This is a genomic window from Rhizobium sp. 11_C7_N12_5, assembly GCF_051811145.1.
GTDB lineage: Bacteria > Pseudomonadota > Alphaproteobacteria > Rhizobiales > Rhizobiaceae > Rhizobium > Rhizobium lusitanum.
The window spans coordinates 1,572,683-1,688,025 of record NZ_JBPWPY010000001.1; the positions used below are offsets into that span (position 1 = coordinate 1,572,683).

General features: G+C 60.0%; 104 protein-coding genes (2 of these 104 running past the window's edge). 45 read left to right on the forward strand and 59 right to left on the reverse strand.

Annotated features, from left to right (window positions below; translation table 11 throughout):
- From purC to AB8B29_RS07900, 6 genes are all read left to right on the forward strand, one after another.
- Positions 1-682: the 3' portion of a phosphoribosylaminoimidazolesuccinocarboxamide synthase gene (purC, locus tag AB8B29_RS07875; RefSeq protein ID WP_034504846.1), read on the forward strand. 83 nt of this gene lie to the left of the window's left edge; only the last 682 of its 765 coding nucleotides appear in the window; its start codon lies off the left edge, out of view; it ends in the stop codon at positions 680-682.
- Positions 683-699: 17 nt separating this feature from the next.
- Positions 700-942 (forward strand): phosphoribosylformylglycinamidine synthase subunit PurS, encoded by a 243-nt coding sequence (purS, locus tag AB8B29_RS07880; protein WP_113118638.1) that lies wholly within the window; start codon positions 700-702, stop codon positions 940-942.
- Positions 943-950: 8 nt separating this feature from the next.
- The gene (locus AB8B29_RS07885) at positions 951-1,508 is read left to right on the forward strand and encodes an RNA 2'-phosphotransferase (protein WP_113118639.1); all 558 of its coding nucleotides are present in this window, start codon (positions 951-953) and stop codon (positions 1,506-1,508) included.
- The gene (gene purQ / locus AB8B29_RS07890; protein WP_037202351.1) at positions 1,505-2,176 is read left to right on the forward strand and encodes a phosphoribosylformylglycinamidine synthase subunit PurQ; all 672 of its coding nucleotides are present in this window, start codon (positions 1,505-1,507) and stop codon (positions 2,174-2,176) included. The genes AB8B29_RS07885 and purQ overlap by 4 nt, the downstream gene beginning before the upstream one ends.
- 131 nt (positions 2,177-2,307) lie before the next feature.
- The gene (locus tag AB8B29_RS07895) at positions 2,308-2,715 is read left to right on the forward strand and encodes a hypothetical protein (protein ID WP_037202352.1); all 408 of its coding nucleotides are present in this window, start codon (positions 2,308-2,310) and stop codon (positions 2,713-2,715) included.
- 82 nt (positions 2,716-2,797) lie between these two features.
- On the forward strand, positions 2,798-3,331 hold the full coding sequence (locus AB8B29_RS07900; RefSeq protein WP_113118640.1) for an AAA family ATPase: 534 nt from the start codon (positions 2,798-2,800) through the stop codon (positions 3,329-3,331).
- A 43-nt stretch (positions 3,332-3,374) separates the two neighbouring features.
- On the opposite strand, the gene AB8B29_RS07905 is transcribed toward AB8B29_RS07900, so the two are convergent.
- Complete coding sequence (locus AB8B29_RS07905; protein WP_113118641.1) at positions 3,375-3,620, reverse strand: DUF1127 domain-containing protein; 246 nt, start codon at positions 3,618-3,620, stop codon at positions 3,375-3,377.
- A 105-nt stretch (positions 3,621-3,725) separates the two neighbouring features.
- On the opposite strand from AB8B29_RS07905, the gene AB8B29_RS07910 reads away from it, so the two are divergent.
- From AB8B29_RS07910 to AB8B29_RS07925, 4 genes are all read left to right on the forward strand, one after another.
- Entirely contained in the window at positions 3,726-5,144 is a 1,419-nt protein-coding gene (locus AB8B29_RS07910) for a PLP-dependent aminotransferase family protein (protein ID WP_113118642.1), read from the forward strand.
- 121 nt (positions 5,145-5,265) lie between these two features.
- A complete protein-coding gene (locus tag AB8B29_RS07915) occupies positions 5,266-5,880 on the forward strand; it encodes an acyloxyacyl hydrolase (RefSeq protein WP_210263161.1) in 615 nt (204 codons plus the stop codon).
- Positions 5,881-6,052: 172 nt separating this feature from the next.
- Positions 6,053-8,284 carry a phosphoribosylformylglycinamidine synthase subunit PurL gene (gene purL, locus AB8B29_RS07920; protein ID WP_439006354.1) on the forward strand — a complete coding sequence of 744 codons (2,232 nt, stop codon included), beginning with the start codon at positions 6,053-6,055 and terminating at the stop codon, positions 8,282-8,284.
- Positions 8,285-8,301: 17 nt separating this feature from the next.
- A complete protein-coding gene (locus tag AB8B29_RS07925; RefSeq protein ID WP_004108912.1) occupies positions 8,302-8,535 on the forward strand; it encodes a BolA family protein in 234 nt (77 codons plus the stop codon).
- On the opposite strand, the gene AB8B29_RS07930 is transcribed toward AB8B29_RS07925, so the two are convergent.
- Positions 8,521-9,720, reverse strand: a complete 1,200-nt coding sequence (locus AB8B29_RS07930; protein WP_037202839.1) for a hypothetical protein — start codon at positions 9,718-9,720, stop codon at positions 8,521-8,523. The genes AB8B29_RS07925 and AB8B29_RS07930 overlap by 15 nt on opposite strands.
- A gap of 167 nt (positions 9,721-9,887) precedes the next feature.
- Positions 9,888-10,190 carry a hypothetical protein gene (locus AB8B29_RS07935; protein ID WP_037202359.1) on the reverse strand — a complete coding sequence of 101 codons (303 nt, stop codon included), beginning with the start codon at positions 10,188-10,190 and terminating at the stop codon, positions 9,888-9,890.
- Positions 10,191-10,568: 378 nt separating this feature from the next.
- On the opposite strand from AB8B29_RS07935, the gene grxD reads away from it, so the two are divergent.
- The 3 genes from grxD (at position 10,569) to AB8B29_RS07950 (ending at position 13,568) form a co-directional block, all read left to right on the forward strand.
- On the forward strand, positions 10,569-10,904 hold the full coding sequence (gene grxD / locus AB8B29_RS07940) for a Grx4 family monothiol glutaredoxin (RefSeq protein WP_034504827.1): 336 nt from the start codon (positions 10,569-10,571) through the stop codon (positions 10,902-10,904).
- Between the two features lie 137 nt (positions 10,905-11,041).
- Entirely contained in the window at positions 11,042-12,274 is a 1,233-nt protein-coding gene (locus AB8B29_RS07945; RefSeq protein ID WP_037202360.1) for a multidrug effflux MFS transporter, read from the forward strand.
- Between the two features lie 13 nt (positions 12,275-12,287).
- Positions 12,288-13,568: a multidrug effflux MFS transporter gene (locus AB8B29_RS07950; RefSeq protein WP_113118644.1), complete on the forward strand. Its 1,281-nt coding sequence runs from the start codon at positions 12,288-12,290 to the stop codon at positions 13,566-13,568.
- Between the two features lie 14 nt (positions 13,569-13,582).
- On the opposite strand, the gene AB8B29_RS07955 is transcribed toward AB8B29_RS07950, so the two are convergent.
- From AB8B29_RS07955 to AB8B29_RS08010, 12 genes are all read right to left on the reverse strand, one after another.
- Entirely contained in the window at positions 13,583-14,506 is a 924-nt protein-coding gene (locus tag AB8B29_RS07955) for an adenylate/guanylate cyclase domain-containing protein (RefSeq protein ID WP_113118645.1), read from the reverse strand.
- 120 nt (positions 14,507-14,626) lie between these two features.
- Entirely contained in the window at positions 14,627-15,451 is an 825-nt protein-coding gene (locus AB8B29_RS07960; protein ID WP_037202364.1) for an inositol monophosphatase family protein, read from the reverse strand.
- Between the two features lie 17 nt (positions 15,452-15,468).
- Positions 15,469-16,296 carry an inositol monophosphatase family protein gene (locus tag AB8B29_RS07965; protein ID WP_113118646.1) on the reverse strand — a complete coding sequence of 276 codons (828 nt, stop codon included), beginning with the start codon at positions 16,294-16,296 and terminating at the stop codon, positions 15,469-15,471.
- 69 nt (positions 16,297-16,365) lie between these two features.
- Positions 16,366-17,247 carry a tRNA 2-thiocytidine(32) synthetase TtcA gene (gene ttcA / locus AB8B29_RS07970; protein WP_047556605.1) on the reverse strand — a complete coding sequence of 294 codons (882 nt, stop codon included), beginning with the start codon at positions 17,245-17,247 and terminating at the stop codon, positions 16,366-16,368.
- Positions 17,248-17,307: 60 nt separating this feature from the next.
- Entirely contained in the window at positions 17,308-18,237 is a 930-nt protein-coding gene (locus AB8B29_RS07975; RefSeq protein WP_037202367.1) for a glutaminase, read from the reverse strand.
- A 71-nt stretch (positions 18,238-18,308) separates the two neighbouring features.
- On the reverse strand, positions 18,309-18,926 hold the full coding sequence (rpsD, locus tag AB8B29_RS07980; RefSeq protein ID WP_037202369.1) for a 30S ribosomal protein S4: 618 nt from the start codon (positions 18,924-18,926) through the stop codon (positions 18,309-18,311).
- Between the two features lie 223 nt (positions 18,927-19,149).
- Positions 19,150-20,667, reverse strand: coding sequence for an ATP-binding protein (locus AB8B29_RS07985; protein ID WP_113118647.1), 1,518 nt, complete (start codon positions 20,665-20,667; stop codon positions 19,150-19,152).
- Positions 20,668-20,796: 129 nt separating this feature from the next.
- Positions 20,797-21,942 carry an alpha-hydroxy acid oxidase gene (locus AB8B29_RS07990; RefSeq protein WP_037202372.1) on the reverse strand — a complete coding sequence of 382 codons (1,146 nt, stop codon included), beginning with the start codon at positions 21,940-21,942 and terminating at the stop codon, positions 20,797-20,799.
- Positions 21,943-22,030: 88 nt separating this feature from the next.
- Positions 22,031-22,495, reverse strand: a complete 465-nt coding sequence (locus AB8B29_RS07995) for a GNAT family N-acetyltransferase (protein ID WP_037202841.1) — start codon at positions 22,493-22,495, stop codon at positions 22,031-22,033.
- A 2-nt stretch (positions 22,496-22,497) separates the two neighbouring features.
- A complete protein-coding gene (murI, locus tag AB8B29_RS08000; RefSeq protein WP_113118648.1) occupies positions 22,498-23,298 on the reverse strand; it encodes a glutamate racemase in 801 nt (266 codons plus the stop codon).
- Complete coding sequence (locus AB8B29_RS08005; protein WP_037202374.1) at positions 23,279-24,121, reverse strand: RNA methyltransferase; 843 nt, start codon at positions 24,119-24,121, stop codon at positions 23,279-23,281. The genes murI and AB8B29_RS08005 overlap by 20 nt, the downstream gene beginning before the upstream one ends.
- A 113-nt stretch (positions 24,122-24,234) precedes the next feature.
- Positions 24,235-24,756 (reverse strand): hypothetical protein, encoded by a 522-nt coding sequence (locus tag AB8B29_RS08010; protein WP_246703036.1) that lies wholly within the window; start codon positions 24,754-24,756, stop codon positions 24,235-24,237.
- A 125-nt stretch (positions 24,757-24,881) separates the two neighbouring features.
- Here AB8B29_RS08010 and AB8B29_RS08015 point away from each other — a divergent pair, with 125 nt between their 5' ends.
- The 3 genes from AB8B29_RS08015 to AB8B29_RS08025 all read left to right on the forward strand — a co-directional run bounded on the left by AB8B29_RS08015 (position 24,882) and on the right by AB8B29_RS08025 (position 27,489).
- Entirely contained in the window at positions 24,882-25,274 is a 393-nt protein-coding gene (locus AB8B29_RS08015) for a hypothetical protein (protein WP_113118649.1), read from the forward strand.
- A 255-nt stretch (positions 25,275-25,529) separates the two neighbouring features.
- Positions 25,530-26,744: an NADP-dependent isocitrate dehydrogenase gene (locus AB8B29_RS08020; RefSeq protein ID WP_037202377.1), complete on the forward strand. Its 1,215-nt coding sequence runs from the start codon at positions 25,530-25,532 to the stop codon at positions 26,742-26,744.
- Positions 26,745-26,862: 118 nt separating this feature from the next.
- On the forward strand, positions 26,863-27,489 hold the full coding sequence (locus AB8B29_RS08025; RefSeq protein ID WP_037202378.1) for a glutathione S-transferase family protein: 627 nt from the start codon (positions 26,863-26,865) through the stop codon (positions 27,487-27,489).
- A gap of 46 nt (positions 27,490-27,535) precedes the next feature.
- Here AB8B29_RS08025 and AB8B29_RS08030 read toward each other — a convergent pair whose 3' ends face one another.
- The 3 genes from AB8B29_RS08030 to recA form a co-directional block, all read right to left on the reverse strand.
- Positions 27,536-28,387: an AraC family transcriptional regulator gene (locus AB8B29_RS08030; protein WP_037202380.1), complete on the reverse strand. Its 852-nt coding sequence runs from the start codon at positions 28,385-28,387 to the stop codon at positions 27,536-27,538.
- Positions 28,388-28,524: 137 nt separating this feature from the next.
- Positions 28,525-31,185, reverse strand: coding sequence for an alanine--tRNA ligase (gene alaS / locus AB8B29_RS08035; protein WP_037202381.1), 2,661 nt, complete (start codon positions 31,183-31,185; stop codon positions 28,525-28,527).
- 172 nt (positions 31,186-31,357) lie between these two features.
- Positions 31,358-32,443: a recombinase RecA gene (gene recA / locus AB8B29_RS08040; protein WP_037202383.1), complete on the reverse strand. Its 1,086-nt coding sequence runs from the start codon at positions 32,441-32,443 to the stop codon at positions 31,358-31,360.
- A gap of 239 nt (positions 32,444-32,682) precedes the next feature.
- Here recA and AB8B29_RS08045 point away from each other — a divergent pair, with 239 nt between their 5' ends.
- Together AB8B29_RS08045 and AB8B29_RS08050 are read left to right on the forward strand one after the other, a co-directional pair.
- On the forward strand, positions 32,683-33,627 hold the full coding sequence (locus AB8B29_RS08045; protein WP_037202384.1) for a carbohydrate kinase family protein: 945 nt from the start codon (positions 32,683-32,685) through the stop codon (positions 33,625-33,627).
- A gap of 46 nt (positions 33,628-33,673) precedes the next feature.
- The gene (locus tag AB8B29_RS08050) at positions 33,674-34,600 is read left to right on the forward strand and encodes a pseudouridine-5'-phosphate glycosidase (RefSeq protein ID WP_037202385.1); all 927 of its coding nucleotides are present in this window, start codon (positions 33,674-33,676) and stop codon (positions 34,598-34,600) included.
- A gap of 22 nt (positions 34,601-34,622) precedes the next feature.
- Here the strand turns inward: AB8B29_RS08050 and trpS are convergent, their stop codons facing one another.
- Both trpS and cckA read right to left on the reverse strand, forming a co-directional pair.
- Positions 34,623-35,642 (reverse strand): tryptophan--tRNA ligase, encoded by a 1,020-nt coding sequence (gene trpS / locus AB8B29_RS08055; RefSeq protein WP_047638242.1) that lies wholly within the window; start codon positions 35,640-35,642, stop codon positions 34,623-34,625.
- A 237-nt stretch (positions 35,643-35,879) separates the two neighbouring features.
- Positions 35,880-38,495: a cell cycle histidine kinase CckA gene (gene cckA / locus AB8B29_RS08060; RefSeq protein ID WP_113118650.1), complete on the reverse strand. Its 2,616-nt coding sequence runs from the start codon at positions 38,493-38,495 to the stop codon at positions 35,880-35,882.
- Between the two features lie 290 nt (positions 38,496-38,785).
- On the opposite strand from cckA, the gene AB8B29_RS08065 reads away from it, so the two are divergent.
- Positions 38,786-39,730 carry a flagellar biosynthetic protein FliO gene (locus tag AB8B29_RS08065; RefSeq protein WP_113118651.1) on the forward strand — a complete coding sequence of 315 codons (945 nt, stop codon included), beginning with the start codon at positions 38,786-38,788 and terminating at the stop codon, positions 39,728-39,730.
- 98 nt (positions 39,731-39,828) lie between these two features.
- Here the strand turns inward: AB8B29_RS08065 and dksA are convergent, their stop codons facing one another.
- Positions 39,829-40,248: an RNA polymerase-binding protein DksA gene (gene dksA, locus AB8B29_RS08070; protein WP_034504792.1), complete on the reverse strand. Its 420-nt coding sequence runs from the start codon at positions 40,246-40,248 to the stop codon at positions 39,829-39,831.
- A gap of 289 nt (positions 40,249-40,537) precedes the next feature.
- Here dksA and AB8B29_RS08075 point away from each other — a divergent pair, with 289 nt between their 5' ends.
- The 4 genes from AB8B29_RS08075 to AB8B29_RS08090 all read left to right on the forward strand — a co-directional run bounded on the left by AB8B29_RS08075 (position 40,538) and on the right by AB8B29_RS08090 (position 44,380).
- A complete protein-coding gene (locus AB8B29_RS08075; protein ID WP_113118652.1) occupies positions 40,538-41,029 on the forward strand; it encodes a SixA phosphatase family protein in 492 nt (163 codons plus the stop codon).
- Between the two features lie 125 nt (positions 41,030-41,154).
- Positions 41,155-42,630, forward strand: a complete 1,476-nt coding sequence (locus AB8B29_RS08080) for a YcjX family protein (protein ID WP_092573805.1) — start codon at positions 41,155-41,157, stop codon at positions 42,628-42,630.
- Positions 42,627-43,724, forward strand: coding sequence for a YcjF family protein (locus AB8B29_RS08085; protein ID WP_113118653.1), 1,098 nt, complete (start codon positions 42,627-42,629; stop codon positions 43,722-43,724). The genes AB8B29_RS08080 and AB8B29_RS08085 overlap by 4 nt, the downstream gene beginning before the upstream one ends.
- Before the next feature lie 104 nt (positions 43,725-43,828).
- The gene (locus AB8B29_RS08090; RefSeq protein WP_037202395.1) at positions 43,829-44,380 is read left to right on the forward strand and encodes a hypothetical protein; all 552 of its coding nucleotides are present in this window, start codon (positions 43,829-43,831) and stop codon (positions 44,378-44,380) included.
- 63 nt (positions 44,381-44,443) lie between these two features.
- Here AB8B29_RS08090 and folK read toward each other — a convergent pair whose 3' ends face one another.
- The 3 genes from folK to folP form a co-directional block, all read right to left on the reverse strand.
- Complete coding sequence (folK, locus tag AB8B29_RS08095; RefSeq protein WP_037202396.1) at positions 44,444-44,962, reverse strand: 2-amino-4-hydroxy-6-hydroxymethyldihydropteridine diphosphokinase; 519 nt, start codon at positions 44,960-44,962, stop codon at positions 44,444-44,446.
- Complete coding sequence (gene folB, locus AB8B29_RS08100) at positions 44,955-45,326, reverse strand: dihydroneopterin aldolase (protein ID WP_034504785.1); 372 nt, start codon at positions 45,324-45,326, stop codon at positions 44,955-44,957. The genes folK and folB overlap by 8 nt, the downstream gene beginning before the upstream one ends.
- A 61-nt stretch (positions 45,327-45,387) precedes the next feature.
- Positions 45,388-46,245 (reverse strand): dihydropteroate synthase, encoded by an 858-nt coding sequence (gene folP / locus AB8B29_RS08105; protein WP_312865273.1) that lies wholly within the window; start codon positions 46,243-46,245, stop codon positions 45,388-45,390.
- Between the two features lie 103 nt (positions 46,246-46,348).
- On the opposite strand from folP, the gene AB8B29_RS08110 reads away from it, so the two are divergent.
- The gene (locus AB8B29_RS08110; RefSeq protein ID WP_037202400.1) at positions 46,349-46,969 is read left to right on the forward strand and encodes a DUF922 domain-containing Zn-dependent protease; all 621 of its coding nucleotides are present in this window, start codon (positions 46,349-46,351) and stop codon (positions 46,967-46,969) included.
- 457 nt (positions 46,970-47,426) lie between these two features.
- Here AB8B29_RS08110 and AB8B29_RS08115 read toward each other — a convergent pair whose 3' ends face one another.
- Positions 47,427-47,747 (reverse strand): 2Fe-2S iron-sulfur cluster-binding protein, encoded by a 321-nt coding sequence (locus AB8B29_RS08115; protein WP_037202401.1) that lies wholly within the window; start codon positions 47,745-47,747, stop codon positions 47,427-47,429.
- A 148-nt stretch (positions 47,748-47,895) separates the two neighbouring features.
- Positions 47,896-48,264, reverse strand: coding sequence for an Hpt domain-containing protein (locus AB8B29_RS08120; protein WP_034504779.1), 369 nt, complete (start codon positions 48,262-48,264; stop codon positions 47,896-47,898).
- A gap of 493 nt (positions 48,265-48,757) precedes the next feature.
- Between AB8B29_RS08120 and AB8B29_RS08125 the strand changes: the two genes are divergently transcribed.
- On the forward strand, positions 48,758-55,618 hold the full coding sequence (locus AB8B29_RS08125; RefSeq protein ID WP_113118654.1) for a hypothetical protein: 6,861 nt from the start codon (positions 48,758-48,760) through the stop codon (positions 55,616-55,618).
- 134 nt (positions 55,619-55,752) lie between these two features.
- Here AB8B29_RS08125 and AB8B29_RS08130 read toward each other — a convergent pair whose 3' ends face one another.
- The 10 genes from AB8B29_RS08130 to AB8B29_RS08175 all read right to left on the reverse strand — a co-directional run bounded on the left by AB8B29_RS08130 (position 55,753) and on the right by AB8B29_RS08175 (position 67,951).
- On the reverse strand, positions 55,753-56,079 hold the full coding sequence (locus AB8B29_RS08130) for an RcnB family protein (protein WP_037202404.1): 327 nt from the start codon (positions 56,077-56,079) through the stop codon (positions 55,753-55,755).
- A 143-nt stretch (positions 56,080-56,222) separates the two neighbouring features.
- On the reverse strand, positions 56,223-57,833 hold the full coding sequence (locus AB8B29_RS08135) for a glycoside hydrolase family 43 protein (protein WP_113118655.1): 1,611 nt from the start codon (positions 57,831-57,833) through the stop codon (positions 56,223-56,225).
- 135 nt (positions 57,834-57,968) lie between these two features.
- On the reverse strand, positions 57,969-59,000 hold the full coding sequence (mgrA, locus tag AB8B29_RS08140) for an L-glyceraldehyde 3-phosphate reductase (protein WP_047638250.1): 1,032 nt from the start codon (positions 58,998-59,000) through the stop codon (positions 57,969-57,971).
- Positions 59,001-59,066: 66 nt separating this feature from the next.
- Positions 59,067-60,200: a Gfo/Idh/MocA family protein gene (locus tag AB8B29_RS08145; RefSeq protein ID WP_047556575.1), complete on the reverse strand. Its 1,134-nt coding sequence runs from the start codon at positions 60,198-60,200 to the stop codon at positions 59,067-59,069.
- Between the two features lie 11 nt (positions 60,201-60,211).
- Positions 60,212-60,973 carry a sugar phosphate isomerase/epimerase family protein gene (locus AB8B29_RS08150; protein WP_047638251.1) on the reverse strand — a complete coding sequence of 254 codons (762 nt, stop codon included), beginning with the start codon at positions 60,971-60,973 and terminating at the stop codon, positions 60,212-60,214.
- Between the two features lie 76 nt (positions 60,974-61,049).
- Complete coding sequence (locus tag AB8B29_RS08155; protein WP_113118657.1) at positions 61,050-63,512, reverse strand: glycoside hydrolase family 2 protein; 2,463 nt, start codon at positions 63,510-63,512, stop codon at positions 61,050-61,052.
- A 57-nt stretch (positions 63,513-63,569) separates the two neighbouring features.
- Complete coding sequence (locus tag AB8B29_RS08160; protein ID WP_439006370.1) at positions 63,570-64,661, reverse strand: ABC transporter ATP-binding protein; 1,092 nt, start codon at positions 64,659-64,661, stop codon at positions 63,570-63,572.
- Positions 64,662-64,664: 3 nt separating this feature from the next.
- A complete protein-coding gene (locus AB8B29_RS08165; RefSeq protein WP_037202415.1) occupies positions 64,665-65,606 on the reverse strand; it encodes a carbohydrate ABC transporter permease in 942 nt (313 codons plus the stop codon).
- Positions 65,599-66,504, reverse strand: a complete 906-nt coding sequence (locus AB8B29_RS08170) for a carbohydrate ABC transporter permease (protein WP_047638257.1) — start codon at positions 66,502-66,504, stop codon at positions 65,599-65,601. The genes AB8B29_RS08165 and AB8B29_RS08170 overlap by 8 nt, the downstream gene beginning before the upstream one ends.
- Before the next feature lie 211 nt (positions 66,505-66,715).
- Positions 66,716-67,951, reverse strand: coding sequence for an ABC transporter substrate-binding protein (locus AB8B29_RS08175; protein ID WP_037202417.1), 1,236 nt, complete (start codon positions 67,949-67,951; stop codon positions 66,716-66,718).
- 461 nt (positions 67,952-68,412) lie between these two features.
- Between AB8B29_RS08175 and AB8B29_RS08180 the strand changes: the two genes are divergently transcribed.
- Entirely contained in the window at positions 68,413-69,444 is a 1,032-nt protein-coding gene (locus tag AB8B29_RS08180; RefSeq protein ID WP_047556781.1) for a LacI family transcriptional regulator, read from the forward strand.
- A gap of 61 nt (positions 69,445-69,505) precedes the next feature.
- Here the strand turns inward: AB8B29_RS08180 and gndA are convergent, their stop codons facing one another.
- Positions 69,506-70,933, reverse strand: coding sequence for an NADP-dependent phosphogluconate dehydrogenase (gene gndA, locus AB8B29_RS08185; RefSeq protein ID WP_047638258.1), 1,428 nt, complete (start codon positions 70,931-70,933; stop codon positions 69,506-69,508).
- A 297-nt stretch (positions 70,934-71,230) separates the two neighbouring features.
- Between gndA and AB8B29_RS08190 the strand changes: the two genes are divergently transcribed.
- A complete protein-coding gene (locus tag AB8B29_RS08190; protein ID WP_047638331.1) occupies positions 71,231-71,629 on the forward strand; it encodes a polyketide cyclase in 399 nt (132 codons plus the stop codon).
- Between the two features lie 6 nt (positions 71,630-71,635).
- On the opposite strand, the gene AB8B29_RS08195 is transcribed toward AB8B29_RS08190, so the two are convergent.
- The 7 genes from AB8B29_RS08195 to AB8B29_RS08225 form a co-directional block, all read right to left on the reverse strand.
- Positions 71,636-72,250, reverse strand: coding sequence for an ABC-type transport auxiliary lipoprotein family protein (locus AB8B29_RS08195; RefSeq protein ID WP_051964402.1), 615 nt, complete (start codon positions 72,248-72,250; stop codon positions 71,636-71,638).
- Between the two features lie 38 nt (positions 72,251-72,288).
- Positions 72,289-73,659 (reverse strand): MlaD family protein, encoded by a 1,371-nt coding sequence (locus AB8B29_RS08200; protein ID WP_047556570.1) that lies wholly within the window; start codon positions 73,657-73,659, stop codon positions 72,289-72,291.
- A gap of 9 nt (positions 73,660-73,668) precedes the next feature.
- On the reverse strand, positions 73,669-74,532 hold the full coding sequence (locus AB8B29_RS08205; protein ID WP_037202422.1) for an ABC transporter ATP-binding protein: 864 nt from the start codon (positions 74,530-74,532) through the stop codon (positions 73,669-73,671).
- A 12-nt stretch (positions 74,533-74,544) separates the two neighbouring features.
- Positions 74,545-75,705 carry an ABC transporter permease gene (locus tag AB8B29_RS08210; RefSeq protein ID WP_037202423.1) on the reverse strand — a complete coding sequence of 387 codons (1,161 nt, stop codon included), beginning with the start codon at positions 75,703-75,705 and terminating at the stop codon, positions 74,545-74,547.
- Positions 75,706-75,858: 153 nt separating this feature from the next.
- On the reverse strand, positions 75,859-77,079 hold the full coding sequence (locus AB8B29_RS08215; RefSeq protein ID WP_113118658.1) for an MFS transporter: 1,221 nt from the start codon (positions 77,077-77,079) through the stop codon (positions 75,859-75,861).
- A gap of 167 nt (positions 77,080-77,246) precedes the next feature.
- The gene (locus AB8B29_RS08220; RefSeq protein ID WP_113118659.1) at positions 77,247-78,059 is read right to left on the reverse strand and encodes a UDP-2,3-diacylglucosamine diphosphatase; all 813 of its coding nucleotides are present in this window, start codon (positions 78,057-78,059) and stop codon (positions 77,247-77,249) included.
- A gap of 113 nt (positions 78,060-78,172) precedes the next feature.
- On the reverse strand, positions 78,173-78,928 hold the full coding sequence (locus AB8B29_RS08225; RefSeq protein WP_162740591.1) for a glycerophosphodiester phosphodiesterase family protein: 756 nt from the start codon (positions 78,926-78,928) through the stop codon (positions 78,173-78,175).
- Between the two features lie 229 nt (positions 78,929-79,157).
- Between AB8B29_RS08225 and AB8B29_RS08230 the strand changes: the two genes are divergently transcribed.
- Together AB8B29_RS08230 and AB8B29_RS08235 are read left to right on the forward strand one after the other, a co-directional pair.
- Positions 79,158-81,470 carry an NADP-dependent malic enzyme gene (locus AB8B29_RS08230; RefSeq protein WP_037202428.1) on the forward strand — a complete coding sequence of 771 codons (2,313 nt, stop codon included), beginning with the start codon at positions 79,158-79,160 and terminating at the stop codon, positions 81,468-81,470.
- Positions 81,471-81,619: 149 nt separating this feature from the next.
- Entirely contained in the window at positions 81,620-82,357 is a 738-nt protein-coding gene (locus AB8B29_RS08235) for a hypothetical protein (protein ID WP_113118661.1), read from the forward strand.
- Between the two features lie 73 nt (positions 82,358-82,430).
- Here AB8B29_RS08235 and AB8B29_RS08240 read toward each other — a convergent pair whose 3' ends face one another.
- Both AB8B29_RS08240 and AB8B29_RS08245 read right to left on the reverse strand, forming a co-directional pair.
- Entirely contained in the window at positions 82,431-83,258 is an 828-nt protein-coding gene (locus AB8B29_RS08240; protein WP_113118662.1) for a TolB family protein, read from the reverse strand.
- 28 nt (positions 83,259-83,286) lie between these two features.
- On the reverse strand, positions 83,287-84,966 hold the full coding sequence (locus AB8B29_RS08245; protein ID WP_113118676.1) for an NAD+ synthase: 1,680 nt from the start codon (positions 84,964-84,966) through the stop codon (positions 83,287-83,289).
- A 189-nt stretch (positions 84,967-85,155) separates the two neighbouring features.
- Here AB8B29_RS08245 and AB8B29_RS08250 point away from each other — a divergent pair, with 189 nt between their 5' ends.
- From AB8B29_RS08250 to AB8B29_RS08265, 4 genes are all read left to right on the forward strand, one after another.
- Positions 85,156-87,084 carry an LTA synthase family protein gene (locus AB8B29_RS08250; RefSeq protein ID WP_113118663.1) on the forward strand — a complete coding sequence of 643 codons (1,929 nt, stop codon included), beginning with the start codon at positions 85,156-85,158 and terminating at the stop codon, positions 87,082-87,084.
- A 137-nt stretch (positions 87,085-87,221) separates the two neighbouring features.
- Complete coding sequence (locus AB8B29_RS08255) at positions 87,222-87,770, forward strand: DUF1003 domain-containing protein (protein ID WP_037202433.1); 549 nt, start codon at positions 87,222-87,224, stop codon at positions 87,768-87,770.
- A 154-nt stretch (positions 87,771-87,924) separates the two neighbouring features.
- Positions 87,925-88,812, forward strand: coding sequence for a hypothetical protein (locus AB8B29_RS08260; protein WP_113118664.1), 888 nt, complete (start codon positions 87,925-87,927; stop codon positions 88,810-88,812).
- Positions 88,809-89,213, forward strand: coding sequence for a hypothetical protein (locus AB8B29_RS08265; protein ID WP_037202435.1), 405 nt, complete (start codon positions 88,809-88,811; stop codon positions 89,211-89,213). The genes AB8B29_RS08260 and AB8B29_RS08265 overlap by 4 nt, the downstream gene beginning before the upstream one ends.
- 37 nt (positions 89,214-89,250) lie before the next feature.
- Here AB8B29_RS08265 and AB8B29_RS08270 read toward each other — a convergent pair whose 3' ends face one another.
- The 5 genes from AB8B29_RS08270 to rpiA form a co-directional block, all read right to left on the reverse strand.
- On the reverse strand, positions 89,251-89,676 hold the full coding sequence (locus AB8B29_RS08270; RefSeq protein WP_112440300.1) for a GFA family protein: 426 nt from the start codon (positions 89,674-89,676) through the stop codon (positions 89,251-89,253).
- A gap of 156 nt (positions 89,677-89,832) precedes the next feature.
- Complete coding sequence (locus AB8B29_RS08275) at positions 89,833-91,206, reverse strand: class II 3-deoxy-7-phosphoheptulonate synthase (RefSeq protein WP_037202438.1); 1,374 nt, start codon at positions 91,204-91,206, stop codon at positions 89,833-89,835.
- A gap of 150 nt (positions 91,207-91,356) precedes the next feature.
- Entirely contained in the window at positions 91,357-92,742 is a 1,386-nt protein-coding gene (gene gor, locus AB8B29_RS08280) for a glutathione-disulfide reductase (RefSeq protein ID WP_037202440.1), read from the reverse strand.
- Between the two features lie 183 nt (positions 92,743-92,925).
- Positions 92,926-93,480, reverse strand: coding sequence for a DUF2059 domain-containing protein (locus AB8B29_RS08285; protein ID WP_037202441.1), 555 nt, complete (start codon positions 93,478-93,480; stop codon positions 92,926-92,928).
- A gap of 13 nt (positions 93,481-93,493) precedes the next feature.
- Entirely contained in the window at positions 93,494-94,195 is a 702-nt protein-coding gene (rpiA, locus tag AB8B29_RS08290) for a ribose-5-phosphate isomerase RpiA (RefSeq protein ID WP_037202443.1), read from the reverse strand.
- A 197-nt stretch (positions 94,196-94,392) separates the two neighbouring features.
- Between rpiA and AB8B29_RS08295 the strand changes: the two genes are divergently transcribed.
- Positions 94,393-95,067 (forward strand): HAD family hydrolase, encoded by a 675-nt coding sequence (locus tag AB8B29_RS08295; protein WP_037202444.1) that lies wholly within the window; start codon positions 94,393-94,395, stop codon positions 95,065-95,067.
- 176 nt (positions 95,068-95,243) lie between these two features.
- Complete coding sequence (locus AB8B29_RS08300; protein WP_051964409.1) at positions 95,244-96,413, forward strand: retroviral-like aspartic protease family protein; 1,170 nt, start codon at positions 95,244-95,246, stop codon at positions 96,411-96,413.
- A 103-nt stretch (positions 96,414-96,516) separates the two neighbouring features.
- Here AB8B29_RS08300 and AB8B29_RS08305 read toward each other — a convergent pair whose 3' ends face one another.
- Both AB8B29_RS08305 and AB8B29_RS08310 read right to left on the reverse strand, forming a co-directional pair.
- Positions 96,517-98,406 (reverse strand): L,D-transpeptidase family protein, encoded by a 1,890-nt coding sequence (locus tag AB8B29_RS08305; RefSeq protein ID WP_439006380.1) that lies wholly within the window; start codon positions 98,404-98,406, stop codon positions 96,517-96,519.
- A 197-nt stretch (positions 98,407-98,603) separates the two neighbouring features.
- Positions 98,604-98,729, reverse strand: coding sequence for a hypothetical protein (locus AB8B29_RS08310; protein ID WP_280951429.1), 126 nt, complete (start codon positions 98,727-98,729; stop codon positions 98,604-98,606).
- A gap of 84 nt (positions 98,730-98,813) precedes the next feature.
- Between AB8B29_RS08310 and fumC the strand changes: the two genes are divergently transcribed.
- The 3 genes from fumC (at position 98,814) to AB8B29_RS08325 (ending at position 103,446) form a co-directional block, all read left to right on the forward strand.
- Positions 98,814-100,205 (forward strand): class II fumarate hydratase, encoded by a 1,392-nt coding sequence (gene fumC / locus AB8B29_RS08315; protein WP_047556772.1) that lies wholly within the window; start codon positions 98,814-98,816, stop codon positions 100,203-100,205.
- Positions 100,206-100,578: 373 nt separating this feature from the next.
- The gene (locus tag AB8B29_RS08320) at positions 100,579-102,186 is read left to right on the forward strand and encodes a fumarate hydratase (protein ID WP_047638271.1); all 1,608 of its coding nucleotides are present in this window, start codon (positions 100,579-100,581) and stop codon (positions 102,184-102,186) included.
- Between the two features lie 192 nt (positions 102,187-102,378).
- Positions 102,379-103,446, forward strand: coding sequence for a GGDEF domain-containing protein (locus AB8B29_RS08325; RefSeq protein ID WP_037202454.1), 1,068 nt, complete (start codon positions 102,379-102,381; stop codon positions 103,444-103,446).
- Positions 103,447-103,549: 103 nt separating this feature from the next.
- Here the strand turns inward: AB8B29_RS08325 and AB8B29_RS08330 are convergent, their stop codons facing one another.
- Positions 103,550-104,515: an alpha/beta hydrolase gene (locus tag AB8B29_RS08330; RefSeq protein ID WP_047556546.1), complete on the reverse strand. Its 966-nt coding sequence runs from the start codon at positions 104,513-104,515 to the stop codon at positions 103,550-103,552.
- A gap of 45 nt (positions 104,516-104,560) precedes the next feature.
- Here AB8B29_RS08330 and AB8B29_RS08335 point away from each other — a divergent pair, with 45 nt between their 5' ends.
- Positions 104,561-105,046 carry a MarR family transcriptional regulator gene (locus AB8B29_RS08335; protein ID WP_047556544.1) on the forward strand — a complete coding sequence of 162 codons (486 nt, stop codon included), beginning with the start codon at positions 104,561-104,563 and terminating at the stop codon, positions 105,044-105,046.
- Here the strand turns inward: AB8B29_RS08335 and AB8B29_RS08340 are convergent.
- Both AB8B29_RS08340 and AB8B29_RS08345 read right to left on the reverse strand, forming a co-directional pair.
- On the reverse strand, positions 105,040-106,239 hold the full coding sequence (locus tag AB8B29_RS08340; RefSeq protein ID WP_037202463.1) for a low temperature requirement protein A: 1,200 nt from the start codon (positions 106,237-106,239) through the stop codon (positions 105,040-105,042). The genes AB8B29_RS08335 and AB8B29_RS08340 overlap by 7 nt on opposite strands.
- 36 nt (positions 106,240-106,275) lie before the next feature.
- Positions 106,276-106,650 carry a gamma-butyrobetaine hydroxylase-like domain-containing protein gene (locus AB8B29_RS08345; RefSeq protein ID WP_037202465.1) on the reverse strand — a complete coding sequence of 125 codons (375 nt, stop codon included), beginning with the start codon at positions 106,648-106,650 and terminating at the stop codon, positions 106,276-106,278.
- A 133-nt stretch (positions 106,651-106,783) separates the two neighbouring features.
- Here AB8B29_RS08345 and moaA point away from each other — a divergent pair, with 133 nt between their 5' ends.
- Together moaA and AB8B29_RS08355 are read left to right on the forward strand one after the other, a co-directional pair.
- Positions 106,784-107,833, forward strand: a complete 1,050-nt coding sequence (gene moaA, locus AB8B29_RS08350) for a GTP 3',8-cyclase MoaA (RefSeq protein ID WP_047556770.1) — start codon at positions 106,784-106,786, stop codon at positions 107,831-107,833.
- Positions 107,834-107,853: 20 nt separating this feature from the next.
- A complete protein-coding gene (locus tag AB8B29_RS08355) occupies positions 107,854-108,636 on the forward strand; it encodes an MBL fold metallo-hydrolase (RefSeq protein ID WP_047556541.1) in 783 nt (260 codons plus the stop codon).
- On the opposite strand, the gene AB8B29_RS08360 is transcribed toward AB8B29_RS08355, so the two are convergent.
- A complete protein-coding gene (locus tag AB8B29_RS08360; RefSeq protein ID WP_047556540.1) occupies positions 108,633-109,031 on the reverse strand; it encodes a VOC family protein in 399 nt (132 codons plus the stop codon). The two genes, AB8B29_RS08355 and AB8B29_RS08360, sit on opposite strands and share 4 nt — an antisense overlap.
- 100 nt (positions 109,032-109,131) lie before the next feature.
- On the opposite strand from AB8B29_RS08360, the gene AB8B29_RS08365 reads away from it, so the two are divergent.
- On the forward strand, positions 109,132-109,839 hold the full coding sequence (locus tag AB8B29_RS08365) for a helix-turn-helix transcriptional regulator (protein ID WP_047556538.1): 708 nt from the start codon (positions 109,132-109,134) through the stop codon (positions 109,837-109,839).
- A gap of 94 nt (positions 109,840-109,933) precedes the next feature.
- Here AB8B29_RS08365 and AB8B29_RS08370 read toward each other — a convergent pair whose 3' ends face one another.
- Positions 109,934-112,486: a methyl-accepting chemotaxis protein gene (locus tag AB8B29_RS08370; RefSeq protein WP_112440302.1), complete on the reverse strand. Its 2,553-nt coding sequence runs from the start codon at positions 112,484-112,486 to the stop codon at positions 109,934-109,936.
- Between the two features lie 333 nt (positions 112,487-112,819).
- On the opposite strand from AB8B29_RS08370, the gene AB8B29_RS08375 reads away from it, so the two are divergent.
- From AB8B29_RS08375 to mobB, 3 genes are read left to right on the forward strand one after another with little or no spacing between them, the layout of a single operon-like run.
- Positions 112,820-113,731, forward strand: a complete 912-nt coding sequence (locus tag AB8B29_RS08375; protein WP_047556768.1) for a DMT family transporter — start codon at positions 112,820-112,822, stop codon at positions 113,729-113,731.
- A gap of 10 nt (positions 113,732-113,741) precedes the next feature.
- Entirely contained in the window at positions 113,742-114,392 is a 651-nt protein-coding gene (gene mobA, locus AB8B29_RS08380; RefSeq protein WP_047556534.1) for a molybdenum cofactor guanylyltransferase MobA, read from the forward strand.
- The gene (mobB, locus tag AB8B29_RS08385) at positions 114,389-114,919 is read left to right on the forward strand and encodes a molybdopterin-guanine dinucleotide biosynthesis protein B (RefSeq protein ID WP_047556532.1); all 531 of its coding nucleotides are present in this window, start codon (positions 114,389-114,391) and stop codon (positions 114,917-114,919) included. Before mobA ends, mobB begins: the two co-directional genes overlap by 4 nt.
- Before the next feature lie 47 nt (positions 114,920-114,966).
- Here mobB and AB8B29_RS08390 read toward each other — a convergent pair whose 3' ends face one another.
- Positions 114,967-115,343, reverse strand: partial view of an OmpA family protein gene (locus AB8B29_RS08390; protein ID WP_047556531.1) — the end only. Its footprint extends 2,053 nt past the window's final position; only the last 377 of its 2,430 coding nucleotides appear in the window; the start codon falls outside the window, past its right edge — the gene reads right to left on this strand; it ends in the stop codon at positions 114,967-114,969.

Sequence of the window (115,343 nt, forward strand, 5' to 3'; positions counted from 1 at the left end):
CAAGGACGATGCCACCGCCTTCAACAAGAAAAAGCACGAAGTCATCGATGGCAAGGGCGTTCTGAACAATCGCATCTGCGAATATATTTTCAGCCATCTGAACAAGATCGGCATTCCCACCCATTTCATCCGCCGTCTCAACATGCGTGAGCAGCTGATCAAGGAAGTGGAGATGATCCCGCTCGAGATCGTCGTGCGCAACGTCGCCGCCGGCTCGCTCTCCAAGCGCCTCGGCATCGAGGAAGGTGTGGTGCTGCCGCGTTCGATCATCGAATTCTACTACAAGTCCGATGCGCTCGAGGACCCGATGGTCTCCGAGGAGCATATCACCGCGTTCGGCTGGGCCAATCCCGCCGAGCTCGATGACATCATGGCGCTCGCGATCCGCGTCAACGACTTCATGACCGGCCTGTTCCTCGGCGTCGGCATCCAGCTCGTCGATTTCAAGATCGAATGCGGCCGCCTGTTCGAAGGCGACATGATGCGCATCATCCTTGCCGACGAAATCTCGCCCGATTCCTGCCGTCTCTGGGACATCGAAACCCGCGAGAAGATGGACAAGGACCGTTTCCGTCGCGACATGGGCGGACTGCTGGAAGCCTATTCCGAAGTAGCCCGCCGCCTCGGCATCATCAATGAAAACGAACCCGTGCGCGGCACCGGCCCGGTTCTCGTCAAGTAAGTTCAGGAAGGACAATCGTGATCAAGGCTCGTGTAACCGTCACGCTGAAGAACGGCGTTCTCGATCCGCAGGGCAAGGCAATCGAAGGCGCACTCGGGGCGCTCGGCTTTGACGACGTCCATCAGGTTCGCCAGGGCAAGGTATTCGACCTCGAACTCGAAGGCACCGACAAGAGCAAGGCCGAGGCGGATCTCAAAGCCATGTGCGAAAAGCTCCTCGCCAACACGGTGATCGAGAACTTCAGCATTTCGATCGACTGATATCATTAATGGCATCCACCAAACTACAAACCGACGTCTCGAAGTTCATGAGCTACGTGCTGAGACATGCACCCCATGAAGCCGGTCTGGCCCTGGATTTGGAAGGGTGGGTGCCTTTCAGCGATCTAAAAAAAGCGATTCTTAATCGCTTCGATGTTACTGAGGCCGATATACTCGAAGTGATCGAGTCCAATTCGAAGAAGCGCTTTACTTTGTTGGATGATCGTATCCGCGCAGCGCAAGGCCATAGCGTTACTGTCGATCTAGCGCTGAATTCAGCTGCGCCGCCATCGAAGCTCTTTCATGGAACATCGCTAGAAAGCTGGTCGGCAATCCAAAGTTCAGGGCTGAAAAAGATGCAACGCCATCATGTTCACCTGTCGCCGGATGTAGAAACAGCTAAAATCGTCGCAACGAGACGGAAGGGTGACTATGTCATCCTTGAAATCGATGCGGCGCGCATGCACTCGGAAGGTCATTCTTTCTTTGTCAGCGACAATGGAGTATGGCTCACCGATCACGTTCCAAGCCAGTATCTTTCGCCTCTTGCGGGACCAGCATCATGAAATCAGCAGTCGTCCAACTCCCAGGCCTCAATCGCGATCGCGACATGATCGCGGCGCTGACCAAGATTTCCGGCCATGCGCCTGTAACTGTCTGGCAGACCGAAACCGACATCCCGGACGTCGACCTGATCGTCATTCCCGGCGGCTTCTCCTACGGCGATTATCTGCGCTGCGGCGCGATCGCAGCCCGCATGCCGATCATGCAGGCGATCAAGGATAAGGCCGACAAGGGCGTCAAGGTTCTCGGCGTCTGCAACGGTTTCCAGATCCTGCTGGAAGCCGGCATGCTGCCCGGCGCGCTGATGCGCAACGCCTCGCTGAAATTCGTCTGCCGCGAAGTGAAACTCGAAGTCGTCAATGCCGACACGGAGTTCACCAGCGCCTACGCCAAGGGCCAGATCATCCGCAGCCCCGTGGCACATCACGACGGCAACTATTTCGCCGATCCCGAGACGCTGGCAGCGATCGAAGGCAACGGCCAGGTGGTCTTCCGTTATGCCGAAGGCACGAACCCCAACGGCTCTGTCAACGACATCGCCGGCGTCATGAATGCCAAGGGCAATGTGCTCGGCATGATGCCGCATCCGGAAAACCTGATCGAGGCTGCGCATGGCGGCAACGACGGCCGCGGTCTCTTCGCCTCGGCACTCGGCGTGATCGCGGCCTGATAGATCGTCGGGCTTGGCTCCGAAATCTTAAAATCGACGTCTTTGCGCCAAACAGCAGGGACGTCGTTATCGTTGCCTCCGGCAACCCTCGGGCAAAGAGCAGCCCTAACCGCTTCGTTGGAAAGAAATTGATGCGCCCTCGCCTCCTGACAGGACTTTACTCCGCCGCTGCCATCACGATGCTTGGGCTTCTGGTCACCTCGTGCGGCCCGCGTCCGCCGAGCATCAGCGCCACCGATCACAGCGCCCTGTCGACGATGGAGCGCGTCATGATCAATTCGAACGCCTGCTGGTTCAAATCGGCCGATCCGGCCTTTGCCGGCTATCAGCTCGCTCCGGAACTCAATTCCTTTACAGGTCGTCCGCGCATTCTCGTTGTCGACAAGAAACATCCGACCGGCCGACCGTCCCTGGTTGTCCAAGCGGAAGGCAACCCGGCTCAATTGCAGGCCTTCGGTCCGATGATGAACGGCGCTTCCGGCGGCCGCATCACGGGCGACGTCAATCGCTGGGCTGCGGGTTCGAAGAACTGCAGTTAGGCCGATGGCCTGAAGAAGCTCCGCTTCCACTCAGACACTGCAGCCGACGCATGACGTACCCTCAACTCAAGGGATCATTGTCATGGACAGGTTTGTCATTCTTTCAGGCTGCTCGGGCGGCGGTAAATCGACCTTGCTCGAAGCGCTCAGGCTTCATGGACACCACGTGGTCGAGGAGCCCGGTCGTCGCATCGTTATGGAAGAGCTGAACAGCGGCGGCTCGGCTCTGCCGTGGATGGACACCACGGCATTCGTGCGCCGGGCGGTCGACATGTCGTTGGCCGACCGCGAGGCAGCGGCAGCACTTCCAGGTATCGTGTTCTTCGACAGGGGATTGATCGACGCTGCATCAGCCCTCGAGCATCTGACGGGTGAGCCCGCTTTGACGTCATACGGTCAGCTGCACCGCTACAACAAGCATGTCTTCCTCACCCCGCCCTGGCCGGAAATATACGTCGGCGACGGCGAACGAAGACATGACCTGTCCGAGGCGATTGCCGAATACGAGCGGCTCAGCGTCGATTATCCCGCACTCGGCTATGAGATTCATATCCTGCCGAAAGTCGGCGTCGCGGACCGCGCCGATTTCGTCCATTCCATTCTGGGCCTGAGCTAAGCTGCAAACGTCCCGCCATGGCAGGCGCGAACGCCATCCCATTTCAATCCCAGAAGAATGACTTGCTGACCTCGGTCCTCGCCTCGCTTCGCGTCAGCCCGACATCGCGTAGCTGATCATCCGTCAATTCCCGCAGGACACAGCGGCTGTCGCGTTTCTGCATCCAAAGCAAAAAGGACGTCCAGAGCCGATGCGCCGCGCGCGACTTTGGCTGCGCTGCCCTCGTGTCCCGGCCCGCGGCGAAAGCATCCTTGGCTTGGGCAGGACGGATTGTATCTATTGTACTCATTTCAATGCTCGCTCGATGGTGACATTTCTCGACGTACCGAGCCAAACGATACGATTGTCACTTAGTATTGACTCCATGCGCGATGCAATATAGCAAATTGTCATTATGACAAATTGGCTCCCTGACATTTCCAGCGGCAATGGGCCGGTCTATATCCGTGTTGCCGACAGCATCGAGAACGCGATCACCCACGGCGTTCTGCCGCCCGGCACGAAGCTGCCGCCGCAACGCAACCTCGCCTATGATATCGGCGTCACCATCGGCACCGTGAGCCGGGCCTATGCGCTCGTGCATGAGCGCGGCCTGGTGGCGGGCGAAGTCGGCCGCGGTACCTATGTGCTGGAGCGCTCGAACGGCAAGCAGATCGAACAGGTGGATCCGATCACGCAGGCGCTTGCCGGCACCCGCGGCCTGAATACGCCTGATGCCAGGATACGCTTCGATACGACGGCCGCCCCCGATATCGGCCAGGGCGAGATCATCGGCAAACTGTTTGCGGATATCAGCAACGAGCACCAGTCGGAGATTTCCTCCTACTCGCGGAATTTCCCGACGAGCTGGTTTGAGGCGGGACAGATCTGGCTTGCCCGCAACGGCTGGCAGCCGGCAATCGAGACCGTCGTGCCGACGCTGGGCGCTCATGCCGGCGCCATCGCCGTCATCTCGGCCGTCACTTCACCCGGCGACAAGATCGTCTTCGAGAACCTGACCTATACGCAGATCAGCCGCGCCACCCGCCTCCTCGGGCGCCGGTCGGTATTGGTGGATTCCGATGAGCACGGTATCAACCCCGACGATTTCGAGCGGCTGTGCCAGCAGCAGCATCCACGTCTGGCCTTTCTGATGCCGACGGCACACAATCCGACGCTCGTGACGATGCCGGAAGCGCGCCGGCGCGCAATTGCCGCCATCGCACGCCGCCACAGCGTCTGGCTGATCGAGGATGATCTCTATGGCGCCATGACCGGCGACCAGAACCCGCTCATGGCGGCTATCGCGCCGGAACGCACCTTCGTGGTCAGCAGCCTGTCGAAGTCCGTCACAGCAGGCGTGCGTGGGGGCTGGGTCGCCTGCCCGCCGCATTTCGCCCAGCGAATCAAGGTTACGCACAAGATGACGACCGGCGGCCTGCCTTTCATCCTGGCGGAGACCTGCGCGCGGCTCGTGCTCGATGGTCACGCGCTGGAACTGCGCCGCAGGTCGGTCGAGGAAATCAAGGCTCGCGAGCAACTGGCGCGGGACGCCCTGTCAGGATTTGAGTTCAACTCGCATCCGCATCTGCCGTTTCTCTGGCTGAAGCTGCCCGAACCATGGCTATCAGGCACTTTCAAGAATGCCGCCATCGCCGAGGGCGTGCTCATCGACGATGAGGATGAATTCAAGGCCGCGCGCATGGAGAAGGTCTATCATCGCGTTCGCGTCGCATTCTCATCGCCGCGACAACGAGAAGATGTCGCCGCCGGCTTCATGACGTTACGGCGGTTGCTGGAAAACGGCTCGGCCGGTTACGACAGTCACATTTAAGCAAGCCTCGTCGTTTTTATCGACAGCGATCTTGCAAAATCCCGGCTCTTCTCTCTCGACTCCTAGCACGCTACCATTTTAAGTATGTGAAACGATTCGCCCGCCATACTAGGGGGAGTGCATGGCCATTGACAGCGTTTCAGCAGGCAATTTGCGCAAGCGTTTAGTTACGAGTTTTCTGGCAATCAGTTCCATACTCATCGCGGGTCAGTCCGCTGCAACCGCTGCAGATGCGGTTCCCGTCGCCGCCAGCCCTAAGATTTTCGACGAACTGCGTTTCGGAGCAAGCGGCTCCATCCAGAGCGGAAACGATCACGAAAACGGCGTGTTTCCGGATGTGCAGGTGCTCTTCAATCCGTTCGGCTACAATCCAACCGCTGGTTGGAAGGATCAGTTGGCGCATCCGCGCATCCATTTGGGAACCTCGATCGGCACAGCCGGCTCGGCGACCCAGGTTTATGCTGGTCTTTCCTGGACGCTGACGCATAGCAACGGCATCTTCACCGAAGCTGGCTTCGGTGGAACGGTACATTCAGGCAATCTCGATGATTGGACCGAACATGGTCCGCTGCTTGGTTGTCGCCTGCTTTTCCACGAATATGCCGGGATTGGTTACAATTTTGACAGCCATTGGAATATGATGGCGCAGATCGCGCATTCCTCGCACGCCAATCTCTGCGATGGTCCGAATGGCGGCATGACGCGTGTCGGCGTTTTGGTTGGCTATAAATTCTGACGATCCGAGAACGGCCGCGAATGGTCGTGCTCACGACTTGCCTGTTATCAATGTCGGCGTGCTGCGAACGCCGGCGATTTTCCTGTCGCACGACAGGTTGACTTGCGCTAAAGAGACCTCGATCCCCTGACCGGCCTTCAAACCCCTTACAGGCAAGGACCCTCGAGCGCCCATGACCATTTCAAATTCGATCCAGATCACCCCCGAACTGATTGCCGCCCACGGCCTGAAGCCGGATGAATATCAGCGCATTCTGGATCTGATCGGCCGCGAGCCTTCCTTTACAGAGCTCGGCATCTTCTCGGCCATGTGGAACGAGCATTGCTCCTACAAATCCTCCAAGAAGTGGCTCCGCACTCTGCCGACCAAGGGTCCGCGCGTCATCCAGGGCCCGGGCGAAAATGCGGGCGTTGTCGATATCGATGACGGCGATTGCGTCGTCTTCAAGATGGAGAGCCACAACCACCCCTCCTATATCGAGCCCTATCAGGGTGCCGCGACCGGAGTCGGCGGCATTCTGCGCGACGTTTTCACCATGGGCGCCCGCCCGATCGCGGCCATGAACGCGCTGCGTTTCGGCGAGCCGGATCATCCGAAGACCCGCCATCTCGTCTCCGGCGTCGTCTCCGGCGTCGGCGGCTACGGCAATTCCTTCGGTGTCCCGACAGTGGGTGGCGAAGTCGAATTCGATGCACGCTACAACGGCAATATCCTGGTCAATGCCTTTGCGGCTGGTCTGGCCAAATCGAACGCCATTTTCCTGTCGGAAGCCAAGGGCGTCGGCCTGCCGGTCGTCTATCTCGGCGCCAAGACCGGCCGCGACGGCGTCGGCGGCGCGACGATGGCATCTGCCGAGTTTGACGAATCGATCGAAGAGAAGCGCCCGACGGTTCAGGTCGGCGACCCCTTCACCGAAAAGTGCCTGCTGGAAGCCTGCCTTGAGCTGATGCAGACCGGTGCCGTCATCGCCATCCAGGACATGGGGGCCGCCGGCCTCACCTGCTCTGCCGTCGAAATGGGTGCCAAGGGCGATCTCGGCATCGAGCTCGACCTCGATAAGGTGCCGGTGCGCGAAGAACAGATGACGGCCTATGAAATGATGCTGTCGGAAAGCCAGGAGCGCATGCTCATGGTGCTGCAGCCGGAAAAGGAAGCCGTCGCCAAGGCGATCTTCGTCAAATGGGGCCTGGATTTCGCCATCGTCGGCAAGACGACGGACGACCTGCGCTTCCGCGTCATCCATCAGGGCGAGGAAGTCGCCGACCTGCCGATCAAGGATCTCGGCGACCAGGCTCCGGAATACGACCGTCCATGGCGGGAAGCCGACAAGCGCGCCGTCCTGCCCGCCGATCTGGTACCGGCTCCTGAGGATTACGGCCAGGCTCTGCTGTCGCTGGTCGGCTCCGCCAACCAATCGAGCCGCCGCTGGGTCTACGAGCAATACGATACCCTGATTCAGGGCAACTCGCTGCAGCTCCCGGGCGGCGACGCCGGCGTCGTGCGCGTCGAAGGCCATCCGACCAAGGCGCTGGCATTCTCCTCCGACGTCACGCCCCGTTATGTCGAGGCCGACCCGTTCGAGGGCGGCAAGCAGGCCGTCGCCGAATGCTGGCGCAACATCACGGCAACAGGCGCTGAGCCGCTTGCAGCGACCGACAATCTGAACTTCGGCAATCCGGAAAAGCCAGAGATCATGGGACAGTTCGTCGGCGCGATCAAAGGCATCGGCGAAGCTTGCCGCGCGCTCGATTTCCCGATCGTCTCGGGCAACGTTTCGCTCTACAATGAAACCAATGGCGTCGGGATCCTGCCGACCCCCACCATTGCCGGCGTCGGCCTGCTGCCGGACTGGAAGACGATGGCCCGCATTGGCGCCGCCTCCGAAGGCAACAGCGTCCTGATGATCGGCCTCGACGGCAGCCATCTCGGCTCTTCGATCTATCTCCGCGATATTCTGGGTTCGACCGATGGCCCTGCTCCGGAAGTCGATCTTTTCGCCGAGCGCCGCAACGGCGATTTCATCCGTTCGGCCATCCGCAACGGCCAGGTCACGGCCTGCCATGACATTTCATCGGGCGGCCTGGCGCTGGCCCTTGCCGAAATGGCCATCGCGTCCCGCAAGGGGCTGCGCATCGACCTGACCGAAAGCAAGACCCCACCGCATGCGGCACTTTTCGGTGAGGATCAGGCCCGCTACGTCATCGCCGTTCCGGCCGATGTCGCCGATTTCGTCTGCATCAATGCGGAAAGCGCCGGCGTGCCGTTCCGTCGTCTCGGCACTGTCGGCGGCGATGCGCTCGTCATCGATGGCCTGTTGTCGCTTCCGGTTGAACAGTTGCGCGACGCGCATGAATCGTGGTTTCCTGCCTTCATGGATGGCAGCGCTCTCGCTGCCGCTGAATAGATCGAGGTACACCACCAATGCCAATGAACCCCGGCGATATCGAAGACATGATCAAGGCCGGCATTCCCGGAGCCAAGGTGACCATTCGCGACCTGGCCGGAGACGGCGATCACTATGCCGCCGAAGTTGTCGCGGAAGCCTTTCGCGGCAAAAGCCGCGTGCAGCAGCACCAGATGGTTTATGACGCCCTGAAGGGCAATATGGGCGGTGTGCTGCATGCCCTGGCGCTGCAGACCTCAGCGCCCGATTGAGACTGCCTGCAGATCAACGCCGGAGTTGAACGTCAGCTCCGGCATGTTGTTCGCCGAAAACTCCGCAAAGCGGGAGGCTGGCAATGGGCCAGCCGTCATCAGCGTAAAATCGAAGAATGCCCGCACGTCCGGCCCGAGCACATATTGCCGATGGACACGCAGGAAATCGCGCTTGATCTTGGCGTAGTGCTGCGCTGTCAGCATTTTCTTGAAACGCACGAACAGGATCGCCGGCTGCTTGTCATCGGCATGCCCGCAAACCGCCACGACCTTTGTCTTGTAGAAATGGATCGCGTCGGTCAGACAGTGAACGTCCACCCAGAACATCTCCTTGCAGCGCGCAAGCAAGCCAACGCGTGAGCGCAGCACCGCCGCCGACCGCATGAGGGCGCATTGCAGGATGGCGCTCCCCAAGGTCGCAAACACTACCCGCTTGTCACGAAAAACCTCAGGCTCCCGCTCGAGCAGGAGACCGATCACATGCGCCGCCACGGATGAGCCCATGCTATGCGAGGAGATGACGAATTCATCGACGCCAGGCTCATCCAGCGCCTGGCGCACGCTGATCGCGCAGGTCTCCAGCCATTGCTCGTTGCCGATTCCGTTCAGCCCCGCCATCGCCACGGCCATCTCCCAGTCGGAGAAGAGATGCAGCGTATGCAACCTTTCGGCCTGCGGCAGAAAGGCATAGACGAAGAAAGCGACGGCCAAGGCGATGCTGCCGATATGACTCCAGGCGGCCAGCCCCAGCATGAACGGCAAGAATGCTATCGACAGGCTGAGCAGCAGCCCGACAAACATGAGGAGAAACGGAAATATGAAAAACAGGCCGAAACGCCATGCATGGCGGAAATAGCCTGTCATCCCTCCGGAAACGATAACCCTTGCGGCCGCCAGATAGCCCTGTGCCAGCCGCGTGAAAAATGGCCTGCCGTTCAACGCCGCAACCAGGTCGTTATGGTCGACAATATGGACACGGCTGTGCGTCCGCCAATCCGCAGCTTCGGCAGTCACATCGAAATAGGGTGCCCTACCGAAACTCTTCAGCTCGTCCACGGTGACCGAATAATCCCACACGGCGGCGCTTTGCCTGGCCGAGCGCTCGTAGCGCGCCCGATGCGCCGCCGCATCCAGCGGCTCAAAGCCAGGGAAGTGGAGAACCACCCGCTTCTTGATGCTATCCATATTATCGTTGGTCCCCAGCACGCGCTTCAGCGGCAGATACACGTAAGCGACCGCCAAGACCACGGCCTGCTGGCTTTTTCATGGCAGCGCAATGCAAAGCTATCCATTCGCCGCACCGCTACAACGAGTGAAACTTCCGTCGTCTGAGGCTGAAAGCTCGAATCAGATCAGCATTCCCGGCCGGGATAGGGCGAGATGTCAGAGCACGGATCCGCGGGGGGCGCAGTCATGATTTTTTCGATGACCGAAGCCACGGGCGGTTGCGGCGTCGGCGCGGTCGACGCGCGATAACCGAATGCGATGCTTAGAATCAAAACGATGGCGCTGACGGTAAAGGCACTGTTCAATATCGAGGCTTTTGACGTGCGCACATGCTCATAATATTCCCGCTCGCCGTCGCTGGTCTCTTCCGTACCGTAAAACTCTCGCTCCTCACCAACCTGGCCCTCGGTATAATGATGATGGCTCATGGTGTCCGCTCCCTCATATGCAATGCAATCTTCGCAAAGGACCGATACGCGCCAAACCGCATAAATCGACTGACTCTAACAAACATACCGGCCGCATGTAAAATTAATAGCAACCTAATATTAATCAACCCTTGCCTCGATTTTATGTGTGTTGTTCAGCTCTCAGGTTGAAGGGGCTATTTCAAAACGCACTGTTCAAGAAAAGTAGCTAATCGACGGATTCGGCCATCTTTCTTAACCGCTGATGCCGAAAATCCATTCATGCGATGAAAACGACGCGTGGTACGTTTTGCGGCTGGAAATCGAGCCGGTCGCTTGCTATTTAAGAAAGAGATTTAACGCTGTGGGCCTTGACCCCGCATGTGAAAGGACTGGAAAATGAGCGGCATTCACGAATTCATTGCCAATGAAGTAAAGAACAACGACGTTGTTGTCTTCATGAAGGGCACGCCCCAGTTCCCGCAATGTGGCTTCTCGGGCCAGGTAGTCCAAATTCTCGACTATATCGGCGTCGATTATAAGGGCATCAATGTCCTTGCTGATGCCGAGATTCGTCAGGGCATCAAGGAATACTCCAACTGGCCCACAATCCCGCAGCTCTACGTGAAGGGCGAATTCATCGGCGGCTGTGATATCGTGCGCGAAATGTTCCAGGCGGGCGAGCTGCAGCAGCACTTCCAGGAAAACGGCATCAGCGTTCGCGCCGCCTCCTGACCGGTCACCGGGCTCTCGTCCGGTTTCCATAGTTCACTTCGATCGAAAGGCGCTGCTGCAGGGCAGCGCCTTGATATGTTTATGGGAATAAAACCGTGACGACTACATCCCAGGCTATGTCCCATGGGCAACTGCCCATGGGCAAACGCGAGTTCATCGTACTCGCGGCCTTCCTGATGGCGATCAATTCATTGGCCATCGACATCATGCTTCCGGCTCTCCAGCAGATCGGCTCCAGTCTCGGTGTCGAGAACGAGAACCATCGGCAATATGTGGTAACAGCCTATCTGATCGGATTTGGCTCGGCGCAGCTTATCTACGGTCCGTTGTCGGATCGCTTCGGCCGCCGCATTCCCCTGTTGATCGGCATTGTCGTCTATGTCATCTCCGCTTTCGGCATTGCCCTTATTCCGTCCTTCGCCGGTCTGCTCGCCCTGCGCTTCATTCAGGGGCTGGGTTCGGCAGCGACGCGCGTCATCACCATTTCCATCGTCCGCGACGTTTTCGGCGGCCGCCTGATGGCCGAGGTGATGTCGCTGATCATGATGGTCTTCATGATCGTTCCGGTCATCGCGCCGGGAAGCGGCCAGATCATCCTGCTGATCAGCACTTGGCACATGATCTTCGTCTTCATCGGCACCATGGCGACCCTGGTCGGTCTCTGGATGTATTTCCGCCTTCCGGAAACACTGAAGCCCGAAAATATCCGCCCGCTGACCGTCAGGTCGGTTGCATCCGGCTTCCGCATGGTCCTGACGAACCGCGTCGCGCTCTGTTACACCATCGCCAGCACGTTCCTCTTCGGCGCGCTGTTCGGCTTCATCAATTCGGCCCAGCAGATCTACAGCGGCATTTACGGACTTGGCGTCTACACCCCCGTAGCCTTTGGTGGCGTGGCGCTCTTCATGGCGCTGTCATCCTTCATCAACTCGCAGCTCGTCGGCCGTTTCGGCATGCGGCGGCTGTCGCATGCGGCCTTGCTCGGCTTCTCCTTCATTACCTTTGTCTGGCTGATGGTGCAGCTTAACGGCCCTGCCCCGATGCCCTTCCCGCTGTTCATGATCTTCTTCGCGCTGGCGATGTTCCAGTTCGGTTGGATCGGTTCCAATTTCAACTCGCTCGCCATGGAGCCGCTCGGCCATGTCGCCGGAACTGCCTCCTCGGTGCTCGGTTTCATGAGCACGGTCGGCGGCGCATCGATCGGCGCCGGCATCGGCCAATATTTTAATGGCACGGCGACGCCGATGGTCATCGGCTACTTCACCGTCTCGCTGATCGGCTTGATGTTTGTGCTGATTGCCGAAAAGGGGCGCCTCTTCCGTCCGCACAATGCGCCACCGCCGGCCGATCAATCCCTCGCTTTGCATTGACAGGCAAATTCATATGACCCCGCCTCAAGAACACACGCTGGCGCAATCCGGCTCCAATCGTATCGGACTCGGCATCGTCGAATTCATCATCATCATCGCGTTGATGACGGCGAGCATTTCCATGGGCATCGACAGCATGCTGCCGGCGCTTCCGAACATCGGCCAATCCCTTAATGTCGCCAACCCCAATGACACGCAGCTGGTCATCGGCGTCTACTTCCTCGGCTTCGGCATCTGCCAGCTCTTCTTCGGCAGCCTGTCGGATACCTATGGCCGCCGTAGCATTCTGCTCGGAGGCCTGGCCTTTTATACGGTGACGCTGTTTGCGGCGGCCTGGAGCGGCAATCTCTTCGCGCTGCTCGCTCTGCGCTTCGCACAGGGCGTCGGCGCCGCAGCCGTGCGCATCACCACGCTTGCAATCGTCCGCGATTGCTTCGGCGGTCGTGAAATGGCGCGCGTCATGTCCTATGTCATGATCGTCTTCATGATCATGCCGATGGTCGCACCTTTCGTCGGCCAGGTGATCGTTGCCTATTCCAACTGGCAATGGATCTTCATCCTGATCGGCATAGTCAGCGCCGGTCTTTTCCTGGTCGCTTTCTTCCGCATGAAGGAAACGCTTCCGACAGAAGAGCGCCTGCCGCTCTCGGTCGCTTCGGTCGTCTCCGGTTTCAAGACGGTTCTGACCAACCGCATCACCTGTGGCTACATGATCGGCCTGACGCTCTACACGGGTGTGATCTGCGCCTATATCGTCTCGGTGCAGCAGGTATTCGGTGAAGTCTACGGCCTCGGGGACACATTTCCGATCGCCTTTGCGGCGACGGCAGCCGGCACGGCAGTGGCCCAGTTCGCCAATGGTTATTTCGTGCGCAGCTTCGGCATGCGGCGCATTTCCCACGCCGCCATGATCGTTTTCACCGTCCTGGGCGCTGTCGGCTACGTCGTCGGGATGTTCGGTCAGCCGAGCTTCACGTTCATCTATGTGCTGATCTCGATCATGCTGATGATGTTCGCTGTTATCACCACCAACTTCATGGCCATCAGCCTCGAGCCAATGGGACACCTGGCGGGCACCGCGGCTGCCATCACCAGCTCGGTCTCGACCACCGTCGGCGTTCTGCTCGGCGGCATCGTCGGCCAGCTGTTCGATGGCACCGCTCAGCCGATGATCGCTGGCTTTACCATATTCGGTGCGCTCACGATCGTCGCAACGCTATGGGCCGAACGTGGCAAGCTCTTCACCCATCCCGGTGATACGCCGGCACTGGAGCCGGGCATGGGGCACGTCTGAACGGCGTACCTCTCTTACGCGTCGCTGCGCGAACGGCTGACCCAACGCAGCGCAGCGGCAATCGCAAGTCCTAAGAGTGGCCACATCGCCCAGGGTGTGCCCTGCCAGGTGAAAATGTTGATCGCGACGATGCCGATGCCGGTGACAATCATGCGGGCGATAACGATGTCGATCCGCTTGTTGCTCCGCGCAAAACGGAGCGCCCCAACCCAGGTAAGCGCGAGTATGGGCCACTTTGCCCAGAACTCGCCATGCCATGTCAACGCGTTCAGCGCGGCAAGTCCGACCGCGACAACGAACAGCGCGCCATAGCTCCGCCGCCAATCCAATAAAACGGGTTCTTTCGTTGTGTCCTCGGGCATGCGAACCGGTTGCGGTCTGGCGCGACCGTCAACTGAAGTGTCGACGACCTGCACGCCGCCGACCCGCACCGCATAGCTCGGCACGCCGCCTTCGATGTTCTTGACCTCGAGCTGACCGAGAAAATCGAAGCCGACCGCGACCTTGTTCCGCACTTGGTCGTAGACGGTATTCGAGATGACGATACCGCCCGCCGCAGCGCGCGACTGAAGCCGAGCGGCTATATTGACTCCATCGCCGTAGAGATCATTGCCATCAGCGATCACATCGCCAAGGTTGAGACCGATGCGAAAGAGCATCTGTCTTTCGGTATCCATGGCGGCATTGTAGCCGGCCAGTTCGTTCTGGACATCGATTGCCGCCCGTACGGCTTCCACAACGCTTGGAAATTCGGCGAAGACGCCGTCGCCCCAGGTATTGATCACCCGGCCGCCATGCGCTTCAATGAGCCGCGTCATGGCATCCCGATAACGACGAAGGGTCGCAAGCGTCCCCTCCTCATCCTTGCCCATAAGACGCGTATAGTCTTGCACGTCTGCGCAGAAGATGGTGGTCAGCTTGCGGCTCGTTTCGGACATCTGCCTCATCCTCTCGGCAAGCGCCGATCGCAGTCCTTGCCTGTTGCGGCGAAGATAGCCTTCCCGACGCGACTTTCCAAGTAGCCGCGCCGACTATCCGATCCGGCTCGATGCGGCCTGTTAGACGGTGAAAACCTCACGCCGCAGCAATTCCCAGGAATCCTTATCCACCGCGACGAGCAAGCCTCCGTCGAGATGATGCGGCAGATAGGGCGAGCCGTCGAAGCGACGCACATAAGCGCCCGCTTCCTGCGAGATCAGCGCGCCGGCGAGATGATCCCAGGGCATCAGCTTGTTGTACATCAGATAGTGGACATGGCCGCCGGCAAGCGTGCGATACTCGTGCGCCGCGCAGCGATAGTTGGTAGAGTAGCGCACCTTGGCGAGATTGCCCATGACTTCCGCGCGCTTATCCTTCGGCAGGAAGCCGGTCGATGCCATGCCGACCATGTCTTCCAGCGCGACCGATTGCGTAACCCTCATGCGCAGCGTCTCGCCGTCGGGGCGACGCAGCCATGCGCCGCTGCCGCGCTCCGCCAGCACCCAGTCGTCGCCCATCGGATCGAAGATGATGCCGGCGACCGTTTGGCCCTTGGAGATCACCGATGCCATAACGCCGAAGGCGGGGATGCCCGAGGCGAAATTGAAAGTGCCGTCGACAGGATCGACGATGATGGCCAGATCCGCATCCGGCAGCTTGTCGAGCAGTGCGGGATCGGCGGCAACAGATTCTTCGCCGATGAAGAGCGCCTCGGGCCAGAGCCGCGACACCTCGGCCTTCACCATGCGCTCGGCACGCTCGTCAGCCTCAGTCACCAGATCGGTCGCTTCGCTCTTGGCGCGAACATCGCCGCTGCCAAGTCTGCGGAAGCGCGGCAGGATCTCCATCTGCGCGGCGCGGCGCAACACATGAGCAAGGGTGGTGATGTCAACGGGCGATGTCATGATATGGTCCTTTCCTGTCAGGCGCCGATGATCTCGCGGCGGATCATTTGCCAGCTATCCTCATCCGGCGCAGAAATAATGCCGCCGGTGGTCTCGCCGGGGCGGTATGGTGTGCCATCGAATTTGGCCGTATAGCCGCCGGCCTCCTGATGCGCCAGCACGCCGGCAAGATGATCCCAGGGCATTAGCTTGGAATGGCCGATGAAATGCCATTTGCCCGATGCCACCATCCAGTATTCGTAGGCGGAACAATTGAGCGAGAAGGTCATGCGTGTCTTGGCGAGATTGGCGCAGATACGCGACCTCTCCGGCTCATCCATATGCCCCCAGGATATTGCGCCGGTCATGGCGCTCAGCGCAGCGGGTGCGGCAACCGAAAGCCGCCTCGCCTGCCCCTTGCCACGACGCAGAAAGGTGCCCGCACCACGCATGGCGGTAACGGTGTCACCGAGTACCGGATCATAGATGACGCTGGCGATCGTCTCGCCCTTGGCGACGACAGCAACGATCGTGCCGAATACCGGCAGCCCTGCCGCGAAATTGAATGTGCCGTCCACCGGATCAATGGTAAAGGCCAGATCCGCATGCGCCAGTGCCGGCACAACGGACTTGTCGGCCTCATAGGCCTCTTCTCCGACGATAAGAGCGCCGGGAAAGCGCGCCTTCAGCGCCGCAGTGATATATTGCTCGGCCAGCAGATCTGCCTCAGTCACCAGATCGATGGCCGACGTCTTTTCCGCTATGTCGCCATCACCCAGATTGCGGAACCGCGGCAGGATTTCCCGCGCCGCCGCCTCGGCAACAATCGTCATCAGATGGTCGAAGTCTGTATCGGAGAAAGTCATGGAAGGCCTTTATCTTGGGAGAGGCCTCCTCTTATGACCGATTCGATGACGCTGGTGTGGCAAAACCGCCTAATCGGCGTCGGTTTGTCCAGTCATCAGCCCCGCAAAATCGAAGAGCTTGGGATCGAGCAGATGCGACGGATTCACATGCGCCAGCGCCCGCAGCATCGTATCCTTGCGGCCCGGCATGCGCCGCTCGATATCGGCGAGCATATCCTTCATCGCATTGCGCTGCAGCCCGTCCTGCGAGCCGCAGAGATCACAGGGAATGATCGGAAACTGCATGGCGGCGGCGAACTTGGCGAGGTCGTCTTCGGCGGCGTAGGCGAGCGGGCGCAGCAGCATCAGATCGCCCTCGTCGTTGAGAAGCTTTGCCGGCATGGAGGCCAGGCGCCCGCCGTGGAAGAAGTTCATGAAGAAGGTTTCGAGAATATCCTCGCGGTGATGGCCGAGCACCAGCGCATCGCAGCCCTCTTCGCGCGCGATGCGATAGAGATTGCCGCGGCGCAGGCGCGAACAGAGCGAACAATAGGTCGCACCCTCCGGCACCTTTTCCTTCACGATGGAATAGGTGTCGCGATATTCGATGCGATGCGCGACGCCGATCTTCGTCAAATAGTCCGGCAGGACATGCTTCGGGAAGTTCGGCTGGCCCTGATCGAGATTGCAGGCGATCAGTTCCACCGGCAACAGGCCGCGCCATTTGAGATCGAGCAGGATCGACAGCAGCCCGTAGGAATCCTTGCCGCCGGAAAGGCCGACAAGCCAGCGCTTCTGCCCCTTCAGCATCTGGAAATCCTCCAGGGCCTGACGCACTTGCCGCAGCAGGCGCTTGCGAAGCTTGTTGAAGGAGACGGATCGAGGCGCATCGGAAAACATCGGATGCACGGCAGCAGCGCCGTCCTCAGCCTCGATATCGATCTCGTCCATTACCGTCGTCGCGATGTTCATTCCGTCGTCCTCAGTGCCTCGCCACGCTGATAGCAGAAAGCGTCGAAAGAAGACACCGCATCAATCGCCGAACACCGACCAGCCGGTGCGCGCCGCCAGCATTTCCAGCGCCACGGCGCCGAGCTGCGAATTGCCGACCTTGTTCAGGCCCGGCGACCAGACGGCAATCGATCCGATACCCGGCGCCACGGCGAGAATGCCTCCGCCGACGCCGCTCTTGCCGGGAAGGCCGACATGATAGGCGAAATCGCCGGAGCCGTCATAATGGCCGCAGGTCAGCATCAGCGCATTGATGCGCCGCGCCCGCTTCGGCGAAACGACGGAATGGCCTGTGATCGGATTGCTGCCACGCGCCGCAAGATAGAGCCCCGCCTTGGCAAGCTGTTCGCAGCTCATCGAAAGCGCGCACTGGTGGAAATAGACGCCGAGCACATGCTCGACCGGATGATCGAGATTACCGTAGGCGCGCATGAAATTGGCGAGCGCGAAATTACGGAATCCCGTCTGCGTCTCCGAGCGCGCTACCCTGTCGTCGATGGTGATCGACTCGTCATCTGCTACATAGCGCACGAAGCGCAGGAGCTCGCCGATCGCCTCTCGCGGCGCATGGCCAGACAGCACGACATCGCTGACGGCGATCGCGCCGGCATTGATGAAGGGATTACGCGGAATGCCCTCTTCACGCTCGAGCTGGACTATGGAGTTGAAGGAGGTGCCTGACGGCTCGCGTCCCACTCGGTTCCAAAGGCTTTCGCCGATCTTGCCGAGCGCCAGCGTCAGCATGAAGACCTTGGAAATACTCTGGATGGAAAAGGCAGTGCCCGCATCACCGACGCTGTGAACCTCGCCGTTGACGGTGGCGATCGTCATGCCGAACTGCTTCGGATCGACCTTGGCGAGCTCCGGAATGTAATCGGCAACCTTACCCTCGCCGATACGCGGCGAAAGCTCCGTATGGATGCCGTCGAGAATTGCCTGCAGATCGGTCATAGGGCGCTCCAAAGACAAAAAAGCCGCTCGAAAGGAGCGGCTTTTCCGTCATCAAGAAAAATATCCGCTTGTTAACGCGAATAGAATTCGACGACCAGCTGCGGTTCCATGACGACGGCGTAGGGCACATCGGCGAGGGTCGGAACGCGAGCGAAGGTCGCTACCATCTTGTTGTGATCGGCTTCGATGTAGTCCGGAACGTCGCGCTCAGCGAGACCAATCGATTCCAGAACGATCACGAGCTGCTTCGACTTTTCGCGGACTTCGATCACGTCGCCAGCCTTGCAGCGATAGGAACCGATGTTGACGCGAACGCCGTTCACCGTGACGTGGCCATGGTTGACGAACTGACGGGCTGCGAAGACGGTCGGAACGAACTTGGCGCGGTAGACGATCGCGTCGAGGCGCGATTCGAGCAGGCCGATCAGGTTTTCCGAAGTGTCGCCCTTGCGGCGGTTGGCTTCGTCGAAGGTGGCGCGGAACTGCTTTTCACGCAGGTCGCCGTAGTAGCCCTTCAGCTTCTGCTTGGCGCGCAGCTGCACGCCGAAGTCGGAGAGCTTGCCCTTGCGGCGCTGGCCGTGCTGGCCCGGGCCGTATTCGCGACGGTTGACCGGGGACTTCGGACGACCCCAGATGTTCTCGCCCATACGGCGGTCAATTTTGTACTTGGACGATTCGCGCTTGCTCATCGCATTTCCTTTCAAACTATTTGAGCGGCCCGTTGCCGAACCGCTAAGGAAACACGCCCTCCTCTGAACTCCATTTTCGAGCTCTGACAGGCTTCTCACATTAGCGAACGGAGAAAGCCACGGGACATGTCAAATGAAACACCGGACATTTCTGCCCGGCGTTGGCGCGGTCTGTAAGGGGTCGTCATGAAAATGTCAACAGCAGGATCGAAGGAAGTGACGGCTATTCCGCAGCCGCTTGCTCTTCGCCATGCATATCAGGCGCATTGGCATCGCCCGGCGCTGTCTGGCAGTCGATATCCGGGAACGCCACAACGCGGCGACCGGAGAAATCGGTATGGACGACGACGCTGCCCTGTTCCTCGAAGTAGCTGAGCAAACGCCGGGCGCGGCGGGCGGAGTGGGTACCGTAGGCACGGGCGATCCGCGCATCGGAAGGGCAAGCTTCGCCACCGATGGCCGCCTTGGCAAGCATCAGGAAGACACCCTGCAGATCGTCGGTGACCCCAGCCGAAAGCGACAGAGCCGTCGCCCATGCCTCCGTCGCCATCGTCGCCTCGTCAGCGCCGGAGCGCACCACCGCCACGCGGCGGCGAAATTCCGACAGGCTCATCGGCGCACCAGGCACGCGGCGCATGCGCAGCCGCACGAGAAACTCCTGGTAAAGGACGGAATCCGTGCGGAAGGCCGAGGCCGGATCATCCAGGATTTCGGAAAGCACGGCGGTCACCCGCGCTTCGCGATCCTCGTTCGACAATTCTGGCTGGCTCGGCTTCGGCTCTGCCGCAGCCGTGTTCGTCGCAGGGGCTGAGCGCGACAGCTCGGCCAGGATATCCGTTGTCGGGCGCGGCGCGGGTGTGGCCCGGCGAACCATCGGCTTGGAAAACTCTTCCGGATCCGGCGTAAAGATCAGATCCTCGACATCCTGAGGCGCATCCGGCAACGGCATCAGCTTCGGGCTGGAGGAGCGTGCCGAGGTTTCCACGGAACCGATCGTGATCGGCAGCGGCCGCCGCGATAGCGCCGGACCGAGCGCGACGAAATTGCCGCGCTTCAGATCGCGGAACATCTCCGCCTGCCGGCGATCCATGCCAAGCAGGTCGGCGGCGCGCGCCATGTCGATATCGAGGAAGGTGCGGCCCATCAGGAAGTTGGAGGCCTCGGCGGCAACGTTCTTGGCAAGCTTCGCCAGGCGCTGTGTGGCGATGACGCCGGCAAGACCGCGCTTTCGGCCGCGGCACATCAGATTGGTCATGGCGCCGAGCGACATCTTGCGCGCATCTTCGGAGACATCGCCGCCCACGGACGGCGCAAACATCTGCGCCTCGTCGACGACAACCAGCACCGGATACCAGAATTCGCGATCGGCATCGAACATGCCGTTGAGAAAAGCCGCGGCGGCGCGCATCTGCTGCTCGATATCGAGCCCTTCCAGCGTCAACACGCAGGAAACGCGATGCTGGCGGATGCGGTTGGCGATGCCGGCAAGCTCGGCCTCAGTGCGCTCGCCATCGACGACCACATGCCCGAACTTATCGGCCAGCGTGACGAAATCGCCTTCCGGATCGATGATGACCTGCTGGACCCATTGCGCCGACTGTTCCAGCAAACGCCGCAGCAGATGCGATTTTCCGGAGCCGGAATTGCCCTGCACGAGGAGACGGGTTGCCAGCAGCTCCTCGATATCGAGCTGGGCGCTGGTCCCGCCGGACGCCGTTCCCATGTCGATGCCGACCTGCAATGCACTTCCCCTGTCATCAAGAATCAAATGCCGATGCGTCCCATCTTTCTGAAAGGACGCGCCTTCGTCTAGCAAAGATTTCCAAGCTTCGCGCCCGTGGATTGAAAAAACCCACAGGCAATCGCGATGTCAGCGAAACCGCAGATTGGCGCGGGACAACTGGTCGACCGAGGTGCAGCCCATCAGCTTCATGTCGCGCTCGATCTCGGTGCGCAAATGCCGCAGCGCGCGTTCGACGCCCGCTTGGCCGGCAGCTGCCAGCGGATAGAGGTAGAACCGGCCGAGACCAACGGCCTTGGCGCCGAGCGACAGGGCCTTCAGCACATGCGTGCCGCGCTGGATACCGCCATCCATCATGACATCGATGCGGTCGCCAACGGCATCGGCGATTTCCGCCAGCTGGTCGAATGCCGCTCGCGAGCCGTCCAACTGCCGGCCGCCATGGTTCGAAAGCACGATGCCCGTGCAGCCGATGTCGACGGCACGCTTTGCATCCTCGACCGACATGATGCCCTTCAGGCAGAACTGCCCGTCCCAATGCTTCACCATTTCGGCGACGTCGTTCCAGTTCATCGACGGATCGAGCATCTCGGTGAAGTATTTGCCGATCGACATCGCGCCGCCGCTCATATCCACATGCTCATCGAGCTGCGGCAGGCGGAATTTCTCGTGCGTGAGATAGTTCAACCCCCAGGCTGGCTTGATGGCGAATTGCGCAATGCCGGCGAGATTGAGTTTGAAGGGAATGGAGAATCCGGTGCGCAGGTCGCGCTCGCGATTGCCGCCGGTGATGCTGTCGACGGTGAGCATCATGACGTTGACGCCGGCATCCTTCGCCCGCTGCATCATCGCGCGGTTCAGCCCGCGATCCCTGTGGAAATAAAATTGATAGACCTGCGGCCCCTGATGCTTCTTGCGCACCTCCTCGAGGCTGACCGTGCCGAGCGAGGAGACGCCGAACATGGTGCCGATGGAAGAGGCTGCCGCCGCAACCGCATTTTCGCCCTCGTGATGGAAGAGCCGCTGCAGGGCCGTCGGCGAGCAGTAGAAGGGCGTGGCGAGCTTTTGTCCCATGACGGTGACAGACATATCGACACTGCTGACGCCGCGAAGGACGTTCGGAACGAGATCGCAGCTCTCGAAGCTCGCCGTGTTGCGCCGAAGCGTCACTTCGTCGTCAGCAGCACCATCGATGTAATTGAAGATCGGACCGGGAAGGCGGCTCTTCGCAAGAGCGCGGAAATCATGGAAATTATAGCAGTCACGCAGGCGCATGGCTCGCCTCTGCATGGAAACTGCAACCATTTTCAAAAAACATCAAATATCGTCCTCCCAATATCCCGCCGCTTAGTCCGACCTTGCATTACAGTCGATGCAACCGTGCTTCCCATTTGTAAAGCACGTCCGGCTCCTTCTCCTCATTGCCTGCCCCGTCCGACTCGTCAACAACGAAGAAGCCGTGTTTTTCGTAAAAGCGGCGCGCCGGCGCATTTCGTTGAAATGTCCAGAGCGAAAGCACCGGATAGGCCGATTTGGCGACATCGAGCAAACGGCCGCCGATGCCATGCCCCTGTGCCTCTGGCAAAACGTAGAGCTGGTCGATCCAGTCCTCCAGAAATGCAATCACGCCGACCAAGCGGCCGCCCTCTTCCGCACCCCAGATCTGGCAGTCCTTGAACACCACTGCACTCCAGAAGCCGACATCTTCCTCCGTCGTATGAAGCCCGGAAAGCGTCGGAAGCCGCTCGTCGAAGGAGGCGCGGTGAACGGCCGCCGCTGCGGGCATGTCCGCGAGATCGAGTTTACGCAACGAAACCTTGTCTGCCATCATCAAGCCCTAAGCCCAAAACCCTGCATCAGCCGCCGGGTTGGAAAATCCGGCGCGCCTGACGTAAACATTGCAAAGTCGAAATTGTCGGGATGGACGGCATCGACGGCTTGCGGCACCAGGCTGCGCGCACGGCGCGCGATCGCCTCGGCCGGATCGAGCCAGTCGACCGGCCAGGGTGCGAGCCTGCGGAAGATGTTGGCCATGAAAGGGTAATGGGTGCAGGCCAGCACGACGATGTCAGTCCTGCGTCCGTCCTTCTCGACGAAGCACTGATCGATCTCGGAGAGCACCGCCTCGTCGGAAACCACATCGCCGCGAATATAGGCCTCCGCCAGGCGCGCCAGATTTTCCGAGCCCACGAGCCGGACATGGCATTGAGTGGCGAAGGACTGGATCAGGTCGCGCGTATAGGCCCGCTTGACCGTGCCCGGCGTCGCCAGCACCGAGACCAGGCCAGAGCGGGTCCGTTCCGCAGCCGGCTTGATCGCCGGCACCGTGCCGACGAAGGTCATTTGCGGAAAGGCGGCGCGCAGATCGGCGCCGACAAGCGTGAAAGCCGTGTTGCAGGCAATAATGCAAATTTCCGGATTGTATTGCGCGAGCAGCTTGGCGAAGAGATCGATGATGCGCTCCTTCAGCGCCGGCTCTTCCCAGCCGCCATAAGGAAAACCGGCATCATCGGCGACGTAGATGAAACCGCGCTCCGGCATCAGCACCCGCGCTTCGCGCAGCACGGTCAGGCCACCGATGCCGGAGTCGAAGACCAGGATGGGTTTCAGCTCATTCGCCGCTACTGTCATCGTTCGTGGTTTCCTTGGATGCGCTGGACGATCGGGGATGGGAACCGCTGCCGCGGGGAGATTTCCGCGTGAAGCGATCGAGAGACGAGATCACGCCGCGCAAGACGCTGATTTCCTGTTCGGTGAACGCTCGGCGCGAGAGGACAGCGCGGAGATTGTCGACCATTTTCGGCTTTTTCCCGGCAGGATGGAAATAATTGCGGGCGTCCAGCGCCTCCTCGAGCTGGTCGAAAAGGCCGAAAAGCTGATCCTTCGTCGAAGGCCGCTGTTCGATTGCCTGGAAAGGCACGGCGCCGAGATCCTCCATGCCCGACTTCATCCACTCATAGGACATCAGCAGCACGGCCTGGGCGATGTTCAGGGAAGCGAAGGCGGGATTGACGGGGAACGTCACGATCTCGTCGGCAAGCGCCACTTCCTCGTTCGTCAGGCCCCAACGCTCGCGCCCGAAAAGAATGCCCGTGCCCTCGCCGGCCTTGAACCGGGCGCGAAGGGTCTCCGCCGCGACGACCGGCGAACGCACGGGCTTATAGCCATCGCGTTCGCGTGCCGTCGTCGCATAGACGAAGTTGAGATCGGCGACCGCCTGCTCCAGCGTATCGTAGACCTTCGTCGCCTCGATGATGTGATCGGCCTTCGAAGCGGTCGCCTGCGCTCTCTCGTTCGGCCAGCCGTCACGCGGATTGACGAGGCGCAGTTCTGCGAGACCGAAATTCGCCATGGCCCGCGCCACCATGCCAATATTCTCGCCCATCTGCGGCTCGACCAGAATGACGGCCGGCCCCTCGGCTAGAAGTTGACGCTCGCTGTTCGTGCCTGCCATGACGCTTTTTCTCCGGGCGCGAACCCTGTCCGCGCAAATCACGGTCGCAATAGCGAGACACCAGCCGATCGGCAAGGTTTTTGCGCGCCGGCGCCGCGACGAACCCTGCCCGACTATTGTGGATTGGCCGGCTTCTGCTGATCGGAAGGCTGCTGTTGCTGCTGCTTGACAAGATCCTGCATGACCGATTTCAGCGAGCTCGGATTGCCGTTGTCGTCGATCGTGATGATGTCGTCGATGACGGGTTTTCCGGCCTCCTGGATGACTTCGAAACGAACCGTCGTCGTCTTCTGGTAGTCGGCGTCCGATCCCATGCAGGTGGATTTCTTGAACGTGGCGAGGACTTCCGTCACATCGCCTTTGGGCGGCTGTCCTGCGAGCTTCATGTCCTCCAGCGGACAAGCATCCTGCGCGTTGACGATGACGTCGTAGTCGAACGGTGAAATCCCGTCCTCGTCGGCTGCGGGAAACTGCGCCGCCGCCTGGTATTTGGCAGCAAAATCCTTGCTGTAGACATCCTTGAGCTTGCTCTCGTCGAAAATATCCTGCCAGTCGCTGTCTCCGCCTGCCCAGTTCGAGACGGTGGCATCCATGATGACCTTGACAGGAGCCGTCGCATCGGCCGCAAGCGCCATATTCGCCCCCAACGAGAACTGAAGGAATGTGAGGACAAGCGCGGATGCGGCGAATTTCTGCATGATATGATTCCGTTGCGACAGGCAAAACATGGGCGACATTAGACGCATCCACCGCTTTGGCAATGGTGCCGATTTTGAAAAACCACCCGTCGGACCGAAGCTGCGCTGATAAGATTACGACGATTTCAAAAGCCGTCTTTGTCGGCGTTCCAGGCTTGTATGCTCCTTTTACAAGGAAGGCCGGCCTTCATTTCGAATGGATATATGCGGTTTGCTATCCGATATGCGGCGAAGACAATTTCGCCGAGGGGGACATCATGTCGCGTGGCCTGTTGGTATTCGCGCGGCAGATATTTGTCTGCCTCGCAGTTGCATTGCTCGGCGCCTGGACGTTGTTCCGGCCCAAAAGCTTTCAGGCCTTCGTGCATGAAAATTTTGGAATTTTTCCAAGCGTCAAGCCCGGCATCCAACCGATAACTATACTCATAAGGCTCTCATCGGCCTTTTTGCTCTGATATGTCAACATGCTGGCGCAGGTCTTCGGTGCTGAAATTCTCTTCCTCGTTCATATCGTGCAGCACCTGGCTGGTTGACACTGACATCGAAAAGTCGATCGCTACCGGAAGGTGCCATGAAGCGGATGTGATGAGCAAAAACGCCGCCTTGGCGCCGCTTTGGCTTTGCGTTCGGAACTTGCGATGCTATAGCGCTCGAGACTTCATATCACTCACGGGGACATGCGCCCCCATCAGCTTAAACGAGGCAGAAGCATGAAGAAGATCAAGGTCGCTAACCCCGTTGCCGATCTCGATGGCGACGAGATGACTCGCATCATCTGGCAGTTTATCAAAGACAAACTGATCTACCCCTACCTCGATATCGATATCGACTATTACGACCTCTCGGTCGAAAACCGCGATGCGACCAACGACCAGGTCACCGTCGACGCCGCCAACGCCATCAAGAAGCACGGCGTCGGCATCAAGTGCGCGACGATCACGCCGGATGAAGACCGCGTCAAGGAATTCAACCTCAAGCAAATGTGGAAGAGCCCGAACGGCACGATCCGCAACATCCTCGGCGGCGTCATCTTCCGCGAACCGATCATCTGCAAGAACGTGCCGCGTCTGGTTCCGGGCTGGACCAAGCCGATCGTCGTCGGCCGTCACGCCTTCGGCGACCAGTATCGCGCCACCGACTTCAAATTTCCGGGCAAGGGCAAGCTGACCATCAAGTTCGTCGGCGAAGACGGCACGGTCATTGAAAGGGACGTCTTCGACGCCCCGGGCGCCGGCGTTGCCATGGCCATGTACAACCTCGACGAATCGATCCGCGAATTCGCGCGTGCGTCGATGATGTACGGCCTGATGCGCAAGTGGCCGGTCTATCTCTCGACCAAGAACACCATCCTCAAGGCCTATGACGGACGCTTCAAGGACATCTTCGAAGAAGTCTATCAGAGCGAATTCAAGGCGAAGTTCGACGAAGTCGGCATCACCTACGAACATCGTCTGATCGACGACATGGTCGCCTCCGCCCTGAAGTGGTCCGGTGGCTACGTCTGGGCCTGCAAGAACTACGACGGCGACGTCCAGTCCGACACGGTTGCACAGGGCTTCGGCTCGCTCGGCCTGATGACCTCGGTTCTCTTGACGCCGGATGGCAAGACCGTTGAAGCCGAAGCCGCCCACGGCACGGTCACCCGTCACTATCGCCAGCACCAGAAGGGCCAGGAAACCTCCACGAACTCGATCGCCTCGATCTTCGCCTGGACCCGTGGTCTCGCCCATCGCGCCAAGCTCGATGACAATGCCGAACTCGCCAAGTTCGCCGCAACGCTCGAAACCGTCTGCGTCGACACTGTCGAAGCCGGCTTCATGACCAAGGATCTGGCGCTGCTCATTGGCCCGGATCAGCCGTGGCTCTCGACCACCGCCTTCCTCGACAAGATCGACGAGAACCTCCAGAAGGCCATGGCTGCCTAAGCCTCGGCAACATCAAGGCTTACGGAAACCCGGCCTCAGTGCCGGGTTTTCTTTTGTCACGCAACTTGCTGACCCGCCTGAGCGATGGCAAGAATGCACCAAACCAAGGGAGGATCTTATGACCGAGGAACTCGTTTTCTACACCAATCCCATGTCACGCGGGCGTATCGCCCGTTGGATGCTGGAGGAAATCGGCCAGCCCTATCGCACCGAATATCTCGATTTCGGCACGACGATGAAGGCGCCCGACTATCTCTCGATGAATCCCATGGGCAAGGTGCCGGCGATCAAGCACGGCGATACCGTCGTCACCGAGGGCGCGGCCATCTGCGCCTATCTGGCCGAGACCTTTCCGCAGGCAGGCCTGGCGCCGACGGCAGCCGAGCGCGGACGCTACTTCCGTTGGATGTTCTTTGCGGCTGGGCCGATGGAGATGGCCGTCACCAATCGTGCCCTTGGCTTCGAAATTCCACCCGAGCGCCTGCGCATGGCCGGCTGCGGCAGTCTGGATAATGTATTCGACACTCTGGAACAGGCAGTCAGCGTTTCCCCGTACATTGCGGGCGACCGTTTCACGGCCGCGGACGTCTATGTCGGCTCCCATGTCGGCTGGGGTCTCAATTTTGGTACAATCGAAAAGCGACCGGCCTATATCGACTATTGGAACCGCGTTAGCGACCGCGATGCCTATCGCCGTGGCAACGAACTCGATAACGCGGCAATGCCGAAGCAAGCGAATGGCTGAGAGGCCAAGGCTCTACAGCCATTCCCTCGCGTGAAACATCATGCCGCTATTGCAGCGGCATGTAGATATCGGTCAACAACTCCGTCGGCTGCACGTCGCGCGGATTGTTGAGATATTCCTCGAACATGACGGCATCGCGCAGTTGCCGGCCGGAGGCCGGCAGCCATTCGGCATAGAGCCACTGATAGGCCCTATACATATCGGCATAGGGGCCCTTGTGCCGCAACACGGCATATTCGCCGCCATCGACGGCTCGCCGCTCCAGCGGAGCCTCGACGGCAATCTCCTCGCCAGCATTGATGCAGGCGTAGGAGTGCAGTTTCTCGGCCGCAACGACGTCCGGATCGTCGAGATAGACGCCGATCATCCGCATATCGGGCCTGGCGAGGCCGCGCGCATAGAGCGTGCCGAACAGGGTTTCGAAAGCCTGGCCGATCTGCATGTAGGGACCCTTGTGGGAAACCCCGATCAGCGAGACCGGTGAGATGGTGCGAAGCGTAACGTCGAACATGAGCTTGATCCTTCCTTGGGTGCCGGGTTCGAAAATCGTGTGGCTTCCCTCATTCCGATATCGCGCCGGCGGCATGCCGTAGACGGATTTGAAGATGCGGTTGAACGACTGGAGGTTGGGATAGCCCGATCGCTTTGCAATGTCGCTGACCACAAGATCGGTGCGGACGAGATCGCCGGCGGCGCGGTGAAGCCGCAACCGTTTGACGGTAGCAGCCGCCGTCTCGCCATAGATCGCCCGATAAATCCTGTGCCAGTGATAGCTGGACATGCAGGCGATCTCGGCAAGTTTCTCCATATCGAGCTCTTCATCCAGATGCTCGTGTATATAGGCAGAGACCCGCCGCAGACGGGTCTCGTAAAGCGCCCATGCCGTTTCGCCGTTCATGTCCAACTCCTTGCAAATCGATCGGCCCCAAGGAACCATATCTCGATTTGACAAATCCTGCTGAGTCGGTTGCACAAACGAAAACGGCGGAGGTCAACTGCCTCCGCCGCGTCCGATATTGGAATGAAATCTGGCCCTTAGCCGGCGAGTGCCCCAGCAACCGCTTCGACCGCCTCATTCGCCTTGGCACCATCGGGGCCGCCGGCCTGAGCCATGTCGGGACGTCCGCCGCCGCCCTTGCCGCCGAGGGCAGCAGACGCGATGCGGACGAGATCGACCGCGCTGAAGCGGCCGGTCAAATCCTCGGTGACGGCAACGACGGCGCTGGCCTTGCCATCCTCGGAAACGCCGATCAGCGCAACGACGCCGGAGCCGAGGCTGGCCTTGCCCTCATCCGCCAGCCCCTTGAGATCCTTGGGGTCGACACCGGAAATGGCCTTGCCGAGGAATTTGACGCCACCGACATCGCGCACCGCATCGGCAGAACCGCCCTGGCCGCCGCCCATGGCGAGCTTGCGCTTGGCATCTGCCAATTCACGCTCCAGCTTGCGGCGCTCATCCAGCAAAGATTCGACGCGCGAAACGACATCGCCGGGCTGAACCTTCAGCGCCGAAGCGAGGCTCTTCACGCGTTCGTCCTGCTCGGCAAGATAATCACGCGCGGATTCGCCTGTCACGGCTTCGATACGGCGCACGCCGGCACCGACAGCGCTGTCGCCGAGAATGCGCACGAGCCCGATCTGCCCGGTGGCGGATACGTGCGTTCCGCCGCAAAGCTCGATGGAATAGGGCTTGCCGGCCTTGGCGCCGCGCACACCCTGCCCCATGGATACGACGCGAACTTCATCGCCGTATTTCTCGCCGAACAGCGCCATCGCGCCTTCCGCGATCGCATCGTCGACGCTCATCAGGCGGGTCGTAACAGGCGAATTCTGCAGAACGATCTCGTTGGCCATATCCTCGACGATCTTCAGCTCCTCGGCCGACATCGGCTTCGGATGCGAGACGTCGAAGCGCAGGCGCTCGGGGGCGACCAGCGAGCCCTTCTGGGCAACGTGGGTGCCGAGCACTTCGCGCAGGGCCTCATGCAGCAGATGGGTCGCGGAATGGTTGGCGCGCAGGCGCGAGCGCCGTGCGTGATCGACCGTCAGCACGACGGCATCGCCCACCTTGATCGTGCCTTCCGAAACCTCGGCGCTGTGAACGAAAAGGCCTTCGCCCTTCTTCTGGGTGTCGCCGACAACAAGCTTGCCGCTGTCGCCGGTGATCACACCGGTATCGCCCATCTGGCCGCCGGACTCGCCGTAGAACGGTGTCTGGTTGACGACGATCTGCACCTTGTCGCCGGCCGAAGCACTGTCGATAGCGGCGCCGTCCCGAACGATCGCCTGGATGACACCCTCGGCAGCCTCCGTGTCGTAGCCGAGGAACTCGGTCGCGCCGAACTTTTCCTTGAGCTCGAACCAGATGGTCTCTGTCGCCTTGTCGCCGGAGCCCGCCCAATGCGAACGCGCCTCGGCCTTCTGCCGCTCCATGGCGTCGGTGAAGCTGGAAATATCGACGCCGATGCCGCGGGCGCGCAGCGCGTCCTGCGTCAGGTCCAGCGGGAAGCCATAGGTATCATAGAGCTTGAAGGCGGTTTCGCCGTCCAGGCTATCACCCTTGTGCAGGTCCGACGTGGCGTCCGACAGAAGCGACAGGCCGCGTTCCAGCGTCTTGCGGAAACGGGTTTCCTCAAGCTTCAGCGTCTCGGAGGTCAGCGCTTCGGCGCGCACCAGCTCGGGATAGGCGCGGCCCATCTGCTGGATGAGCGTCGGCAGCAGCTTCCACATCAGCGGCTCCTTGGCGCCAAGCAGCTGGGCATGGCGCATGGCGCGACGCATGATGCGGCGGAGCACGTAGCCGCGACCTTCGTTCGACGGCAGCACGCCGTCGGCGACCAGAAATGCCGAGGAACGCAGATGGTCGGCGATGACACGATGGCTGGCGCGATGTTCGCCCTCAGCCTTCACGCCGGTCGCTTCTTCGGAGGCTTCGATCAGTGCGCGGAAGAGATCGATGTCATAATTGTCATGCTTGCCCTGCAGCACGGCGGCAACGCGCTCCAGACCCATGCCGGTGTCGATCGACGGACGCGGCAGGTCGACCCGCTCCTGCTTGCTGATCTGCTCGAACTGCATGAAGACGAGATTCCAGATCTCGATGAAGCGATCACCGTCTTCTTCCGGCGAGCCGGGAGGGCCGCCCCAGATATGATCGCCGTGGTCATAGAAGATCTCCGAACAGGGGCCGCAGGGACCGGTATCGCCCATCGCCCAGAAATTGTCGCTGGTGGCGATACGGATGATCTTGTCGTCAGAGAGGCCGGCGATCTTCTTCCACAGATTATAGGCGTCGTCGTCAGTGTGATAGACCGTGACCAGCAGGCGCTTGGCGTCGAGGCCGAATTCCTTGGTGATCAGGTTCCAGGCAAGCTCGATGGCGCGCTCCTTGAAATAGTCGCCAAAGGAGAAATTGCCGAGCATTTCGAAGAAGGTATGATGGCGGGCGGTATAGCCGACATTGTCGAGGTCGTTATGCTTGCCGCCGGCGCGCACGCATTTCTGCGCTGTCGACGCCGTCGTATAGGGCCGCTGCTCCAACCCGGTGAAAACGTTCTTGAACTGCACCATGCCGGCATTGGTGAACATCAATGTCGGATCGTTGCGCGGCACCAGCGGGCTCGACGGCACGATCTCGTGGCCGTTTTTCTTAAAATAGTCGAGGAAGGTCGACCGGATTTCATTCACACCGCTCATATTGGGCCCTTCAGTACTGCCATCAGCAACTTGCGTCAAAGTCAGTGGCTTTTATCGTTCGCTCCCGGCCCTGTCCAGCCGCACGAACAAAACCGGCCGCACATCTCTTGGACAATGCGGCCGGTTTCGGATTTTGGTCTTATATCAGGCCCGGGATCGCTCCCGAAAACCGCTATTCCGCAGCGGCGTCGCCATCATCGGCATCAGGGCCGCCATTCTGCAGGAAGCGATCGGCGATCAAGCCGGCATTCTGGCGCAGTGACAACTCGATCTCGCGGGCGAGATCCGGATTGTCGCGCAGGAAGAGTTTCGCATTCTCGCGACCCTGGCCGAGGCGCTGGCTGTTATAGGAGAACCAGGCGCCGGACTTTTCGACGATGCCGGCCTTGACGCCGAGATCCACCAGTTCGCCGGTCTTGGAAACACCCTCGCCATACATGATGTCGAATTCCACCTGCTTGAAGGGCGGCGCCATCTTGTTCTTGACGACCTTGACGCGGGTCTGGTTGCCGACAACCTCTTCACGCTCCTTGACGGCGCCGATACGGCGGATGTCGAGGCGGACCGAGGCATAGAACTTCAGTGCGTTGCCGCCGGTCGTCGTTTCCGGCGAGCCGAACATGACACCGATCTTCATGCGGATCTGGTTGATGAAGATCACCATGCAATTGGACTTCGAGATCGAAGCGGTGAGCTTGCGCAGCGCCTGGCTCATCAAACGAGCCTGCAGGCCCGGCAGACTGTCACCCATCTCGCCTTCGATTTCGGCACGCGGCGTCAACGCCGCGACGGAGTCGATGACGAGAACATCGATAGCACCGGAGCGCACCAGCGTGTCGGTAATTTCAAGCGCCTGTTCGCCTGTGTCGGGCTGCGAGATCAGCAGGTTCTGCAGGTCGACGCCGAGCTTGCGGGCATAGACCGGATCGAGCGCGTGTTCGGCGTCGACGAAGGCGCAGATGCCGCCCTTCTTCTGCGCTTCGGCGATCGTCTGCAGCGCCAGCGTCGTCTTACCGGAGCTTTCAGGCCCATAGATTTCGATGATACGCCCCTTCGGCAAACCGCCGATGCCCAGCGCAATATCGAGGCTCAGGGAGCCAGTGGAAACCGTTTCTATTTCGACCACGTTCTCGTTGGAGCCGAGCTTCATGATCGAGCCCTTGCCGAACGACCGCTCAATTTGAGAGAGTGCCGCTTCAAGTGCTTTGCTTTTATCCACCGATTTGTCCTCTACAAGCCGCAAAGAATTCTGAGACATTCGATCCACCTTTAGGTTATTGAAGCCGCTCTAGCAATGTCGCCGCCGATGAGAATTCTGTACTCTATTTGTTCTCCAATCACAAGAGCACAACAAGCAATTGAAAGAAAAAGGTAAAATGAATTCCGTTCTACTTTTGTTTTCTCCTTTCTTCCCAGGCACTTACGGGTCCGCGACGATCGGATCAGGCTTGTTGGCGGCCGGTCCGATTCGCCTTTTCGATTGCTGAGGAAAACCATATGGCGAAGAAGATTCTCGTTCTTGGCGGCGCTCATGTCGACCGCCGCGGTCGCATCTTCGGCGAGACGGCGCCGGGCGCCAGCAATCCGGGAGCATGGTTCGAGGAGCCCGGCGGCGGCGGCTTCAATGCAGCCCGCAATCTCGCCCGCCTAGGCTTCGACGTAAAGCTGATCTCGCCCCGCGGCGGCGACCCCTCCGGAGAGATGGTGGCCGAGGCCGCCAGCCACGCCGGCATCGACGACAAGCCTTTCGTGTTCCTCGACCGCAAGACACCGAGCTACACCGCGATCCTAGAACGCGACGGCAATCTGGTCATCGCGCTTGCGGACATGGAGCTCTACAAGCTGTTCGTCCCCAGGCGCCTGGCGATTCGCGCCGTTCGCAATGCATTCGAGGCGACCGACCTCGTTCTTTGCGACGCCAATCTGCCGGCCGAGACGCTAAGTGCCATCACAGCAAGGGCGTCCTTCTGCGGCAAACCCGTCGCCGCCATCGCGATTTCGCCTGCGAAGGTGGTTCGGCTGAAGCCGTGCCTTGCCGGCATCGATCACCTGTTCCTCAACGAAGCCGAGGCCGCGGCGCTGACGGAGAGCCGTCCACAAGACCCGCGCGAATGGGTGAGCGAATTGCGCGCGCTCGGTCTGCGGAGCGGCGTGATCACCCGCGGCAAGCGCGAACTGATCGCGTTTTCGCGCGATGTCGTCATCAGCCTGCAGCCGCCCATCGTCGACAATGTCGCCGATGTCACCGGCGCGGGAGATTCGCTTGCCGCAGGAGTTCTGGCCGCCCTGCTCGCCGGCCACGACCTTGGCGAGGCCGTGCGTCACGGTGCTGCTGCGGCGGCAATCACCGTACAGTCGCCCTTCGCCACCGCCGAAAATCTCACACCCGAGCTGCTAAAGACGACGTTGGCCCTTGTTCCAGAGGCCGCTATTCTGTCATGAAGCCTGCTCAAATCGCCTCTACCGTTTCAGTCAATTGGACACGACCATGACCAAGCCCATTTCGCCACTGCTTCCGATCTCCTATTCGAAGGAAGTCGCTGCGGCAAAGCTGCGCGGCGCGCCGCTCGTCGCGCTGGAATCGACCATCATCACCCACGGCATGCCCTACCCGGGCAATATCGAGATGGCCCGCAGCGTCGAGGCGATCATCCGGCAGGAAGGCGCAGTGCCGGCAACCATCGCCGTCATCCACGGCGTTTTGCATATCGGCCTTGAGCCGGAAGAGTTGCAGGCGCTCGCCAAGACCGAAGCCGCCATGAAGGTGTCGCGCGCCGATCTCGCCTTCGCGATCGCCGAGCGCCGCACCGGTGCGACCACGGTCGCCGCCACGATGATCGCCGCCGCCCGCGCCGGCATCAAGGTTTTCGCCACCGGCGGCATCGGCGGCGTGCATCGCGGCGCGGAGGAGAGCTTCGATATCTCGGCCGACCTCGAAGAACTTTCCCGTACCGGCGTCATCGTCGTCTGCGCCGGCGCCAAGGCTATCCTCGATATTCCGAAGACGCTGGAAGTGTTGGAAACCCGCGGCGTGCCCGTCGTAACCTATGACAGCGCGGAATTCCCGGCCTTCTGGTCGCGCTCCTCCGGCCTGCCGAGCCCGCTGACTCTGAACAGCCCCGCGGCAATCGCCAACTTCCAGACCACCCGCGAACAGCTCGGCATCGATGGCGGCATGTTGATCGCCAATCCGGTGCCGGAAGCCGACGAAATTCCGCGCGAGGAAATGGAAATCTACATCCAGCGCGCCCTCGACAGCGCCGAACGCGACGAAATCACCGGCAAGGCGGTCACCCCGTACCTGCTCGGCACCATCTTCGACATCACCGACGGTCGCAGCTTGAAGACCAACATCGCGCTTGTCGAAAACAATGCGCGGCTTGCCGCCGAAATCGCCGTCGCCCTGGCGGAATAACAAACGGAACCTCGCAGCCGCCCTAGGTCAATGTGAACAGACCAAGGGCGGCTCGCAATTCAGCGAGGGTCGCCTCCGTCCGCTCCCTTGCCTTCAGCGTGCCCTCCCGCAATATCCCCATTACATAGTCCGGTTCACTGGCAAACCGGGCGCGACGCTCGCGGATCGGCGCAAGCAGCGCCTGTAAAATGCCGTCCAGATGTCTCTTCAGGGTGACGTCGCCCAACCCACCCTGCCGATATCGCGCCTTCAGCTCGTCCACGAATTGCCGATCGTCGCAGAAGGCGTCCAGATAGGTAAAGACGACATTGCCCTCGATCCTTCCAGGATCGCTAACGCGTATGTGGTCGGGATCGGTATACATGCGCCGTACGGCATCGCGAATATGGTCCGGCGAAGCCGAGAGCGGGATGCCGTTGCCCTGCGACTTGCTCATCTTTGCCTTTCCGTCGACGCCCGGCAGGCGACCGACGGTCGGCACCATGGCCTCCGCCTCGACAAGGATATCGCGGCCGACCTGCCGGTTGAGGCGGCGGACGATCTCGTTGGTCTGTTCTATCAGAGGCGCCTGATCCTCGCCGACGGGCACGACCGTTGCCTTGAAGGCGGTGATATCGGCCGCCTGGGCCACGGGATAGCAGAGGAAGCCGGCGGGTATATCGCGCTCGAAGCCGCGAAGCTGGATTTCCGTCTTGATCGTCGGGTTGCGCTCCAGGCGGCCGACCGTGACGAAATTCATATAGAGCAGCGTCAGTTCCGCCAGCGCAGGCAGCGCGGATTGCACGCAGATCGCCGTCTCTACGGGATCGATGCCGACGGCGAGATAATCGAGGGCGACTTCGAGAACGTTGCGACGGACCTTCTCCGGATCGTGGGCATTGTCGGTCAGCGCCTGTGTATCCGCCAGCAGCAAGAACTGCCTATGGCTGCGCTGGAGCGCGACGCGACTCTTCAGCGATCCGACATAATGGCCGAGATGGAGCGGCCCTGTGGTCCGGTCGCCCGTCAGGATGACGGGGCGGGTATCGATAGAGGAAGACATTTTTTGCTCCGCAAAAGGAGCCGCCGTAGTCGGGAAGGAAAACTGAAATGACGATGCCTACCGGATCACGGCGGCAAAGGTCGATTTCAAGACATGACGACTGCCGCTCCTAGAGGGAGCGCCACCACATACGGAAAATTGGCTTGGCAGGATCGATCATGCGCAGTTGATATCACTCATGCGCCGGCATCGGCAATATCGGCGGAGAAAAATCGCTCCGAATGGAAAATACCCCGCCTATCGGTCCAGCGTTTCCCGCACGACGACCGCGAGCTGCTTCAGCGAGAACGGCTTCGGCAGGAAGCCGAACTGCGCGTCGGCCGGCAGATTGCGGGCGAAGGCATCCTCTGCATAGCCCGAGACGAAGATGAACTTCATATCCGGATATTTCTTGCGCAACTCGCGCAGCAGCGTCGGACCGTCCATCTCAGGCATGACGACATCGGAGACGACAACATCCACCTGACCATCGAGCTCGTCCAGGATCTCCATTGCTTCGACGCCGGAGCCCGCCTCGTAGACGGTGTAGCCGCGTGTCTCCAGCATGCGCTTGCCGCCACGGCGCACTGCCTCCTCGTCCTCGACCAGCAACACGACGGCAGACTTGCCGGTAAGATCCGCCGGCTCTTCGCTCTGCCCCATCGCTGCAACGCTCTGATCCATTGCCGTGACGCCGCGGCTTTCCGACACCTTTTCTTCCGTCACGACCGACGGGTCGACCATATGACGCGGCAGGAAGATGCGGAAGGTCGTTCCCTTGCCGACTTCCGATTCCGGATGGATGTAACCGCCGGACTGCTTGATGATGCCATAGACCATCGCGAGGCCGAGACCCGTGCCCTTGCCCACTTCCTTCGTCGTGAAGAAGGGCTCGAAAATCTTGTCCATGATTTCCGGCGCAATACCCGTGCCGGTATCGTTGACCTCGACGAGAACCATGTCCTCATGCGGCAGATAGGCGTAATTGAAGGCGCTTACATCCGCCGCCAAAAGATTGCGGGTGCGCAGCGTCAGCGTGCCGCCGCCCGGCATGGCGTCGCGCGCATTGACGCAGAGGTTGATGAGCACCTGCTCGAACTGCGACAGATCGGTTTTGACAGGCCAGAGGTCGCGGCCGTAATCGACATCCAGCTTGACATGCGTGCCCGACAAGAGCCTGTCCACCAGCATGCGCAGGTCGCCGATCACGTCGGTCAGGTTGAGGATCGTCGGCCGCATGGTCTGCTTGCGGGAGAAGGCCAACAGCTGCCGGACCAGCACGGCCGCTCGATTGGCGTTGCGCTTGATTTCCATCAGATCCGCAAAGCTGGCGTCGGAAGGCCGCGCCTGCAGCAGCAGATGGTCGGAAGACAGCAGGATCGCCGTCAGCACGTTGTTGAAATCATGCGCGATGCCGCCGGCAAGCGTTCCCACGGCGTTGAGCTTCTGCGTCTGCGCCATTTGCGTTTCGAGCGCCTTCTGCTCGGTCACTTCGACGGCATAGACGATGGCGGCCTCTTCCGGGGCTTCGTCGGTCTGGTCGATCACGGCGTTGATATAGAAGCGGAAATGCCGCGTGTCGTCCTTCGGATTGCGGGAATCGATCGGCGGAATGTCGCCCTGTCGGTCCTTGGCGGCCGCCAGCGCCCGGCGCAGCTGAGCCCGGTCGTTGTCGTTGACGACAGTCTCAAGTGCCGCGCCGCGCTCGATATCGTCGCGCGACACGAGATCCGAGAAGAGCTTCAGGAAGGGCGCGTTAGTGCGTAGAATGCGACCCTCGCCATCGACCGAAGCGATTGCCATCGGGGTATTGTTGAAGAAGCGGCTGAAGCGCATCGCCGCCGCCGAAGCCGATTGCTCTGTGCCGCCGCCGTTCTGTCGCGTCAGCACGATCGTCCGGCTTTCGCCGGGGGCGCCGTCGCGCATGGATGTTACGCTGTGGACGATCTGCACCGGCAGGCTCTGGCCGTTGGCACGGCGCAGATCGAGATCGAGCGTCACTGTCTTCTTCAGTCCCGGCTCCGCCTGCACGGATTGGATCAGCGCCAACCCCTCGCCGGCAACGAGATCGCCTATCGTCGTCGAGCCCGGCACGAATTTCGTGAGGTCCAGACCCAGCCATTCGGCAAGCGTCGCATTGAGATAGAAGATCTCGCCCTTGCGTCCGGCCGAGAAGAAGCCGGCCGGCGCGTGGTCGAGATAGTCGATCGCGTTCTGCAGCTCCTTGAAGAAACGTTCCTGATCGTCGCGTTCGGAGGTGATGTCGGTGATCTGCCAGATATGCAGGGCCTTGCCGCGCCCCGGTTCCGGCGGCAGCACGCGCGCTTTCAGACGATACCAATGAGCATCATTGCCGCTTCCATCCCCTGGGCCGAGAGGCTTCATCAGACGGAATTCTTCCGATCCCTCCTTCGCTTCGCGCAGACCGTTTGCGAGGCGATACAGTGCCTCGTTGGATTCCCGGTTGCGCGACAGCAGCGTCTCGAGCGACTGCACCTCCGTCGCCTTGGCGGCGCCTGTCAGGCGTCCATAGGCCGCATTGGCATAGATGATGCGGCCTTTTTCGTCGGTGATCAGCGTGCCGTCGGGCTGGCTGTTGAGGAATGAGCGCGCCAGACTATCGGACTGGGGCTGCGGCATGACCTCGACGAAACCGATGATCGACGACACCAGGAAGAAGATGCCGACCATGGCGAGGATGCCGAGGCCGCCGAGCACGGCCTCATTGTCGAGCTGGCTCTTGAAGACGACAAAGGCGGCCGCGGCCGCGACGAGGACGAGCGCAAGCAGGATGATGCGCAGCGCGGTGCCCGAACGAACCCCACGATCCACCAGCGGCACGCTATACTCGTCGGACGGACGATGCTTCGTCATAGACCCCTCGTCTTCGCCTTCCCCTTGCGACATGTCGTGAACGTTACGGATCGCAGGAGTCGGACCTTTCGAATCCTTCTTTATCAACTTGCGTCACCCGCAAAAAGCTTTGCAGGCTCAGAAAGGCTTGAATTCACAGGCAAGAGCACGGAACATCAGACAATGCCATCTTGTCTCCGGCACAATCCTGTTCATATGATCACCTCATATGAAGGCCAATGTCACGGCGGCGGCCCTGCGGTTGCTGCGCAAAGGCCGCGCTATCGGGGATAAATACGGAGTATCTCGACATGTTGGACGAAATCGCCGGAGCCTATGGCAGCCGCTTCTTCCTTGCAGTCGGCGGAGTTGGCATCGCTCTTCTCCTGCTGATCGGCATTCTCTGGATTCTGCGCCACCGAGCGCCCTCGCCTTTCGTGCGTGGTGGCAAGAACCGCCAACCGCGCCTGCAGGTGCTGGATGCGGCCGCTGTTGATGCCCGCCGCCGACTCGTTCTTGTCCGTCGCGACGGCATTGAACACCTTATCATGATCGGCGGGCCGACCGATATCGTCATCGAATCCGGGATCTCAGATCCAACGCGGACAGGAACGCCGACACCGACACCGACATCGATACCAACGCCCACGCCGGTCGAAATCCCCTTCGCGTACGAAAACCGACCGGAACCGTCACAGAAAGCCGCCGAACTCGATACCCTCCCCGCCGCATTTTCGCAGCTCCCTCGATCGACCGGGGACAAGACCGACGCCTATCTGCGCACTGAACCGGCTGTCGCCGCTGCGCCGGAGCCCGCACCGCGTCAGGTCGAACGGCCTCAGCCTATCGTCACGCCGCCGCAGCGCGCATCCCAGCCCGTGACCGCGCTGACCGAGACGGAAGCCGCCGACATCTTGGAGGCCGCTCGCCATATGGTCCTGCCGCAACAACCGGCACGCGCGGCGGCCGTCGAGCCGACGGTCGCAGCACCGTCTCCCGCCGAACCTGCCAATGAATTTCAACGCGTGCTGGAAGCGGAAATGTCAAAGAATTTGACTGCCGAGCGGATCATTCCGAACGTGCAGCAGCCCCGCCAGGTTCAGCAACAGCCGGCCGCCGCATCCGCCCCGGTACAGGCTCCTGGTCCCGCACAGCGCATCGATCCCGAACTCGCCCCGATAACCGGAGCAGACAGCGCCCTGCAAAAGGAGGTTGCACGCATTTTCGGCGAGATGAGCGTCAGCCGCGACAAGTAAGACGCAGTCGCGCGACTGCGTCGCCAAATGAAAAAGGCACGACGGAAATATTCGTCGTGCCTTCAGTTTTTCAATATTGGCCGAAACCGGCTGTGCAACTACTCGTCGCGATAGACCTTCTCGCGGCGCTCGTGACGCTCCTGCGCTTCGATCGACAGTGTGGCAATCGGACGGGCATCCAACCGCTTGAGGCCGATCGGTTCGCCGGTCTCTTCACAGTAGCCGTAAGTGCCGTCTTCGATGCGCTGCAATGCAGCGTCGATTTTGGAAATAAGCTTACGCTGGCGATCACGAGCCCGGAGTTCGATGGCTCTATCTGTTTCCGAGGAAGCCCGGTCGGCCAGATCGGGATGGTTTGCGCTTTCTTCTGCCAGGTGATCCAGCGTCTCGCGCGCTTCTCTTAGGATATCATTTTTCCAGGCTACCAGCTTCGCTCTAAAATAGGCCCGCTGATTTACATTCATGAACTCCTCGTCCTCCGAGGGCACATAACTGCTAAGATCGATCTTCTCACTCAACGCGATTCTCCTGAAGAACATCTCATATTGCCGGGTGTATATCCCAACCAATAGTATCGATTCAAGCCAAATAGATGCTGTCAACTGATTTTTAAATTTGTCATAAAATTCAGCTAAGGGTCTATTTTTTCATCATATATTTGCAACGGGCCGAATCCGGCCCAACCGTAACCTTCGCGTGAATAAGCGCCAAACGCGGATCTGGCGGAGCTGGCGGATCTGGGAGCAGTTGACTGTATGTGGGATCAGACGTTACCTCGTTGATGAAATCGAGCTCTGGAATTTCGCCATGACCAACATCTCGCCACCGCCTTCCCGGATCTATCTCTTGCGTCATGCGGCGGCTCAACAAGCCGCGCCGGGTCAGCGGGATTTCGATCGCCCTCTTACCGACGACGGCTTTGCCGCGGCCGAGATTGTCGCGGACAAGGCGGCTGACAAAGACTACGAGCCGGACCTGATCATTTCCTCGACCGCCCTGCGGTGTCGGCAGACTGCTGACGCCATGCGCCGCGTCGTCAGCCCATCCACCGAATTCCGCTTTGTCGATGCTCTCTACAACGGCACGTTGGAAATCTACCTCTCGCTCATAGCATCGCAAACCGACCAGGAATCCGTGATGCTGGTGGCGCACAATCCGACCATCGAGCAGACGCTGGAATCCCTGATCGGTCATGAAGCATTGGTTGGCGCACTTCCTCGCGGCTTTCCAACCGCCGGCCTGGCGGTTGTCGACTCGACATCGACAGGCTGGGTGCTTGCGGACTTTGTCACCGAGTAGCGATATCTGCTGATGCCAGCAAGCGCTCCAGCCTTGGCCGGAACGCCCGCCGATATAACGTTGCCTTTTCGGCTTGAGTTTCGCTTCCTATATTCACGGTCACGCTGTCATTCAGGGATCCCGCCTTGCCGCCAAGCCTGACCTCCTTCACCGACGACGCCCTGATCGCCTTTGATAATCTTGCTGATCGCGCGGCCGGCCTCGTCAACCCGACAATTCGCCTCGGTGTCACCGGCCTCTCCCGTTCGGGCAAGACCGTGTTCATCTCTTCCCTGGTACACAATCTCCTGAATGGCGGCCGCCTGCCGCTGTTCGAGGCGGTGCAATCGGGTCGCGTCTCCGCAGTGCGCCTCGAACCGCAACCTGACGATGCCGTGCCGCGTTTTCAATACGAGGACCACATTCGCGCGCTGGTGAAAGAGCGGATTTGGCCCGATTCGACACGCGCGATCTCGGAGCTGCGCATTACCCTGGACTATCAAAGCGCCAGCGGCTGGAATCGGCTGTTCTCTCCCGGGCGCCTTTCCATCGACATCGTCGACTACCCCGGCGAATGGCTGCTCGACCTACCGCTGCTCGGCAAGGATTTCCGCACCTTCAGCGGGGACACGCTGGCTTTGGCCGCGACCGGCATCCGCGCCGAGCTGTCACGCGCCTGGCTGGCGATAACAGAAAATGCCGATATTGCGGCGCCTGCGGACGAAATGAAGGCGCGCGACCTTGCAGCGGCTTTTGCCGATTACCTCAAGGCCTGCAAATCCGACGAGCGTTCGCTGTCGACGCTGCCGCCGGGCCGCTTTCTGCTGCCTGGTGATCTGGACGGTTCGCCGGCGCTCACTTTCGCGCCGCTGAAGCTTCCGGCTGAGGGCAACGCCCCAAAAGGCTCGCTCTGGGCGATGATGGAGCGCCGCTACGAGGCCTACAAATCCGTGGTGGTCAAACCCTTCTTTCGCGAGCATTTTGCCCGTCTAGACCGCCAGATCGTTCTCGTCGATGCCTTGCAGGCCATCAATCGCGGTCCAGAAGCGGTGCAGGATCTCGAGCGCGCGCTGACGGATGTGCTGGCCTGCTTCCGTCCCGGCGCCAATTCCTTCTTTTCCGCGCTCATCGGCCGCCGCATCGATCGCGTGCTGGTCGCCGCCACCAAGGCCGACCATCTCCATCACGAAAGCCATGACCGGCTGGAGGCACTGACCCGCCGCCTCGTGGAGCGTGCCGTCGAACGCATCGGCATGGCCGGCGCCGGCATCGAGGTCATGGCCATCGCCTCCGTGCGCGCCACCCGCGAGGCGACCGTGACGCGCGACGGACAGACGCTTCCCGTCATCGTCGGCACGCCGATGGACAAGGAAACGATCGCCGGCGAAATCTTTGACGGCAATCGCAAGACGGCAGTATTCCCGGGCGATCTGCCGGAAAATCCCCGCTGGCTGTTCGAAGCCCTTGAATCGGATGGGGCAAAGGTCCATCTGCCCGAGGTGAACGTCGTGCGCTTCCGCCCGCCGGAGCTGGATGAAACCGGCAGCGGCATCAAGCTTTCGGTGCCGCATATCCGCCTCGATCGCGCCATGCAGTTCCTGTTCGGAGACCGTCTCGCATGACGAAACCGACCGCAAACGAACCAAGCGGCCCCGCCCGCCGTCCGGCCGCCTTTTCGCTGGAGCCGGACATTTCCAGAAGCGATGCGAATGCCGCAGCCGGTTCGGAATCGCTGCGTCGCAAGCCGCAAAGCTTCGACACCGAAATCGTCCTGACACCGGACGAGGAAGACCCTTTCATCAACCCTGCCCTCGACTCGGCACTGACCGAAAGCGCCGTTGCCAGGCCACGCCGCCGTGGGTTTTCCTTCGGCAAGGTGGCGCTGAGCGCACTCGGCATTCTGGTGTCGCTCGCCTTCGGCCTCTGGACGGATCAGCTCATCCGCGACCTGTTCAGCCGCGCCGACTGGCTCGGCTATACGGCGCTCGCAACGGTCGCCGTCGGCATTCTCGCCGTCCTTGCCATCGTTGTCAGGGAAACCGCCGGCATGATGCGGCTCGCGGCCGTGCAGACCATCAAGGCGGAAGCGGAAGCCGCGATCGTCGAAACACGCCCGGCGCGGGCCAAGGCGCTGGTAAAGCGGCTCTGCATTCTTCTCGAAGCCAATCCGGAAACAGCACGAGGCCGCGCCACGCTGAAAGCCGCCGAGGACGACATCATCGATGCGCCACACTTGATCGACCTCGCGGAGCGCGAGCTGCTCGGACCGCTCGACCGTCGCGCCCGAGCACTGATTCTCGGCGCCTCGAAGCGGGTCTCGGTCGTGACAGCCGTCAGCCCGCGCGCCCTCGTCGACATTCTCTTCGTTCTCTACGAGGCGGCAAAGCTGGTGCGGGCCATGGCCGAGCTCTATGGCGGTAGGCCCGGTACGCTCGGTATGCTCAGGTTGATGCGCGATGTGCTTGCCCATCTCGCCGTCACCGGCTCGATCGCAGTCGGCGACGGCATCGTCCAGCAGCTGATCGGCCACGGCCTGGCATCGAAGCTTTCGGCGCGGTTAGGCGAAGGCGTCGTCAACGGCATGATGACGGCGCGGATCGGAATTGCAGCCATGGATCTCTGCCGGCCATTGTCCTTCAAGGCGCTCAAGCGGCCTGGCATTGCCGACTTCGCCGGCGATCTCACGCCGAGTGTGACGGGCCGCAAGACGACATGAATGCCCGTAAATCCGGCTTTGCAAGGCGCAGGAAACCAAGCATTAACCATTCTCGGGCAAAAGTGGGAACCAGATTTACGGTCCCGCCTCGCTAAGGAATGTCCATGTTTTCGCGTCAATTTCTTCTTGTAAGCGGCCTTGCCGCCGCGACCCTCTCCACAGGTGCTTGGGTTCATTCGGCTGACGCGGCTCCCCGCGACAAGGCCTTTTTCCAATCGGTCGCCGGCTCCTGGAGCGGTCCGGGCGAAATCGTCGCCGGTAAATACAAGGGAACGAAATTCACCTGCGCCCTCACGGGCAAGGCGCTCGACAGCAGCAATGCCGGCGTCAAGCTCGATGGCACCTGCCGCGTCGGCGTCTTCCAGCAGCCGATGTCGGCCGAGATCACCCAGAGCGGCGGTAGTTACACCGGAAAATTTCTGGACGGAGCCGCCGGCAAGGGTCTGGATGTGACGTCCGGTACGGTCAATGACGGTACGGTCGTGCTCGGTCTGAACCGCCAGAAGCTCAATGGCGCCATGATCGCCCGCGTGACGAACGACAAGTTGATGAACGTCACGATTTCGGTAAAGGTTGGCGAACAGATGGTTCCGGTCATCGGCGTCACGCTGAAGCGCGCCGACATCGACCAGATGGCGGTCGGATCGATCCAATAATTCCAGGCATCAAGCCATATTGATAGCGGCCGGCATCCTTCGCCGGCCGTTTTGCATTCCCTGTCAGGCCGATTGCCACCAATCGCGGCTTTCGTCCGCAACCTCGATCCCCTCGACATCGACCTCACGCAGCCAGTCCTTGATCGCGCGTCCTTTGACCGTCAGATCGGCGGCGAAATCGGCAAGCGGCATGAGGACGAAACCGCGCTCGGTCATGCGGGGATGAGGAATGCTGAGCAGCGGCTCGGCACGCTCCAGCTCGCCATAGGTCAGGATATCGATATCGATCGTTCGCGGCCCCCAGCGTTCTATCCGAACCCTTTTCATGTCGCGCTCTATACCCAGGCAAACCTCTAGCAGCGCTTCCGGCGCAAGCGTCGTATCGACGGCGGCGCAGGAATTATAGAAGAAGGATTGATCCGTCTTGCCCCAAGGCGGCGTCCTATAGAGCCGCGAGACCGAAACCACCTGGCAATCGGCCCGCGAATCAAGCGTCCGCAAGGCAAGCGCCATCGCGTGCTTGGGATTATCCAGGTTGCCACCCAGGCCGAGCGTTGCGCGCACGGCTCCGTTCTCAGGCAAAATGCTCAACGCTCACCTGTACGTAATCGAGAACGCCCGGAACCGGAGCATTGGGTTTGCGCACCGTGATCTTCGCCCTGCGGATGCTCGGAAAACGCCGGCACAGCTCCTTCGCCACATCGAGCGCCAGCGCCTCGATCAGATAGCGCCTGCGTCCCGTGACGATTTCCTCGATGACGCTGAATGCGATGCCGTAGTTGACGGTATCGTTGATCGAATCTCGCTCCAGTGCGTCGCCGGCTTCGACGTCGAGTTCGGCGTCGACAAAGAAACGCTGACCGAGGAATTCCTCCTCGTCATGCACGCCGTGGCGGGCAAAGAACGCACAATTCTGAAGAGTGATGGTGTAGGTGATAACGCTCATGACGTCCCTCCGTTTCGAACAGACACGACGGCGTCCGAAAACCGCTCCCTATGGTCCGGGATCATGCTTTAAGTCTCGCGCGCGTTCCGAGGATAGCATCCGCGACCGCCAACGCGTCCCTGTTGATTGCGACATTATGTACGCGGAATAGGGCCGCTCCCTGCAAGCGCAATATCGCATTCGCCGCAGCCGTCCCGACATCCCGATCCGGTGCGTCGCGTCCGGTAATAGCGCCGACAAATCGCTTGCGCGAGGTGCCCACCAAAAGAGGCAGCTCGAATCGAAGCAATGCATTGAAACGCGCCATCAATTCCAGATTCTCCTCCGTGTGCTCCTTGGCAAAGCCAAAGCCGGGATCCAGCACGATATTCTGCCGGCTCACGCCGGCTGCCGCGGCGATGTCGAGCGAGCGACTGAGGAACAACATCTGATCGTCGATCACGTCGGGCAGCTTCTGCCGGTCGCGACCGGTATGCATGATGCAAAGCCCGGCGCCTGTCTGCGCCGCCAGAGCCGCGATCTCCGGCTCGCGTTGCAGGCCGAAAACATCGTTGACGATATGCGCGCCGGCTCCAACCGCCAGTCGCGCCGTATCGGCCCGATAGGTATCGACCGATATCAACGCATCCGTCTTGCCGCGGAGCGCCTCAATGACGGGCAGCACCCGCCCCTGCTCTTCGCTGGCGCTGACGGCATCACCGCCGGGCTTCGTCGATTCGCCGCCGATGTCGATAATCGCGGCGCCATCCTCGACGCAGGCGAGCGCATGCGCAACCGCGGTATCGACGGCTTCATAGTGCCCGCCATCGGAGAAGGAATCCGGCGTCACATTGACGATAGCCATGATGACGCTCTGTTTGCCGACATCGAGGCTGCGCCCATGCGCGACATGCCAGCTTTGACTGCGAAGCTCTGCCACCAACCATCCCATCCCATTGAAATGAAAAAACCTTGCGCTTGATATTGCGCTCACAGTGGCTATGCCGCAAGGTTCGCCGAAGTTCAACATGGTAGCAACATGAATGCCGTTTGCGTCCCAGAAGATCCGTGTTTCGCTTGCGCTGTTGCTTGCGTGCTGCGTGCCCGGCATGGCCGACGCGGAGGTGATCGCCCGTAAATCCGTCTCCTATTTCGATATCAAGGGAAAGAGCGCGGACGAGCTTGACGCGGCGTTGAACGAGCACGGACCGCTCGCGATGGGCTCCAGCAGCCATCATCCCGGCGCGACAAGGATTCGCTTCGGTGGCAACGCGACCTACAGCGAGACGAATGGCCGCTGTTATATTTCCGGCGTGAAAGTTACTGTCGATACTGAAATCATCCTGCCCCGCTGGCGTGACCGGCGCCGTGCAAGCAAGCAGCTTTCCATGATCTGGGATACTCTGCAGGCCGATATTCGCCGTCATGAGGATCGGCATGTCGAAATCGCACGCGAGCACGCGCGCCAGATGGAGAGGGCGATCCTTTCCCTGCCGTCGGCAGGCAGCTGCGACGCGCTTCAGGAAAAGGCAAACGAGGTGACGTCGCGAGAAACCGACCGACACGACGCCGATCAGGCGCGATTCGACCGCATCGAAGCGATCAATTTCCAGAACCGCATACAAAGACTGCTGTATTATCGCGGCCGGCAAAGCGGCCAGTGACTGGATGCAACAATGTTCATTTCGGACAAACAGCGGCCGGATCGCAGCCTACTGTGTGAAAAGAGCCACTATATCTGTGAATCGTCCGCCCGCGCCGCTCTTTGAACTTTACGAGAATCTGAAATAGGTTTTTCCTGTGGAACGTAGAGATGATCGCACCGGATGATTCGAAAATTCTGGGCGGGATCTCTGATGGATCGATTGGATTGCCTGCGCTGGCGGGTTCGTTCGCTCTCCTGCGCAGTCTGGGTTTGCCTTTTAAAGCATGCGCTAAGTGTTCTCCTGGCGCGTCCTCAAGCCGCAGGTGTTTCCTCCCTTGCCTGTCGGTGATGCGCCCGCCTCGCCTCGCTCGCTGAAACTAGCAGAGCGGGGCTTCTTTTTGGAGCGAACCTTTGGATTTTACATCCGACAGTCCGGCATGATCACTGCAGCCAAAAAAAACCGGCTGCAGGACGTTCTAGGCTTGCCGCTCGGGAACGTGGACGACAAGCCCGTCAAGGGCGCCCTTCATCTTGATCTGACAGGAGAGGCGCGAATTGGGACGGACGTCGAAAGCGAAATCCAGCATGTCTTCTTCCATCGCCTCGGGACTGCCGACCCTTTCGGTCCATTCCTCGTCGACATAGACATGACAGGTGGCACAGGCACACGCACCGCCGCATTCCGCCTCGATGCCGGGCACCGAGTTGCGAACGGCATTTTCCATCACGGTGGAGCCCTCGTCGACATTGAGGTCAAAGCGCGTGCCGTCGAAGGCGACGATGGTCAATTTTGTCATTTAAGTGAATTCCGAAATCGTGAGTGAAGGATCGTTCGGAATTTTACTTCCAACAAATCGTTGGGGCAGTCAACATTTGCGCCACCGAAACGGTTTCACCCGTTTGGCGGCGCAATGCCTGAATTTGCCGATTTTCCAGCGGATCAGTTCAACGCGACAGCTTCAGAATGAAATTCTCGGCGTCGACGACACAGGTGGTAACCGCCGCCATGCGGGCAGCATCGCCTGCATCGCTCTCGAGCGCCGCCGCCGCATCCGCCACGCGGAAGGCACCGACGGCACTGGCTGCACCCTTCAACTTGTGCGATGCAGCCTGGACACGCTTGGCGTCGCCGCTGCCGATCTCCTGCAGACAGGAGCGCGCCTGCCTGGCGAACATCTGCAGCACCTCGACCTCGAGGGCCTTGTCGCCCATCGTCTGCTTTGCAAGGTGAACCAGATCGATCGATCGCTCCCGCGACGGGGCCGGACCCCGCGAATTGTCCGGAGATTCAAACGCGATATTCAGTGCTGCCATGTGCCAATGCTCCCGTCTTATAACTGTGACTGTTTGTGGGACGTGCCGCATGCTTGCGGCCTGGGGATGGCCATCGAGTTAAATTTTGGCACATTCAGGGCGCAAATCTCCAGACATGGTTAACGTGCGTTAAACATGCTCAAAATATTGGCTTTTCATGATGTTGCACCAGCGAAGAAGGTTAATGGTCTCTTAATGATCCACTGCCTTTACCGTGGAGTTAATTGTCATGACTGGGGGAATGTGTCACTACGATACTGATAAATTGGGTCTTTGGCGCGTGCCTTTGCCCAAGGGGTGGATAGTGGTAATGTTTTCATAACATTCGTTTGAAAAAGCAGTTATCCACTCTGAATGTAATAGGAAATCCATCATCGGTAGAGATCGATGACGGAAGACCTCACGGGAGGCAGGGTTCGTCTTTTCTGGACACGGCGGAATTTCCGGAAACGACACGGCAAGCCCGATTTGAGTTGTAACGAGGCGTAACCGCATGGCGAACAAAAAGTACATCGAGTCGGTCGAGGACAAGGCCTTTCAGGCATTGGACGAAGCTTTGCAGATCGATTTCAGTGACGAGGACTTGGAGTCTCGCAGCAGCCCTACACCCGATGCCCCGGAGCGAAAATTGTCTGAGCCGACCAAGCAGACTAGGAGCGACGCAGCCCCTAAGACAGGCCCCGCACGCAACTCGACCACAACGGCTGCCACGCCACGCCCGGCTGAAGCGCCCAAGAGCCCGAACCTCGCAGCCGCCAACGATGCCAACCGGGCAAGCCCGGCCAGCATATTGAAAGCACTGGACGGCGGCTCCCAGAGCCATGCGGTGCGCAACGCCACGATCTTTTCGTTGTTCTGGATCATCGGCGGCGTCGGCCTCGCCATGCTTCTTTACGGCACTCAGATCCGGAACATCCAATCCGTCGCCGATCTCGCCGCCCTTCCCGGCGTCATTGCCTGCATCGTCGGCATCGTCGTTCCCGTACTCCTGTTCTATGCTTTCGGCATGATGATCTCCCGTGCGCATGACATGCGCAATGCGGCCCGCTCCATGGCGGAAGTGGCCTTGCGCCTCGTCGAGCCTGAGACCGTCGCCTCCGACCGCATCATGACGGTCGGCCAGGCCGTGCGTCGCGAAGTCTCCGCTATGAACGAAGGCATCGAGCGCACCATTGCGCGCGCCACCGAACTGGAGACCCTCGTTCACACCGAGGTCAATGCGCTGGAGCGCAGCTACGCCGACAATGAACTGCGCGTACGCGGCCTCGTCCACGAACTCGGCGCCGAGCGCGACGCGATCGTCAACCACGCCGAGCGGATCCGCTCGTCCATCGTCGGCGTGCATGACCAGATCAAGGAAGATCTGTCGCTGGCGACGGAAGAGATCGCCGTGCGTCTTTCGACCTCGGGCGAAGCCTTCGCCTCGATGATCGACACGCGCGCCGCTGCACTGATGGAAAAGTCGGATTCTGCGGTCAACGCGATCGGCACCCTGCTCGCCGCCAAGACCGACAGCCTGCTGCAGAACCTCAACGCTTCCGGCTTCGCCCTCAGCCAGGAATTCGACACACGCCTGGAATCTCTGTCGTCGACGCTTTCCGAACGCGGCAAGGAATTGCTCGGCCAGTTCGAAACCCGCGCATCAACGCTCGACGCGAACACCGAAAAGCTCAACACCGCGCTCAATGAGCGCGCCCGCCAACTGAATGAGACGTTGGTGGCCCGGACCAGGGAGATCAGCGAGAGCCTCACCGGCGGCGAGCGTTCAATCACGGGCACGCTCGATGATGTGCTGGCCAAGCTCAACACCGCGCTTGATGAAAAGGGCTCAAGCTTTCGCCAGAGCCTGCAGTCGACGGCTGACGATGCCATCATGGACATCGATCTTCGCTCCGGTTTCTTCGATGAGCGCTTCCAGTCGACGATCGCGCAGCTTTCGACGGCCTTCGACGAGCGCGTATCCCAATTCACCTCCGCCTTCGACAAGCGCGCCGGTACGCTTGACAGCAAGCTGTCGGAAAGCCTTGCTCGCATCAATGAGACCTTGGGCGGCAACTCCGACGCTCTGGAAGGCATGCTGACCTCCAGCATCGAACGCCTGGGTTCCACCCTTACCGACCAGTCCTTTGCGCTGGCCACAACGCTGGCTACCGGCCAGGAAGTGCTGGAAAGCGCGATCGGCTCCAAGGCAGGCGAAATTACGTCCGCGCTCCAGAATGCCACCAGCGGCATTTCGTCGGCACTCACCTCCGGCACGGGCGAATTGAACACGACCCTCGCCTCGCATGCCGGTGCCTTCACGTCGGCCGTCCAGGGCGTCACAAGCGATGTCACGACCGCGCTGCAAAGCGGCACGGAAGCACTCACCACAGCCTTTGCCGGCGGCGCCAACAACATCAACAATACGCTCTCGGCTCGCACCAGCGAGATCACGCAGGCGCTCGGCTCGGCTCACGAGCGCATCGACACCGTCATGGCGGCCCGCAGCGGCGCCCTGTTCGGCGCTCTCGCCGACAATCAGTCGCGTTTCGAGCAAACGCTTTCCGAACGTTCGGAAGGCATCATCAACGCCGTCACCGGCTCCCACGAACATCTGACTGCGGCCCTCGACGAGCGCACGTCGATGCTGGCGATTTCGCTTGCCGAGAACCAGCTTCGTCTCGAAAACACGCTGGCGAGCCGCGCCGATGCCATCACCGGTATCATTGCCGACACGCACGGCAAGATCGCCGACACGCTCGACGACAAGACGATGGCCCTCGCCATCGCTCTCTCGGAAAGCCAGTCACGCCTTGAAGATACCGTCTCCGGACATGCCGAACATGTCGCAGGCACTTTGGACGAGAAGACAAAAGCACTTGCGCGCGCGCTTGCAGAGAGCCAGGCTCGCCTGGAAAGCACCGTTTCCGGCCACGCGGAAAGCGTCACCAACGCGCTTGACGACAGGACGATGGCCCTCGCCATCGCTCTCTCGGAAAGCCAGTCACGTATTGAAGATGCCGTCTCCGGACACGCCGAACATGTCGCGGGCACTTTGGATGAAAAGACAAACGCACTCGCGCGCGCGCTTGCAGAGAGCCAGGCGCGGCTGGAAGATACCGTTTCCGGTCACGCCGAGCGGGTTGCCGATACCCTGGATGGCAAGACCAGTGCGCTCGCCTCCGCGCTGACGAGCGGACAGGCTCATCTCGAGGAGACGCTTGCCAATCGCGCCGAAGCGATCATCAAGGCATTTGCCGGCAATCATGCCGCATTGGCTGACGCGCTTGATGACAGGACGATGGCGCTGGCCATCGCGCTTTCAGAAAGCCAGGCTCGCCTCGAAAGCACCGTCTCCGGCCATGTGGAAAGTGTCGCCAGCACATTGGACGACAAGACGATGGCACTCGCCATCGCCCTTTCCGAAAGCCAGGCGCGACTGGAAGATACCGTTTCCGGTCACGCCGAGCGCGTCGCCGATACGCTTGATGGTAAGACAAGAACACTTTCCGACGTTCTGACGGGCGGTCAATCCCGTCTCGAGGCAACGCTCGCCAATCGCGCGGAAGCGATCACCAACGCATTCACCGGCAATCACGCTGCGCTGGCCGATGCCCTGGACGAAAAGGCTATGGCCTTGGCCATTTCGCTTTCCGACACACAGTCTCGCCTTGAGAACGCCCTTTCCGGCCGCCTGGATGCCCTTTCCGACACGGTAGCCGGCACCCACGACAAGATCGTCAACAGCCTCGACGACCGGACGATGGCACTGGCGATCGCCCTTTCGGAGAACCAGGCAAAGCTTGAGGAAACACTGGCAAACAGCGCCCAGGCTATCGCCCACACTGTCACCAGCGGCCACGAAGCACTGACCAATACGCTCGATGACAAGAGCATGGCCTTTGCGATTTCTCTTGCCGAGAACCAGAGCCGCTTCGAAAATACCCTGGAATCGCGCGCCAATGCACTGCTCGACAGCGTCTCCGGCGCCGAGTCTCGCGTGACCGATGCCTTTGGCGACAAGGCGGATGCCATTCGCGCCGCCTACACCGAAAATCAGGCTCGCCTCGACCGATCGCTTGCCGCCCATGCCGAATCCCTGTCGGGACTGCTCGGCAGCAGCAGCGACCGGGTCGAGAATGTTCTCGGCACCACGACGCGCCAGCTCGAAAATACCCTCGGCGCCGGCCTGTCCCAGATGGACCAGAGCCTGGCCTCGGCCTATGAGCGCATGCGCACGACGCTGGAGGATCGCAGCAACGAGATCAGCCTGACGCTCCGCGACGCACATGAGCAACTCGATAACACGCTGCTCGAACAGACGACCGCGATCGGCACGTCCATCGCCACCAGCGCCAGCATGCTGGAAATGTCGCTCGAGGATCGCGAGGCCTCGCTGCGCCAGAGCATCGATGCCAGCGCGAGGGCTTTGGAAGAACGCCTGAACAGCGGCGCCGGCGATATCGCCGGCCGCATACAGCAGGCCGCTGGCGACATTGCGCGCTCGGCCGAGACCTTCTCGTCCAACCTCAATCAGTCGATTGACGGCATGACCAGCCGCTTCGCCGAAACCGGCTCCCGTGTCGAGGCCAGCCTGTCGACTCTCGAGAATCGCATCCACGAAGGCGTCGGCGGCGTTGCTGCCCAGGTCGACGCAGCCGGCAACCGTCTTTCCGAAACGCTAGCGAGCGGTGCAACTCAGATAGATCGGAGCGGCAGCGAGGCCGCAGCACGCATCGAAGAGCGTCTGTCGACGATGGATCGCGCGCTCAATGTCGGCCTGGAAGCCGTCAACCGCACGATCGAGGGCAAGGCCGCAAATCTCGCCACGACACTGCGCACCGCCGTTGCCGATGCCGCTCAGGGCATGGACAGCGAAGCAACGCGCACTGCCGATCTGCTTGCTAGTACCGGTCAGCAGTTTGCCGATAATCTCGGCAGCCACAGCGATGCTTTCACCCGCGCCATGACAGAGCGCTCCGACGATCTCGTTAACCGCGTCTCCGAAACGCAGAACCGGCTGGCAAGCCAGGCCGCAGCCGTTGCCCAGACCTTCTCGGAGGCTGGCAACGCGATCGTCGCCAAGGTTGCCGAAGCCGAAGGTCTCGTCAGCAGTCAGGTCGATACGATCTCTCAGGCCCTGTCATCAGCCGAACAGTCGCTGGAAGCCCGTGGCGCGTCCATCCGCAATACGCTGACCGGCGGCAGCGAGCAGATCGCTTCCACCATGGCGCAGGTCGAGCGTGCCCTTGATGAGCGCGGAAACGCCATCCGCACCTCGCTGGAAGACCGCGCCCGCCAGATCGACGCCACGCTGACCGATGTCGACAAGGCACTGGAAGCGCGCGGCGCATCGATCCGCAATTCGCTCGATGAACGCACCCGCGAGCTGAACTCCATGCTGGCAGGGCGCTCCACAGAACTGTCGCGCCTCATCGACGAAAAGGCCCGCCCGATCGTCGACCGCTATGCGGCAACGGGCCAGGAAGCAGCCGCCCTCATCTCGGCGGCGGCTCAGGAAAGCAGCGATCGCCTGCGCGCCGAAAACGCCGCTCTGATCAATGCCATTGCATCGCGCACCGAACACGCGGTCAACACCGTCAGCACGCTCGAAAACAATCTGCTGGCAAGCGTCAACGGCATCATCGCCCGCCTGGCGGAAAACAACTCGACGATCGCCGGTCTGTTGACCAATGCCGCCACTGAGTTCGCGACCGTGGACGATCGCCTCAGCGCGACCTCGGTGCGCTTCGCCGAATCCGCCACGAAGGCCGGCGAGATGGTTTCGGCCTCCTCGCGCCTCCTCGAAGGCAAGGTCGACAAGCTCTCGGAAATCACCGGCCAGACCCTGTCGCAGGTCGGCAACATCGTCGGACGCTTCGACGAGCATTCCAAGGTGCTGTCGCAGGCATCCCAGCTTCTGGGTGCTGCGCAGTCCAATCTCGTGTCGACGCTCGAAGAACGCGAAACGGCATTGCAGAACCTGGCCGTCGGCCTCGTCCAGCGTTCGGAAGAGATCGAGAACACCATGCGCGCCCTCGGCTCGATGGTGGAAACCGCCTTTGACCGCGCCGAACAGCGCTCCAATCAGGTCACCGGCAATCTGCGCCAGAGCGTGCAGTCTTCCTTTGCAGATATCGGCCGCGTACTCTCAGATACGGAGAAGCGGGCCGAGGAAGCAGCAGAGAGCATGCGCGGCGTACTTCACAAGGCCAGCGAAGACGCAAGCCAGGCAGTGGAAAGCACCTTCGCCAGTGCCGAGCGTCGCTCCAACGACCTGAGCAACCGTCTTCGCGGCGGCCTCACGGCTTCCTTGTCCGAAGTCGAGCAGATGTTTGCCGAAGCCGGCAAGACGTCCGATGGCGCGGCTCAGCAACTGCGCGAGACCCTGCGTGTTGCTGTCGACGACGCTGTCGGCCGCTTCGCCGGGGCAACCGACGAGATCCGCCGTTCGGCCGGCGATATCCGCAGGGAACTCGACCTGACCCGCAGCGAATTGAAGCGCGGCGCTTTCGATCTTCCCGAAGAGGCCAAGGAAAGCGCTGCCGCCATGCGCCGCGCCGTGGCTGAACAGATCAAGGCCCTGCAGGACATCTCGCAGATCGTCGGCCGCTCGACGCAGCAGCTGGAGATCTCAGAGCCCTCAGCTCGCGCACTGGCAGACGTACAGCCGGCCCAGCGCCCGCGGCCGGCGGCACCTGCCCCGACCGCCGCCGCCGCTCCCAGGCCGCAACAGCCTGCTCCGCAACAACCTGCTCCCCAGCAGCCCGCTCCCCAGCAGAGCCTACAGCAGCCGTCGCAGCCTTCGATCGAATCCTTGGGCCTGCGCGGCTCCATCCCGGCTGCTCAGCCGCAGCGACCGGCAGAGACGCCCGCTCCGGCTCGTCAGGAAACGGCAGGTGGCGGCTGGATCAGCGATCTGCTGCGCGGCGCTTCTCGCGACGAGAACGCCGACCTGCCGCCACCCCGCCAGACCGCACCGCGTCAACAGACAGAAACGGCAGCGGCTCCCGTGGCCCGCAATCCGCGTCACGTCGTCGAGTCGCTGAACTCCCTATCGGTGGATATCGCCCGTGCCATCGATCATGATGCTTCGGTCGATCTGTGGCGCCGCTACCAGCGCGGCGAACGGGATGTCTTCACCCGCCGTCTCTACACGCTCAAGGGCCAGCAGACGTTCGACGAGATCAAGCGCAAGTATGATCGCGAGCCGGAATTCCGCACCGCGGTCGATCGCTACATCGCCGATTTCGAAAAGCTGCTTGCCGACGTCGCCCGCACCGATCGCGACCGCACCGTCACGCAATCCTATCTCACCTCCGACACCGGCAAGGTCTATACCATGCTGGCACATGCCGCGGGCCGCCTGAGCTGAGATTGAGGCAAGACAAAGTGCATAAAATCCCCGGTTAAATGCCGGGGATTTTGATTCAAGCCGATATCAATCATTGATACGAAAAAAGCGGCCTCGAAGGTCGCCTTTTCTCGTCGCCAAGGTCCAGTCGAAACCTATCGGGCGTCATGCACCTTCGAAATCAGCCCGCTCGTAATCCCGACAAGCAGGATGCTGTTATTGATGCGAACCCAATGATAACCGCGCGGCGGCGACGTCAGACGAAGAGCACGATAGTCGATCTCAGTCGCACGACGTCGGTCGGAAGCGGACAGACGACGACCTTTGACCCAGCCGCCCTTGCGGACGACCACCTTCTTCTTCACCACTTCCTTCTGAACGACGACCTGTTTGCCAGTCGGCGTTGGCTTGACTTGCGCTGTCGCAGCCAGCGGCATCGCCAGGACCGACGCCGCAAGAAGGACGGTGAAGATTTTTCTCATTGGTTGTTTCCTCGTTTCAGAATCTGCGCGCGAACCTATCCCGCCGGACATGAAGCAAATCTGACGGTTGGATTACAATTTCGTAATGAAAATGATTAGCTTGTGTGAATTTCCTGAAATACCGTCACAAGCCGCTAACGACCTCATAGCTCATCATAATTGAACCAGTCGAAATCCGCCGTCTTCGCCCGACCCGACGTGTCGAAGGCGAACATGCCAGCAAACGCGCCAGTGAACGAGCCATGCTCGCCGCGACCGCCCTCATCCGAAATAACACCGGCATCGAGGACGGGACCGATGGCCTGCCACGCCCCCATGCCTTCCGCCTGCCAGAAGAACTGGAGATCGTTGTCGCGCACCTCCATGGCAAGCTGGATCCGCCCGTCGGGCACGGCGACGCCAGCATCGATCGGAAAGCTCAAACGGCCGTTCGGATAGTCGCCGGGGCAGGTCATAATGGTGACGCAGCGCCCGAGCTTTTCATGCAGGGTCACGGCAATCGCATGCAGCTTGAAGCGATTGTAGTAATGCGTCAGACCGGCGACCTGCTGATAGGTATCCGGCTCGAATTCGACGACCGTCTCGGCGCGGAAGCTGTGATGTTCCTGCCGGCGGGCGACGAGAGCCTGCTCGAACCAGGAGCCGATGCTCTCACGGGCGAAAAGCCTGAGATGGCCTGATCGCTCTGTCAGGCTGAAGATCCGCTCCGGCTTTGGGGTGCGCAGCCACTGGAAATCCATGGGCAATGTGCGCTCGTCAAAATTATAGCCGCTGCGGCGGGGCTTCTCGATGCGCTCGGCGCCAGTCAGGCCAGGCACCTCGACATCTGGCACGCTGGTGCCGTTTTCCAGGTAAAGCCAGCCGTCGTCCTTCCAAACGCATTTCTGCAGGCCGGTCTCGCGGCCGAGCGTGCAACGGCGATGCGGCGGCAATGGCCGGCCGCATAGATGCGTGTGGTAGAACCGACCGTCATGCGTCTCGACATACTGGCCATGTCCCGCCCGCTGCAGCGCAGCCTCCGGATGATCCTTGGACGTGATCAGATATTTGTTCGGATGCAGCTCATAGGGGCCCTCGAGATTGTGCGAACGCGCCATGGTCACGGCGTGATCATAGCCGGTGCCGCCTTCGGCAGTGGTCAGATAATACCAGCCATCGCGCTTGAAGAGATGCGGTCCTTCGACCAGGCCAAGATCGGTGCCCGAGAAGATATTCCTGATCGGCCCCTTGAGGCACTTCGCCGCCGCATCCCATTCCTGCAGGAGAATGCCGTCGAAGGCCGGCGTCTTCGGGGAGCCGCCATAGCTCTCCGTTCGGTGGTTCCACTGCATGTTGACGAACCATTTGCGTCCATCATCGTCATGGAAGAGCGATGGGTCGAAACCGGAGGAATTGACGTAGGACGGCTCGGACCATTCGCCTTCGATGGTCGGCGCGGTCACGATATAATTATGCGCGTCCTTGAAGTTGCCGTCGTAGCGCTTGACGTCGGTATAGACGAGCCAGAACAAGCCATCCGCATGGGAAAGGCACGGCGCCCAAATGCCGCAGCTATCGGGCTCGCCGCGCATGTCGAGCTGTGATGCACGCTCGAGTGGCCGGCGCACCAAGGTCCAGTTCACCAGATCGCGCGAATGATGGATCTGCACGCCCGGATACCATTCGAATGTCGATGTGGCGATATAGTAGTCCTCACCGACACGGCAGATGGACGGATCGGGATTGAAGCCCGGCAGGATCGGGTTGCGGATCATGGAACATCTCCTCCAGAGAACACCTTAATATGCGCCGTTCGGACGGCAATAGATACGATGACCGACCACCTGCATGTCCGCTCCACCCGGACAAAGCAAAACGCCCGGAACATGGTTCCGGGCGTCTCAAGCTTATCAGTCGCGCTCGGCCGACTTGGCCCAGAGATTGACGTCGGCCTCACGGGCGTAGACATCGATCTCGTTCAGCTCTTCGGCCGTGAAGTTGAGATTGTCGAGTGCCTTGACGCAATCGACGATTTGCGACGAACGGCTGGCGCCGATCAATGCCGAGGTGATACGGCCGCCGCGCAGAACCCAGGCAATCGCCATCTGCGCCAGCGTCTGGCCGCGCTTCTCGGCGATCTCGTTGAGTTTGCGGATATTGTCGATGATCGACGGACGAATGAAATCCCGCTTCAGGAAGTGGTTCTGCGCGGCGCGGCTGTCCTCCGGAATGCCGCCCAGATATTTCGTCGTCAGCATGCCCTGGGCAAGCGGCGAAAAGACGATGGAGCCGATGCCGAGCTCATCAAGCGTATCCACCAGACCGTCATCCTCGACCCAGCGATTGAGCATGGAATAGCTCGGCTGGTGGATCAGACATGGCGTGCCGAGGTCCTTTAGGATAGCGGCAGCCTCGCGCGTACGCTGCGAGTTGTAAGAAGAAATGCCGACATAGAGCGCCCTGCCCGAACGGACGATATGATCGAGCGCGGCGCAGGTTTCTTCGAGCGGCGTATCCGGGTCGAAGCGGTGTGAATAGAAGATATCGACATAGTCGAGCCCCATGCGCTTCAGGCTCTGGTCGCAAGAGGCGATCAGGTATTTGCGGCTGCCCCATTCTCCGTAAGGACCCGGCCACATGTCGTAGCCTGCCTTGGACGATATGATGAGTTCATCACGCAAGCCGGCGAATTCGGAGCGCAGGATCTCGCCGAAGGTAGTCTCGGCACTGCCGGGAGGCGGACCGTAATTGTTGGCGAGATCGAAATGGGTGATGCCGAGATCGAAAGCCGTGCGGCACATATCGATCTTGCGGTCATGTGGCGTGTCACCACCGAAATTGTGCCAGAGTCCCAGCGAAATCGCCGGCAGCTTCAGACCGGAGCGGCCAACCCTGTTGTATTTCATTTTCGCATAGCGGTCGGATGCCGGTTGCCAAGCCATGATAACTATTCCTTTGAGATGAAAAGCGCGCGGGTTGCCCCGCGCGCAAACTAGCTTTTCCTATGCTTACTTCAAGAGCGCTTGCGCCTCTTCGATGCCGAGTGCCGCCGGCTGTGTGCAGGTCGTGGTCAGATCGATGAAGCGGTTTTCCGCACCCGACTTCAGGATCGACGTCATGACGTCGACGCCATGCAGCGTGCGGTCGAGCGAGCAACGCGCATCGCGCCCGTCGATCAGCGATGCCGCCATGTCGGCAAGACCGGCCGTGCGGTAGTTGGCGCGCGGGCCGCTCGGGCTTTCCTGGTTGGCTATGCCGAAGGGATGCGCCCAGTTCTCGAGCGGCTTGATGTCCTTGTCGCGGCCGCTGGCTTCCACCGTACCACCGAAGAAGTTCGGGTCGGGCACGTAGAGCGAACCCTCGGTGCCGTAGAGTTCCATATTGGCATGGCGATGCGACCAGACATCCCAACTCGCCGTCAGCGTGATCGTCGCACCGCTGACGAATTCCAGAAGCGCCTGGATCGTCGTCGGCGTCTTCACTGGAATGATTTCGCCGTTGCGCGGCTCGCTGGTGATGGTGCGGGTCGGCGATGCCATGGACGTCATGGCACCGACACGCTTCACCGGTCCGATCAGGTTGATCAGATTGGCGATATAATAGGGACCAAGGTCGAGGATCGGGCCGCCCCCCGGCAGGAAGAAGAAGTCCGGGTTCGGATGCCACATTTCCATGCCTGGGCTCATGACATGGCAGGAGCCCGAGGTGATGCGACCGACGCCGCCGTCATCGATGAATTTGCGCGCCAGCTGATGCGCACCGCCAAGGAAAGTGTCGGGGGCGCAGCCGACGGCCAGCCCCTTTTCCTTGGCGATACGCCGCAGTTCTTCGCCCTGCTCCAGAGTCAGCACCAGCGGCTTTTCGGAGTAGACATGCTTTCCCGCCTCGAGAATGCGCTTCGAAACCGGAAAATGCGCGTCCGGGATGGTCAGGTTGACGATGACGTCGAGCTCGTCATTGGCGAGCAGTTCGTCGATGGTCTGGGCCTTGACCTTGTATTCCTCGGCGCGCAAGCGCGCCGCGTCCATGTTGATATCGGCGCAAGCCAGCACATTGAGCCCCTTGAAGAGCGGCGCGAGCTTGAAATAAGTCGTTGAGATGTTGCCGCATCCGATGATGCCGACGCCAAGTTCCTTAGCCATGTGGAAATGCCTCAAAAGCTCTTGAAGGATGCGATGGAGCGCGTGATCAGGCGATCGACGTCGCTCGGATTGTCATGTTCGATAACGTAATGCTTGGTCTTGGTGCCGGCCAGCGTCTTGATCAGCTTGGCCCAGGGAACCGTACCATATCCAAGGTCGGCCCAGCCGTCTTCATTCTTGTTTTCGCCTGCCGGCGCGATGTCCTTGACGTGGACGGCCGTGATGCGCGAACCGAGCTTTTCGATCCAGGCGAAGGGATCGCCGCCGCCGCGGATGACCCAGGCGATATCGGCTTCCCAGGAAATATCCGGAGCGCCTTCGAAGATCCGCTCGATCGGTAGAGAGCCGTCGGCCTGCTTGACGAACTCAAAGTCATGATTGTGCCAGCCGAATTCGAAGCCTGCATCCTTGTAAGGCTTGCTCATCTCCTGCAGGCGCTTGCCGAAAGCAAGCCAGCCGGCTGCGTTCGTCGGGCGTTGATCGGCGGCCAGATGCGGGGCATAGATCGAGTCCATGCCAAGGATCTTGCCGATCGTCAGCGACTTCTGGACCTGGCCATCAAGGAAATCCGGGCTGAAATGGCCGCTTGCCATCGTCAGGCCGTTTTTGTCGAGTTCGGCGCGCAGGCTCTTCAGGCCCGCCTCGTCGAGGTCGGCATAGATGCCGCCGAAGCCCTCGACTTCCGCATAGCCGGCCTTGCCGAGCTTTACGAAAATCTCGGAATAGGGTTGGAAATTGCGGGCGCTATAAAGCTGAAATCCAAGTTTCGTCATCGCTAGTCCTCCATGGCCTCGTGGCCGTCTGTCATGAGCTTGTAGCCCGAAATCGCCGCCGCTGCGGCGGAATAGCTCAATCCACCGATTGGCTGGATTGCAGATCGTAGATACGGAATGCAGGCACGCCGCCTGCCAATGGCTTGGCCGGCGTAAAGACGATGCGGCGGCTTTCGCCGGCGGCAAGATCGAAGGCGTTGTCAGAGTAACGCCCCTCAGTCTCGCTCTCGATCATCACGAACAGCGCAAGTCCCTTTGCGGTGACGGTGAGCTCCACCGTACCGTTTTCCTCCTTCTCCTCCCTCAGCACCGTCAGGCCCGCGGGCTGAAGCTCCAGAGCCTTATAGGTGCCGTGGACATAATGCCCCTCACCGCGCATGCCGTTCGATGCGGTGAAACGCCACGCCAGCAGGCAATCGGCAGGAACCTGATCCGCATCGATCGACAGCGCGACCACCGCCGCATCCGGCGTGCAGACCGCATGCGCCGTCGTCAGCGGCACACGCTCGCCATCAAGCTTGAGCAGCGAAACAGAAATATCCGCGGTCACGTCCGCATTGGTATCGTTGACCAGCGAGAAGCGGATCGTCTTGTTATCCTCCGACGGGATCGCCGCGACCGATACCGGCTGGAAGAAACGCCGCACCAGATAGTGCATCACCTTCCATCGGCCGCCGTAATCCAGGCTCGACCACGAAGCCACTGGCCAGGTGTCGTTGAGCTGCCAGTAGATTGTGCCCATGCAATGCGGCTTCAGCGATCGCCAATATTCCACCGCCGTCTTGATCGCGAGGCCCTGCTGGACCTGGCTCAGATAGACGAAGTTCGGAAAATCCTTCGGGAAGCGGAAATAGCGGAACATCGTGCCGGCGATGCGCTCGTTGCCGCCGGCATTCTTCTGGTGCAGCTCCATCACCGGGGATGCGATATTCATATCCTTCGCCTCGGCATAGGTCTTGATGACAGGCATCGAGGTGTAGGACTGGAAGCCGAATTCCGAGCAGAAGCGCGGACGAACGGTGCGATAATTGTCGAACGACTTGTTCTCGTGCCAGACCGACCAATAATGCATGTCGCCAGAGCCATCGGCATGCCAGGCATCGCCGAAGTTCAGATAGCCGGACGCCGGGCTCGACGGCCACCAGATCGCATCCGGCGCGACCTTCTTCATCGCCCGCTCGATCGTCCGGTTCAGGCGATCATAGGAAACGAGGTAGCGATCGCGATCCTTACGAGATTCCTCGAACCAGGTAAGCGCGCCCACCAGCTCGTTGTCGCCACACCAGAGGACGATCGAGGGATGCGTCGCCAACCGACGAACCTGATAATCCACTTCGGCTTCGACGTTCTCCAGGAAATCGCCGGTCGAGGGATAGAGATTGCAGGCGAACATGAAGTCCTGCCACACCATCAACCCGAGCCGGTCGCAAATATCGTAGAACCAGGCGTGCTCGTAGAAGCCGCCGCCCCAGACGCGGATGATGTTCATGTTGGCCGCAGCGGCCGATTGCAGCAGATCCTCGGTCAGCTCCGGCTTGGAGCGCGAAAACAGCGCGTCGGCCGGAATCCAGTTGGCCCCGCGAGCAAAGATCTCGCGGCCGTTCACCTTCAGCGCAAAACGGCTGCCGGCCTCGTCCTCGTCGGTGATGAGCTCGACCGTCCGCAGGCCGATCTGCCGCGTGACGGTCTCGAAATTCGTCTCTACCGACAGAGCATAAAGCGTCTGCTCACCATTGCCGGCTGGCCACCAAAGCTTCGGCTTGTCGACATGGAAGAGATGGGTGATCGAGGTTTCCCCGGCATTGACGCCAACATCGAGGCGCACCCGCTCGTCATCCAGTTCGAAATAAAGCTGCGCAACGCCCGTTCCCTTGGCAAAAAGCGCCACCGTCACCTTCAGATCGACGGAACCGTCGTCATTGTGGATCTGTTGGGTGACGACGTTCTCGATGCGGGCGATTTCGAGCTTCTTCAGCGCGATCGTGCCGTAAAGGCCGAGCGGCGCAATCGCGATGTTCCAGTCCCAGCCGAAATGGCATTGCGGCTTGCGCAGCATGTTGCCGTTCGGGATCGGCGAATTGTTCGTGCTGTATGGGATGTAGAAGGGCTGCTTCGCCTGCAGCTCCGCCCCCTCTTTGATGCTCGAATGCAGGACGATGCGAATGTTGTTCTCGCCCGCCTTCAATACCTTCGAGACATCGGGGCGATAGCGCTGGAAGCAATTATCGGCTTCGAGCACCAACGCGTCATTGACATAGACACTTGCGACGGTGTCGAGATAGTCGATATCGAGATACCAGTCGCCACCGGTGTCATCGAGAGTGAAGCTGCGTCTCAGCTCCCAATCCTGCTTGGCGACCCACTGCACGACCTCCTCGTTCCGGCCGAAATAGGGATCGGGGATCAGGCCTTCCGCATTGAGCGCGGCATGGATATCGCCTGGCAGAGACATGAAAAGAGAATGATCGCTGCCGGGAGACGTGAGCTTCCACGAGCCAGCCAGATCGATGGCAAAATTATCGTTGATCGAAGATGACATCGGACCTCCCCGGACCGCTGTAAAAAGGAGGCGGCAAGGCCGCCCCCATGCATATGATCATATTCTGAGTTCTGTCTGCGCATCAAAGAGCGATGCGACAGACATGTCAAAGCTAAGCTTCACGCCCGTACCGGGGCTAAAACGCCTGGCACCGTTGACGCGCACCGACATGGTATGGCCGGCATGCTTCAGCCAAAGCAGATTGTCAGCCCCCATCGGCTCTTCGATATCGACGGTGGCATTGTGCGCCTCCGCGCCCGGCGCCAATTCCTCGTTGACCTTGATGTGCTCGGGACGTACGCCGAGTACGACCTTGCGCCCGGCCTGCAATGCCTCACCGGCCCTGTAGCCATCGAGCGAGAATAGCACGTCGTTGGTGGCAAACACGACCTTGCCATCGCGGTTCACCAATTCGCCCTTCAGGAAGTTCATCGAAGGCGATCCAATGAAGCCGGCGACGAAGAGATTGCGTGGCTCGTTATAGATCGTTGTGGGATCGTCGAGCTGCATGATGACGCCGTTCTTCATGATGGCGATGCGGTCGGCGAGCGTCAGTGCCTCGATCTGGTCGTGCGTGACGTAGATCATCGTGTTCTTCAGCGACTGGTGCAGCCGCTTGATTTCGACACGCAGCTCAGAACGTAGCTTCGCATCGAGGTTCGACAAGGGCTCGTCGAAGAGGAAGACGTCGACATCGCGCACCAGTGCGCGGCCGATCGCCACACGCTGGCGCTGGCCGCCCGAAAGCTCCGCCGGCTTGCGCTTCAAGAGCGGCTCGATCTGCAGGATCTCGGCCGCACGCGCGATGCGCTTCTTGATCTCATCGTTCGGCACCTTGGCCACACGCAGACCGAAGGACAGGTTCTTTTCGACCGACATCTGCGGATAGAGCGCGTAGGACTGGAACACCATGCCGATGCCGCGGTCCTTGGGCTCTTCCCAGGTGACGTTCTTGCCCTTGATCAAGATCTGGCCTTCGCTGATATCCAGCAGGCCGGCAATGCAATTGAGCAAAGTCGACTTGCCACAGCCCGACGAGCCGAGGAGCACCAGGAATTCGCCGTCGTTGATCTCGAGATTGAGAGTTTTGAGGACGTTGACGGCGCCAAAATTCAGCGAAAGGTCTTTGATGGAAACGCTGCTGGTCATGGATCACCCCTTCACTGCGCCGGCGGCGATGCCCCGGACGAAAAGCCGTCCGGAGACGAAATAGACGACCAGCGGAACAAGACCCGTCAGGATCGTTGCCGCCATGTTGACGTTGTATTCCTTCACGCCCTGGACAGAATTGACGATATTGTTGAGCTGCACGGTCATCGGATAATATTCCGGCCGGGTGAAGACGACGCCGAACAGGAAGTCGTTCCAAATTCCCGTGATCTGCAGGATCATTGCGACGACGAAGATCGGCAGCGACATGGGCAGCATGATGCGCAGGAAAATCTGCCAGAAACCCGCGCCGTCGATGCGCGCAGCCTTGAAGAGCTCCACCGGCAGCGATGCGAAGTAGTTACGGAACAGAAGCGTCAGGATCGGCATACCGAAGATGCTGTGCACCAGGATAAGTCCGCTGAGCGTGCCATAGATACCGATTTCGCGCAGCACGATGACGATCGGATAGATCATCACCTGATAGGGAATGAACGCGCCGACGACGAGGATGGAGAAAAAGAGATCCGCCCCCTTGAAGCGCCAGTTGGCAAGCGCATAGCCGTTGACCGAAGCGATCGCGATCGAGAGGATCGTGGACGGTACGGTGATGCGAACCGAATTCCAGAAGCCACGGGAAAGACCGTCGCAATTGAGACCGGTGCAGGCCGTCGCCCAGGCTTTCACCCATGGTTCGAATGTGATCTCGAGCGGCGGCGAGAAGATGTTGCCAAGCCGTATTTCCGGCATTCCTTTCAGCGAGGTGACAATCATCACATAGAGCGGCAGCAGGTAATAGACTGCGGCAACGAAGAGCGTGCCGTAAAGCATGATGTTGCGGCCGGAGAGCGCCGGACGCGGCTTGCGGCCGTTCGGTCCGGAGAAGGTCTTGCCGCTCGCGGCCTCGCTGCCATTCGCATTCTTGAGAGTAACAGAATCAGCCACGCTTGCGCCCTCCGCCGAATTCCAGGTAGGCCCAGGGGATAATGATGATAGCGACGGTCACCAGCATCATGGTGGAGGCTGCAAATCCCTGACCGAGGTTCTGCGCCTGGAACATGTAGTCATAGACATATTTCGCCGGAACTTCGGACGAGATGCCAGGGCCGCCGCTGGTTTGCGCGACGACGAGGTCGTAGACCTTGACGATGCCGCTGGCGATAATGACCAGCGTCGTAATGAAAACGGGCCGCATCATCGGAATGACAACGAACAGATAGGTCCTCCACATAGGAATCCCATCTACGCGCGAAGCTTTCCATATGTCCTCATCGATGCCGCGCAGGCCCGCGAGCATGAGGCACATTACAAGACCCGTTCCCTGCCAGAGTGCGGCGATCAGCACGCCGTAGATAACGATGCTCGGCGTATAGAGCGGATCGAAGGTGAAACTCATCCAGCCGAGCGAACGCACCACCGACTGGATGCCGAATTCAGGATTGAGAAGCCACTGCCAGACCAGACCGGTGACGATGAAAGAGAGGGCGAAAGGATAGAGGAAAATCGTGCGGAAGGTGTTTTCGAACCTGATCTTCTGGTCCATCAACGCCGCCAGCACGAAGCCGATGACGAGACTGAAGATCATGGACAGCACACCATAAATCGCAAGATTCTCGATGGACATGATCCACCGTGGCGCCGCCCACAGGCGATGGTACTGATCCAGCCCCACAAAGCTGAGGCGAGGCAGCAGCTTTGAACTGGTGAAAGAATAAACCACTGTCCAGATTGAGCCGCCAAGGAAGATGACGACAGCCGTCAGGATCATAGGAATGGATGCAATCTTCGAGTTCAGATTGCGCAGATATTGATTTGGCCGGCCGGCTTTCGCTTGACCCGTCATTGTAGCTCCTTCTGCATCGCAACTGCTTCGACGATCAGAAACTGGGTTTGACCACGGTTCCTGCGCTTCCCCTCACTCTCGGCAACCGCCACATAGATGCGGATCCGTCGTCCGTGAGGGCCGCTGTGGCAAACCGGATCACGCTATGTGTCCCGGCCGTGATACCGGCCCGCTACGCGAAGCCGGTATCACTACAGCGAGAAGGTAGAGGTCAATCGGCCGCGGCGATGATGTCTACGAAGCGCTTCTGTGCCGCTTCCGGCGTCATCGCGGGATTTGCGAAGAACTCGGAGAACAGGTCCTCCTTCTGCTTCTGGGTATCGGCGGAAAGAAGCTGGTCCGTACCCTCGATCACGTTACCCTTCTTCAGGATCTCGAGGCCCTTCTTCATGCAGTCGTTGGCTTGCGCGAGATCCACGTCACCACGAACGGGCAGCGAGCCCTTCTTCAGGTTGAAGGCGACCTGCGTCTTCGGATCGAGCAGTGTCTTGGCCAGCACTTCCTGAGCCTTGGATTTGGCATCGTCCTTCAGCAGCGGGAAGTAGAATGCATCGCCCCCTGTCGAGATGACTTCATTGACGCCGAGGCCAGGAAGGCAAGTATAATCCGTGCCGGCCTTCTGGCCCGCCAGCGCGAACTCGCCCTGCGCCCAGTCGCCCATGATCTGACCGCCGGCCTTGCCGGTGATCACGAGGTTCGTGGCCTGGTTCCAATCCTGGACGTTGGAGCCCTTGGAGAGCTTGCGGGCATCGTCGGCAGCCTTGAAGACCTTTGCGATTTCCGGTCCGGCAGCGACTTCCTTATCCTTGTCTCCGAATACCTTCTGGAAGGTATCCTTGCCGGCGATGGCGACCATCAACACGTCGAAGGCACCCGCGGCCTGCCACGGCTGACCACCCAAGGCGAGCGGAACGATACCGGCCTTCTCCAGTGCCGGACCAGCGGCAACGAACTCATCCCAGTTCTTCGGAACCTCGACGCCGGCCTTCTTGAAGGCTGCGTTCGAGAGCCAGAGCCATTGCCAGGAGTGGATATTGACCGGGGCGCAATAGATCTTGCCGTCGATCGTGCAGGAATCGAGCAGGCTGGACGGGCGTATGACATCCTTCCAGTGCTCCTTGGTGGCGACATCGGTCAGGTCGCGCATGAGGCCGGCCTGCACAAGCTCCTCGGCCTGGCGGCCGTGGTTGAACTGGGTGGCGCCCATCGGATCGCCACCGGTGATGCGGCTGACCATGATCGGACGCGCAGTACCGCCGGAGCCGGCAATCGCACCATCAACCCAATGATTGCCGGTGGCGTCGAACGCTTTTGCCAGCTCGGCCACCGCGGCAGCTTCGCCGCCGGACGTCCACCAATGGGTTACTTCCAAATCTGTCGCGTTGGCTACCCCCAGCGGCAACACGACCGACGCAGCAAGCGCAGTCGCCATCAAACGGATATTCATGAGTTCTCCTCCCTCACTGAAACGTTGCCGGAAAAACCTAGTCGAATCATTTTCGCCGCGCAACCGCCAACTCGTGATTTTTTTGAAGATAGTTGAATATACAACCTATGAGTAAGTATTTCCTGTCGAATACGCGGTCTGTACAGAGCTCATTCAACTGAAATCCCTTCAAGGATTTTTCCATAAATAGCTGATTTTATTTTATATTCTTAAAGACCATCTCCACAATTTCCCAGATGCAGCTCCGCGGCTGCAAAGCTTTCGATGGGTAAGCAGCGATGCAACCTTTAGGAATTTAGACAAAAGATGCACCGAAAATAAAGCTCGACATTCGTACTGTATCGTTACAGTTTTGATCATTGGCGGAGGAACAGTCGCATTGCGTCTATGCTTGCGATACTGGCGTGAGCAATATAAGCGGATTGGCCGCGGGAGGCGGCCGGGAGGCGAGCTTGTACGAAATGGACAATAAGAAAACGTCAGGGGGCGGCACTCAGCCCGCACCGGAGCGGCCGACACTGAAGACGATCGCCTTCATGACGGGGCTTGGAATTACCACCGTTTCGCGCGCATTGAAGGATGCCCCCGATATCGGCGCCGAGACCAAGGAGCGGGTGCGCATGGTTGCCCGGCAATTGGGCTATCAACCGAATCGCGCCGGCGTGCGCCTGAGGACCGGCAAGACCAATGTCATTGCGCTGGTGCTGAGCATCGACGAAGAGATCATGGGCTTCACCAGCCAGATGGTCTTCGGAATTTCAGAGGTTCTGGCCGGCACGCAATACCACCTGGTCATCACGCCGCACTCGCACAGCAAGGACCCCTTGGTTCCCGTGCGCTATATCCTCGACACCGGCTCTGCGGATGGCGTCATCATATCGCGTACGGAGCCGGATGATCCGCGTGTTCGGTTGATGCACGAACGCGGCCTGCCCTTCGCCACGCACGGGCGGACGGACATGGGCATCGTTCACCCCTTCCACGACTTCGACAACGAGGCCTTCGCCCACGAGGCCGTTCGTGCACTGGTCGCCAAGGGGCGGCGTCGCCTGGCGCTGCTGCAGCCCGCCAGCAAGCTGACCTACTACTCGCATATCCGCATCGGCTTCCAGATCGGCCTGCACGAATACGGCGCCGAGGAGATCCCGCTGAGGGTAACGACCGATGCGCCGCTGGCCGATATCAGGGACAGCGTCGAGGCGCTGATGCGCTCTCCTCATCCGCCTGATGGAATCGTCTGTTCCAGCGGCGGCGGCGCCATCGCCGTCAATGCCGGCATCGAGGCGGCTGGTTTCCGCCTCGGCCGTGATATCGATATGGTCGCCAAGCAATCGACTGACGTGCTGAACTGGATCCGCCCGGAAATCATCACGATTTATGAGGATGTTCGTCATGGCGGCCGAGAGCTGGCCAAATCCGTCATCGCCCGCATCGACGGGATAGAACCGGAATTGCTGCAAAGCATCAGCTCGCCTGTCTGGCCGAAGAGCTGACGATAAAAAGGCCCGCCGGATTTCGCCGGCGGGCCTTTTCAGTTTAGATTCTGCAGCTCACTCAGCCGTTTGCGCCACTGCCCCATGGGCCGTGATGGATGTCCTTGCCGTCGATACGGTCGAAGCCGTGCGCGCCGAAGAAGTCGCGCTGGGCCTGGATCAGGTTGGCAGTGCCGCGAGCCTGACGATAGGCGTCGAAATAGGTCAGTGCCGAAGCGAGCGCCGGAACCGGCAGGCCGGATGCCGTGGCCGCCGAAACGATGCGCCGCAGCGACGGGATCGATTCTTTGACCATCTCACCGAAGGCCGGCGTAACGATCAGGTTTGCCGCATCAGGCGCCTTGGTGAAGGCGCTGGTGATCTCGTCGAGGAACTGCGAACGAATGATGCAGCCGGCACGCCAGATCTTGGCGATAACAGGCATCGGCAGCGACCAGTTGAACTCCTTCGATGCTTCGGCCATGACAGCAAAGCCCTGCGCGTAAGCGCCGATCTTGGCGGCGAACAGCGCCAGTTCCAGATCCTTTAACAGGTCGGGACCGAAGGCGATCGGGAACTTGTAGTCCGGCGTGCCGAAAATCTTTTCGGCGGCCTCGCGCTGGCTCTTGAGAGCCGAAAGGCTACGGGCTGCAACGGCGGCTTCGATAGCGGTCGCCGGAATGCCCATGTTCTGCGCTTCGATCGCAGACCACTTGCCGGTGCCCTTCTGGCCGGCCTTGTCGAGGATGACGTCCGGCATGGCGCTACCGGTCGCCGGGTCCTTGGCGGCCAGAACCTTTTCGGTGATCTCTATCAGGTAGGAATTCAGCCGGCCCTTGTTCCAGTCGCCGAAGATACCGCTGATTTCGGCGGCGCTCTTGCCGAGTCCATCTCGCAGGATGCCGTAGATTTCGGCGATCATCTGCATGTCGGCATATTCGATGCCGTTGTGGATGGTCTTGACGAAATGACCGGCGCCGTCATTGCCGAGCCAGGCAACGCAGGGATCGCCGTTGTATTTTGCAGCGATCGACGTCAGTACTTTTTCGACGCGCTTGTAGGAATCCTCGGTGCCGCCGACCATGATGGACGGGCCATGACGCGCCCCTTCCTCGCCGCCGGACACGCCCATGCCGATGAATGTCAGGCCAGTATCCTTCAGGCGATCGAAGCGGGCCATGGTGTCGCGGAAATTGGCGTTGCCGGCATCGATCATGATGTCGCCCTTGTCGAGATGCGGCTGCAGCGCCGCCATCTGCTGATCCACCGGCTCGCCGGCCTTGATCATGATGATGATCGGCCGCGGAGGGCGGATCGCCTCGACGAACTCCTCGATCGTCTTGCAAGGAATGATCTTGTCCTTAAGCGCGCCCGCATTCGCATAGAATTCGTCCGTCACTTGCGGCGTCCGGTTGAACACCGCGATCTTGTTGCCTTTTTCGGCAATGTTGAGCGCCAGATTCGATCCCATCACAGCAAGACCGATCAGCCCGATTTCTGCCTTTTCCACGACAATCCTCCAATGAGTCGTTGACCACATCCGGCGCCGCGCCGGGGGCGCAGAGGACGCGGCAACATCCGATAGGACGCAATGCCTCCGTCAATCGATGCGAGTTGCGACGGCCTGCGTTGGGCGTTGTTGTTGCATTCCGAGCGTGAAACGGCAAGCCTTCGACAGCCCCGAATCGCCCGCTTTGCAGGACTGTGCAAAAATGTTGCGGGATTCGCGGCCCATCCATTTTCCATGCGCACGAGCCCGCAGCCGATCGCCAGTCCGCCGCGAGAAAATATAGAGGAGGAGACCATTATGTCGACCATGATCGCGAAGATCGTGCATATCTCCATCGATCGTCGCTGGACGGAGGTCTACGGTTTTGCCAGCCGTCCGGAAAACATGCCGCTATGGGCTTCCGGCCTGGCATCGGGATTGAAGCAGGATGGAGAGGACTGGATCGCGGAGGGCATTCTTGGCACCGCCCGCGTACGCTTCGCCGCCCGCAACGACTTCGGCGTCCTCGACCACAGGGTGACCTTGGATTCCGGTCTTCAGGTTCACAACGCGCTGCGGATCGTGCCGAATGGCGACGGCTGCGAGGTCATGTTCACCTTGCTTCAGCTCCCCGGCATGACCGAAGAGCAGTTCGCGGCCGATGCCGCGCATGTGTTGAAAGATCTCGGGACTCTCAAAGAACTGATGGAGCGATAATGGCCCTTAAAGCGAGCGCAACGTCCAGTCGACAAGCTCGCTGGTCACGCCCGCAAACGCGGCGTCCAGCGCCCGCACGAAATCGGGATTGCTGCCGCCGCTGACAGGCACGACCTTCCGGAAGATATTCTGCGCCTTTACCGTACCCGTGCGGTCGTTCAGAATCTTTTCCGAGATTTCGACCGTCGCGGTTTTCTGGCCGCCTACGGTATTGATCTCGAAGGAACGAATGTCGGTGACGACCTGATAGTCGATCGCCAGGCCCTGCCCCGGCACGCCGACGCCACCGAGCTTGCCGGTATTCTCGAAAGCCTCGACCAGCTTCGACTGCACCATCCTGCTCAGCTTGTCGCTCCATTGCGACTTGCCGAGATACTGGATTTCCGAAGATGAAACGCGGATGACGATCTGGTTGCTGTCCAGCGCCTGCAGCGCGGTCGGCGGCGGGATGAGGATCTGTCGGTTCTTGACCGAAGGTCCGTTCGCCTTCACCGACGCGGAAAGATCGTAGGTGTCGTTGTTGGAGGAACTTCCGCAGCCCGCCAGCAAGGCTCCTAGCAATGGCAATGCGATCACAGCTTTCCACACCTGATGACGCTCACTCGACACGCAACCGACCATATTCCGCTTATCCCCTGGAGCCCAGATATCGCTATTCATCAGTGCCGCGCTCGGCCATCATATGTCTTGACCGTATCCCCACCGAAGATCAGTCGCTGTGGATTGCGGTCGAAATTAGTGATTGTAGTATTCAGATTGTCAACCGTGCCCCGCATGTCATTAATGAGAGTTTGGACATCGCGCAGGCCGCCACTCGAAAACTTCTGCAGATTATCGGCGATCGGGCCGATACGGGAATTGAGATTGTCAGCCATCTTCTTGAAGGATTCCAGCGTATCCTTGGCTTCGGCGAACAGCGATTGCGTGCTGTCGTTGCCGAGCAGGGAATCGACCTTCGTGAGAATGCCGTCGACCTTGCCGGACGCCGAGTTCAGCTTGGTGGAGATGTCCCGCGCATTGGCGATCGTCTGGTCGATATCCTGCTGATGCGCCGCAACGGTATTGGCCACATCGCGAATAGACGCGACAGCGGTGCGAGCCTGCTTCGTCACGTCGGCAATGTCATCCACCGATCCCTTGATCTTCGCCGGATCGATCTGCGCGACGATGGCGTCGACACGATCCAGCGTCTGCTGCGCCTTCTGGCCGAAGGTGGTGTAGGTTTCGGCCGTCTGCTTGAAGCTTGCGATGGTCGCCTTCAGATCGGTCGTGGCATCCGCCACGTTGGCGGTAATCCTGTCGGCATTGGCGATGACGTCGTTGACCTTCTGGGCATCGACTGCGCGCACCAGTTTCTCAATTGCATCCAGCGTCGAGTCGATGCGCGTCGAAACTGTCTTGAACGTATCGCCAAGCTGTCCGACGCTCGCCAAGAACTTGTCGATATTATCGGAATTGTCGGCGATCGCCTTGGAGAATTTCTGCGCGTTGCGCACCGTATCGGTCAGCGGCCCGCGCGAATCCGAGACGAAGCCCTGGATGTCGCCGATCGTATCATTGGCGCGGTTGAGAATCTTGTCCGCCGTGGTCAACAGGTTCGTGACGCTGGACTGATCGGCAAGCAGCACGGCGCGTTTGCCGGTATCGATCGAACGTTTCAGGATATTCTCGTCGCCGTTGCGGCCGCCGGAAAGCTCGATATAGGCAGCACCTGTCAGGCCCTGAATTTCAAGAATAGCCTTGGTAGACGTATAGACCGGCGCATCGGCACGCACCTGCGTGAATGCCAGCGAGTAGTTCGGATCGTCGGCATCGATCGAAAGGCTCTGCACCGAACCGACCTGAATGCCGTTGAAGCGAACCGGTGAACCGACGCTCAAACCGTTCGCAGAACCTGGGATGCGCACCACGAGTTCGACCATCGGACCGCCGCGGCCATATTCCGCCATCCAGTAGACGAAGCCGAAAGCGGCCGCGATAACGAGCAGCGTGAAGAACCCGACGATCGTATAATTGGCTTTGGTTTCCATTGTCTCCAGTCACTTCTCGCGGCTGTGGGGGCCTGCGCCGTTGTCGTCGTTGTGCTCCCTGATGTCTTCCCGCGGCACGATCGAACGTGCGCGCTTGCCCCTGAAATAGGCTTGTACCCAAGGGTCATCGCAGGCGAGCATGTCCTCAACTGTGCCTTCCACCAATACCCGCTTCTGTCCAAGAACAGCAATACGGTCGCAGACGGAAAACAGGCTATCGAGGTCGTGAGTCACCATATAAACGGTCAGGCCGAGCGTGTCGCGTAGCCTGGCGATCAGCTCGTCGAACTCCGCCGCGCCGATCGGATCGAGGCCGGACGTCGGTTCATCAAGAAAGACCAGGTCAGGATCGAGCGCCAGGGCTCTGGCAAGTGCTGCGCGCTTGATCATGCCGCCGGAAAGCTCGGACGGATATTTGTCGGCGGCGTCGGCAGCGAGACCCACCATGCGGATCTTCATCAGCGCCAGCTCGTCCATCATCTCTTGCGGCAGGTCCAGATATTCCCGCATCGGCACCTGAATATTTTCCTTCACCGTCAGCGAGGAAAACAAGGCGCCCTGCTGGAAAAGGACGCCGAGGCGCATATCGAGCTGGTTGCGCTCTGGCTCCGAGAGCGTGTCATAGTCTTCACCGAGGATCTCGATCTTGCCCGAGCGGCGCGGCAGCAACCGCAGTACCGTGCGCAGCAGCACTGACTTGCCCGCGCCGGAAGCGCCCACGAAACCGAGGATTTCGCCGCGATAGATATTGAGGTTCAGTTTATCGAGCACGACTTTCGATCCGAAAGCGACGGTGACATCCCGTGCCGACAGCACGATATCCCTGCCGTGCTCATCTCTTTCCAACGGGATTTCCGAGTGAAGTGCGCTCATCGTCGTCATCCCTCAGAAGTCGATCGCTGCGTAGAACATGGCAAAAAGCCCGTCCATCAGGATCACGACGAAGATCGACTTCACGACCGACGAAGTCACATGCTGACCCAGCGACTCGGCACTGCCGCCGACCTTCAATCCCTCGACCGCCGCGACGATGCCGATGACCAACGCCATGAACGGAGCCTTGATCATGCCTGAAATGACCGTGGAAAGGCTGATCGCCTCATGCAGGCGGGAGATGAAGGTCGCAATGGTGATACCGGAATAGCCCCAGGCGACCATCGCCGCGCCAAACAGCGAAGCGAAATTGGCAATGATCGTCAGCAGGGGCAGAGCGACGGTCAGCGCCACCAGCCGTGGGAAGATCAGCACGCCGATGGGGTTTAGACCCATGACCTTCAGCGCGTCCACTTCCTCGCGCATCTTCATCGAGCCGATCTCGGCGGTGATCGCGCTGCCGGAACGACCTGCGATCATGATCGCCGTCAGAAGCACGCCGATTTCGCGCAATTGAAGGATGCCGACGAGATCGACGACAAAGACTTCCGCACCGAAATAGCGCAGCTGGAACGCGCCTTGCTGCGCGATGATCGCTCCAATCAGCGACGACATCAGCAGGATGATCGGAACGGCCCTCACGGCCATGTGGTCGATCTGATTGACGATCGAAGCAGGCGAGACGCCGCTGCCGCGTCCGAACTTGAGCTGCGCACCGCGTACTGCGGAGCCCAATATGTACATGGCAGCAATGAGATTGCCCCAAAGTTCGTAGACATTTCTGCCGATCGGCGCAAACAGCCGCTCAGGCAATGATATCTTCGCCTTCGGCTCGCCCTTCTCCGCGTCCGGATCCTCGTCGAAGGCGGTCAGCAGCTCGTCGATATGCGAATTGGAGCCCTCGATCGTCACGGTGGCGCCATGCGCCTCCTGGCTCACCTTCAATCGCCGGATCAGCAGCGCACCGGCCGTGTCGACATCGGAGAGATCGGAAAGATCGATCACAACCTCGCCGCCGGCGCTCCGTTTCGAGAGCTGCTCGATCTGCCGCAGCACGCCGTGCACATTGGCGCTACGCCAATTGCCTTCAAGCCGATAGCGATGCCCATTGCCATCGGGCTCTTCATCGATCCTCGGTGCATCGGATTTCTGTTCGGCTGCTTTCAAGCTCATGCGTCTTTCAAATGTGGCATCACCAACGTCGACTCACGGAGCCCGCACGACGCCGATGTTTAATACACCGACTGCACGGGAGATTGCTATGCTGCGCCGCGGCCAACATATGTCACGGCTTTTTGATATCCAAATGAATTTGTTGCATCCGCGTTATGAGACGCCGTGTGCGCCCCCGCCGATCGCCGAACTCCTGGGCCGGAGGTTGCGCGCGAAGATGACCATGCCCAGGCCGAACGCAGCCACCGCTGCCATCACATAGTAGCTGGAAAGGTCTAGCCAGGCATAGAGATAACCGGACGCGAGCGTCATCAGGCCGAGGAACATGCCGTTATAGAAATAATAGGCGCCCTGAGCGGACGCTTCCTGCGTTTCCTGAACGGATCCGACGATGCGGCGCTGGATGCCGGTATGCACACAGGCATAGGTGCAGGAATGGAAGCACTGCAGCAGGAAATAGCCGGCGAAACCGAGATTGATGGGGAACAGGATCCAACGCAGGACGCACATGCTCGAGCCGAAGAAAATCAGCGTCCACGCACTGAAACGGCGACTTAGCTTTCTCGAGAGGAAGAAGACCATTACCTCCGCCGCCACGCCGATGCTCCAGAGAACGGCAATCTGGGTTCCGGAAAAGCCGAGCTTGTGCCAATAGATCGACGCGAATGTGTAGAGCATCGCATGGCTCGATTGCTGCACCGAGACCCCGATCATCGTGATCAGCAATTGCGGAGAGCGCAGCGAGCTTCCAGTGGGCGACTGCAGATTGATCGGCTGGTTGCGCCGCCGCGTCGGCCCGATACGCGGCGTGATCAGCGCCGTGAGCATGGTCAGCACGAAGCCGGCGACCATGACGGGCAGTACCATGGTGCCTCCCCACATCCCGATCATCTGGCCGCCGAAAAGCGTCGAAACGATGAAGATGATCGATCCCCAGACACGCATGGAGCCATAGTCGAACCCCCAGCGGCGCACCCCCGACATAGCGATCGATTCGACCACCGGCACATAGGGCGCGTAGGTCGCGCCCTGGACGCCATAAACGAGCAGCACGGGCCAGAATTCGCTCGTCCAGTAAAGCGCGATCGCCGTCAGCAATGACAGTCCACCGGACCAGAACAGCACATCGGCGCGTTCCTTCATGTGATCGGCAAACACCGCGATGACGGGCGTCACCAGAACGCGCACGACCATCGGCACGGCTATCACGAGACCGATTTCATGATCATTGAAATTTAATCCCGCCAGCCAGACGGGGAAAAACGGCAAAGCGATCCCGTTGACGAACAACGGCGCGCAGTAGGACAAGGCGGTGCGCAGACGGAAATACGAAGGCGCGCCCTCGCCCTGCAAGGATTTTTTCGCGGGAATCATGACAGACCTGAAGGGAACTGAATTTGTCCGTATCACGCTATCGAGAGTACGACTATGGCGAGAAATAGCCAAATCGTAACGTTTCGGAAAAAACCCGAATTACAGGCGCCTCATGACGATCAATAATTATGACAGCCTGTTATTGCGTCCGTGAAGCGGCGCTAAAATTAGGCTGCCCGGGCGCCGACGCCGAGTGCCTTCGGCAACTCTTCGACAGATATACCGGCCGGCTCCGTCTCGAGGATCGACCGCCAGGTAAGCAGCTCGAAAGTGCCGTCCTCATGCTCGGCGATCGCCGTGCAGCTTTCCACCCAGTCACCGGTATTGATATAGCGGATGCCGTCGAGATCCTCGATGACAGCGTGATGGATATGGCCGCAGATCACGCCATCGGCATCGTTGCGCTTGGCTTCCTCGGCGACGACACGCTGGAACTCGCCTATGAAGTTGACGGCATGCTTCACCTGCAGCTTTGCCCAGGCCGAGAACGACCAATAGGGCATGTTCAGGCGACGGCGCACGGCCGCGAGGCCGATATTGATCAGAATGGCCATGTCGTAGGCCCAATCGCCGAGATAGGCGAGCAGGCGGGCGTTACGAACGACGACATCGAATTCGTCGCCATGCAGGACGAGATACTTCTTCCCGTCGGCAGTCTCGTGCATGGCGCGTTGCGCGACCTCGATGCCGCCAAAGTGCGTGCCGGGGAAATCGCGCAGGAATTCGTCGTGATTGCCGGGGATATAAACGATCCGTGTGCCTTTGCGCGCCTTGCGCAGAACCTTCTGCACCACGTCATTGCAATCCTGCGGCCAGTACCAGTTTCGCTTGAGGCGCCACCCATCGATGATATCGCCGACGAGGAAAATGGTATCGGCATCGTGGTAGCGCAGAAAATCGAGAAGGAAGTCCGCCTTGGCGGCCTTCGAACCGAGATGTACGTCAGAGATGAACAGTGTACGGAATCGCCGGGTGTCCATGTTTTCATTCACGAACTATAAGTCCGTGCCCTATCCAAACTTGGCTATTCCAAAACCAGACTCGTGTTTCAGGAAGATGACAAACCCTGTGTCCGCTGGCCTACCGGGCTGGATCAGCCACGTTTGGCCGCGATGGCGAGATCGGGACGATCGGTTGTAAAACTGGCGACACCGAGGCGAAACATCGCTCTTGCCGCTTCGCTCGTATGCGCGGCCCAGCCGTGCACCGTCATGCCGCTTCTGCGTAGGATGCCCATGACTTCGGCGTCCAGGGCGTCGGCACGCACCGCTATCTCGCGCACACCGCAGCTGCGGAGCGCGGCGATGATCCCATTCCAGCCAAGCTGCGCAGTCATTTGCGGCGAGCAAAGAAAAATGAAGCCGAGCGACTCGCCGACGTTCAAACCGCGGTCACCAAGTGCTGTGCCAAAGGCTTCGAGACGCGGCAGGGCGAAACTGGTGATCATCGTCCGTGACACCATGCCGGTCGCCATCAACTCATCGACGATGCGGGCTTCCATCCCCTCATAGGGCGTGCCGTCCGCTTTCGTCTTGATCTCCAGTCGCAGATCGACCGGGGACGGGCCGAAGATATCGATGGTCTCAGCAAGGGTCGGAATAGTCTCGCCGTCGCTTCCGATCACGACATGGCGCATCAGCTCTTCATGGCTGAGATCGACAATGGCCCCCTTGCCGTCGGTCATCCGGTCGATCAGGGCATCGTGATGCACAACCAGCTTGCCGTCCCGCGTCTGGTGAACGTCGAATTCAACGAGATCGACATCAAGCTTGGCCGTCCTTGAAAAGGCAAGCCTGGTGTTTTCTGGCCATAGATGCGCGCCGCCGCGATGAGAAGCGATCAATGTCATGGAGGGTCCTTCGTCTGCCGTTCTCATAGGCCCACGCGATGAACCCCTTATGACTGTCCGAGCGGCGAAGCGGCGAAGCGGGGAAGCATAGCCCTCACCGGCCCCAAGACGGACACCGGCGAATCCGCGATGACAAAAAAGCGGTCGGCGACGTCAATTGCATACTGTGAACGCGAAGCGATTGATGTATTCAGGGGACTCAAAGCATAGGCAGGAATGGAGAAGTGTGGTGGATACGCACGATACATCGAAGGCAGCCAAGAACATGGCGAGTGGCGATCTCGACGAACAGGCTCTCTACTTTCATCGTTATCCCCGCCCCGGCAAGCTTGAAATCCAGGCCACCAAGCCGCTCGGCAACCAGCGGGATCTGGCGCTGGCCTATTCTCCGGGCGTGGCCGCACCCTGCCTCGCCATCCGCGACAATCCCGAGACGGCAGCGTACTACACGTCCCGCGCCAATCTCGTTGCCGTGATTTCCAATGGTTCGGCCGTCCTCGGCCTCGGCAATATCGGCCCGCTCGCGTCCAAGCCTGTCATGGAAGGCAAGGCGGTTCTGTTCAAGAAATTCGCCGGCATCGACGTGTTCGACATCGAAGTGGCTGCGCCCACCGTCGACGAGATGGTCAACACCATTTCGGCGCTGGAGCCGACCTTCGGCGGCATCAATCTGGAAGACATCAAGGCGCCTGAATGCTTCGACGTCGAACGGCGCCTGCGCGAAAAGATGGAAATCCCGGTTTTCCATGACGATCAGCACGGCACCGCCATCATCGTCGCCGCCGCCATCCTCAATGGACTGGAACTGGCCGGCAAGAAGATCGAGAACGTCAAGATCGTCGCCTCCGGCGCCGGTGCCGCGGCGCTTGCCTGCCTCAATCTGCTCGTCATACTCGGTGCCAAGCGCGAAAACATCTGGGTCCACGACATCGAGGGCCTTGTCTACAAGGACCGCAACGTGCTGATGGACGAATGGAAGTCCGTCTATGCCCAGGATAGCGACAAGCGCGAGCTCGCCGAGTCGATCCCAGGCGCCGACGTCTTCCTCGGCCTTTCGGCCGCAGGCGTGCTGAAGCCCGAGCTCCTCGAGAAAATGGCGGAAAAGCCGCTGATCATGGCGCTGGCCAACCCGACGCCGGAAATCATGCCCGACCTCGCCCGCGCCGCCCGTCCCGATGCGATGATCTGCACCGGCCGTTCGGATTTCCCGAACCAGGTGAACAATGTTCTCTGCTTCCCCTATATCTTCCGTGGCGCGCTCGACTGCGGCGCCAAGACGATCAACGAGGAAATGAAGATGGCCGCGGTGCGCGCCATAGCCTCGCTCGCCCGCGAAGAGCCGTCCGACGTTGCTGCCCGCGCCTATACCGGCGAGACCCCGGTCTTCGGTCCGAACTATCTGATCCCCTCGCCCTTCGATCCGCGCCTGATCCTGCGCATCGCTCCGGCTGTGGCGAAAGCAGCCGCCGAAAGCGGTGTGGCGCTGCGCCCCATCACCGATTTCGATGCCTACATGGACGAACTCAACCGCTTCGTCTTCCGTTCCGGCTTCATCATGAAGCCGATCTTCGCCGCTGCGAAGATTGCCGAGCGCAAGCGCGTCGTCTTCTCCGAAGGCGAAGATGAGCGCGTGCTGCGCGCCGCACAGGTTCTGCTTGAGGAAGGCACAGCCACCCCGATCCTCATCGGTCGTCCCTCCGTCATCGAGACCCGCCTGAAGCGATACGGCCTCAAGATCCGCCCGCATACCGATTTCGCCGTCATCAATCCGGACGACGATCCGCGCTTCCGCGAGTATGTCGAGCTCTATTTTTCGCTCGTCGGCCGCAGCGGCGTCATCCCCGAGGCCGCCCGGACGATCGTGCGCACCAACACGACCGTTATCGGCGCGCTTGCCCTGAAGCGCGGCGAAGCCGACGCGCTGATCTGCGGCCTCGAAGGCCGCTACGAGCGCCACCTGCGCATCGTCCGCCAGATCATCGGCAAGCGCCCGGATGTTCGGGATTTTTCGGCGCTGAGCCTGCTCATCTCGCAGCGCGGCGCAACCTTCTACACCGATACCTACGTGTCGTTTAATCCCGGCGCCGAGGAAATCGCAGAGTCGACGGTGCTGGCGGCGGAGGAAATCAAGCGCTTCGGCATCACGCCGCGTGCCGCCCTCGTCTCGCACTCCAACTTCGGCTCGCGGGAATCGGAAAGCGCGACCAAGATGCGCAATGCCCTGGCGCTCGTTCGCGAAGCCGCGCCGGAGCTGGAAGTCGATGGCGAGATGCACGGCGACAGCGCCATTTCCGAAAGCTTGCGCCGCCACGTCATGCCGGACAGCACGCTTTCCGGCGAAGCAAACCTGCTCGTCTTTCCCAATCTCGATGCCGCCAACATCACGCTTGGCGTGGTCAAGACCATGACCGACGGGCTGCATGTCGGGCCGATCCTGCTGGGTACGGCCCTTCCCGCCCACATTCTTTCGCCTTCGGTCACTTCACGCGGTGTCGTCAACATGGCAGCCCTGGCCGTGGTCGAGGCATCGCAACTGGCCTGACGAAGCATTTTTTTGCGGCCGCCCAAGCATGGTGGCCGCAAATCACAATTCGCTAAAATCCTCTCGAAATCCGTGTGTTTTGATGGATACGTTGTTAAGCTCCAAAGTGTAGTTTCCAACGAAATCAACCCGCCTTCGAGAACAGAATCGTGAACCGCGGCACAAACCTAGTTTCCATTGCCCTGCTGTCCCTGTTGACGGCCACACCGAGCTTCGCGCAGGCCAATCTGTGCGACGAATTGCGCGGCCGCTACGCCGATACCGCTGAAGTGGTCGGCGCGAGCCAGGAGACGCGCCAGCTTTCGCGCGCCATAGTCCAGCAAAACACGATGATCCGCCGCTTGATGAGTGATCTGCGCAATCAGGGCTGCGTCGAAGACAGCAGCATGGTGATCATCGGCTCAAACAACGAAGGCGTCTGCGACGACATGCGAACGTCGCTCGATGGAATGCGGCACGATCTCGGCATGTTGGTAGATCAGCGCGATGAGAGCGTCGGCCGCATCGACGCGGCCAGCCTTAAGCGCCGGCAACTGCTGGATACCATGCAGAGGAACGGTTGCAGCGCGCCGGCCTCGGCCACGCCGGATATCGTCATCGATACCCGCACCAAGCTCGACGCCTATGCGCCGCAGCAGCAGTCCCTTGCGCAGCCGGAAAGCTCGATTACCATAATCGAAACGCCAAAACCCCAGAAGAATTCCGGTCTGCCGCAAAAGCAGGCTCCGGCGGTGACGCAGGCCGAGCAGCAGCAATTCCCGCCGGACAGACCCTACGATCCGTCAGCCAACAAGGTCCGTCAGGTCGGGCCGCAATTCCTTGCGACCGACCAAGGTGGCATTGACCTGAAGCATCCGAAAGAGGCCGGGCCGCAGCCGACGCAATAGGCTGCCGCAACAGGGAAATGATGACTTCGTCGCCTACTTCCTGCGCGAGGTTGCGGTAAGAGCGTCCAGAGCGTCAGGCCGGCTCGTAACGGACATAGGCGAACTCGTCGCCATCGGGCGACCAGTTCGGCACGTTGATGCTTCCTTGTCCGCCGAAGAGTTCGAACAGCGTCGTGAGATCGCCGCCATCCATATCCATCAACCGCATCCGCACATTCAGATCGCGCGGATGGTCGAAGACTTCAGGATCGTAGGAGATCAGCACGACCTTGTCGTTCCTGGGAGATGGATGGGCAAACCAATTGCCATAATTATCATCGGTCAGTTGCTGCAACCCCGTGCCGTCGGGATGAATGCGCCAGATCTGCATGAGACCGGTGCGGCTGGAGTTGAAATAGATCCATTGCCCATCGGCCGAAAAATCCGGGCCATCGTTGCGGCCCTCGCCATGCGTCAGCCGCGTCTCTTCACCGCCGTCGATCGAGATCGTGTAGATATCGAAGACGTTGTCGCGGATGCCGCAATAGGAGAAGCGCTGCCCGTCGGGTGACCAGCCGTGCCAATAGGACGGCAGGTTGGTCGTGACCTGCCTAGGCGTGCCGCCTTCGGCCGGCAGCACATAGATGCAGGATTTGCCATGCTCCGTCTTGTCGGAAATCGCGATCAGCGATCCGTCGGGAGAAATCCCATGATCGTTGTTGCACTGCGTGGCGAAGCCGGTATCGACGCGAACGATCTTGCCAACGCCACCCAACGGCAGCCGGTAAAGCAGACCGTCGCCGTTCAGCAGCAAATAGCGTCCGTCAGGCGAATAGTTCGGCGCCTCGATCAGCTGGTCCGTCTGGAAGACCACCCGGTTCGCACCCGTGCGGATATTGTAGATCTCGACCGAGCTGCGCATACTTTCCCCTTTAACGCCGGCGTTGCGATCAGCGATCGCGGAACCGGTTGGTGATCGGATAGCGGCGATCACGACCAAAATTCTTCTTGGTGATCTTCACGCCCGGAGCCGACTGGCGGCGCTTGTACTCGGCGAGATAAAGCAGATGCTCGATGCGATGAACCGTCGCGACATCATGTCCGCGCGCCACGATCTCTTCGACCGACATTTCCTTTTCCACCAGGCATTCGAGGATATCGTCGAGCACCGGATAGGGCGGAAGCGAATCCTGGTCTGTCTGGTTCGGCCTCAGTTCAGCCGAAGGCGCCTTGTCGATAATGTTGTAGGGGATCACCTCGCCTGAAGGGCCGAGCGCGCCCGGCGGCACATGCAGGTTGCGCCAGCGAGACAACGCATAGACCTGCATCTTGTAGAGATCCTTGATGGGATTGAAGCCACCGTTCATGTCACCATAGAGCGTGGCATATCCAACGGACATTTCCGACTTGTTGCCCGTCGTCACCACCATCGAGCCAAATTTGTTGGAGATCGCCATCAGGATAGTGCCGCGAGCACGGCTCTGCAGATTTTCCTCGGTGATGCCGCTTTCCGTACCTTCGAACAGATCGGACAAGGCCGTCGTGAAGCCGGTGACAGGATCCTCGATCGGCACGATATCGTAGCGGCAGCCGAGCGCCTTGGCGCAATCCGCCGCATCCTTCAAAGAATCCTCTGAGGTATAGCGATAGGGCAGCATGACGGTGCGTACGCGCTCCTCTCCGAGCGCATCCACCGCAATCGCCGCGCAGATCGCCGAGTCGATACCGCCGGACAGGCCAAGCACGACCGACTTGAAGCCGTTCTTGTTCACGTAGTCGCGGAAGCCCAGCAGGCAGGCGCGGTAATCGGCCTCCTCGCCTTCCGGAATATGCGCCATCGGTCCTTCGGCGCAATGCCAGACGTCGCCGTTCTTCTTCCAGGTGGTGACTGCCAGCGCGGTCTCGAACTGGCTCATCTGGAACGCCAGCGTCTTGTCGGCATTGAATCCGAAGCTCGCGCCGTCGAAAACCAATTCGTCCTGACCGCCGACTTGGGCGGCATAAACAAGCGGCAAGCCTGACTCGATCACCTGCCGCAATGCAACCTGGTGACGGACATCCACCTTGCCGCGATAGTAAGGCGAACCGTTCGGGACCAGCAGGATTTCCGCACCGCTCTCGGCCAGCGTTTCGCAGATGCCGAGATCGTTCCAGATCTCCTCGCAAATCGGTATGCCAAGGCGGACGCCGCGAAAATTGACAGGCCCCGCGATGGTCCCTTCGTCGAAAACCCGCTTCTCGTCGAACTCGCCGTAGTTCGGCAAATCGACCTTGTCCCTGATGAAGATGACTTTACCGCCATCGAGCACGGCCACGGAATTGTAGCGGCCGGTGTCGTCCTGCCGTGGGACACCGACGACGACGCCTGGCCCGCCATCGGCGGTATCGGCGGCGAGACTTTCAACGGCTTTCCAGCAAGCGCGGATGAAGGCCGGCTTCAGCACCAGATCCTCCGGCGGATAGCCGGAAATGAACAATTCCGTCAACATCAGGAGCTGCGCGCCTTCGCGCGCCGCCTCGGCCCGCGCCTCGCGCGCCTTGGCCAGGTTGCCGGAAACGTCGCCGACCGTCGGATTGAGCTGCGCGACGGCGATACGGATGGTCTGAGTGATCGGGCTTTGCTCTGTCATGCCATACATTTAGCGATGGCATTCTTCTTCCGCAACCGCCTTCGTTCACCTGCAGGTATCAAAGATCGCACTACGCGCATAGGCGGTATTTTTACCCGGAAAACTACCAGGTCAGCCTTGCGGTTCATCCAGAATTCATGACAGAAACGTGACAATTATATGAATACCCTATAACATTCGGAGAAACCCTTGGTCGATCTGGTCATCGGTTCCGCTTTGGCGGGCAGGCTCGTTCTTTTCCAGAAAATCGGCGCAGCGAGGCAGAAATCAGCCGTCCTGCGCCAAGTTCTGAGCCTTACTCTGACCTTGCTGCTCGCACTGTCGATCGTCATTGCCGTCGAATGGATTGTGCGCGGTGAGTTTTCGACCGTCCCGTCCTATCTCTTTTCTCCGTCTCGCCCCGGCTTCACCACCATCGGCATCGTCATGCTGACTATGCTCATTTTGGATGCGGCTCTCGGCCGAGCGCATCTATCGGTCTTGATCGTCGCACCGCTGCTGTTGGTTCCGGCGTTCATCTCCAGCCAGAAGCAGAACTATCTCTCCGATCCGCTCTATCCGTCTGATTTCCTGTTTGCACGACAGATCATGGAATTGATGCCTGTGATGGTGCGCGATCGGCCGTGGACCGCCGCGGCACTCGCCATCGGCGTCATTGCGTCCCTCGCCGCCCTCGCCTTTCTGTGGCGCCATGCCTGGCAACACGCCGCCGCGCTATCGCAAAAGGCGCGCATGACCAGGCTGTCGGTATGCCTGCCGCTTGCGGCGCTGTTCGTTTCGCAGATGGACCCGACGCAATATTCCTCCATCCGTGAGAAACTGCGCATCATCCCGATCGTCTGGGATCAGAAGGAAAACTACAGCTACAACGGCTTCGTCATCGCCTTCTCGCTCAACCTGCCGATGGCCGATGTCAAATCCCCGGCGGGCTACGGACCGGATGCGATCGATGCTATTCCGGCGAGAAACTACGACTATCTCTCCGGTCCGCGCGAGAAGCCTGACGTCATCATGCTGATGAGCGAATCCCTCTGGGATCCGACCCGGCTGTCCAATGTCGCCTTTACGCCCGATCCGATGCCGACGATCCGCGCCAGGCAATCCGGTTACGTCTTTTCGCCTGAGTTCGGCGGCATGACCGCCAATGTCGAATTCGAGGCGCTGACGGGCTTTTCCAATGCCTTCCTGCCCTATGGCAGCATCCCCTATCAGCAATATGTGCGCCGGCCCATGCCGTCGCTTGCCACCTTCTTCCGCGGCGAAGGCTATGCGGCACGCGCGCTCCACCCCTTCAGCGGCTGGTTCTGGAATCGCAACGAAGTCTACAAGGCTTTTGGCTTCGAGGAGTTCCACACCGATGAAACCCTACCGCCGATGGAGAGACGCGGCATGTTCGCCGCCGACGATTCCCTGATGAAGGAAATCATGCGCGAGGGAGACGAAGCCGATCAGCCATTCTTCTTCTTCGCTGTCACTCTTCAGGGACATGGCCCTTACGAACCCAATCGCTTTGCACAGAATACCGTCGATATCACCGGCAACCTGAACGACGACGATCTTGCAACGCTCGCCACCTATGCGCAGGGCGTTCGGGAATCCGATGACAGTCTGAAGATGCTGATGGACTGGGCTGAAAAGCGTGACCGTGAAACCATCATCGTCCTCTGGGGCGATCACCTGCCGCCGCTCGGCAGCGCCTATCCGAACACCGGCTACATGCCCCAGCAGGTGGCGACGCGAAAGGCACCGCTCGACGTTATGAAGCAGGAGCACGAAACGCCGCTGGTCATCTGGTCGAGCAAGAATGGCGTACGCAAGGATATCGGCACGATCAGCCCGTCGCAACTGCCCTATCACGTGTTGAAAACAGCCGGATATGAACATCCCTTCTACACTGGCTTCCTCGGCCGCGTGCAGAAGAAATACACCATCGTCGACCGTTATCAGCTCGCGACGCGCGACAACGAGGCTTTCCCGGACTGGGCGCGCAACGAGCAGCACCTCGATCCGACGGTGCGCGACTATCGCCATCTGCAGCACGACATCATGTTCGGACGGGAATACGGATTGGACCGCTTCTTCCCGTCGCATAGCTGGCTGGTCAGCCAAGGGAGTTAGCGGATCGAACACAATGGTCGAGCCGAACACGCAAGGTTGGATTCGATCCACCATGCTGCAACCCTTTTCGCGTTGCATTTTCGTTGGGCAGTCGAATACTTGGCGCTCAAAGACGATCAAGCCCCCGGAGTATCCTCATGTACAATCTGCCAAATTTCGTCCACCAGCATTTCGACAAGACGGCCGAAGAGCTGGGCGAGACAGAAAAGCGCGTGCTCAAGAAAGCGCATGAGCGCAAGATCGTCTCGACCGATATCAACGCGGCCTTCTCCGCCAATGCGTCCTATGGCGAACGCCTCGCCGACGGCATCGCCCGTGTTGGAGGCTCCTGGGCCTTCATCGTCTGCTTCCTGCTGTTCCTGGTCTTCTGGTGTGTCGTCAACACCATCGTACTCCTCACCCGCGCCTTCGATCCCTACCCTTTCATCTTCCTCAACCTCGTCCTCTCCATGATCGCCGCCATCCAAGCGCCGATCATCATGATGTCCCAGAACCGCCAGACCGAACGGGATCGCTTCGAAGCAGCCAAGGACTATGAGGTCAATCTCAAGGCAGAACTCGAAGTCCTCTCGCTGCACCAGAAAATCGACATGCAGGTGCTGACGGAGCTTTCGGCATTGCGCGAGGAATTCTCTTCACTCAGGAAGAGAATTGAGGAAAAAAGCAGCGGAGTCTCAAATAATTAAGACTTTCAGTGCCGCCTAAAAGATAGTATATTTCTCCCCAATCATAGTATTTTTCCACGAATATTAAGTTCCGCCTGTGCGACGAATATAAGTGAAATCTCTGTATATTTGCAGAGATTTCATTCCCGAACGCGATCACCGAGCGAGGCCGCTGATGCCAGGTTACCGCACGAAATTTCGCAGTTTCTTTGTGGGCGCGTTTTCGACGACGATAGTTTTTGCCGCCCCGGTCTATGGTGTCTTGGCGGATGAGTGCCCCAGCAAGATCATAAAATCCCATCAACTCGGCGATGTCGCGTTCGAAACCTCCAGCCGCGTCTACCGGGATGCAAATGTTGAAGTCTATGAAAGCTGCGTGAAAAACGACGGCGACAAGGATCTCTGGATAGACTGGAAAATTCCAGGTCCGAAAAGCTATGTGGTTCCTGGCGAAGCGGTGCCTTCCGCGAGAACCTTCGTAACGCGGCAGACAATCGACGCCCACTCCTGCCTTGAATATGGGCCGCTCTCCCAAACATTGGTGGATCCCTATCTTGGCCACGGCAGCGATAGCGCGCAAATGCAAAAGCAGGAGGCGCAGGGTTGCCGGCCAAGCCCGACGAGCGTCGGAGATAGAATCCTCGAAAAAATCCCCGACTACATGGACACGTTCTTCAAACTCTTCGTTCCCTCAGATAACGAAACGCCTCACGAAACGATGCTCAAGGTCGAGGGAAAGACATCAACCCTCCTGGATGGCGAAGCCTACCGGCAGAAGATAGTCTACATGGTTTCCCGCATTGAGGGCCGTAACGATGGCGACCCTCTTGACCTGACCATCAAACTCGAAGGCGAAAGCCAGGCCGCCGCCTATCTGCGTACCGCCTCCTCCTTCAAGGACATGAGTTGGAAAGTCCCCAGCTCCGAAGCAAATGAGATCAGCTTCACCGTCGCAATGCCGAAGAATCCGACGCTCGAAAATGCGAGATACGAGATTCTTGATCGCAATAAGATCGTTGTCGGTTCGTTTTTCGCGCCTGCATGGGTCGAAGCATCGCAATGAAAGTCTTTGGCACTCTACTTCGGTTCACACCGACAGCCCTATTGAGCTGGATTGCCGCATGGCAGGGAATCTTTCGCGGCACGGAACTCGTTCACCCGCAATGGTCGGATGCAGCGCTCTCGACCGGCGCTGCTCTCGCCTGCGTTCTGACGGTCATCGTGATCGCCTGCCTCTCCTCGATGGGCCGAAGGGCCGCCTTCGTATCCTTAGCGCTTTTTGTGGTGCTCTCCAGTGTCGCTTTGGCCTTTTGCATCTACTTCAGAAAGGAATTGATCGCAGCCCCCGATATGACTCAGCAAGAACAATACAAAGCCATGTGGAAATGGTCTTTGATTTCGATGCTGACCTTTGTGCCCCAAGTCGTAGGGTCGGCAATCGAGGCGATGGTGCGGAAGTCGTAAGCGATCGACAAATGCAAAAGCGTTCCAATAGCAACGTCTATTCCGAGGATCCTGCCGTGAGCAGCCCCGGCCGCCCCTGCCTGTATTGCGGCAGCCCATCGGTGATATCGTAGTAATCGCCCTTGTCGGCGCAGTAGATATGATAGGCGATCTCAAGACCGCTCGGTGGGTCGAAAAGCCCGGCCATGATCGAGATTTCCTCGGCCCCGTCAGCCGCCCAGAACAGCGCCGAGCCGCAGGTCTTGCAGAAGCCGCGACGGGCAAATGTGCTGGCGCGATACCAGGTGATTGCCTCTTCCCCCTCGATGAGGAGGTTGCCGATCGGAACGTTGGTGGCGGCATAGTAGAGCCCGGTCTGCTTGCGGCACTGCGAACAATGGCAGGCGACGACCTCCCGTAGCTTGCCACGTGTCTTGAAACGTACGCTGCCGCAAAGGCACGCGCCGGTATGTTCGTCGTTCATAGTCGCTCCCCTTTTTCATGGAACCTTCCCGAGAACGATATGCCGGTCAATCTCAAAGAAATGAAACGCATCTTCAGCCGGATTGATCTATCCGGCACAAATGCAAACGGGCCGGCTTTCGCCGGCCCGTTTGATAAATCAGAGATCCGTTTTCCCTCAGCCGTGGGCGCGCAGACGCTTCTCGTCGCGGCCGCCCTTCATCCGCTCGGCAAGCAGGAAGGCTAGCTCGAGTGCCTGGTCGGCATTGAGACGCGGGTCGCAATGGGTGTGGTAACGATCCTGTAGATCTTCGGCGCCGACAGCGCGGGCGCCGCCGGTGCATTCGGTCACGTCCTTGCCGGTCATCTCGATGTGGATGCCGCCCGGATGCGTGCCTTCGGCGCGGTGAATCTGGAAGAAGCTTTCGACTTCCGACAGAATGCGCTCGAAGGGACGCGTCTTGTAGTTGTTGAGGGTGATCGTATTGCCGTGCATCGGGTCGCAGGACCAGACGACCTTGCGGCCTTCCTTCTCGACGGCGCGGATGAGCCGCGGCAGGTTGTCGGCAACCTTGTCGTGGCCGAAACGGCAGATCAGCGTCAGACGGCCGGCCTCGTTCTGCGGGTTGAGGATATCGATCAGGTTGAGCAGATCGTCAGCCTGCAACGAAGGGCCGCACTTCAGGCCGATCGGGTTCTTGATGCCGCGGAAATATTCGACATGCGCATGGTCGGCCTGGCGCGTACGGTCGCCGATCCAGAGCATGTGGCCTGAGGTGGCGTACCAATCGCCCGAAGTGGAATCGACGCGGGTGAACGCCTCTTCATAACCGAGCAGCAGCGCCTCATGGCTGGTGAAGAAATCGGTCTCGCGCAGGCTCGCATTGCTATCGGACGTAATGCCGATCGCCTTCATGAAATCCATGGTCTCGCTGATGCGATCGGCAAGCTTGCGGTAGCGCTCGCCCTGCGGGCTGTCCTTGACGAAGCCGAGCATCCATTTGTGGACGTTTTCGAGGTTGGCGTAGCCGCCCATGGCGAAGGCGCGCAGCAGGTTGAGCGTCGCGGCAGACTGGCGGTAAGCCATCATCTGACGTTCCGGATTGGGAATGCGCGCTTCCTCGGTGAATTCGATGCCGTTGACGATGTCACCGCGGTAGCTCGGCAGAGATACGCCGGCCTGTGTCTCGATGCCCGAGGAACGCGGCTTGGCGAACTGACCGGCGATGCGACCGACCTTCACGACAGGCAGCTGAGCGCCGAACGTCAGCACGACGGCCATCTGCAGGAACGCGCGGAAGAAGTCGCGGATCGTGTCGGCGCCATGCTCGGCGAAGCTTTCGGCGCAGTCGCCGCCTTGCAGCAGAAAACCGTTGCCTTCGGCGACATTGGCAAGATGCGCTTTCAGACGGCGGGCTTCACCGGCAAAAACGAGCGGCGGATAGCTTGCAAGCTGCGCTTCCGTTGCCGCCAGTGCCGCCGGGTCCGGATATTCCGGCACCTGCTGGATCGGTTTCTGCCGCCAACTGCTGGGTGTCCAATTCTGTGCCATCTCACTCACCTGCTTGTGCACCCGGTCTTTGCCGGGCGTCCCGTCGTAAATAACGCGCGCTTATAAACCTTTGCCGGTCGCTTGCAAAGGCGGGCGAACTACTGTGCGAATCTTTTATGGCGCTGGCGACGACTGCGCCGATCCAATCCGTTACACGCGCTCGCCATTGCTAATGCGATAGCTCGGCGAATACATCGTCACCAGTTCTTCCGACGCGGTCGGATGAACTGCCATGGTGCGGTCGAAATCGTCCTTGGTGCAGCCCGCCTTGATGGGTATGCCGAGCAGCTGCGCCATCTCGCCGGCATCATGGCCGAGAATATGCGCGCCGATCACCTTGCGGTCGGCGGCATTGACGATCAGCTTCATGATCATCTTCTCATTGCGGCCCGAAAGCGTCGCCTTCATCGGCCGAAACTGCGCGCGATAGACCTCGAGCTCCGGATAACGCTTGGCCGCGTCCTCTTCGGTCAGGCCGACCGTGCCGATCTCCGGCTGCGAGAAGACGGCCGTCGGGATCAGCTCATGATCCGGCCGCGTCGGATTGTTTTTGTAGACGGTTTCGATGAAGCACATCGCCTCGTGGATGGCCACCGGCGTCAGCTGGACCCGATCGGTGACGTCGCCGAGGGCATAGATGTTCGGCACGGAAGTGCGCGAATATTCGTCGACGACGATGGCGCCCTGCTCGTTGATGGCGACGCCGGCTGCTTCCAGTCCGAGATTTGCGGTATTCGGCGTGCGGCCGAGTGCAAGCATGACCGTATCGACCGTCAAGGCCTTGTCGTTCTTCGTCCGGACGCTGAGCCCATTCTCCGTCTTCTCCACGCTCGTGATGATGTCGTGGCAAAGAACGCGGATGCCCTTTTCCTCCATCGCCTCATGCAGGCCCTTGCGCAGATCCTGGTCGAAGCGCGACAGGATCTCGGCGCCGCGGTAGATCAGCGTCGTCTCGACGCCGAGTCCATGGAAGATATTGGCGAATTCGACGGCGATATAGCCGCCGCCGGCGATCAGGATCGACTTTGGCAGCTCTGCCAGATGGAAAGCTTCGTTCGAGGAAATGCAAAGCTCATAACCGGGCAAGGACGTATGCAGGTTCGGCCGACCGCCGGTCGCGATGACGATGGTTTCCGCAGTCACCGTCTGCCCGGTCTTCAACAGGCGGACTGTATGAGCGTCCACGAGTTCGGCGCGCGTGTCGAATATGTCAGCCTTGGCATTGTCGAGCCCCTTGCGATAGAGCCCTTCAAGCCGTGCGATTTCCTTATCTTTCGCCTCGATCAACTTCGTCCAGTCGAAGCTGCTTTCGCCGACCGTCCAGCCGAAACCGGCCGCATCCTCGAAATGCTCGCTGTACTGCGAAGCATAGACAAAAAGCTTCTTCGGCACGCAGCCGCGAATGACGCAGGTGCCGCCGTAGCGATACTCCTCGGCAATGCCGACCTTCTTGCCGAGCGATGCCGCCACGCGCGCGCCGCGCACGCCGCCGGAGCCGCCGCCAATCACGAAAAGGTCGAAATCAAACGAAGGCATCGGTGGCTCCTGTAGACATGACAAGGCGCGCAAAGCGCTGATGGGGGTCGGCATTCATATAGGAAGCCGGAGCATAAAAAGAAAAGCCCGGAATGATCCGGGCTTTGAATTTGCAACCGCCTGCCGATTATCCCGAAAACGTGAAACACAGTTTCGAGAACGATCGCAGCAAAGAATTGCGGTTTACTGCTTCGGCGCAGGCTGTGCGGCAGCGCCTGCATTCGGCGCGACAACCGGCTGCTTGACAACCTTCTGCAAAGCATCATTGCTCTGGTTGGCTAGATCACGCGAAATACCCTGGCTCCAGATATCGGCGGCCTTGTAAAGCTCGCGCGTCGCCAGCGGACCATCCTTCAGAAGCTTCTTGCCGGCCTCCGAATTGTAGAAATCGGCGATTGCCTTGAGCTCTTCCGCCGAGAAGGCTTTGGCGTAGGTGACGGCGGCTTCGTGCTCGAGATCGGCGCGGCGCGGCGCGAGCGCCAGAGCAGTGGCGTCAACCGTCGAATTGATCGCGTCGCCAAAGTTCGGATTGGCTTGGATCATCGTGCTCTTCAGCTGCTCGGCGAGGTTCGGCAGGATGTTGTCGAACTGATTGGTGATGCCGAGCGCGTTGATCGCGGCGCGGGCAGCCTTGATCTGGTCCTCGGATACTTCCTGAGCGCTGACAGAGCCGAACGCGATGCCCGAAAGAAGGATGGTTGCAGCGGCAAAACGGCCAAGACCCGCAAATTTGATCATGAGATGAGTGCTCCTATGTATTGTTCGCCTGCAACGTGCGCGCACCGGCAGGGCCGGCAATGATCGCCAATGTCGCCATATTGATAAAGAGCCCGTGTTCGACAACGCCGGGAATCGAATTGAGCGCATTCGACAGCGCCTCTGCATCAGGAATGCGGCCGAAAGATGCATCAATAATAAAATGTCCGCCATCGGTGACGAAGGTATGGTCACCCGAGCCGCGCAGGTTGAGCGCGCCCGACAGGCCGAGACGCGACGCAGCCTTCTCGATGAGGATGCGCGTCGAAGCAAGGCCGAAAGGATTGACTTCGATCGGCAGCGGAAACGCGCCAAGCGTCTGAACGAGCTTGCTTTCGTCGGCAATCACGATCATGCGGGCCGACGAGGCTGCGACGATCTTTTCACGCAGCAGCGCGCCACCACCGCCCTTGATCAGAGTGAGCGCACCGTCCAGTTCGTCGGCACCGTCAATGGTGAGGTCGAGTGCAGGAAGCTCGTCGAGCGACTTTAGCGGCACGCCCAACTCATTGCAAAGCTTTGCCGTCCGTTCCGAGGTCGGAACACCCTCGATCGAGAGCCCGGACGCGACTTTCTCGGCGAGCAGCCGAACGAACTCCTCCGCCGTGCTGCCCGTGCCGATCCCCAGCCGCATGCCGCTCTCGACATAGGTCAGGGCCGCCCTCGCAGCCTCAATCTTCATCTGGCGGGCGTCCATGCGCCACCTGCTCCCATTGTTACGTTGGTCTGCTGTTTACACGGCTCTCCAGCCAAACGAAAGCCAAAATAACGGCACAAGATAGAAATCCCCGCGCCTCTTTGCCGAGGCTTCCCGGGCCTTCTGTTGCAATTGCCCGCGCGATCTTCTAACTCCGAAAGACGCTCTATTTCTTCTTATACAAAGGCCGATTCCTCGTGACATCTCCTCTTGTCGTATTCGATCTCGATGGCACGCTGCTGGACACGCACGCAGATCTCATCATCAGCCTGAACCACACGATCGCCGCGCTCAAGCTTCCACCGGTCAGCTATGACGACGTGACGCACCTCGTCGGCTATGGCGCGCAGGTGATGATCGAACGGGCCTGCAAGCTGCATGGCTATACGCTGACCTCGGAGGAATTGCCCACCCTGATGCAGCGCTTCATTACCCATTATTCAGAGACGATGCCGGGCGTCACGCAACCCTATCCCGGGCTCGTGGCTGCACTCGGCGCGCTGAAGAGCAAGGGCTACAAGCTGGCCGTCTGCACGAACAAGATGGAATCCCTCGCACGCACGCTTCTCGATAGGCTCGATCTCACGCATTATTTCGAAACCATCACCGGCGGCGACACGTTTGCCGTGCGCAAGCCTAATGCCGAGCACCTGATCGGCACCGTCGAGCGCGCCGGCGGCGATATCGGCCGCACCGTCATGATCGGCGACAGCGTCAACGATATTCTTGTCGCCCGCAACGCCGGCGTCCCCTCGATCGCCGTCCCCTTCGGCTATTCCGATGTTGGTATCGAAACGCTCGGCCCGAGCCGCATCATCTACCACTACGACGAACTCACGCCCGAACTCGTCGAGGGGCTGCTCGCCGCCTGAGACTATCAAAATCCCTGTTGGTTCAGTTCGCGAGGTTGCAGAGGGCCTTGCGGGATTCGCGCGATTGCGACACAACTTAGCGACGTTTCGCTGCCTGCTCCAAGACCACCGGAATGAAAACGCTCACCCGGGATTGGCGTCAAGGCAGGAAGGTAATTCGTTGTTGGAGTGCCCGCTTGCTCACAGCAGATCCCGAAGACCGCAATGGCGGCAGGTTGCCAACCCGCAGGGGATGGCTTGCTCCAATTGTCCGGACACTCATTATTTTCGCCGCATTATGCGCGGGAATTTGGTTCTACATCTATGGTGACCGCATCATCGGCTACGTCGATAACGCGACTTACGCCGCACCCGATCCGGCGCTTCTGGCCGTCTACCAACATTTCGGCATCGATCCCCTGCCGAACGTCGTCGCCGGTCGAGCGACAATGGCAAACTATCTCGATATGCTGCGCCGCGAGCATTGCGACTGGAATGCCGTTTACAAATTTGCAGATGAACTGCAGAAACAAGGTTACCGCCGCGAGGCAGCCAAGGTCTTCATTGCCTTCTCCAACAAGTGCAAGCCCTCTAACGTCGCCCTGAGCGCCGCAGTCAAAATACTTGGCGACCTCAGCGATTTCGACGAAGCGTTGAAGATCTCGAATGACTTGATAGCAATGTCACCGGGAATGCCCGGATATTATTTTCAGCGTGCGCAGATTCGCGAAAGTGCAAAGAAATATCGTGACGCCATCGACGACTACTATTCGGTCATCGGTCTAACTGACAATATCGCGATATTGAATGGCACCGTATTCGAGGGAATCTCGAACAGTTATCGCGAACTTGGCCAGTACTGCGAGGCGATCAGTCCACTTCAGCTCTGGGTATCCACCAATCCCGACCGCAATGACACGGCGGTCGTGCATGGCATTATCAAGGAATACGAAAACAAGGGTAAATGCGCCTCGACCTACGCCACCGGCAGCGATCGGTTCCCGACACAAGGCAAGAACGTTATCCTTGCCAAGGTCTCGATCAATGGCACGGACGGCACGTTTATCGTGGACACCGGAGCGAGCTTCGTAGCAGTGAGCAAGGTCTTTGCCACACGAGCCAAATTGCAAGTGGATGGCAACAATGGAATTTTGCTTCAGACGGCTAATGGCGTTTCTCAGGCCACGCACACCACCGCTGCAACAGTGAAGGTCGGGCGCGTGGAGGCCAGTGACATCACCGCCGTTGTACTCGATAACGACGCGGCGCTGGGCGGCGAGGTCGACGGCCTGCTCGGCCGCTCCTTTCTATCGCGCTTCGACGTGACCTTCGGTAGCCGTGAATGGCGTATCGAGGCGAAGGACTAAAACGATCGTAAAGGCGTCTTGAAGCCAAGCGTGGGGCATATCTGGACAATTGCAAAAGGGCGGCCGATCGGCCGCCCTTTTGTCTCTCGACGTTACGCTCAACTCAAATCTGAGCCGTGCGCGACTTGGTGGTCGTATCGAGCGCCTTCTGAGTCGCCGCGTCGCGGTCGTAGACGTCGTTGAAATATTGGACAACGCCGTCCTTGTTCGGCCAGGCGGTGAAGTAGGCGATGTAGATCGGGAACTTCTGCGGCACGGCGACGGCCTTGTTCTGGCCGTCTGCGATCTGCTTGGCGACATCATCGACCGTGGTGTTCAGGACGGCGGCAGCCATCGCGCGCGGATCGGCAAGGCGGACGCAACCATGGCTGAGCGCGCGCATGTCTTTCGTGAAGAAGCTCTTCTGCGGCGTGTCATGCATGTAGATCGCATGCGAATTCGGAAAGAGGATCTTCAGTTCGCCGAGAGCATTGTCGCCGCTGGGCGGCTGGCGCACGGAGATGTTCTTGGTCGAGCCATACCAGTCGACGCTGGACGATGCCACGGCTTGGCCACCGACTTCGACCTGGTAACCCATGCGATCGAGATAGTTCGGATCGGCGCGCAGCTTTGGCAGCATCTCATTGATGATGATCGATTGCGGAACACCCCAAAACGGATTGAACTCGACGGTCTGCACCTGATTTTCAAAGAAGAAGGTCTGATGCTGCTTGCCGCCGACGACGACGCGCATCGACAGCTGTTCCTGGTTATTGTTGTAGTAATAGACCATGAATGCCGGCTGGTTGATCAGGACGTAGCGCGGTCCGAGTTCAGGCGGCAACCAGCGCAGCTGTTCCATGGCAATGATCAGCTTCTGGATTTTCGTGTCGTTGTTCTCGCCGACCATGGCGCGAACCGAAGACGGGCCGATCACGCCGTCCGAGGTCAGTCCCTTTTCTTTCTGGAAGTCTTCGACCAGCGACACGAGGTCGGGCGTATAATCCGGTGTGCCCAGATAGGAAGCAAGAACGCCGGCATGCGCGGTCTTCAGCGCATCAGATCCGCGATGCTGGATCGCCTTGACGATATTGGCCATCTCCGGCGAGCTGCCGCCCGGCTTCAGAGTGCCGGTCAAAGAGATGGAAATATGGCTACCATCGGAACTGGCCTCCGCCCTGAGCTTCGCAAGCTCGGCCTTCAGCAGTACAAATTGCTGGTTGGAAGGATTGCGGCTGTTGAGATAGGCGGCAACGTCCGGGCTGGCGCGCAGCAGGTCGAGCGTAGCCGGCAGATTGACGTCCTTGCGCTTGAAATCGTGATAGCCGGAGATCCTGTTCGGGTCGAGACGGCCACGGACCGTATCCTGGACGAACATCAGCACCTTGCTGGAGAGCGCCAGCTCGAATTGCGTGAGGGCGCGGTCGCGCATCACCGGGTCGGCGGCGGCGTCGAAGCTCGGCGGCGTCACCGCATAATCCGAGGGGTCGAGACCGACGGAACCGGCGTCGGCGAGAACGGCCATCGCAGCCTTCGCCTTGTCGGTGACAGCATGATCGGCGATCCAAAGCAACGGCTTGTTCTGATCAGCGTAATAGGACTCGATTGCCTTGGCCACATCGTTGGTGGCCATGACGTGGGCATCGGCAAGGTAGCGGCGCTGCGACAACTCGGTATCGACGGCAACCGGTGCAGGCGATGCATCGGCAACGGCTCCGGTCACTACCGGATCGGCAAAATGCGTCGTCGACACCAGACGCATCGCGTCTGCCTTGTAGGTATAATATTTCGGCGCGCTGACCGTGGGAAGCGGCAGCTTGGCCTGCCCGGGCTCCATCATTGTTTGCGCCGGGTTGGCAGGAACCGGAGCAGACACTTGCGTGCTCTGCTGACGCCCCTGACCACCGCGGATGAAATCCATGAGGGTCATGGCGTTCGCGGACGTGACGCCGATGGCGGAAAGGCAACAGGAGAGAGCCAGGACGGATGCTGTGGCTTTGGTGACGAGTTTCATTCTGTAATCAGTCCCTTGTCGAGCGGTAACTTCGAGCTAGCGGTGCTGTTTTCAACCCGGCCGCGATGTCGGAAACATCGTATAACGACTACAATGAAAACGGCGAGACCCCGCCTTTCGTTCAATGCCTCAACTTCACGTTACAAAGCGGAGACGTTTTCCACGATTTAATTCACACAAAATTATGAAATTATTGGTTAATCTTCTATTGAAATTTCCTGAGATTTTTGCGCGACGGAAAAAACGCCTTCAAGAATATCTACGGAGCGTGTTAAAAAGAGCACGCCTGAGCGGGCGCGTGAAAACATGATCACCCCTGTCATGAAATAGCCCCTTCGGTGTTTTCATAAGCGTCGTTCCGGCCTATATGACTGCTATCTATTTCAATGGAAAGCAGGATCAGGAACATGACTTCCACCCGCACCGAAACCGATACTTTTGGCCCGATCGAAGTCGCCAGCGACCGCTATTGGGGCGCGCAAGCGCAGCGCTCGCTCGGCAACTTCAAGATCGGCTGGGAAAAGCAGCCTCTCTCGGTCATACGCGCCCTCGGCATCGTCAAACAGGCAGCTGCGCGAACCAACATGGAGCTTGGCCAGCTGGACCCTGCTCTCGGTAAAGTGATCGTCGCTGCCGCGCAGGAAGTCATCGACGGCAAACTCAACGACCATTTTCCGCTTGTTGTCTGGCAGACCGGCTCCGGCACGCAGTCGAACATGAACGCCAATGAGGTGATCTCCAACCGCGCGATCGAAATGCTGGGCGGCGTCATGGGCTCGAAGAAGCCCGTCCATCCGAACGATCACGTGAACATGAGCCAGTCGTCGAACGACACCTATCCGACCGCGATGCACATTGCCTGCGCCGAAGAGATCGCTCATCACCTGCTGCCGGCTCTGCGGCATCTGCACGCGGCGCTGGAAAAGAAGGTCGCCGATTTCGCCCATATCATCAAGATCGGCCGTACCCATACGCAGGATGCAACGCCGCTGACGCTGGGCCAGGAGTTTTCCGGCTATGCCGCCCAGGTCGCCTCGGCCATCAAGCGAATAGAGCTGACATTGCCGGGTCTCTGCGAACTTGCCCAGGGCGGCACGGCCGTCGGTACCGGTCTCAACGCGCCGATCGGCTTTGCCGAGAAGGTGGCAAACGAAATCGCTGGGATCACCGGCCTGCCCTTCGTCACGGCCCCGAACAAGTTCGAGGCGCTTGCCGCGCATGACTCGATGGTGTTCAGCCACGGCGCGATCAACGCGGCAGCGGCTGCGCTCTTCAAGATCGCCAATGACATCCGCCTGCTCGGCTCGGGCCCGCGCTCCGGTCTCGGCGAACTGGCGCTGCCGGAAAACGAGCCGGGCTCGTCGATCATGCCGGGCAAGGTCAATCCGACGCAGTGCGAGGCGATGACCCAAGTCTGCATCCATATCTTCGGCAACAATGCCGCCCTGACCTTTGCCGACAGCCAGGGGCACTTCGAGCTCAATGTCTACAATCCGATGATGGCCTACAATTTCCTGCAGTCGGTGCAGCTGCTCGGCGATGCCGCCATCTCCTTCACCGACAATTGCGTTGTCGGCATCGAAGCTCGCGAGGATAACATCAGGGCTGGCCTGGAACGTTCGCTGATGCTGGTGACGGCGCTCGCGCCGAAAATCGGCTACGACAATGCCGCCAAGATCGCCAAGACGGCACACAAGAACGGCACGACGTTGAAGGAAGAAGCTTTGGCGAGCGGACTGGTCTCCTCGGAAGAATATGATGCCATCGTCCGCCCGGAAACGATGATCGGGCCGAAATAGGTTCGTCATTCGGTGAGGTCAGGCACACCCGCCGGTGACTCAATTGCCTGCCTGGCCCCTTCCCCCAACCCTCTCCCCGCTCATGCGGGGAGAGGGAGTTTACCGCGTTAAATCACAGACCTTCCATCCGTGTGGAGCGACCGTTGTCTTGCTTGGTCGTCCCCTCGCCCCGCGGTGCGGGGAGAGGGCCAGGGTGAGAGGCCGGGCAAAAGGTCTCGGCATGGGAGGACCCACCCGACCTGCGCATCTTTCCATCGACGATCTGCTGCTTTGAAACTCCTTAGCGGCAGCCAAGCAATTGCTTTTGGTTCGAGCCGGATCTAGATCGTTTCCAAACATCTTCCTCCGCCATCCGGCTTGAAAGGTTTCCCAAATGGCTGACGATCTATTTCCACTCGGCGACGACACGACCCCCTACCGCAAGATTTCCAGCGATTACGTCTCCGTCGACGCATTCAAGGGCCAGGAAATCCTGACCGTCGATCCGGAAGGCATCCGGCTGCTAGCCGAGACAGCCTTCGCCGATATCAACCATCTGCTGCGCCCGGGCCATCTGAAACAATTGGCGTCAATCCTCGAAGACCCGGAAGCGACCGACAACGATCGTTTCGTGGCCTATGATCTGTTGAAGAACGCCAACATCGCCGCCGGCGGCGTGCTGCCCATGTGCCAGGATACGGGCACCGCGATCATCATGGGCAAGAAAGGCCGCCGCGTCTGGACCGAAGGCGGCGACAGCAGTGCGCTGGCCAAGGGCGTGCTCGACGCCTACGAGAAGAAGAACCTGCGCTATTCGCAGCTCGCCCCTATCAAGATGTTCGAGGAAAAGAACACCAAGAACAACCTGCCGGCGCAGATCGATATCTATGAGGAAGGCACCGACGCCTACGAATTTCTCTTCGTGGCCAAGGGCGGCGGTTCGGCCAACAAGACCTTCCTTTATCAAGGCACGCCATCGCTGCTGACGCACGACCGCATGCTGGACTTCCTCAAGGAGAAGATCCTGACGCTCGGCACGGCGGCCTGTCCTCCGTATCATCTCGCCATCGTCATCGGCGGCACATCGGCCGAGATGACCCTCAAGACGGTCAAGCTTGCCTCGACACGCTACCTGGACTGTCTTCCCACGGAGGGCTCCGAAAGCGGGCACGCCTTCCGGGATATCGAAATGGAAAAGGAAATCCATAAGCTCACGCAGAGCCTCGGCGTTGGCGCGCAGTTCGGCGGCAAGTATTTCTGCCACGATGTCCGCGTCATCCGCCTGCCCCGCCACGGCGCCTCGCTGCCGATCGGTCTCGGTGTCTCCTGCTCAGCCGACCGTCAGGCCAAGGGCAAGATCACCCGCGACGGCATCTTCATCGAGCAGCTTGAGACCGATCCGTCGAAATATATGCCTGAGATCGACGAGGCGAAGCTTTCCGAATCGACGGTTCGCATCGATCTCAACAGGCCGATGACCGATGTCCTTTCCGAGCTGTCGCAGCATCCGGTCAAGACACGCCTGTCCTTGACCGGCACCATCATCGTGGCGCGCGACCTGGCGCATGCGAAGATCCGCGAACGCCTGGAAAAAGGCGAAGGCATGCCCGAATATCTGAAGAACCATCCGGTCTACTATGCCGGCCCGGCCAAGACGCCCGCCGGCTACGCATCCGGCTCCTTCGGTCCGACGACGGCAGGCCGCATGGACAGCTATGTCGATCAGTTCCAGTCGTTCGGCGGTTCGATGATCATGCTCGCCAAGGGCAACCGTTCGCGCGCCGTGCGCGAGGCCTGCAAGACGCATGGCGGATTCTATCTCGGCTCGATCGGCGGTCCGGCTGCGCGCCTGGCTCAGGATTGCATCAAGAAGGTCGAGGTGCTGGAATATCCCGAACTTGGCATGGAAGCCGTCTGGAAAATCGAGGTTCAGGATTTCCCCGCCTTCATCGTCATCGACGACAAGGGCAACGACTTCTTTCAGGAGCTCAACCTAGGGTAACAATATCTAGGCAATCCGGGTCCAAGGAAGGCGCCACTGGCGCCTTCCTTAGTAAAAAATGCTTTAGCTATAAAACATTTGAATAAATCTATATTTGCGAATGAATTTCCACGGTCATCCTCTTAATATTTTTCAAAGAATCTTGGTATAAGTAAAAATAGTGATTTAGTTGACATATAACGGAGCTCACCGATGAGTACGGCGATTGCGCCGAGGGCGCAAACTCCCGACGTGGCAGGGCAGATTACCTACGCCATGCGATCCATGGGGGTCGCAGCTATTCCGCGCAATTACGAGCTATTCTACGAGGCCTATATCGGATCCAATCCTACTCTGACCCGTGAGCTGGCCGCTCTCGGGAGCAGCGCCACGCAGGAGGAATTGGACGCGATCGGGGCCAAGTATTTCTCCGTCCATGCGGGCCGTATCTTCGATGACGCGCACGTACGCCTGACCACGGAGCTGGACGCCATCCTTCGCGCGCTGCGGCAGGAGCAGGCCACGCTCGAAAGCTACAACCGGCTGCTCGGCGAAACCACCGAACGCATAACCTCCAGAAGCAACAACAGCGCTGACCTGCTGCGCAACGCCATCGATATGCTCACGGTCGCGACCGGTGACACCATGGCTCAGGGCGAAAAAACCGTTGAGAACGTCGCGCAGCGCAGCCAGGAAATGGATGAGGTTCGCAAGGAACTGGACGAATACAAGCGCATCGCCAATACCGACGCGCTGACGCGGCTTTCCAACCGCCGCGCCTTCGAGGATCGCCTGGCCTCCGTCTTCGGCAACCGGCTGACCCGTCCGACGACGGCGCTCGTGCTGGCCGACATCGATCATTTCAAGAAGATCAACGATACCCACGGCCACCCGGTCGGCGACAAGATCCTTGCCACCGTCGCCTCTATTCTCCGCGCCAATGTCCAGCGTGATGTCTTCGTGGCTCGCGTCGGCGGCGAGGAGTTCGCACTGATTCTGGAAGGCACCACGGTGGAAGAGGTCACGGCGATTTCCGAGCGGATCCGCCGCGCCCTGGGAACGACGCCGTTCAAGAATTCACGAACGAAGATCGACTACGGTCCGATCACCATATCGCTCGGCATCTGCATGGGTTCCGAAGCTTCGGAGCCCGGCGAGCTCTACAAGAAGGCCGATCTCGCACTCTATTGCGCCAAGAATGCCGGCCGCAACTGCAGCAATGTCTACCAGGAAAGCATGCAGAAGGATTTCACCAAAAGTTGGCTCATCTACAAGAACTAGAAATGAAGCCAGCCAACCGCCGGCGCTGCCTTCCCAGGCACGCCGGCGGTTTTGTTTGCCGAAGCGGCTCGGCGGCGCGAATCCGGCGCGGCGCATCCCGTTGCTACGATAAGCGCCGTACTGGAGTTCGGTAAAACGACAGCACCGTCCCGTCGCCGTCCTCGTGCGAATTTCCCGTTTTGACCGTCTCCGAAAGAAAGGCACTTATCGCCTCGAGCACCGGAGCGGCGCTGACGATGCGCCGATGCCCGAACCCGTTGGCCCAGAAGAGGCGAACATTCCCGCCCCCGACGGCATAGGCGCGGGCATGGTCGGCACTCACTTCCTTGTCGTCCTCGGCATGGACGACGAGAACCGGCATGCCTGGATTGAGAATGCCGCGCCGTTCGTCATAGGCGGCAAGCGCCCGCCCTGTGACACGCCCGGCCTCCGCCTCCAACGCCATCTGGGTTGCAGGGCCAAGGCCCATCAACTCACCAAAATCCCTGAACAGCCATCCCATGGCACTCGGCGCTCCGATCAATACCAATCTCTCCGTCTGGAGCGGCTCGATCCCAGGCAGAAAGCCCGCGGAGGCAAGCGCCAGCGACGCTCCGCCGAAGGAGTGCCCGATGGCGCCATCCAGGGCACCGAAGCGGGTGGAGGCAGCCGCGATAGCGGAAACCGCAAGGCGCACATTGAGAAAACGTCCGGCCGAGCGGCCGTGGCCTGGAAGGTCGAGCGAGACCACTTCCGCCCCCGTATTCGCCAGAAAAACGGTTAGCTCAGACATATATTCGCTGCTGGAACCCCAACCATGCACAACAAGGTAGCGCTTGCGTGGCCCCTTGGCTCCTCCGTTGAAACGATAGGCCATCGCCCTGCCGCCCGGAAAGGACAGCATGACCTGTTCGGCCGTAACAAGACGTTGTCTGCCCTCCATATGTGCCGCCCTGGCCTTGGAGCCGCGAGGCCGCCGCGACGGCGTCAGGCAGAAAAGCCTGAAAGCTGCCTTGCCGGCGAGCTCCGGAGAAAGCCTGCCGAGACCGGATAATCCCGACCGGGTGACCTTGAGCGCAAAGGATGGCATAGTGGGAATCCAGAAATGTTCAACTATGAACAATAAAGTACAACGATGAACAAAAATCAATCCCTTCCCTGGGACCATCCGCGTTTTCGAAGCTGGATCGCCGTGGCGCGCGCCTGCCAGCTGATGCAGCAATCGCTCGGTCGCGCGCTCGCGCATCTCGACATCAAGCCGCCGCACCTCGACATTCTCATCAATCTGTTTCGCTTCGAGGGTATCTCCCAGCAGGAGCTAGCGCGCAAGCTGCTGGTCGGCCGGTCCAACATGAGCATGCTGCTGCCGCAGATGGAGAACCGCGGCCTGATCGAACGCCGTGGAGATAAGCAGGACAAGCGCGTTCTGCGCCTCCATCTGACAGAGGCGGGCCGGCGCGTCACGGAAGAGGCCATGACCATTCAAACCGCTCTCATCGACCGCATGCTGTCGCATGCACCTATCGAAGAGTGTGAGAGAATGACTGTGCATATGGAGCGTATCGTCAGCCTGCTGATGCAGGACGAGAGCGAACCTCTGGAGACGGCCGGCGATCAGTGATCGCCGGTCGAGCGCGCCGACGGGACAACCCTTGTCAGGGACGCAAACTCCCAGATCGCCACGACGACGAGCACGGCTGTTGCGAGAATGCCGAGTTGGTAGACCACGACCTCCGGCAAGGTGAAAAGCAACAATCCCAATCCGACGAGGCCTACCAGATGCGACAGTGGCGGCCGGCCGGTCGTCACCCCCTTGAACCAGAGATTTCCGATCAGGAACACGGCCGGGCCGCCGAGAATGGCAGCGGCGGTGTGCATATCGGCCTGGTCGTGCGGATGCGCGAACAGGAATTCGTCGCCAACCACGCTCAGGATGATGCCCGCAAGAATAGGGATATGCGCATAGGTAAAGGCCTGCCGCGCAAGGCTGCCGGGCGTGTCGTCATGCTCTATGCGGTGGGCCGCACGCTCATGCCCGAACTGGAAGTAAATCCACCACAAGGCAACAGTGCCGGCGAAAGCGGTGATGAACACCGCGACGATCAAAGGCGAGACCGGCTGTTCGGCAAAGGTCTTGCCGGCCTGAAGGACAGCTTCGCCGAGGCAGATGATGATGAACAACGCGCAGCGTTCGGCGATATGCGCGCCGGATACGTCCCAATCCGCAGCCGTTGACTTGCCGAGACCCGGAACCCGGAAGCCGAGCGCAGGCGCTGAATATTCGATCGCGAGCGCGGCCAGCCAGAGACCCACCCGCATCTCGCCTTCCATCAACGCGCCAACGATCCAGAAGACGCCGGACAGGACCAGCCAAGAAGTGATGCGAAGGAAATTGCGGTGATTGGCGGGGCTGACATCCCTGAGGGCATAGACCGTAAACAGGGAACGGCCAACCTGCATGAAGACATAGGCGCCCGCAAAGAAAATCGCCTTCTCGCCAAAGGCATCGGGAATAGCGGAAGACAGTATAAGCCCGGCGAACATCAGAACGAACAGCATGATGCGCACAGGCATACGGTCGGGATCGAGCCAGTTCGTGACCCAAGCCGTGAAGACCCATACCCACCATACCGCAAAGATCAGTATGACGGATTCCAGGGCTCCCAGCGGCGTGAAGTGCTCCGCCAGGGAATGCGCAAGCTGGGAAATCGAGAAAACGAACACCAGATCGAAAAACAGCTCAACGAAAGAGACCTTGCTCTCGTTCTTGCCACCCTTGGCGCGAAGCCAGCTTACCCTACCCCCAAGGACCATGCCTACCTACGTCCTTTTCCCATTGATGCGCCAATGCTAATGTGGCCTTGCAGCCGTGTCGCGGCTGAGGCCTTTTTCCTTCAGTTCGGCTTCGTAGGCCGCAAAGAGCTCCGCGCCCTTCTCGCCGAGTTCGCGCAGATAGGGCCAGGTGAAAATACCGGTATCGTGCATATCGTCGAAACCGATGCGCACCGCATAATTGCCTGTTGGCGTCATCGACATGATGCCGACATTGCGCTTGCCCGGTACGGTGATCTTCTGCCCCGGTCCATGTCCCTGCACTTCGGCGGAAGGCGATAACACCCGCAGCATCTCGGCAGGCAAATCGAAGCTCGTTCCGTCGTTGAAGCTCACCACAAGGTGATGGCGGTCCTTCGTTACCCTCAATTCGGTCGGCCAGACGTCACTCATCGCTTTTTCCATGCGTTTCAATGCCTGTTCGAGAATTATGCCGCCGTTCGTTCACGCGCAAGTGCAATCAAAATGCATTTTCCTTGACGCAACAATCGCCTATGCACACATTAGCAGTGTAATGGAGGTTTGTGTGAATAGCATTGTTGGTACGATAGGCAATGGATCGCCGCTTGTGGCGGATGCGTCCCCGATGGTTGACCCTTTCGGACGGGCGGTCACCTATCTGCGCGTCTCGGTCACCGACCGCTGCGACTTCCGCTGCACTTACTGCATGGCCGAGCACATGACCTTCCTGCCGAAGAAGGATCTGTTGACGCTCGAAGAGCTCAATCGCCTCTGTTCCGCCTTCATCGCCAAGGGCGTGCGCAAGATCAGGCTCACCGGCGGCGAGCCGCTGGTGCGCAAGAACATCATGTTTCTGGTCCGCGAACTCGGAAAGCATGTCGGTGACGGTGCGCTCGACGAATTGACCTTGACGACGAACGGTTCGCAGCTCGCCCGCCATGCCGACGAACTCTACGATTGTGGCGTGCGGCGCATCAACGTCTCGCTCGACACGCTCGACCCCGACAAATTCCGCAGCATCACCCGTTGGGGCGATTTCGCCAAGGTGATGGAGGGCATCGACGCAGCACAAAGAGCCGGCCTGAAGATCAAGCTCAATGCCGTCGCTCTCAAGGGCTTCAACGAGGCCGAAATTCCCGAGCTGCTGCGGTTCGCCCACGGCCGGGGCATGGACCTGACCGTCATCGAGACGATGCCGATGGGTGAGATCGATGAGGATCGCACCGATCAATACCTGCCGCTCTCCCAGCTGCGCGCCGACCTGGAGCAACAATTCACACTGTCCGATATCCCCTACAAGACAGGCGGCCCGGCCCGTTATGTCAAGGTGGAGGAAACCGGCGGAAGGCTCGGTTTTATCACGCCGATGACGCATAATTTCTGCGAAAGCTGCAACCGCGTGCGACTCACCTGCACGGGCACGCTCTACATGTGTCTCGGACAGAACGACGCCGCCGATTTGCGTACGGCGCTGCGTGCGACGGAAGATGACGCTCTCCTTTATGCCGCGATCGACGAAGCGATCACCCGCAAGCCGAAAGGTCATGACTTCATCATCGACCGTACCCATAACCGGCCGGCTGTCGCGCGCCACATGAGCGTCACCGGCGGCTAGCCGACCTCGAGAAAATCAAAATGCAGCTTGAGCTCATTCGCAATGCGACGCTGAAGATCAACTATGGCGGCCATCTGCTGTTGATCGACCCCTATTTCGCGCCGCGCCACAGTCTCCCGTCCTTTACCGGCCGCTCCCCCAATCCAATGACGGAATTGCCCCGCGCGATCGACGACATTCTCCAAGGGGTGGAGCTGGTGATTGTGTCGCACCTGCATACCGATCACTTCGATTCCGTGGCGAAGAAACGCGTCCCGAAGGCCCTGCCGCTCCTCTGCCAGCCTGGCGACGAAGGCTCTATCAGGGAAAGTGGATTCGCTGATGTTAGATCCCTGAACGAGACTACGGTCTGGCAAGGGATAACGATCACGCCGCGGCAAGGCAGCCACGGTCTCGGCCCGGTCGTGGAGAAAATGGGACATGTTATCGGCTTCACGCTGGAGGCTGCCGGCGAACCCACCGTCTATTGGGCAGGCGATACCGTGCTCTACCCGCCGGTTGCCGAGACGATCCAGCAGATCTCCCCCGACGTCATCATCACCCATTCCTGCGGCGCGCGCTGGGACGGCGATCTCATCGTCATGGATGCGGAGCAGACGGTCGCGCTCAGCCGCCTCGCCCCGCAAGCAATCGTCGTCGCAACCCATATGGAAGCGCTCGACCATGCGACGATAACGCGACAAGACCTTCGCCAGGCAGCGGATACAGCCGGTATCGATCCATCGCGCCTGCTGATACCTGCCGATGGTGAAACGCTCCATTTGGAGCCGGTGATCCGATCGCGCTTCGCCAAGCGCGACTAGCGCGACGCGAAGCGCTTTTTCGCCGCATCGGTCGCCGGCATGTACAGCGAGACCGCGGTTCCCTCCGGGTCGCGGAACTGAAAGGTCTTATTGCCCCAGGGCATCATCTTCAGCTCGTGCACTAGAGGAACCTTGTCCTTCAGGCGCTCGTATTCGGCGTCGATGTCCGCGACCTGGAATTCGATGCAGGCGGTGCGATTGGCGCCGGGCTCGGCGCTTCCCTCTTTCCAAAGAGCAACGGTTTCGACAGCGCCGATGGCCAACGTTGCCGCTGACGTCTGGATCTCGGCAAAGACCGGGGCCAGCCATTCGGCCTGGAGCCCGGTAATCATTTCATAGAAGGCGACCATGGCCTTTATGTCAGCCGCGATGATACGGGTGGAAGCGAACTTCATAGCTGGTCCTTTTGATTGCATACAAAGCCTTTGCGGCTCTGCAGAACCCCTTGTCGCATAACCCTGCTGCCACCATACTGGCAGCAGGAGTAAGTATGCGATGCGCCGTGCCGACCGACTGTTTCAGATCATCCAGATTCTCCGCCGATCGACCCGACCGGTGACCGCGAACGCGCTGGCTGCAGAGCTGGAGGTCTCGAAGCGCACGGTTTATCGCGACGTGGCGGATCTGATAGGCCAACGGGTTCCAATCGAAGGCGAGGCAGGGCTGGGCTATCTGCTTGCCGCAAGCTACGACATGCCGCCGCTGATGCTGGCGCCCGACGAACTGGAGGCGGTGGTGCTGGGCGCGCAGTGGGTCGCGGGCCATTCCGATAAGGTGCTCGCCAACGCGGCGCGCGATGTGGTCGCGAAGATCGCCGCTGTTGTTCCCGAGCGCCTGCGCCCCTTCATCGTCGAGCCGACCGTCGGCGCAAGACCGACCAGCGGCAAGCCGGAAGAGCGTGTCGATGGGTCGCTGCTCAGATCGGCAATCCGTCACGGCATGAAACTGCGACTCCGCTACAGCTCCGAGGCAAGCGAGGAGACCGAGCGAACAGTGTGGCCGGTGATCCTCGGCTATGCCGAGACGAGCAGCCTGCTGGTCGCTTGGTGCGAGCTGCGACAGGGTTTCCGCCATTTCCGCACTGACCGGATTGTCGCCGCCGAGATACTTAAAGAACCTATCGGCATGCGATCGGGCGAATTGCGCCGCCGCTGGCAGCGCTGGCGTGAAGAGCAAGTCCGGCTGTCCCCGGGCTTGCTGTGATCACAGCCTTGTTTAGGTTTTAGCCGAATCGAAAAGCGCCGGCTCATTGGCCGGCGCTTTTCAAATAGTTATGATATTCTACTAATGTAATACTTCAGGCCGCACGATAGCGCGTGACCTCTGCGGGACCATGGTGTTCGTAGCCCACATCGCCGTCCCCCGTGCGGAAGCGATCGATCTTTTCGGACAGCGTGTCGACACGCTGGCGCAAACCGTGGATCTCGGCATTGTTCTCCTCGACCATCGCTGCATTCCGCTGCGTGATCAGCTCCACTTCGGCGACGGCGCGGGTCACTTCCTCGATGCTGGTCGACTGTTCGGTGGTGGCCGAAGAAATATCGGCCACCAGCCTCTGCACGCCGGTGACATGGCTGATGATCTCCGTCAATGCCGCACCAGTCTGCTCGACGAGGCGAACGCCATTCTGCACCTGGGAGGAACTGGCCGATATCAGGCCCTTGATTTCCTTTGCCGCATTGGCGCAGCGTTGTGCCAGCTCGCGCACTTCCTGAGCCACCACTGCAAAGCCGCGGCCTGCCTCGCCGGCACGCGCCGCCTCGACGCCTGCGTTCAGCGCCAGAAGATTGGTCTGGAAGGCGATTTCATCGATAACGCCGATGATGGTGGCGATCTTCTCGGACGAACGGTTGATCTCGCTCATCGCGCCGACAGCCTTGGCGACCACTTCACCGGACTGGCTCGCATAGGCCTGCGTCTCGTTGACCGACGTCGCCGTCTGCCGCGCGCGGTCCGCCGTGGAGCGCACGACATCGCTCAGGCGGTGCAGCGCCCGCGAGCTTTCCTCGAGGGCTGCCGCCTGCTGTTCGGTGCGGCGCGCCAGATCGTCGGCCGACGTGGCAAGGTTGCCGGTGCCGCCCTTGATCTCTTCCGCCGTGTAACGGACATCCGTCAGGGTTTCGCGCAGGGCTTCGATGGCATGATTGTAGGTGAAGGCCATTTCGACGAAATCAGCGGAAAGGTCTTCGCGCATGCTTTCTTCCAGATTGCCGTCGGCAAGCTTGGCAAGAACATCCGCCAGCGCGTTCAAGGCCTGCTTCTGCTCGGCTTCGATGCGGGCACGCTCGGCGGCACGACGGGTAGCCTCCTCCTCCGAAAGCGCCCGGGCGCTCTCCGCTTCCCGCTCCAACCGGACGTTCTCCAATGCAGCGTCCCGGAAGACGCTGACAGAACGCACCATGTCGCCGATCTCGTCGCCGCGATTGCGTCCGTCGATCGCTACCTCCAGATCGCCGCTCGCAAGCCGTGTCATGATCTCGGTGACGCGCTTCAGCGGTCCGCGCAGGGTTTCCACCAGCATCAGGCCGCCGACGATGGCAAGCAGCGTGCCGAGGATCATCGCGATCACGGAAACATTGGCCGAGCGCTCGCTGTCTTCCTTGCCGAGTTCCTGCGCCTGGGCGACGAAACTGCGAAGCGATGTCATCGCATCGGCCAGCAATTCGTTGGATTGGACGCGTGTCGTCTTCCAGTCGGCTGCGGTCTGCAGCAGGTCGGCCGATCCGTTCGTCAGGCTGTCGATCAAGGGCTGCATATGGGCCGCGAAATCGCGCATCGTCGCATTGGTCTGGCCGAGCGCCGAAATCTTCTCAGCCGCGACCTGGAGATCCTTGAGATCGGCCATGACAGGCTCGCGCGACGCGGCATCGCGGACATTTTCCATGCGCGATGCGTGCAACGTCAGGCGGTCGGTGATCCCAAGCGCTTCATCGACATGATCCAGAAGCTCCTTCTGACCGTCGATGATCTTGTCGAGGCTGACGAAGCGACCAGCGGCAGTGTCGCTGTTCTTGGCCGACTGCAGCGTCATGTCGCCTTCGATCTTGACGAAGCTCTGCAGGATCGGCCCCATCGCCTCGACCTTCTGATCGGGCGTGTCGGAACTCTTCAATACGGCATCGAGCTTGTCGGCGGCATCGGAGGCGTTATTGACAAGGCCGGCGCCGCGCTTGGAGACCAACGCCTTGGATACCCCCACCTGCTTCAGAATGGCGTCGGCATAGGTGCGCGCATCCGAGACCTCTTCCGTGGAGTCGGCCGCCATCTGCACCTGGATGCGCAGATTGCTCATCTTCTCCGACAACCCCTTATAGGCCGCGGCATCGTAAAGCAGCTCCTTGGCGAAGGTTTCCTTGTCGCTGAAATCCTTGCGGATGATATCGATCTGCTTGGCAGCGGCCTTGCCGGTGGCTTCCACACCCTGCACTGCCTTGCGGATTGCCTCGACATCGCTGTCCTGCTTCTGCCGGATCGCCCAGAGCGTTGCTTCCTGGGTGCGCATCTTAGCCGCAAGATCGCTGACAGGAACGATCTTGGCGCGCTGATCGTCGCTGAGCAGGCCGCTCAGCCGGTGCACGCCCTGCTCCTGCGCATCGATCTTGTCGGCGAGCGCCTGACGCGTGTCGGCGGACGGCGCTCCCGTGAACTCCTGGAGGGCAGCCTGCAAATTCTCGAAATCGCTGATGTTTTCGATCGTCGCGCGCGTCACGGTCATGTGGCCGTTCAGAATATTCGCCGTGTGATAGCCGACCAGGCCGACGCCGGCGATGAGGATCACCAGCGGCACCACGAAGATGAGAACCTTGGTCACAATTCGGCGGCTTTGCAGAAGACGGTCAATGAAAAACATGCGGCGCCCCAACTGGATTATCTAAGTCGACGGCGAAGGCGGGATCGTCATTCCTGCTGCGCTGCGGTAGGTGCTTCTGCCTCATGCAAAACCGCTGCGAGCCTCGGGAAATAAGATTGAATAAGAATTAATCGCACGCCTAAAACCCTGCCGTATATGCAAAAAAATACAACCGACGCATCATTTTACGACTGTTGCGCGAAAATACCATTCCTCTCGGTGACAATTGCGCTGCAGCGCACAATCGAATTTCGCCACCATGAAAAGACAAGCGATTACAATTTGCTGAAAACGGCGCTAATCCAGACTGACAATCCGGAGACTCGTTTTTTCATGCGACTGACCAAGAATATGCAGGGCGCACTTTTCATGGCCGCATCCATGGCCGGCTTCTGCAGCAGCGACGCCCTGTCCAAAACGGTTATCGTCTCGATGAACGCCGGCGAAATTATCTTCATCCGCGGCTTGTTTACGGCCTTCCTCGTCTATCTCCTCGCCCGCAGAATGGGTGCGCTACGTTCCTGGAAGGTCATTCTGCAGCCGATGATCGCTCTGCGCATCGCCTGCGAAGCCATTGCCGCGGCAACCTACATCACCGCACTCGGGATGATGCCGATCGCCAATGCCTCGGCCATTCAGCAGGCCGTGCCTCTGGCGGTGACGCTCGGTGCGGTGGTGTTTCTGAAAGAGCCTGTGGGATGGCGGCGATGGGCGGCAATTACGGTCGGCTTCCTCGGCGTCCTGATCATCATCCGGCCCGGCCCGGAGGGCTTTACCACGGGGGCGCTCCTCGCCATCGCCTGCATGTTTGCGACGGCCGCCCGCGACCTCTCGACACGCTGCATCAGCAAGGACGTGCCGTCGCTGATGGTCACGGTATGTACCGCAATCTCCATTTCCGTCTTCGGTGCCCTCTGCATCGCTCCGCTCGGCGGCTGGCAGCCTGTAAGCATCACGTCTCTTCTTCAGATCCTGCTCGCATCCATTCTCGTGCTGATCGGCTATCAGGCTGTCATCCTCGCGATGCGCACCGGCGAAATCTCCTTCGTCGCGCCCTTCCGCTATCTGAGCCTCATCTGGTCCGCCTTGCTGGGCCTGCTCGTCTTCGGCGAGATGCCTGACAGTTGGGCCATCATCGGTGCCGCGATTGTCATCGCCTCCGGCATCTATACATTCTATCGGGAAAACAAACGGCGGGCCGCCGAGCGCGTCGCGCAGGAATCAGAGCCCCGCGTTCCCGCCTGAGGTCGCAATCATGTCCGGCTTCATCGCCAATGCCGACGATATCCCAGTCTTCCTGCTCGCAGGGGGCCGGTCGAGCCGCATGGGTGTGAACAAGGCGTTTGTCTTATTGGGTGGAGAAAGCCTTCTCGCCCGTATCTCGACACGAATCACGCAGCGACAAAGAAAGCCCGTCGCGCTCAACGCAGATCCTGATTGGCCCGACACGCTGGGGTTGACGCTCGTCCCGGACGGGATTCCCGGCAAGCTCGGGCCGCTGGCAGGCGTGCTCACGGCCATGCGGGATACGGCGTTGCGCTATCCGCAGGTTTCGCATGTTGCCACTGTCCCCATAGACAGCCCCTTCTTCCCGCTCGATCTGATCGCGCGGCTGGCGGATGCCATTCAAGGCCGCGACGACATTGCGATCGCCACATCGTTCGACCGTGACCATCCCACTTTCGGTCTCTGGCCCGTCTCCGCCACCGCCGATCTCGAGACGTGGATCGTCTCGGACCCGAAACGGCGCGTCAGAGATTTTCTCGCACGCCATGACGTCCGAACGGTGAAATTCCCCGCGGTCGAAACGACGATCGGTCCTCTCGACCCCTTCTTCAACGTCAACACTCCAACCGATCTGATCGAAGCGGAGAAATGGCTCGCCGCACTGGAAGGCATCTCATGACAACACCCCGACCGAAGATCTTCGGCATTGCAGGCTGGAAGAATTCCGGCAAGACCGGACTTGCGGTGCGCCTGGTCACCGAATTCACCCGGCGCGGTTACAGGATCTCGACCATCAAGCATGCGCATCATGACTTCGATATCGACAAGGTGGGCGCCGACAGCTTTCGCCATCGCGAGGCCGGAGCGCACGAGGTCACCATCGTCTCAGGCACGCGTTATGCCATCATGCACGAATTGCGCGGCGCGCCTGAACCAAGCTTCGAGGAAATACTGGCGCGTCTCGCTCCCTGCGACCTCGTGCTGATCGAGGGCTACAAGCGCGAGCCCATCCCGAAGATCGAGGCACGCCGCCTGGAGGCCGCCAACCGGGAGCCGCTCGCAGCACACGACCCGCATATCGTCGCCATCGCCGCCGACCATCCTGTGGAGGATGCGGGTTCGCTCGAAGTCTTCGACCTCGACGACACGCTGGCAATCGCCGATTTCATTGCCGCAACGGTCGGCCTTGATGAGCCGGCAAAATAAAAGGCCGCCGGTTTCCCGGCGGCCTCGTAAATTGGCTCGAATCCGACTTAACGGTTGGCCGCGACCGGACGCACCAGCGGCGTGATGCGGCGGATGGTGACGCGGCGGTTCTCCTGCGACGGTCCGAGCGTGTTCACCTTGAGATACTGCTCTCCATAGCCCTGGGTGACCAGGTTCTCAGCCGGGATGCCATAGACATCGCTGAGCACATTGGCGACCGATTCCGCACGGCGGTCGGACAGGATCAGATTGCTTTCTGCCGAGCCGACAGCATCCGTATGGCCTTCGATGAGGAAGGTCTCGGTCGGATCCCGCTTGACGATCTGCGATATCCCGTCGGCAACACCCCGCAGCGAGCTGGCCTGCGACATCGGAATGTCGGCGCTGCCCGTTGCGAAAGTGATCGTGTCGAGATCGATACGAC

Coding starts and splice junctions, on each gene's coding strand:
- AB8B29_RS07885 (WP_113118639.1), top strand. CDS start 951: ATGGCATCCACCAAACTACAAACCGACGTCTCGAAGTTCATGAGCTAC.
- purQ (WP_037202351.1), top strand. CDS start 1,505: ATGAAATCAGCAGTCGTCCAACTCCCAGGCCTCAATCGCGATCGCGAC.
- AB8B29_RS07895 (WP_037202352.1), top strand. CDS start 2,308: ATGCGCCCTCGCCTCCTGACAGGACTTTACTCCGCCGCTGCCATCACG.
- AB8B29_RS07900 (WP_113118640.1), top strand. CDS start 2,798: ATGGACAGGTTTGTCATTCTTTCAGGCTGCTCGGGCGGCGGTAAATCG.
- AB8B29_RS07905 (WP_113118641.1), bottom strand. CDS start 3,620: ATGAGTACAATAGATACAATCCGTCCTGCCCAAGCCAAGGATGCTTTC.
- AB8B29_RS07910 (WP_113118642.1), top strand. CDS start 3,726: ATGACAAATTGGCTCCCTGACATTTCCAGCGGCAATGGGCCGGTCTAT.
- AB8B29_RS07915 (WP_210263161.1), top strand. CDS start 5,266: ATGGCCATTGACAGCGTTTCAGCAGGCAATTTGCGCAAGCGTTTAGTT.
- purL (WP_439006354.1), top strand. CDS start 6,053: ATGACCATTTCAAATTCGATCCAGATCACCCCCGAACTGATTGCCGCC.
- AB8B29_RS07925 (WP_004108912.1), top strand. CDS start 8,302: ATGCCAATGAACCCCGGCGATATCGAAGACATGATCAAGGCCGGCATT.
- AB8B29_RS07930 (WP_037202839.1), bottom strand. CDS start 9,720: ATGGATAGCATCAAGAAGCGGGTGGTTCTCCACTTCCCTGGCTTTGAG.
- AB8B29_RS07935 (WP_037202359.1), bottom strand. CDS start 10,190: ATGAGCCATCATCATTATACCGAGGGCCAGGTTGGTGAGGAGCGAGAG.
- grxD (WP_034504827.1), top strand. CDS start 10,569: ATGAGCGGCATTCACGAATTCATTGCCAATGAAGTAAAGAACAACGAC.
- AB8B29_RS07945 (WP_037202360.1), top strand. CDS start 11,042: ATGGGCAAACGCGAGTTCATCGTACTCGCGGCCTTCCTGATGGCGATC.
- AB8B29_RS07950 (WP_113118644.1), top strand. CDS start 12,288: ATGACCCCGCCTCAAGAACACACGCTGGCGCAATCCGGCTCCAATCGT.
- AB8B29_RS07955 (WP_113118645.1), bottom strand. CDS start 14,506: ATGTCCGAAACGAGCCGCAAGCTGACCACCATCTTCTGCGCAGACGTG.
- AB8B29_RS07960 (WP_037202364.1), bottom strand. CDS start 15,451: ATGACATCGCCCGTTGACATCACCACCCTTGCTCATGTGTTGCGCCGC.
- AB8B29_RS07965 (WP_113118646.1), bottom strand. CDS start 16,296: ATGACTTTCTCCGATACAGACTTCGACCATCTGATGACGATTGTTGCC.
- ttcA (WP_047556605.1), bottom strand. CDS start 17,247: ATGAACATCGCGACGACGGTAATGGACGAGATCGATATCGAGGCTGAG.
- AB8B29_RS07975 (WP_037202367.1), bottom strand. CDS start 18,237: ATGACCGATCTGCAGGCAATTCTCGACGGCATCCATACGGAGCTTTCG.
- rpsD (WP_037202369.1), bottom strand. CDS start 18,926: ATGAGCAAGCGCGAATCGTCCAAGTACAAAATTGACCGCCGTATGGGC.
- AB8B29_RS07990 (WP_037202372.1), bottom strand. CDS start 21,942: ATGCGCCTGCGTGACTGCTATAATTTCCATGATTTCCGCGCTCTTGCG.
- AB8B29_RS07995 (WP_037202841.1), bottom strand. CDS start 22,495: ATGGCAGACAAGGTTTCGTTGCGTAAACTCGATCTCGCGGACATGCCC.
- murI (WP_113118648.1), bottom strand. CDS start 23,298: ATGACAGTAGCGGCGAATGAGCTGAAACCCATCCTGGTCTTCGACTCC.
- AB8B29_RS08005 (WP_037202374.1), bottom strand. CDS start 24,121: ATGGCAGGCACGAACAGCGAGCGTCAACTTCTAGCCGAGGGGCCGGCC.
- AB8B29_RS08010 (WP_246703036.1), bottom strand. CDS start 24,756: ATGGCGCTTGCGGCCGATGCGACGGCTCCTGTCAAGGTCATCATGGAT.
- AB8B29_RS08015 (WP_113118649.1), top strand. CDS start 24,882: ATGGTGCCGATTTTGAAAAACCACCCGTCGGACCGAAGCTGCGCTGAT.
- AB8B29_RS08020 (WP_037202377.1), top strand. CDS start 25,530: ATGAAGAAGATCAAGGTCGCTAACCCCGTTGCCGATCTCGATGGCGAC.
- AB8B29_RS08025 (WP_037202378.1), top strand. CDS start 26,863: ATGACCGAGGAACTCGTTTTCTACACCAATCCCATGTCACGCGGGCGT.
- AB8B29_RS08030 (WP_037202380.1), bottom strand. CDS start 28,387: ATGAACGGCGAAACGGCATGGGCGCTTTACGAGACCCGTCTGCGGCGG.
- alaS (WP_037202381.1), bottom strand. CDS start 31,185: ATGAGCGGTGTGAATGAAATCCGGTCGACCTTCCTCGACTATTTTAAG.
- recA (WP_037202383.1), bottom strand. CDS start 32,443: ATGTCTCAGAATTCTTTGCGGCTTGTAGAGGACAAATCGGTGGATAAA.
- AB8B29_RS08045 (WP_037202384.1), top strand. CDS start 32,683: ATGGCGAAGAAGATTCTCGTTCTTGGCGGCGCTCATGTCGACCGCCGC.
- AB8B29_RS08050 (WP_037202385.1), top strand. CDS start 33,674: ATGACCAAGCCCATTTCGCCACTGCTTCCGATCTCCTATTCGAAGGAA.
- trpS (WP_047638242.1), bottom strand. CDS start 35,642: ATGTCTTCCTCTATCGATACCCGCCCCGTCATCCTGACGGGCGACCGG.
- cckA (WP_113118650.1), bottom strand. CDS start 38,495: ATGACGAAGCATCGTCCGTCCGACGAGTATAGCGTGCCGCTGGTGGAT.
- AB8B29_RS08065 (WP_113118651.1), top strand. CDS start 38,786: ATGTTGGACGAAATCGCCGGAGCCTATGGCAGCCGCTTCTTCCTTGCA.
- AB8B29_RS08075 (WP_113118652.1), top strand. CDS start 40,538: ATGACCAACATCTCGCCACCGCCTTCCCGGATCTATCTCTTGCGTCAT.
- AB8B29_RS08085 (WP_113118653.1), top strand. CDS start 42,627: ATGACGAAACCGACCGCAAACGAACCAAGCGGCCCCGCCCGCCGTCCG.
- AB8B29_RS08090 (WP_037202395.1), top strand. CDS start 43,829: ATGTTTTCGCGTCAATTTCTTCTTGTAAGCGGCCTTGCCGCCGCGACC.
- folB (WP_034504785.1), bottom strand. CDS start 45,326: ATGAGCGTTATCACCTACACCATCACTCTTCAGAATTGTGCGTTCTTT.
- AB8B29_RS08110 (WP_037202400.1), top strand. CDS start 46,349: ATGCCGTTTGCGTCCCAGAAGATCCGTGTTTCGCTTGCGCTGTTGCTT.
- AB8B29_RS08115 (WP_037202401.1), bottom strand. CDS start 47,747: ATGACAAAATTGACCATCGTCGCCTTCGACGGCACGCGCTTTGACCTC.
- AB8B29_RS08120 (WP_034504779.1), bottom strand. CDS start 48,264: ATGGCAGCACTGAATATCGCGTTTGAATCTCCGGACAATTCGCGGGGT.
- AB8B29_RS08125 (WP_113118654.1), top strand. CDS start 48,758: ATGGCGAACAAAAAGTACATCGAGTCGGTCGAGGACAAGGCCTTTCAG.
- AB8B29_RS08130 (WP_037202404.1), bottom strand. CDS start 56,079: ATGAGAAAAATCTTCACCGTCCTTCTTGCGGCGTCGGTCCTGGCGATG.
- AB8B29_RS08135 (WP_113118655.1), bottom strand. CDS start 57,833: ATGATCCGCAACCCGATCCTGCCGGGCTTCAATCCCGATCCGTCCATC.
- mgrA (WP_047638250.1), bottom strand. CDS start 59,000: ATGGCTTGGCAACCGGCATCCGACCGCTATGCGAAAATGAAATACAAC.
- AB8B29_RS08145 (WP_047556575.1), bottom strand. CDS start 60,200: ATGGCTAAGGAACTTGGCGTCGGCATCATCGGATGCGGCAACATCTCA.
- AB8B29_RS08150 (WP_047638251.1), bottom strand. CDS start 60,973: ATGACGAAACTTGGATTTCAGCTTTATAGCGCCCGCAATTTCCAACCC.
- AB8B29_RS08155 (WP_113118657.1), bottom strand. CDS start 63,512: ATGTCATCTTCGATCAACGATAATTTTGCCATCGATCTGGCTGGCTCG.
- AB8B29_RS08160 (WP_439006370.1), bottom strand. CDS start 64,661: ATGACCAGCAGCGTTTCCATCAAAGACCTTTCGCTGAATTTTGGCGCC.
- AB8B29_RS08170 (WP_047638257.1), bottom strand. CDS start 66,504: ATGACGGGTCAAGCGAAAGCCGGCCGGCCAAATCAATATCTGCGCAAT.
- AB8B29_RS08175 (WP_037202417.1), bottom strand. CDS start 67,951: ATGAATATCCGTTTGATGGCGACTGCGCTTGCTGCGTCGGTCGTGTTG.
- AB8B29_RS08180 (WP_047556781.1), top strand. CDS start 68,413: ATGGACAATAAGAAAACGTCAGGGGGCGGCACTCAGCCCGCACCGGAG.
- AB8B29_RS08190 (WP_047638331.1), top strand. CDS start 71,231: ATGTCGACCATGATCGCGAAGATCGTGCATATCTCCATCGATCGTCGC.
- AB8B29_RS08195 (WP_051964402.1), bottom strand. CDS start 72,250: ATGGTCGGTTGCGTGTCGAGTGAGCGTCATCAGGTGTGGAAAGCTGTG.
- AB8B29_RS08200 (WP_047556570.1), bottom strand. CDS start 73,659: ATGGAAACCAAAGCCAATTATACGATCGTCGGGTTCTTCACGCTGCTC.
- AB8B29_RS08205 (WP_037202422.1), bottom strand. CDS start 74,532: ATGAGCGCACTTCACTCGGAAATCCCGTTGGAAAGAGATGAGCACGGC.
- AB8B29_RS08210 (WP_037202423.1), bottom strand. CDS start 75,705: ATGAGCTTGAAAGCAGCCGAACAGAAATCCGATGCACCGAGGATCGAT.
- AB8B29_RS08215 (WP_113118658.1), bottom strand. CDS start 77,079: ATGATTCCCGCGAAAAAATCCTTGCAGGGCGAGGGCGCGCCTTCGTAT.
- AB8B29_RS08220 (WP_113118659.1), bottom strand. CDS start 78,059: ATGGACACCCGGCGATTCCGTACACTGTTCATCTCTGACGTACATCTC.
- AB8B29_RS08225 (WP_162740591.1), bottom strand. CDS start 78,928: ATGACATTGATCGCTTCTCATCGCGGCGGCGCGCATCTATGGCCAGAA.
- AB8B29_RS08240 (WP_113118662.1), bottom strand. CDS start 83,258: ATGCGCAGCTCGGTCGAGATCTACAATATCCGCACGGGTGCGAACCGG.
- AB8B29_RS08245 (WP_113118676.1), bottom strand. CDS start 84,966: ATGACAGAGCAAAGCCCGATCACTCAGACCATCCGTATCGCCGTCGCG.
- AB8B29_RS08255 (WP_037202433.1), top strand. CDS start 87,222: ATGTACAATCTGCCAAATTTCGTCCACCAGCATTTCGACAAGACGGCC.
- AB8B29_RS08260 (WP_113118664.1), top strand. CDS start 87,925: ATGCCAGGTTACCGCACGAAATTTCGCAGTTTCTTTGTGGGCGCGTTT.
- AB8B29_RS08265 (WP_037202435.1), top strand. CDS start 88,809: ATGAAAGTCTTTGGCACTCTACTTCGGTTCACACCGACAGCCCTATTG.
- AB8B29_RS08270 (WP_112440300.1), bottom strand. CDS start 89,676: ATGAACGACGAACATACCGGCGCGTGCCTTTGCGGCAGCGTACGTTTC.
- AB8B29_RS08275 (WP_037202438.1), bottom strand. CDS start 91,206: ATGGCACAGAATTGGACACCCAGCAGTTGGCGGCAGAAACCGATCCAG.
- gor (WP_037202440.1), bottom strand. CDS start 92,742: ATGCCTTCGTTTGATTTCGACCTTTTCGTGATTGGCGGCGGCTCCGGC.
- AB8B29_RS08285 (WP_037202441.1), bottom strand. CDS start 93,480: ATGATCAAATTTGCGGGTCTTGGCCGTTTTGCCGCTGCAACCATCCTT.
- rpiA (WP_037202443.1), bottom strand. CDS start 94,195: ATGGACGCCCGCCAGATGAAGATTGAGGCTGCGAGGGCGGCCCTGACC.
- AB8B29_RS08305 (WP_439006380.1), bottom strand. CDS start 98,406: ATGAAACTCGTCACCAAAGCCACAGCATCCGTCCTGGCTCTCTCCTGT.
- AB8B29_RS08310 (WP_280951429.1), bottom strand. CDS start 98,729: ATGACAGGGGTGATCATGTTTTCACGCGCCCGCTCAGGCGTGCTCTTT.
- fumC (WP_047556772.1), top strand. CDS start 98,814: ATGACTTCCACCCGCACCGAAACCGATACTTTTGGCCCGATCGAAGTC.
- AB8B29_RS08320 (WP_047638271.1), top strand. CDS start 100,579: ATGGCTGACGATCTATTTCCACTCGGCGACGACACGACCCCCTACCGC.
- AB8B29_RS08325 (WP_037202454.1), top strand. CDS start 102,379: ATGAGTACGGCGATTGCGCCGAGGGCGCAAACTCCCGACGTGGCAGGG.
- AB8B29_RS08330 (WP_047556546.1), bottom strand. CDS start 104,515: ATGCCATCCTTTGCGCTCAAGGTCACCCGGTCGGGATTATCCGGTCTC.
- AB8B29_RS08335 (WP_047556544.1), top strand. CDS start 104,561: ATGAACAAAAATCAATCCCTTCCCTGGGACCATCCGCGTTTTCGAAGC.
- AB8B29_RS08340 (WP_037202463.1), bottom strand. CDS start 106,239: ATGGTCCTTGGGGGTAGGGTAAGCTGGCTTCGCGCCAAGGGTGGCAAG.
- AB8B29_RS08345 (WP_037202465.1), bottom strand. CDS start 106,650: ATGAGTGACGTCTGGCCGACCGAATTGAGGGTAACGAAGGACCGCCAT.
- AB8B29_RS08355 (WP_047556541.1), top strand. CDS start 107,854: ATGCAGCTTGAGCTCATTCGCAATGCGACGCTGAAGATCAACTATGGC.
- AB8B29_RS08360 (WP_047556540.1), bottom strand. CDS start 109,031: ATGAAGTTCGCTTCCACCCGTATCATCGCGGCTGACATAAAGGCCATG.
- AB8B29_RS08365 (WP_047556538.1), top strand. CDS start 109,132: ATGCGCCGTGCCGACCGACTGTTTCAGATCATCCAGATTCTCCGCCGA.
- AB8B29_RS08370 (WP_112440302.1), bottom strand. CDS start 112,486: ATGTTTTTCATTGACCGTCTTCTGCAAAGCCGCCGAATTGTGACCAAG.
- AB8B29_RS08375 (WP_047556768.1), top strand. CDS start 112,820: ATGCGACTGACCAAGAATATGCAGGGCGCACTTTTCATGGCCGCATCC.
- mobA (WP_047556534.1), top strand. CDS start 113,742: ATGTCCGGCTTCATCGCCAATGCCGACGATATCCCAGTCTTCCTGCTC.
- mobB (WP_047556532.1), top strand. CDS start 114,389: ATGACAACACCCCGACCGAAGATCTTCGGCATTGCAGGCTGGAAGAAT.